General features: G+C 60.6%; 108 protein-coding genes, 1 tRNA gene and 1 pseudogene. 46 read left to right on the forward strand and 64 right to left on the reverse strand.

The annotated features are described in order from the left end of the window. Nucleotides 1–15: 15 nt before the first annotated feature. Nucleotides 16–91, reverse strand: a tRNA-Glu gene (locus tag BMX59_RS15480). Nucleotides 92–451: 360 nt separating this feature from the next. On the opposite strand from BMX59_RS15480, the gene BMX59_RS15485 reads away from it, so the two are divergent. Beyond that, nucleotides 452–1,222, forward strand: coding sequence for a hypothetical protein (locus BMX59_RS15485; protein WP_092247910.1), 771 nt, complete (start codon nt 452–454; stop codon nt 1,220–1,222). A gap of 183 nt (nt 1,223–1,405) precedes the next feature. After that, entirely contained in the window at nt 1,406–2,218 is an 813-nt protein-coding gene (locus BMX59_RS15490; RefSeq protein ID WP_093123095.1) for an alpha/beta fold hydrolase, read from the forward strand. A 36-nt stretch (nt 2,219–2,254) separates the two neighbouring features. Here the strand turns inward: BMX59_RS15490 and BMX59_RS31140 are convergent, their stop codons facing one another. From BMX59_RS31140 to BMX59_RS15505, 4 genes and pseudogenes are all read right to left on the reverse strand, one after another. Further along, nucleotides 2,255–3,136: a methyl-accepting chemotaxis protein gene (locus BMX59_RS31140; RefSeq protein ID WP_371914378.1), complete on the reverse strand. Its 882-nt coding sequence runs from the start codon at nt 3,134–3,136 to the stop codon at nt 2,255–2,257. Continuing rightward, nucleotides 3,116–4,222, reverse strand: a pseudogene (locus BMX59_RS31145) (HAMP domain-containing protein); the annotation flags it as partial. The gene BMX59_RS31140 and the pseudogene BMX59_RS31145, both read right to left, overlap by 21 nt. Before the next feature lie 114 nt (nt 4,223–4,336). After that, on the reverse strand, nt 4,337–5,749 hold the full coding sequence (locus BMX59_RS15500; RefSeq protein WP_092247901.1) for an aminotransferase-like domain-containing protein: 1,413 nt from the start codon (nt 5,747–5,749) through the stop codon (nt 4,337–4,339). 203 nt (nt 5,750–5,952) lie between these two features. Continuing rightward, nucleotides 5,953–6,714 (reverse strand): SDR family oxidoreductase, encoded by a 762-nt coding sequence (locus tag BMX59_RS15505; protein ID WP_092247898.1) that lies wholly within the window; start codon nt 6,712–6,714, stop codon nt 5,953–5,955. A gap of 226 nt (nt 6,715–6,940) precedes the next feature. Between BMX59_RS15505 and BMX59_RS15510 the strand changes: the two genes are divergently transcribed. Continuing rightward, complete coding sequence (locus tag BMX59_RS15510) at nt 6,941–7,948, forward strand: NADP-dependent oxidoreductase (RefSeq protein ID WP_093123102.1); 1,008 nt, start codon at nt 6,941–6,943, stop codon at nt 7,946–7,948. Between the two features lie 68 nt (nt 7,949–8,016). Here BMX59_RS15510 and pyrF read toward each other — a convergent pair whose 3' ends face one another. Further along, nucleotides 8,017–8,715, reverse strand: coding sequence for an orotidine-5'-phosphate decarboxylase (gene pyrF, locus BMX59_RS15515; RefSeq protein ID WP_010211681.1), 699 nt, complete (start codon nt 8,713–8,715; stop codon nt 8,017–8,019). 259 nt (nt 8,716–8,974) lie between these two features. Here pyrF and BMX59_RS15520 point away from each other — a divergent pair, with 259 nt between their 5' ends. Both BMX59_RS15520 and BMX59_RS15525 read left to right on the forward strand, forming a co-directional pair. Beyond that, nucleotides 8,975–9,739, forward strand: a complete 765-nt coding sequence (locus BMX59_RS15520) for a response regulator (RefSeq protein ID WP_058427191.1) — start codon at nt 8,975–8,977, stop codon at nt 9,737–9,739. Next, nucleotides 9,739–10,773: a sensor histidine kinase gene (locus BMX59_RS15525; protein WP_093123105.1), complete on the forward strand. Its 1,035-nt coding sequence runs from the start codon at nt 9,739–9,741 to the stop codon at nt 10,771–10,773. The genes BMX59_RS15520 and BMX59_RS15525 overlap by 1 nt, the downstream gene beginning before the upstream one ends. Here the strand turns inward: BMX59_RS15525 and BMX59_RS15530 are convergent. The 9 genes from BMX59_RS15530 to BMX59_RS15570 all read right to left on the reverse strand — a co-directional run bounded on the left by BMX59_RS15530 (nt 10,770) and on the right by BMX59_RS15570 (nt 18,615). After that, nucleotides 10,770–11,831 (reverse strand): AI-2E family transporter, encoded by a 1,062-nt coding sequence (locus tag BMX59_RS15530; RefSeq protein WP_071489561.1) that lies wholly within the window; start codon nt 11,829–11,831, stop codon nt 10,770–10,772. The two genes, BMX59_RS15525 and BMX59_RS15530, sit on opposite strands and share 4 nt — an antisense overlap. 72 nt (nt 11,832–11,903) lie before the next feature. Then, nucleotides 11,904–12,722 (reverse strand): DUF4892 domain-containing protein, encoded by an 819-nt coding sequence (locus tag BMX59_RS15535; RefSeq protein WP_092247888.1) that lies wholly within the window; start codon nt 12,720–12,722, stop codon nt 11,904–11,906. A gap of 102 nt (nt 12,723–12,824) precedes the next feature. Beyond that, on the reverse strand, nt 12,825–13,679 hold the full coding sequence (locus tag BMX59_RS15540) for an alpha/beta hydrolase (RefSeq protein WP_092247885.1): 855 nt from the start codon (nt 13,677–13,679) through the stop codon (nt 12,825–12,827). Further along, the gene (locus BMX59_RS15545) at nt 13,676–14,479 is read right to left on the reverse strand and encodes an alpha/beta fold hydrolase (RefSeq protein ID WP_071489564.1); all 804 of its coding nucleotides are present in this window, start codon (nt 14,477–14,479) and stop codon (nt 13,676–13,678) included. Before BMX59_RS15545 ends, BMX59_RS15540 begins: the two co-directional genes overlap by 4 nt. Nucleotides 14,480–14,576: 97 nt before the next feature. After that, the gene (locus tag BMX59_RS15550; protein WP_092247882.1) at nt 14,577–15,020 is read right to left on the reverse strand and encodes a hotdog fold thioesterase; all 444 of its coding nucleotides are present in this window, start codon (nt 15,018–15,020) and stop codon (nt 14,577–14,579) included. 30 nt (nt 15,021–15,050) lie between these two features. Further along, a complete protein-coding gene (locus tag BMX59_RS15555; protein WP_092247879.1) occupies nt 15,051–16,700 on the reverse strand; it encodes an AMP-binding protein in 1,650 nt (549 codons plus the stop codon). 85 nt (nt 16,701–16,785) lie between these two features. Beyond that, a complete protein-coding gene (sixA, locus tag BMX59_RS15560) occupies nt 16,786–17,235 on the reverse strand; it encodes a phosphohistidine phosphatase SixA (RefSeq protein ID WP_093123115.1) in 450 nt (149 codons plus the stop codon). Beyond that, the gene (locus BMX59_RS15565) at nt 17,232–17,579 is read right to left on the reverse strand and encodes a DUF4389 domain-containing protein (RefSeq protein WP_071489568.1); all 348 of its coding nucleotides are present in this window, start codon (nt 17,577–17,579) and stop codon (nt 17,232–17,234) included. Before BMX59_RS15565 ends, sixA begins: the two co-directional genes overlap by 4 nt. Before the next feature lie 10 nt (nt 17,580–17,589). Beyond that, on the reverse strand, nt 17,590–18,615 hold the full coding sequence (locus tag BMX59_RS15570) for an NAD(P)H-dependent glycerol-3-phosphate dehydrogenase (RefSeq protein WP_093123120.1): 1,026 nt from the start codon (nt 18,613–18,615) through the stop codon (nt 17,590–17,592). A gap of 195 nt (nt 18,616–18,810) precedes the next feature. Here BMX59_RS15570 and BMX59_RS15575 point away from each other — a divergent pair, with 195 nt between their 5' ends. The 5 genes from BMX59_RS15575 to fabB all read left to right on the forward strand — a co-directional run bounded on the left by BMX59_RS15575 (nt 18,811) and on the right by fabB (nt 25,757). Further along, the gene (locus BMX59_RS15575) at nt 18,811–20,931 is read left to right on the forward strand and encodes a TonB-dependent receptor plug domain-containing protein (protein ID WP_331459194.1); all 2,121 of its coding nucleotides are present in this window, start codon (nt 18,811–18,813) and stop codon (nt 20,929–20,931) included. A 1-nt stretch (nt 20,932) separates the two neighbouring features. After that, complete coding sequence (locus tag BMX59_RS15580) at nt 20,933–21,862, forward strand: ABC transporter substrate-binding protein (RefSeq protein WP_092247867.1); 930 nt, start codon at nt 20,933–20,935, stop codon at nt 21,860–21,862. After that, nucleotides 21,859–23,760 carry an ATP-binding protein gene (locus tag BMX59_RS15585; protein WP_093123126.1) on the forward strand — a complete coding sequence of 634 codons (1,902 nt, stop codon included), beginning with the start codon at nt 21,859–21,861 and terminating at the stop codon, nt 23,758–23,760. The genes BMX59_RS15580 and BMX59_RS15585 overlap by 4 nt, the downstream gene beginning before the upstream one ends. A gap of 249 nt (nt 23,761–24,009) precedes the next feature. Further along, complete coding sequence (fabA, locus tag BMX59_RS15590) at nt 24,010–24,525, forward strand: 3-hydroxyacyl-[acyl-carrier-protein] dehydratase FabA (protein WP_071489573.1); 516 nt, start codon at nt 24,010–24,012, stop codon at nt 24,523–24,525. An 11-nt stretch (nt 24,526–24,536) separates the two neighbouring features. Next, nucleotides 24,537–25,757: a beta-ketoacyl-ACP synthase I gene (gene fabB / locus BMX59_RS15595; RefSeq protein ID WP_016974674.1), complete on the forward strand. Its 1,221-nt coding sequence runs from the start codon at nt 24,537–24,539 to the stop codon at nt 25,755–25,757. Between the two features lie 173 nt (nt 25,758–25,930). Here fabB and BMX59_RS15600 read toward each other — a convergent pair whose 3' ends face one another. Beyond that, a complete protein-coding gene (locus tag BMX59_RS15600; protein WP_071489574.1) occupies nt 25,931–26,953 on the reverse strand; it encodes an amidohydrolase family protein in 1,023 nt (340 codons plus the stop codon). A 139-nt stretch (nt 26,954–27,092) separates the two neighbouring features. Here BMX59_RS15600 and BMX59_RS15605 point away from each other — a divergent pair, with 139 nt between their 5' ends. Both BMX59_RS15605 and BMX59_RS15610 read left to right on the forward strand, forming a co-directional pair. Beyond that, nucleotides 27,093–27,509 (forward strand): OsmC family protein, encoded by a 417-nt coding sequence (locus BMX59_RS15605; RefSeq protein ID WP_092247858.1) that lies wholly within the window; start codon nt 27,093–27,095, stop codon nt 27,507–27,509. Between the two features lie 64 nt (nt 27,510–27,573). Beyond that, nucleotides 27,574–28,440 carry a pirin family protein gene (locus BMX59_RS15610; RefSeq protein WP_093123133.1) on the forward strand — a complete coding sequence of 289 codons (867 nt, stop codon included), beginning with the start codon at nt 27,574–27,576 and terminating at the stop codon, nt 28,438–28,440. 97 nt (nt 28,441–28,537) lie between these two features. Here BMX59_RS15610 and BMX59_RS15615 read toward each other — a convergent pair whose 3' ends face one another. From BMX59_RS15615 to BMX59_RS15630, 4 genes are all read right to left on the reverse strand, one after another. After that, entirely contained in the window at nt 28,538–29,266 is a 729-nt protein-coding gene (locus BMX59_RS15615) for a dienelactone hydrolase family protein (RefSeq protein ID WP_092247853.1), read from the reverse strand. Between the two features lie 66 nt (nt 29,267–29,332). Beyond that, the gene (gene htpG / locus BMX59_RS15620; protein ID WP_093123377.1) at nt 29,333–31,237 is read right to left on the reverse strand and encodes a molecular chaperone HtpG; all 1,905 of its coding nucleotides are present in this window, start codon (nt 31,235–31,237) and stop codon (nt 29,333–29,335) included. Nucleotides 31,238–31,326: 89 nt separating this feature from the next. Continuing rightward, nucleotides 31,327–31,779: a PaaI family thioesterase gene (locus BMX59_RS15625; protein WP_092247850.1), complete on the reverse strand. Its 453-nt coding sequence runs from the start codon at nt 31,777–31,779 to the stop codon at nt 31,327–31,329. Continuing rightward, entirely contained in the window at nt 31,776–32,252 is a 477-nt protein-coding gene (locus tag BMX59_RS15630) for a PaaI family thioesterase (protein WP_093123140.1), read from the reverse strand. Before BMX59_RS15630 ends, BMX59_RS15625 begins: the two co-directional genes overlap by 4 nt. 156 nt (nt 32,253–32,408) lie before the next feature. On the opposite strand from BMX59_RS15630, the gene BMX59_RS15635 reads away from it, so the two are divergent. After that, entirely contained in the window at nt 32,409–32,651 is a 243-nt protein-coding gene (locus BMX59_RS15635; protein WP_058427885.1) for a hypothetical protein, read from the forward strand. Between the two features lie 90 nt (nt 32,652–32,741). Here BMX59_RS15635 and BMX59_RS15640 read toward each other — a convergent pair whose 3' ends face one another. From BMX59_RS15640 to sdhC, 11 genes are all read right to left on the reverse strand, one after another. Continuing rightward, nucleotides 32,742–33,479: a DUF599 domain-containing protein gene (locus tag BMX59_RS15640; protein WP_093123145.1), complete on the reverse strand. Its 738-nt coding sequence runs from the start codon at nt 33,477–33,479 to the stop codon at nt 32,742–32,744. Nucleotides 33,480–33,620: 141 nt separating this feature from the next. Then, entirely contained in the window at nt 33,621–34,934 is a 1,314-nt protein-coding gene (brnQ, locus tag BMX59_RS15645) for a branched-chain amino acid transport system II carrier protein (protein ID WP_071489581.1), read from the reverse strand. A gap of 355 nt (nt 34,935–35,289) precedes the next feature. Continuing rightward, entirely contained in the window at nt 35,290–36,171 is an 882-nt protein-coding gene (sucD, locus tag BMX59_RS15650; RefSeq protein ID WP_003172813.1) for a succinate--CoA ligase subunit alpha, read from the reverse strand. After that, nucleotides 36,171–37,337, reverse strand: coding sequence for an ADP-forming succinate--CoA ligase subunit beta (gene sucC, locus BMX59_RS15655; RefSeq protein ID WP_003190011.1), 1,167 nt, complete (start codon nt 37,335–37,337; stop codon nt 36,171–36,173). The genes sucD and sucC overlap by 1 nt, the downstream gene beginning before the upstream one ends. A 204-nt stretch (nt 37,338–37,541) precedes the next feature. Then, a complete protein-coding gene (gene lpdA / locus BMX59_RS15660) occupies nt 37,542–38,978 on the reverse strand; it encodes a dihydrolipoyl dehydrogenase (RefSeq protein ID WP_092247838.1) in 1,437 nt (478 codons plus the stop codon). Nucleotides 38,979–39,077: 99 nt separating this feature from the next. Next, a complete protein-coding gene (odhB, locus tag BMX59_RS15665) occupies nt 39,078–40,301 on the reverse strand; it encodes a 2-oxoglutarate dehydrogenase complex dihydrolipoyllysine-residue succinyltransferase (protein WP_093123151.1) in 1,224 nt (407 codons plus the stop codon). 44 nt (nt 40,302–40,345) lie between these two features. Then, on the reverse strand, nt 40,346–43,177 hold the full coding sequence (locus BMX59_RS15670) for a 2-oxoglutarate dehydrogenase E1 component (protein ID WP_092247832.1): 2,832 nt from the start codon (nt 43,175–43,177) through the stop codon (nt 40,346–40,348). 262 nt (nt 43,178–43,439) lie between these two features. Next, nucleotides 43,440–44,144: a succinate dehydrogenase iron-sulfur subunit gene (locus tag BMX59_RS15675; protein WP_003172807.1), complete on the reverse strand. Its 705-nt coding sequence runs from the start codon at nt 44,142–44,144 to the stop codon at nt 43,440–43,442. Between the two features lie 11 nt (nt 44,145–44,155). Continuing rightward, complete coding sequence (gene sdhA, locus BMX59_RS15680; RefSeq protein WP_010211741.1) at nt 44,156–45,928, reverse strand: succinate dehydrogenase flavoprotein subunit; 1,773 nt, start codon at nt 45,926–45,928, stop codon at nt 44,156–44,158. A 3-nt stretch (nt 45,929–45,931) separates the two neighbouring features. Continuing rightward, the gene (gene sdhD, locus BMX59_RS15685) at nt 45,932–46,300 is read right to left on the reverse strand and encodes a succinate dehydrogenase, hydrophobic membrane anchor protein (protein WP_003172805.1); all 369 of its coding nucleotides are present in this window, start codon (nt 46,298–46,300) and stop codon (nt 45,932–45,934) included. Further along, nucleotides 46,294–46,668: a succinate dehydrogenase, cytochrome b556 subunit gene (gene sdhC, locus BMX59_RS15690; RefSeq protein ID WP_003172804.1), complete on the reverse strand. Its 375-nt coding sequence runs from the start codon at nt 46,666–46,668 to the stop codon at nt 46,294–46,296. The genes sdhD and sdhC overlap by 7 nt, the downstream gene beginning before the upstream one ends. A 365-nt stretch (nt 46,669–47,033) precedes the next feature. Here sdhC and gltA point away from each other — a divergent pair, with 365 nt between their 5' ends. Further along, nucleotides 47,034–48,323, forward strand: coding sequence for a citrate synthase (gene gltA / locus BMX59_RS15695; protein ID WP_092247829.1), 1,290 nt, complete (start codon nt 47,034–47,036; stop codon nt 48,321–48,323). A 249-nt stretch (nt 48,324–48,572) separates the two neighbouring features. On the opposite strand, the gene BMX59_RS15700 is transcribed toward gltA, so the two are convergent. From BMX59_RS15700 to BMX59_RS15710, 3 genes are all read right to left on the reverse strand, one after another. Continuing rightward, the gene (locus BMX59_RS15700) at nt 48,573–50,231 is read right to left on the reverse strand and encodes a cation acetate symporter (protein ID WP_071489586.1); all 1,659 of its coding nucleotides are present in this window, start codon (nt 50,229–50,231) and stop codon (nt 48,573–48,575) included. Further along, nucleotides 50,228–50,539 carry a DUF485 domain-containing protein gene (locus BMX59_RS15705; protein WP_016972153.1) on the reverse strand — a complete coding sequence of 104 codons (312 nt, stop codon included), beginning with the start codon at nt 50,537–50,539 and terminating at the stop codon, nt 50,228–50,230. Before BMX59_RS15705 ends, BMX59_RS15700 begins: the two co-directional genes overlap by 4 nt. Before the next feature lie 255 nt (nt 50,540–50,794). After that, entirely contained in the window at nt 50,795–51,646 is an 852-nt protein-coding gene (locus BMX59_RS15710) for a glycine betaine ABC transporter substrate-binding protein (protein WP_025857941.1), read from the reverse strand. Between the two features lie 331 nt (nt 51,647–51,977). Here BMX59_RS15710 and BMX59_RS15715 point away from each other — a divergent pair, with 331 nt between their 5' ends. Continuing rightward, nucleotides 51,978–53,531, forward strand: a complete 1,554-nt coding sequence (locus BMX59_RS15715) for a glycoside hydrolase family 17 protein (protein ID WP_093123158.1) — start codon at nt 51,978–51,980, stop codon at nt 53,529–53,531. An 81-nt stretch (nt 53,532–53,612) separates the two neighbouring features. Here the strand turns inward: BMX59_RS15715 and BMX59_RS15720 are convergent, their stop codons facing one another. After that, on the reverse strand, nt 53,613–53,981 hold the full coding sequence (locus BMX59_RS15720) for a hypothetical protein (protein WP_093123166.1): 369 nt from the start codon (nt 53,979–53,981) through the stop codon (nt 53,613–53,615). A gap of 236 nt (nt 53,982–54,217) precedes the next feature. Between BMX59_RS15720 and BMX59_RS15725 the strand changes: the two genes are divergently transcribed. The 4 genes from BMX59_RS15725 to BMX59_RS15735 all read left to right on the forward strand — a co-directional run bounded on the left by BMX59_RS15725 (nt 54,218) and on the right by BMX59_RS15735 (nt 58,204). Continuing rightward, on the forward strand, nt 54,218–55,516 hold the full coding sequence (locus tag BMX59_RS15725) for a serine/threonine protein kinase (protein ID WP_071488466.1): 1,299 nt from the start codon (nt 54,218–54,220) through the stop codon (nt 55,514–55,516). Next, the gene (locus BMX59_RS15730; protein WP_092247818.1) at nt 55,509–56,297 is read left to right on the forward strand and encodes an MlaA family lipoprotein; all 789 of its coding nucleotides are present in this window, start codon (nt 55,509–55,511) and stop codon (nt 56,295–56,297) included. The genes BMX59_RS15725 and BMX59_RS15730 overlap by 8 nt, the downstream gene beginning before the upstream one ends. Nucleotides 56,298–56,422: 125 nt before the next feature. Then, complete coding sequence (locus BMX59_RS30180) at nt 56,423–57,016, forward strand: hypothetical protein (protein WP_139212891.1); 594 nt, start codon at nt 56,423–56,425, stop codon at nt 57,014–57,016. A 309-nt stretch (nt 57,017–57,325) separates the two neighbouring features. After that, nucleotides 57,326–58,204 carry a hypothetical protein gene (locus BMX59_RS15735; RefSeq protein ID WP_092247816.1) on the forward strand — a complete coding sequence of 293 codons (879 nt, stop codon included), beginning with the start codon at nt 57,326–57,328 and terminating at the stop codon, nt 58,202–58,204. Nucleotides 58,205–58,428: 224 nt separating this feature from the next. On the opposite strand, the gene BMX59_RS15740 is transcribed toward BMX59_RS15735, so the two are convergent. Beyond that, complete coding sequence (locus BMX59_RS15740; protein WP_093123172.1) at nt 58,429–59,343, reverse strand: DUF808 domain-containing protein; 915 nt, start codon at nt 59,341–59,343, stop codon at nt 58,429–58,431. A gap of 134 nt (nt 59,344–59,477) precedes the next feature. On the opposite strand from BMX59_RS15740, the gene BMX59_RS15745 reads away from it, so the two are divergent. Then, on the forward strand, nt 59,478–60,083 hold the full coding sequence (locus BMX59_RS15745; RefSeq protein WP_092247810.1) for a TetR/AcrR family transcriptional regulator: 606 nt from the start codon (nt 59,478–59,480) through the stop codon (nt 60,081–60,083). Nucleotides 60,084–60,124: 41 nt separating this feature from the next. Here BMX59_RS15745 and BMX59_RS15750 read toward each other — a convergent pair whose 3' ends face one another. After that, on the reverse strand, nt 60,125–60,565 hold the full coding sequence (locus tag BMX59_RS15750) for a GlcG/HbpS family heme-binding protein (protein WP_093123179.1): 441 nt from the start codon (nt 60,563–60,565) through the stop codon (nt 60,125–60,127). Between the two features lie 256 nt (nt 60,566–60,821). Here BMX59_RS15750 and gcl point away from each other — a divergent pair, with 256 nt between their 5' ends. From gcl to BMX59_RS15790, 8 genes are all read left to right on the forward strand, one after another. Next, the gene (gene gcl / locus BMX59_RS15755) at nt 60,822–62,597 is read left to right on the forward strand and encodes a glyoxylate carboligase (RefSeq protein ID WP_093123183.1); all 1,776 of its coding nucleotides are present in this window, start codon (nt 60,822–60,824) and stop codon (nt 62,595–62,597) included. 10 nt (nt 62,598–62,607) lie between these two features. Beyond that, the gene (gene hyi / locus BMX59_RS15760) at nt 62,608–63,390 is read left to right on the forward strand and encodes a hydroxypyruvate isomerase (RefSeq protein ID WP_071488471.1); all 783 of its coding nucleotides are present in this window, start codon (nt 62,608–62,610) and stop codon (nt 63,388–63,390) included. An 18-nt stretch (nt 63,391–63,408) separates the two neighbouring features. Further along, nucleotides 63,409–64,299 carry a 2-hydroxy-3-oxopropionate reductase gene (locus BMX59_RS15765; protein WP_093123187.1) on the forward strand — a complete coding sequence of 297 codons (891 nt, stop codon included), beginning with the start codon at nt 63,409–63,411 and terminating at the stop codon, nt 64,297–64,299. Nucleotides 64,300–64,477: 178 nt separating this feature from the next. Then, entirely contained in the window at nt 64,478–65,758 is a 1,281-nt protein-coding gene (locus tag BMX59_RS15770; RefSeq protein ID WP_093123190.1) for a glycerate kinase type-2 family protein, read from the forward strand. Beyond that, on the forward strand, nt 65,748–67,163 hold the full coding sequence (pyk, locus tag BMX59_RS15775) for a pyruvate kinase (protein ID WP_093123193.1): 1,416 nt from the start codon (nt 65,748–65,750) through the stop codon (nt 67,161–67,163). The genes BMX59_RS15770 and pyk overlap by 11 nt, the downstream gene beginning before the upstream one ends. Nucleotides 67,164–67,281: 118 nt before the next feature. Beyond that, entirely contained in the window at nt 67,282–68,157 is an 876-nt protein-coding gene (locus tag BMX59_RS15780; protein WP_092247794.1) for an urea transporter, read from the forward strand. A gap of 31 nt (nt 68,158–68,188) precedes the next feature. Next, nucleotides 68,189–69,013: an ion transporter gene (locus tag BMX59_RS15785; RefSeq protein ID WP_092247791.1), complete on the forward strand. Its 825-nt coding sequence runs from the start codon at nt 68,189–68,191 to the stop codon at nt 69,011–69,013. A gap of 105 nt (nt 69,014–69,118) precedes the next feature. Continuing rightward, a complete protein-coding gene (locus tag BMX59_RS15790) occupies nt 69,119–70,123 on the forward strand; it encodes a sulfate ABC transporter substrate-binding protein (RefSeq protein WP_093123200.1) in 1,005 nt (334 codons plus the stop codon). Nucleotides 70,124–70,176: 53 nt separating this feature from the next. On the opposite strand, the gene BMX59_RS15795 is transcribed toward BMX59_RS15790, so the two are convergent. After that, a complete protein-coding gene (locus BMX59_RS15795; RefSeq protein ID WP_093123204.1) occupies nt 70,177–70,791 on the reverse strand; it encodes a DUF5666 domain-containing protein in 615 nt (204 codons plus the stop codon). Nucleotides 70,792–70,966: 175 nt separating this feature from the next. Here BMX59_RS15795 and BMX59_RS15800 point away from each other — a divergent pair, with 175 nt between their 5' ends. After that, nucleotides 70,967–72,163 (forward strand): MFS transporter, encoded by a 1,197-nt coding sequence (locus BMX59_RS15800; protein WP_093123209.1) that lies wholly within the window; start codon nt 70,967–70,969, stop codon nt 72,161–72,163. Nucleotides 72,164–72,259: 96 nt separating this feature from the next. On the opposite strand, the gene BMX59_RS15805 is transcribed toward BMX59_RS15800, so the two are convergent. The 4 genes from BMX59_RS15805 to BMX59_RS15820 form a co-directional block, all read right to left on the reverse strand. Beyond that, a complete protein-coding gene (locus BMX59_RS15805) occupies nt 72,260–73,969 on the reverse strand; it encodes a M10 family metallopeptidase C-terminal domain-containing protein (RefSeq protein WP_139212892.1) in 1,710 nt (569 codons plus the stop codon). 217 nt (nt 73,970–74,186) lie between these two features. Next, nucleotides 74,187–75,716: a M10 family metallopeptidase C-terminal domain-containing protein gene (locus BMX59_RS15810; protein WP_256572968.1), complete on the reverse strand. Its 1,530-nt coding sequence runs from the start codon at nt 75,714–75,716 to the stop codon at nt 74,187–74,189. Nucleotides 75,717–76,089: 373 nt separating this feature from the next. Beyond that, nucleotides 76,090–76,494 carry a type II toxin-antitoxin system HicB family antitoxin gene (locus tag BMX59_RS15815; RefSeq protein ID WP_092247779.1) on the reverse strand — a complete coding sequence of 135 codons (405 nt, stop codon included), beginning with the start codon at nt 76,492–76,494 and terminating at the stop codon, nt 76,090–76,092. Nucleotides 76,495–76,505: 11 nt separating this feature from the next. After that, nucleotides 76,506–76,694 (reverse strand): type II toxin-antitoxin system HicA family toxin, encoded by a 189-nt coding sequence (locus tag BMX59_RS15820; protein WP_093123217.1) that lies wholly within the window; start codon nt 76,692–76,694, stop codon nt 76,506–76,508. A gap of 190 nt (nt 76,695–76,884) precedes the next feature. Here BMX59_RS15820 and BMX59_RS15825 point away from each other — a divergent pair, with 190 nt between their 5' ends. Then, on the forward strand, nt 76,885–77,763 hold the full coding sequence (locus BMX59_RS15825; RefSeq protein WP_092247774.1) for a LysR family transcriptional regulator: 879 nt from the start codon (nt 76,885–76,887) through the stop codon (nt 77,761–77,763). 29 nt (nt 77,764–77,792) lie between these two features. Here BMX59_RS15825 and phnN read toward each other — a convergent pair whose 3' ends face one another. The 11 genes from phnN to ccmA form a co-directional block, all read right to left on the reverse strand. Next, complete coding sequence (phnN, locus tag BMX59_RS15830; protein ID WP_092247771.1) at nt 77,793–78,365, reverse strand: phosphonate metabolism protein/1,5-bisphosphokinase (PRPP-forming) PhnN; 573 nt, start codon at nt 78,363–78,365, stop codon at nt 77,793–77,795. A 389-nt stretch (nt 78,366–78,754) separates the two neighbouring features. Further along, the gene (locus tag BMX59_RS15835; RefSeq protein WP_071488485.1) at nt 78,755–79,147 is read right to left on the reverse strand and encodes a hypothetical protein; all 393 of its coding nucleotides are present in this window, start codon (nt 79,145–79,147) and stop codon (nt 78,755–78,757) included. 15 nt (nt 79,148–79,162) lie between these two features. Continuing rightward, the gene (gene ccmI, locus BMX59_RS15840) at nt 79,163–80,347 is read right to left on the reverse strand and encodes a c-type cytochrome biogenesis protein CcmI (protein ID WP_093123224.1); all 1,185 of its coding nucleotides are present in this window, start codon (nt 80,345–80,347) and stop codon (nt 79,163–79,165) included. Next, nucleotides 80,340–80,813, reverse strand: a complete 474-nt coding sequence (locus tag BMX59_RS15845; RefSeq protein WP_071488487.1) for a cytochrome c-type biogenesis protein — start codon at nt 80,811–80,813, stop codon at nt 80,340–80,342. The genes ccmI and BMX59_RS15845 overlap by 8 nt, the downstream gene beginning before the upstream one ends. Continuing rightward, nucleotides 80,810–81,346 carry a DsbE family thiol:disulfide interchange protein gene (locus tag BMX59_RS15850; protein WP_071488488.1) on the reverse strand — a complete coding sequence of 179 codons (537 nt, stop codon included), beginning with the start codon at nt 81,344–81,346 and terminating at the stop codon, nt 80,810–80,812. The genes BMX59_RS15845 and BMX59_RS15850 overlap by 4 nt, the downstream gene beginning before the upstream one ends. Then, nucleotides 81,343–83,331 (reverse strand): heme lyase CcmF/NrfE family subunit, encoded by a 1,989-nt coding sequence (locus BMX59_RS15855; RefSeq protein WP_093123229.1) that lies wholly within the window; start codon nt 83,329–83,331, stop codon nt 81,343–81,345. Before BMX59_RS15855 ends, BMX59_RS15850 begins: the two co-directional genes overlap by 4 nt. Nucleotides 83,332–83,334: 3 nt before the next feature. Beyond that, the gene (ccmE, locus tag BMX59_RS15860) at nt 83,335–83,790 is read right to left on the reverse strand and encodes a cytochrome c maturation protein CcmE (protein WP_092247762.1); all 456 of its coding nucleotides are present in this window, start codon (nt 83,788–83,790) and stop codon (nt 83,335–83,337) included. Further along, nucleotides 83,787–83,963: a heme exporter protein CcmD gene (gene ccmD / locus BMX59_RS15865; RefSeq protein ID WP_061435869.1), complete on the reverse strand. Its 177-nt coding sequence runs from the start codon at nt 83,961–83,963 to the stop codon at nt 83,787–83,789. Before ccmD ends, ccmE begins: the two co-directional genes overlap by 4 nt. Further along, the gene (locus BMX59_RS15870; protein ID WP_071488491.1) at nt 83,960–84,715 is read right to left on the reverse strand and encodes a heme ABC transporter permease; all 756 of its coding nucleotides are present in this window, start codon (nt 84,713–84,715) and stop codon (nt 83,960–83,962) included. Before BMX59_RS15870 ends, ccmD begins: the two co-directional genes overlap by 4 nt. An 83-nt stretch (nt 84,716–84,798) precedes the next feature. Beyond that, nucleotides 84,799–85,467, reverse strand: a complete 669-nt coding sequence (gene ccmB / locus BMX59_RS15875) for a heme exporter protein CcmB (RefSeq protein ID WP_092247759.1) — start codon at nt 85,465–85,467, stop codon at nt 84,799–84,801. Then, nucleotides 85,464–86,099 carry a cytochrome c biogenesis heme-transporting ATPase CcmA gene (ccmA, locus tag BMX59_RS15880; protein ID WP_093123241.1) on the reverse strand — a complete coding sequence of 212 codons (636 nt, stop codon included), beginning with the start codon at nt 86,097–86,099 and terminating at the stop codon, nt 85,464–85,466. The genes ccmB and ccmA overlap by 4 nt, the downstream gene beginning before the upstream one ends. A 200-nt stretch (nt 86,100–86,299) precedes the next feature. Between ccmA and BMX59_RS15885 the strand changes: the two genes are divergently transcribed. Together BMX59_RS15885 and BMX59_RS15890 are read left to right on the forward strand one after the other, a co-directional pair. Next, nucleotides 86,300–87,877 carry a flagellar hook-length control protein FliK gene (locus BMX59_RS15885; protein WP_093123245.1) on the forward strand — a complete coding sequence of 526 codons (1,578 nt, stop codon included), beginning with the start codon at nt 86,300–86,302 and terminating at the stop codon, nt 87,875–87,877. Beyond that, on the forward strand, nt 87,874–88,203 hold the full coding sequence (locus BMX59_RS15890; protein ID WP_092247750.1) for an EscU/YscU/HrcU family type III secretion system export apparatus switch protein: 330 nt from the start codon (nt 87,874–87,876) through the stop codon (nt 88,201–88,203). Before BMX59_RS15885 ends, BMX59_RS15890 begins: the two co-directional genes overlap by 4 nt. 58 nt (nt 88,204–88,261) lie before the next feature. Here BMX59_RS15890 and glp read toward each other — a convergent pair whose 3' ends face one another. Next, a complete protein-coding gene (gene glp, locus BMX59_RS15895; RefSeq protein WP_093123251.1) occupies nt 88,262–89,488 on the reverse strand; it encodes a molybdopterin molybdotransferase MoeA in 1,227 nt (408 codons plus the stop codon). Next, complete coding sequence (gene moaB, locus BMX59_RS15900; RefSeq protein WP_056857153.1) at nt 89,472–90,011, reverse strand: molybdenum cofactor biosynthesis protein B; 540 nt, start codon at nt 90,009–90,011, stop codon at nt 89,472–89,474. The genes glp and moaB overlap by 17 nt, the downstream gene beginning before the upstream one ends. Nucleotides 90,012–90,087: 76 nt before the next feature. Between moaB and mobA the strand changes: the two genes are divergently transcribed. Continuing rightward, the gene (mobA, locus tag BMX59_RS15905) at nt 90,088–90,690 is read left to right on the forward strand and encodes a molybdenum cofactor guanylyltransferase MobA (RefSeq protein ID WP_093123255.1); all 603 of its coding nucleotides are present in this window, start codon (nt 90,088–90,090) and stop codon (nt 90,688–90,690) included. 79 nt (nt 90,691–90,769) lie between these two features. Then, entirely contained in the window at nt 90,770–90,991 is a 222-nt protein-coding gene (locus BMX59_RS15910; protein ID WP_010211805.1) for a YgdI/YgdR family lipoprotein, read from the forward strand. 55 nt (nt 90,992–91,046) lie between these two features. On the opposite strand, the gene BMX59_RS15915 is transcribed toward BMX59_RS15910, so the two are convergent. The 3 genes from BMX59_RS15915 to BMX59_RS15925 all read right to left on the reverse strand — a co-directional run bounded on the left by BMX59_RS15915 (nt 91,047) and on the right by BMX59_RS15925 (nt 92,654). After that, nucleotides 91,047–91,937, reverse strand: coding sequence for a pseudouridine synthase (locus tag BMX59_RS15915; protein WP_093123258.1), 891 nt, complete (start codon nt 91,935–91,937; stop codon nt 91,047–91,049). Between the two features lie 71 nt (nt 91,938–92,008). Further along, nucleotides 92,009–92,344 carry a hypothetical protein gene (locus BMX59_RS15920; protein ID WP_010565034.1) on the reverse strand — a complete coding sequence of 112 codons (336 nt, stop codon included), beginning with the start codon at nt 92,342–92,344 and terminating at the stop codon, nt 92,009–92,011. Between the two features lie 73 nt (nt 92,345–92,417). Further along, on the reverse strand, nt 92,418–92,654 hold the full coding sequence (locus BMX59_RS15925; RefSeq protein WP_058427940.1) for a glutaredoxin family protein: 237 nt from the start codon (nt 92,652–92,654) through the stop codon (nt 92,418–92,420). Between the two features lie 155 nt (nt 92,655–92,809). On the opposite strand from BMX59_RS15925, the gene BMX59_RS15930 reads away from it, so the two are divergent. Further along, nucleotides 92,810–94,534, forward strand: coding sequence for a cation:proton antiporter (locus tag BMX59_RS15930; protein WP_083351560.1), 1,725 nt, complete (start codon nt 92,810–92,812; stop codon nt 94,532–94,534). On the opposite strand, the gene BMX59_RS15935 is transcribed toward BMX59_RS15930, so the two are convergent. Next, nucleotides 94,521–95,729 carry an ammonium transporter gene (locus BMX59_RS15935; RefSeq protein WP_071488501.1) on the reverse strand — a complete coding sequence of 403 codons (1,209 nt, stop codon included), beginning with the start codon at nt 95,727–95,729 and terminating at the stop codon, nt 94,521–94,523. The two genes, BMX59_RS15930 and BMX59_RS15935, sit on opposite strands and share 14 nt — an antisense overlap. A gap of 346 nt (nt 95,730–96,075) precedes the next feature. On the opposite strand from BMX59_RS15935, the gene BMX59_RS15945 reads away from it, so the two are divergent. From BMX59_RS15945 to BMX59_RS15980, 8 genes are all read left to right on the forward strand, one after another. Beyond that, a complete protein-coding gene (locus BMX59_RS15945; protein WP_012723021.1) occupies nt 96,076–96,390 on the forward strand; it encodes an ElaB/YgaM/YqjD family protein in 315 nt (104 codons plus the stop codon). 2 nt (nt 96,391–96,392) lie between these two features. After that, entirely contained in the window at nt 96,393–96,776 is a 384-nt protein-coding gene (locus tag BMX59_RS15950; protein WP_012723020.1) for a phage holin family protein, read from the forward strand. After that, nucleotides 96,773–97,114 carry a hypothetical protein gene (locus BMX59_RS15955; protein ID WP_092247738.1) on the forward strand — a complete coding sequence of 114 codons (342 nt, stop codon included), beginning with the start codon at nt 96,773–96,775 and terminating at the stop codon, nt 97,112–97,114. The genes BMX59_RS15950 and BMX59_RS15955 overlap by 4 nt, the downstream gene beginning before the upstream one ends. A gap of 93 nt (nt 97,115–97,207) precedes the next feature. After that, nucleotides 97,208–98,371: an EAL domain-containing protein gene (locus BMX59_RS15960; RefSeq protein WP_071488502.1), complete on the forward strand. Its 1,164-nt coding sequence runs from the start codon at nt 97,208–97,210 to the stop codon at nt 98,369–98,371. Between the two features lie 71 nt (nt 98,372–98,442). Next, complete coding sequence (locus BMX59_RS15965) at nt 98,443–99,774, forward strand: deoxyguanosinetriphosphate triphosphohydrolase (RefSeq protein ID WP_058427944.1); 1,332 nt, start codon at nt 98,443–98,445, stop codon at nt 99,772–99,774. A gap of 171 nt (nt 99,775–99,945) precedes the next feature. Then, complete coding sequence (locus BMX59_RS15970; protein WP_093123269.1) at nt 99,946–100,347, forward strand: response regulator; 402 nt, start codon at nt 99,946–99,948, stop codon at nt 100,345–100,347. A 250-nt stretch (nt 100,348–100,597) separates the two neighbouring features. Then, the gene (locus BMX59_RS15975; protein WP_092247732.1) at nt 100,598–101,224 is read left to right on the forward strand and encodes a response regulator transcription factor; all 627 of its coding nucleotides are present in this window, start codon (nt 100,598–100,600) and stop codon (nt 101,222–101,224) included. Nucleotides 101,225–101,232: 8 nt separating this feature from the next. After that, nucleotides 101,233–104,868: a transporter substrate-binding domain-containing protein gene (locus tag BMX59_RS15980; RefSeq protein WP_093123274.1), complete on the forward strand. Its 3,636-nt coding sequence runs from the start codon at nt 101,233–101,235 to the stop codon at nt 104,866–104,868. A 24-nt stretch (nt 104,869–104,892) separates the two neighbouring features. Here BMX59_RS15980 and BMX59_RS15985 read toward each other — a convergent pair whose 3' ends face one another. Beyond that, complete coding sequence (locus tag BMX59_RS15985; protein ID WP_093123279.1) at nt 104,893–105,375, reverse strand: GAF domain-containing protein; 483 nt, start codon at nt 105,373–105,375, stop codon at nt 104,893–104,895. Beyond that, nucleotides 105,372–106,262, reverse strand: a complete 891-nt coding sequence (locus BMX59_RS15990; protein ID WP_071488507.1) for an ATP-binding protein — start codon at nt 106,260–106,262, stop codon at nt 105,372–105,374. Before BMX59_RS15990 ends, BMX59_RS15985 begins: the two co-directional genes overlap by 4 nt. A 163-nt stretch (nt 106,263–106,425) precedes the next feature. On the opposite strand from BMX59_RS15990, the gene BMX59_RS15995 reads away from it, so the two are divergent. Next, a complete protein-coding gene (locus tag BMX59_RS15995; protein WP_071488508.1) occupies nt 106,426–108,735 on the forward strand; it encodes a hybrid sensor histidine kinase/response regulator in 2,310 nt (769 codons plus the stop codon). Here BMX59_RS15995 and BMX59_RS16000 read toward each other — a convergent pair. The 3 genes from BMX59_RS16000 to msrB all read right to left on the reverse strand — a co-directional run bounded on the left by BMX59_RS16000 (nt 108,689) and on the right by msrB (nt 110,194). Beyond that, complete coding sequence (locus BMX59_RS16000; RefSeq protein WP_093123282.1) at nt 108,689–109,168, reverse strand: MarR family winged helix-turn-helix transcriptional regulator; 480 nt, start codon at nt 109,166–109,168, stop codon at nt 108,689–108,691. The genes BMX59_RS15995 and BMX59_RS16000 overlap by 47 nt on opposite strands. Then, nucleotides 109,165–109,650: a glutathione peroxidase gene (locus BMX59_RS16005; protein WP_058427952.1), complete on the reverse strand. Its 486-nt coding sequence runs from the start codon at nt 109,648–109,650 to the stop codon at nt 109,165–109,167. The genes BMX59_RS16000 and BMX59_RS16005 overlap by 4 nt, the downstream gene beginning before the upstream one ends. 151 nt (nt 109,651–109,801) lie before the next feature. Then, nucleotides 109,802–110,194: a peptide-methionine (R)-S-oxide reductase MsrB gene (msrB, locus tag BMX59_RS16010; RefSeq protein WP_071488511.1), complete on the reverse strand. Its 393-nt coding sequence runs from the start codon at nt 110,192–110,194 to the stop codon at nt 109,802–109,804. Between the two features lie 202 nt (nt 110,195–110,396). Here msrB and BMX59_RS16015 point away from each other — a divergent pair, with 202 nt between their 5' ends. Both BMX59_RS16015 and htpX read left to right on the forward strand, forming a co-directional pair. Then, nucleotides 110,397–111,608, forward strand: a complete 1,212-nt coding sequence (locus BMX59_RS16015; protein WP_093123285.1) for a pyridoxal phosphate-dependent aminotransferase — start codon at nt 110,397–110,399, stop codon at nt 111,606–111,608. Nucleotides 111,609–111,911: 303 nt separating this feature from the next. Continuing rightward, nucleotides 111,912–112,799 carry a protease HtpX gene (gene htpX, locus BMX59_RS16020; RefSeq protein ID WP_058427954.1) on the forward strand — a complete coding sequence of 296 codons (888 nt, stop codon included), beginning with the start codon at nt 111,912–111,914 and terminating at the stop codon, nt 112,797–112,799. The last annotated feature ends 57 nt before the right edge of the window (nt 112,800–112,856 follow it).

Below are 112,856 nucleotides of genomic sequence, written 5' to 3' on the forward strand. Positions count from 1 at the left end.
AGCTATTCCCGCAAATGGCGTCCCCTAGGGGACTCGAACCCCTGTTACCGCCGTGAAAGGGCGGTGTCCTAGGCCACTAGACGAAGGGGACACACGTACAACATTCACTGCTTAACCGCGTTTTGCTGTGTGCTTTACGCGTTAAGTGGCGCGCATTCTATGGACGGATTGAAAGATCGTCAACCCCCAAGGATAAATTTATTAAAATCAATGACTTCCCCCAGCTTTTCGGGCTCATGGGGGGATTGTGCGCGTCCGGGCTTTGACGCCTATATTCTGGCGCCCGACAAGACGCTATAGTTCGCTCCAGCAAATGATGGCAATGTGCATCCATGCAGGGAGCGCCTATGCCTATAGAAGCAAACTACCCGGGCAACTGGTCGATCAGTCCTATCCGCCGGATGGCCCAGTCACTACACTCCACTGTAAACCCTATAAAGAGGTCACACCGGTGACACCACTCATGATCACCCTGCTGGTAATAGCCGGGATCGCAATACTGATCGCCATTGGCTACATGAACCACGTGGTGGAAAACAACAAGCTGGAAAAGAAGCGCACCGAGATCGAGCTTAACGATCGCCTGCGCCGTTGCGGTGAAATCACCGAGACCTTCCCTGGCCAGTTGATGACCCCGGCGCTCAAGCTGTTGCTGACCCGCCTGGAACTCAACGTCAACCAGCGCCTGCTGAACCTGAATAAAGGCAGCATGGCGCTCAAGGCCCGCATCGCCGAGCTGAATACGCTGGTCGCCCAGGGCGAATCGATCCCGGTAAACAACCCGCCCGCGCCAATCCAGACCGAAGCCAAGGCCAAGGATGTGCGTTTCCTGCTCGAAGCCCTGCACGGCCAGGTCACCCGTGCGGCCCAGGATGGTTTCCTGCCGGCCAACGAGGCCAAGCACTGGATCCGCGAGATCCGCCATATCCTGGTGTTGCTGCATATCGAGTTCTTCAACAACCTCGGCCAGCACGCCCTGCAACAAGGCCAGCCGGGCCAGGCGCGGCTGGCATTCGAGCGTGGCGTGCAGTACCTGCGCAAACAGCCGGAGCCGGTGATCTACAGCGCACAGCTGCAACACCTGGAGGCCCAACTGGGACGCGCCAACTCCACGGTGCTGACCAACAGTAAGCCGGCCGAAGACGAAGTCAACGAACTGACCGAAGGCCTCAAAGTGGTCGACGCCGACGCCGAGTGGAAGAAGAAAGTCATCTACGACTGATTCGCCGGCTGGAAGACTGGCCTGGCTTTTATTGCTGTGGTGAGCACGCTCACCACAGCAATAAAAGCCAGGCCAGTACAAACCACCTCGCTGCTTCACGAGATGCCATCACTTTGCATCTATCCCCCCGCCCCCGACTAGCGTAAAAAAGTGCCCCTCACTCCATGAAGTCAGAGGCCCGCTATGCCTGTCGCCGTCATTGATGGACAACCGCTGCACTACGTCGACCAGGGTTCCGGCCCCGTCGTCCTGCTGGGCTCAAGCTACCTGTGGGACCGCGACATGTGGGCGCCGCAGATCGAAGCCCTGTCGCAACAGTACCGGGTGATCGTGCCCGAGCTGTGGGGCCATGGCGAATCCGGCCCGCTGCCCGCACCAACCCGCTCCCTCGACGACCTCGCGCGCCAGGCCCTGGCCCTGCTGGACCAGTTGGATATTCCACAGATCAACCTGGTCGGCCTCTCGGTCGGCGGCATGTGGGGGGCACGCCTGGCGCTGCTGGCTCCCGAGCGCATCAACAGCCTGGTGCTGATGGACACCTACCTGGGTGCCGAGCCCGAAGCCACGCGCCAGTATTACTTCTCGCTGTTCAAGATGATCGAAGACGCCGGCGCTATCCCCGGGCCGTTGCTGGACGTGGTCGCGCCGATCTTCTTCCGCCCGGGTATCGACCGCGAATCCGCGCTGTATCAGGATTTCCGCAAGCAATTGCAGGGCTACTCCAAGGAGCGCCTGCTGCAGAGCATCGTGCCCCTGGGTCGCTTGATCTTCAGTCGCGAAGATGTGCTGGGACAGTTGCCCAAGCTGGACGCCGACACCACCCTGGTGATGTGCGGCGAACAGGACAAACCGCGCCCACCTGCCGAATCCGAGGAAATGGCCGGCCTGATCGGCTGCAGCCTGATCCTGATCCCGCAAGCCGGGCATATCAGCGCCAGGGAAAACCCGGACTTCGTCAACGAAGCCCTGCTGACCTTCCTCGCCAACAACGCCTGACCGCCCTCCCCTGTGATCGCCGCATGAACGCTGCGATCACAGGCGGAAGTGCCCGACCATCCCCTTGAGTTCCGCGCCCAGCTGCGCCAGCTGAATGCTCGATGCGGCGTTGCCCTGCATGCTCAGCGCCGACTGGTCGGCACTGGCACGGATACTGGTGACACTGCGGTTGATCTCCTCGGCCACCGAGCTTTGCTCCTCGGCCGCCGCGGCAATCTGCTGGTTCATCTGCTGGATCAGCGACACCGCCACCGCGATGCTGCCCAGGGCGCTCTCGGTTTCCAGGGCATCGCTCACCGCCAGCTTCACCAGTTCGCCGCTTTGCTGGATCTGCTGCACCGAGGACTGGGCCGCGTTGCGCAAGGTACTGACCAGCCGCTCGATTTCTTCGGTCGATTGCTGGGTACGCTTGGCCAACGCCCGCACTTCATCCGCCACCACCGCGAAACCACGGCCCTGCTCGCCGGCACGGGCGGCCTCGATAGCCGCGTTGAGGGCCAGCAGGTTGGTCTGTTCGGCCACGCTTTTGATCACGCTCAACACAGTGCCGATGTTCTGGATCTCGGCGCTCAGGCTCTCGATGCTGGCGCTGGCACTGGTGCTGGAGGTGGCCAGCAATTCAATACGCTGCAAACTCTGGCGCACCACCCGCTGGCCGCTGTCGACTTTGTCGTCCGCTGTCTGTGCGGCTTGCGCGGCTTCTTCGGCGTTGCGCGCCACGTCATGCACGGTAGCGGTCATCTGGTTCATCGCCGTGGCGACCTGCTCGGTTTCTTCTTTCTGGCTACTGACTTCGACATTGGTTTGTTCGGTAACACTGGACAATGAGTGAGCCGAGCTGGCCAGTTGCTCGATACCGGCCTGCAGGCCGCTGACCATATGGCTCAGGCCATTGCCCATCTGCTGCATCGCCTGCATCAGTTGGCCGATCTCATCGCGGCGACTGACCTCCATGCGCCCGCTCAAATCGCCGGCCGCAATCTGCTGGGCAACCGCAATCACACTGCGCAGCGGCGCGACGATCAAGCGGGTGATCACCCAGGCCGCGATCAACCCCACCAACAGCGCCAGGGCCGAAGAGCCGATGATCAGCATCGCGCTTTTCTTCAACTGTGCCTGCATCGACAGGTCTTCAGTGTCGTACGCCTGGTTGACCCGGCCGACCACTTGTTCGGCCCGATCATGCAACTGCTTGTAGACCACCTTCTCCTGGGCCAGCAGGCCGGTGTACTCGCCGAGTTTTTCACTGAACGAAGCAATATGCCCGGAGACCTCATTCAACACCGTCTGGTAACCGGGATCCTTGACCGCGGTTTTCAGTGTTTCAACCTGGGCCAGCGCCTGGTCGGCCTGCTCGATCTTGCCTTGCTCGGCGTCATCGGCGTCTACCTTGCGGCTCTGGTCCAGACGTACGTGGGCTTCGTTCATGGCTTGCAACATCAGCCGTGAAACCTGGCTGACCTGCCCCGCCTGCTCGATAAACTCGGCGCCCTCCTTGCCCTGGCTTTCCTTGAGGCCATAGGCACCGTCGTCAGCCAGCCCGGCCTGCAGCACATCGAGGTTATTGGCCACGCTGGACACTGACCAACTGGCCATTTCCAACGCCAGGTCCTTGGTCTGGGTCAATTCGACAAACTCATCGAACGCCTTGCGGTAGGCGGCCAGGGCCTGTTCGACATCTGTCATGACGGGCACGTTGGCCGCCGACTGGGCCTTGAGGCTCGCCGCGAGCGCGGCCAAGGCATCGACACTTTCATGCAGGGCGTCGACGGCCTTGGGGTCGGCATGCAACGCGTAGTCCTGCTCGATCAGGCGCACCTTGAGCAAGCCACTGTTGAGCGACGACATGGCCTTGAGGCCTTCGAAGCGCTGGCCAACGGATTGCAGGGACCACACGCCGATGGCCGCGACCAGGGCGGTCAACAGCAATACCAGGGTGAAGCCCAAGCCCAGTTTTTTTGCCATACCGAGGTTGGCGAAGCGTCGTTGCACGGCCGAAATCATTGCACTTGCATCCTCTTGCAATGGCAGATGCCATCAAGCCCGGTTTACACAGGCGAGATTGGCAACCACAAGGCACCGAACACAAGTCATTGGCGCCACAATAATGGCAAAAAGCTACACGCTCGTCGTTTTCAGAATGGTCGAGGTCGATCTTGCAGGTCCCATGGCGCGGAATAACGCCAGTGCCCGTTGATCATCAGCATAGGCCACATTGATTCGCAGCCACTCACTGGGCTCATCCGTTGGACTGAACAGTGCCCCCGGTGACAACAAAACCCCCAGCCGCCGGGCATACGCCTGCAACCGCGACCGATCCCCAACCCCTGGCCGCGCCCACACGAACATCCCGCCGGCAGGGTTGGCGAACACCTCCCATTCCTCATCTTCCAGCACCTGCAAGGTCGCAGCCATTTGCGCGCTCAGCCGCTTGCGCAGGCGCTGCACCCACTTGCGATAAGTGCCATTAGCCAGCAGCGTCGCCACTACGGCCTCGGCAAACCGCGAAGTGCCGAAGCCGGTCAGGGTCTTGAGGCTGGCCAATTGCTCGATGATCGCCGTGCTCGCACTGAGATAACCCACGCGCAAGGCACTGCTCAGGGTCTTGGAAAAGCTTGCGACGTAGATCACCCGGTCACCGTGGGGTAACGCCGAGAGCCGCGTGCAACTGGCGTGTTGCAGATCGCCAAACACGTCCTCTTCGATAATCAAAAAGTTCTCGCGGTGCGCCAGCTCCAACACACGCTCCGCCACGGTGCGACTCAGGCTGGAACCGGTGGGGTTGTGATACAGGCTATGGATGAACAGGCATTTGGGCCGATGACGCTGCAGCAAGGCCTCAAGCGTCGCGATGTCCGGCCCGCCACGGGTGCGTGGCACCTGCAGCAGTTGCACACCATGAAAGACCAGTTGCCGATAAAGGTTGCCGTACCCCGGCGTTTCAACCATCACGCAATCGCCGGCCTTGAGCAGGGTGCGTATCAGCAGGTCCTGTGCATGGCTGGCGCCCGCCGTGGTGAGGATGCCGTCAAGGTGGGTGGGGATGTGGACCTGTGTCAGGCGCTTGAGCAATTGCTCACGCAATGCCGGAAGCCCCAATGGGGTGCTGTAGTTGAACAGCGCAGCCGTGTCGCAGCGGGTGACTTCGCGAATCGCGTAGCTGATGTCATCGCTTTCGCGCCAGGCATCAGGCAGCCAGCCGCAGCCCAGTTTCAGCTCGCCCAACGGGTTATCGGCAAAGGCGCCCCAATCTCGCTCGGCACCTTCATACCACTGGCTTTCGTGCACCGTCGGTGGCTGGGCCACGCAGAAAACCGACCCCTGTTTCGAAACCAGCACGCCCTGGGCGACCAACCGCTCGAATGCCTCGATCACACTGGACTGGCTGAGCAGGTTATCGAGAGCCACCTGGCGAACGGAGGGCAAGCGTGTACCAGGGCTCGCCCCACTCGTGCGAATCCATTGCGCCACCGCGCTGATGATTTGCTGCACCACCGGTACAAGGGCTTGTCGATCGATCCCTAAATCCATGCGCCACTCACTTCAACTGTCTGTAATTCAACCCGGGACAGTTAAGCACAGAAGCCCATGTCGGCCGCTCGCCAACTTTTATTAAATTATTGATTTTATTGAGTTATTTACCTGCTGATACACATTCTGACAAGGCACCGTGCCAGCTATGGAAAAACCTCACACCCTCCCAGGCCTTTTCGAATGGAGGGTGACCTGAGGTCCTAGATAGCCGTCGCGCCACCGTCCACTGCCAAGGCGTGACCGGTGGTAAAGGCCGCACCGTCGCTGCACAGGTACAGCACCGCGCTGGCGATTTCCTCGACCTTGCCGATGCGCCCCACCGGGTGCATGGCAGCGGCGAATTCGGCCTTGCGCGGGTCGGCTTCATAGGCACGCCGGAACATATCGGTGTCGATCACGGCCGGGCAGACCGCATTGACGCGAATGTTCTTCTTCGCATACTCGATGGCCGCCGACTTGGTCAGGCCGATTACCGCGTGTTTGGACGCGGCATAAATGCTCATCTTCGGCGCCGCGCCCAACCCCGCGACCGACGCGGTGTTGACAATCGCCCCGCCGCCCTGGGCCAACAGCAGTGGCAATTGATGCTTCATGCACAACCACACGCCTTTGACGTTGACGCCCATGATGGCGTCAAACTCGTCCAGGGTCCCATCCGCCAGCTTGCCCTTCTCGATCTCGATCCCGGCATTATTGAAGGCGTAGTCCAGGCGGCCATAGGCGGCGAGGGTCTGGGCCATCAATTGCTGAACATCCGCCTCCAGCGTGACGTTGCAGCGCACAAACAGCGCTTCGCCGCCGGCCTGGCGGATCAGCGCGACGGTGCCTTCGCCGCCCGCAACGTCCAGGTCAGCGACCACCACCTTCAACCCTTCGGCGGCGAACGCCAGTGCGGTAGCGCGGCCGATACCGGCGGCGGCACCGGTCACCAGGGCGACCTGGCCGGAAAACGTCATGCTCATGAGGGATGTCCTGTGAGGGAAAGTCGTGGGTCGAGTCTAGCCAACGCCGCGCCAGACGCGTCAGCACTATCAAAAGGCCGGTTGAAGCTGCATGAATCGTAGTGATAACAGCCGCCGCCTGACTATCAGCAACACCTATCGACCGGCATTCGCACGCTCGGTGAACCTTGCTCCCGGCCCGTTCAAGGTCTATCACTTCAGGTTCATTTCCAGAAGAGTCACTGCCATGAGCGCCCAGACCAACCGCCAATTCCTGCTCGCCAAGCGCCCGGTCGGCGCGGCCACCCGGGACACCTTCACCTACCAGGAAGTCCCGGTGGGCACGCCCCAGAACGGCCAGGTGCTGGTGCGCAATGAATACCTGTCCCTCGACCCCGCCATGCGCGGCTGGATGAATGAAGGCAAGTCCTATATCCCGCCGGTCGGTATCGGTGAAGTAATGCGCGCCCTGGGCGTGGGCAAAGTGATTGCCTCGAACAACCCGGCATTCGCAGTCGGGGACTACGTCAACGGCGCCCTGGGCGTGCAGGATTACTTTCTGGGCGAGCCGCGGGGTTTCTACAAGGTCGATCCGAAACTGGCGCCCCTGCCCCGTTACCTGTCGGCACTCGGCATGACCGGCATGACCGCCTACTTCGCACTGCTGGACACCGGTGCGCCGAAGGCTGGCGAAACCGTGGTGATCTCCGGCGCGGCTGGTGCCGTGGGCAGCATTGCCGGGCAGATCGCCAAGCTCAAAGGCTGCCGTGTGGTGGGCATTGCCGGCGGCGCCGACAAGTGCAAGTTCCTGGTGGATGAACTGGGCTTCGATGCTGCTATCGATTACAAAAGCGAAGATGTGCCTGCCGCACTCAAGCGCGAGTGCCCCAAGGGCGTGGATGTGTATTTCGATAACGTCGGCGGCGATATCCTCGACGCCGTGCTCAGCCGCCTGGCGCTGAAGGCACGCGTAGTGATCTGCGGCGCCATCAGCCAATACAACAACAAGGAAGCCGTGAAAGGTCCGGCCAACTACTTGTCACTGCTGGTCAATCGCGCGCGCATGGAAGGGTTTGTGGTGATGGATCACGCCGCAGGCTTTGCCGCTGCCGGGCAGGAAATGGCCGGCTGGATGGCCCAGGGCAAGCTCAAGAGCAAGGAAGATATCGTGGAGGGGCTGGAGACGTTCCCGGAAACGCTGATGAAGCTGTTCAACGGTGAGAACTTCGGGAAGTTGGTGCTCAAGGTCAGCTGACCACCCATAGATCTAAATGTTGGAGATCTGAATGTGGGAGGGGGCAAGCCCGCTCCCACATTCGAAAATCAGGCGATTTCGGCGACGACTGCCGCCAATGCCTTGGCCGGATCGGCCGCCTGGCTGATCGGGCGACCGATCACCAGGTAATCGGAACCTGCATCCAACGCCTGGCGCGGGGTCAGGATACGGCGCTGGTCATCCTGGGCACTGCCCGCCGGACGAATACCCGGGGTCACCAGTTGCAGCGACGGGTGCGCGGTTTTCAGGGCCTGGGCTTCCAGCGCCGAACACACCAGGCCATCCAGGCCGGCTTTTTGCGCCAGGGCAGCCAGGCGCAGTACCTGCTCCTGGGGCTCGATATCCAGGCCGATACCGGCCAGGTCTTCACGCTCCATGCTGGTGAGCACGGTCACACCGATCAACAACGGTTTAGGCCCGCTGCGCTGTTCCAGCACCTCACGGCAGGCACTCATCATGCGCAGGCCGCCGGAGCAATGCACGTTGACCATCCACACGCCCATTTCGGCGGCGGCCTTGACCGCCATCGCGGTGGTGTTCGGAATATCGTGGAATTTCAGGTCGAGGAACACTTCGAAACCTTTGTCACGCAGCGTACCGACGATTTCCGCCGCGCAACTGGTGAACAATTCCTTGCCGACCTTGACCCGGCACAGCTTCGGGTCCAACTGGTCAGCCAGCTTCAGTGCGGCGTCACGAGTGGGGTAATCCAGGGCGACGATGATAGGAGTCTGGCAGACGGACATTGGAATGGGCTCTCAGGCAAGTCGAAATCGGCGCGGATTGTAGCGCAAGCGGCGGCGTTGCGGGATCCGATGATCGGTAAATACTGACCAAGCGCTATCGGGCGGGCATTTCAGGGAATTATTTCAAAGCCGATACATTCACGACATGCCCCCAACACGCCTCACGGCTAGCCTCGCTTGCACGACCCACCGACCAGCACTTCCAGCCATGGGGCTGGCCGCCTATGCTGAGCGCAACAACAGGGCAGATGATCGCACTATGCATACCCCTTCCGTCTCCATGAACGACGAGCAAAAAGGCGCGGTGATCGCCGACGACAAACGCTGGAACACCCGCGCGCTGATCGTTGACGACGATGTGCCGATCCGTGAACTGCTGATCGACTACCTGGCCCGCTTCGGCATTCTCGCCAGCGGCGTCACCGACGGTACGGCGATGCGCCAGGCCATGCAGGCCGAAACCTTCGACGTGGTGGTGCTCGACCTGATGCTGCCGGGCGAAGACGGCCTGTCGCTGTGCCGCTGGCTGCGCGCGGAATCGGATATCCCGATCCTGATGCTCACCGCCCGCTGCGAACCCACTGACCGCATCATCGGCCTGGAGCTGGGCGCCGACGATTACATGTCCAAGCCCTTCGAACCCCGCGAACTGGTAGCGCGCATCCAGACCATCCTGCGCCGTGTGCGTGACGACCGTACCGAACAACGCGCCAATATCCGCTTCGACAATTGGCGCCTCAACAGCGTGCTGCGCCAACTGGTCGCCGACGATGGCCTGGTGGTGCCGCTGTCCAACGCGGAATTTCGCCTGCTGTGGGTATTCATCGAACGTCCGCGCCGGGTGTTGAGCCGCGAACAACTGTTGGATGCCGCCCGTGGCCGCTCCATCGAAGCCTTTGATCGCAGCATCGATTTGCTGGTGTCGCGCCTGCGGCAAAAACTCGGAGATGATCCCAAGGCGCCCCAATTGATCAAGACCGTGCGGGGTGAAGGCTACCTGTTCGACGCCCGGGATATCGGTTGATGCGCAACGCCTTCAACACGCTGTTCGGTCGACTGTTTGGCGTGTTGCTGGTGGCGATTGTGCTGGCTCATGTGCTGGCCATTTCCTGGTTTCGCTATTACGGCCCGCCTCCGCCGCCGCCTCAGGAGACCTTTGTCGAGCAGCCGGACGGCACGATGAAACACCTGGCCAGGCACAAGCGACCATGGTTTGGTGGCCCGGTGGTGCCACTGACGTTCCAGTTCATCTCGTTGATTATCGCCGCCTGGTACGGTGCCAAGCTGCTGAGCCGGCCGATCCAGCGCCTGAGCGAAGCTGCCGAGCGCCTGAGCCTGGACCTCGGCAGCCCGCCCCTCGACGAATCTGGCCCGCGTGAGGCACAGCAAGCGGCGTCGACTTTCAACCTGATGCAGCGACGCATCCGCGAGCAAGTCAGCCAACGCGCCCGTATGCTCGGCGCTGTCTCCCATGACCTGCGCACCCCGTTGTCACGCCTGAAGCTGCGCCTGGAACAGATCGAAGACACCCGGCTGCAAGGCCAGATGCGCCAGGACCTGGACGACATGATCGGCATGCTCGACGCGACCCTGAGCTACCTGCACGAACAACGCACCAGCGAAACCCGGCATTGGCTGGACGTGCAGGCGCTGGTCGAGTCGATGAGCGAAAACGCCCAGGACCAGGGTTCCGATGTGCAGTTCGGCGGGACCTGCGCACCGCTGCAAGTGCAGCCGATGGCCTTGCGATCGTGCCTCAACAACCTGATCGACAACGCCCTGCGGTACGCCGGTTCGGCGCGCATCGAGCTGACAGACAGCCGCGAGGCGCTGGTCATCCGTGTCATCGACCATGGCCCCGGGATTGCCGCCGACCAGCGTGAGGCGGTGTTCGAACCGTTCTATCGGCTGGAAGGCTCACGCAACCGCAACTCTGGCGGGGTCGGCCTGGGCATGACGATTTCCAGGGAAGCGGCGGAACGCCTCGGCGGTCGGCTGCACCTGGAAGAAACCCCCGGCGGTGGTTTGACCGCCGTGATGTGGTTACCACGCGTCTAGAGCGGCTTGTCTTCCCGCCGCCCCTGGGCCTGGGTTGCACTCCAGTCCATCAACAGGCTGTAGGCCACCGCCAGTAGGGTCGGGCCGATAAACAGGCCGATGAAACCAAAGGCAATCAAGCCGCCGAACACCCCGAGCAGCACGATGACCAACGGCAGGTTGCCGCCGCGGCTGATCAGGTAAGGCTTGAGCACGTTGTCCACGCCACTGATGATGAACGTGCCCCACACGCCGAGGAACACCGCGTAGGTGTAATCGCCCTTCCAGGCCAGCCACGCCGTGGCCGGGATCCACACCAGTGGCGGGCCCATGGGAATCAGGCTGAGCAGGAAGGTGACGATGCCCAGCACCAGCGCACCCGGCACCCCGGCGATCAGGAAACCGATCAGCGCCAACAGGGCCTGGGCGGCGGCCGTGCCGATCACGCCGTTGACCACGCGCTGCACGGTGCCGGCCACCAGTTCGATGTAATAGCCGGCACGCTCGCCGATCAAGCGCTCCAGCAGGCGGTGAACAAACATCGCCAGGCGCGGCCCGTCCCGGTAGAAAAAGAACACGAAGACCAGGCTCAGGGTCAGTTCTAGAATCCCACCACCGATTTGCGCACTGCGCGCCAACAACCAATTGCCGACCTGCCCCAGGTAGGGCTTGATGCTGACCATCAAGGCCGCGCCCTGTTGGTCAATGCTGTCCCACATGGCCACCAGCCGCTCACCGACTAAGGGGATCGAGCCGAGCCAGGCAGGTGCCTCCGGCAGGCCGTCAACCTGGATATCCTTGATCAACGCCGTCGCATCGCGCACGTGATCCGCGAGGTTGAAGCCCAGCCACACCAGCGGCAGCGCCACCAGCAGCATCCAACCCAACGTCAGGATGCCGGCGGCCAGGGATTCGCGCCCCCCCAGCCAGCGGGTGAGCAGGACCATCAACGGCCAACTGGCAAATGCCAGTACCGCGCCCCAGAACAGCGCCGACCAGAACGGCGCCATCACCCAGAAGCTGGCACCGAACAGCACCAGCAGCAGGATTTGCACCAGTAGGCGATCGTTATTGAGCATGGAGTATCTCTAGAAGAAGGCTATAGGAAGAGAGCTTAGGCGAACGGCGCGGGTCCGTTCGCCTTGTAACGGTCAGCGTATCAGATGCAGGTGCAGGCCTTTGGTTTCAGCGGAGCCGGTTTCCATGCGCGCGGCGCGCACACCTTTGTCGACCAGGGCCTGGCGCCAGGCTTCGGCGTTCGGGCCGGTAAGGCTGACGCGCAAGGTGGTATCAAGGTTCAACCCACGGGAAATCAGGGTCAGCCAGGTGTCGTCAGGGTCGCCGCCCAGCGCGGGGAAATCCAGCTCGCCGGTGCTTTTCAGCTCTCGCAGCAGCGTTGCGGAGGTCGGCAGAAGGTCGGCCAGCGGCGCGTTGGCGTCCAGTTGCTCCACGTGCAGATAGGCGCGACGGTTGCCACGGGTGATGCCATACAGCGCCACCAGGGAGTTTTCCTGGGGGGCTGCCAGGCGCAGCAGCAGGTATTCCTGCTGGCCGTCGGCGCCGACCAACTTGGCGTTGCCGAACACTTCATTGGCCCACAGGCTGCTTTCGCCGCAATCCCGGGCCTGGCACCAGAACAGCAACTGCGCGCCCTTCGCCTGCAATGCTTCGCGCGTCGCAGTAAATGCGGCACTGGAGCTGTGTTCGGCAGGTAATTCATAGGTGATGGCGGTGGCTTGGCCCCGTGCGGTGGCCTGGCCTTCATAACGCAGCTGGCCGCTGATCTTGCGGATGGCACCCATGGGGTAGATGCGTTCTTTTTCTTCGGTGGGACGGTAGTCGACGATTTGCGCGTCGACCTGGCGGGCCACGGTGGGCAGGTCCTGGCTACCCGGTATGTCGGCGGCAAATACCAGTGGGCTCAGCAGGCCCAAGCCCAGGATACGGATACATCCGTTACGCACGCTCATAGGATCAACGAGCCCTGGCCATCGGCGGTCACAGCGGTGTTGAAGTAGTTCATGGTTGACTCCCTTTCAATCCGCCCAGCCTCGGCAGTTGACCGCCCCAAGTCAAGGCGCGCAGAAGAACCGATTGAAACAGTCTGCAACAAGGACCGCGCCGGGCTCGTCATTCAGGTGTAAATGATGGCCGCCTGGCAGCGTGGTCACGGTAAAGGGTAGCTGGGAAAGCAATTCGGAATGTTTCGCCAGCATGCCATCAGCCGCGACCACCAACTGTGTAGGGCAACCCACACGTCGCACGAAAGCCATTGCCTGCTCATCGGTCAGACGCATCGGCGAAGCCAGGGTCAGGCGGCTGTCGGTGCGCCAGGTGTAACCGCCCGGCACTGGCATCAGACCGCGTTGGGCCAGCAGTTCCGCGGCTTCGCGACTGACCGCCACCACGCCTTTCATGCGCGCCTCGACCGCTCGATCCAGGGTGCTATAGACCGGCTTGCGTTTGTCCTGCAGGTTCAATTGCGCCTGCAACGCCATGCCCAAGCGTTCGGCGGCGTTGTCACCGCTGGCAGTGGGCGGGATCACCCCGTCGATCAATCCCAGGTGCGTCACCCGTTCCGGCAGCGCACCGGCCAGCACCAGGGAAACGATGGCGCCGAGGGAGTGGCCAAGTAATGCAAAACGTTTCCAACCCAGTTGCTCGGCGACGTGCAGCACGTCGTACGCGTAATCCCACAAGGCGTAACCGGCGCCGATAGGACGATGCGCCGAATGCCCATGCCCGGCCATATCCAGTGCAACGATGCGCAAGCCCTGAAGTTTCGGCGCCAGTCGCGCAAAGCTGTTGGCGTTGTCCAGCCAGCCATGCAGCGCGATCACCGGCAAACCGTCCTCGGGCCCGAACAGATGGGCCGCCAACTCGATATGCGGCAGGCTCAGGCGCACTTCTTCGACCGGTGTGCTCATGCGCAACTGCGCTCGCGGGCTTCCCAGCGGGAGAACAGGTTCTTGATCAAGGTCGCGGTGTCCTGGGGGCGTTCAAGGGGGAACATATGGCCGCCGGGCATGGTGAGCATTTCGCCCATGGGCAGGCGACCGACGCCGCTGGCGTGGTGACGCATCACCACCCGGCTCTGCCGGCCGCGCACCACCGCCAGCGGCACCTTCATCTGGCGCACCTGACCGGGGCTGGTGTGGGGCACGCCCCGGTAGATGCTGATCTCGGTAGCGGGGTCGAAGCGCAGGCGCAGGCGGTCACCGACCTGGTGCAGGCCGTGTTGCAGGTAAGCGTCGAAGCATTCCGGGTCAAAGCCACGGAACAAGGTCTTGCCGGCGAAATAGCTGCGCGCGGCGTCCAGGTCGCTGAACTCTTCGCGGCGTCCCAGGGTGCGCCCGGCCGGGGTCAGGCGGTCAATAAAACCAAAGCGCTTGGCCGCGCGGATCACCCAGCGGTCGGCGCGGGTCAACACCGGCGAATCGAGCATGACCACTCCGCGATATAACTGAGGGCAACGCATGGCTGCATGCAGATGCAAAACGCCACCGAGGGAATGCCCCACACCCCACACCGGTTCCGGCTGCCGCTCCAGGTGGTGGATCAGCTCATCCACCAGGTTCTGCCAGTTATCGTCCACCGGAAACCTGGGGTCGTGACCGTGCTGCGGCAGGTGCGCCACTGCATATTCCGGGGCCAGGGCGGCAAACAGCTTGCCGTAGGTGGCCGAGGGGAAACCATTGGCGTGGGCGAAAAACACATGCTGCGACATACCGGATCCATCGACAAAAACAGAGATTGATTGTCACCAGCCCCGACCGCCACAGCAATGACTGTAACTGCCAGGAATGATGACACTCACGCCACGCCTATCGCGCCGGCGGGTTCTCGCCCAGCGGCACCACCGCCATGGTCAGGCGCGACACGCAATTGGCCTTGCCATCGTCGCTGGTCAGGCGAATGTCCCACACCTGGGTGGTGCGGCCGATATGGATCGCCTTGGCCACCGCCGTCACCCGCCCACTGCGCACACCGCGCAGGTGGTTGGCGTTGATCTCCAGGCCCACGCAGTAGAACTTGCTCGCGTCGATGCAAAGATAGGCGGCCATGGAGCCGACGCTTTCGGCCAGGACCACCGATGCGCCGCCGTGCAACAAGCCGTAAGGCTGATGGGTGCGATGGTCGACCACCATGCTGGCGGTCAGCGATTCGTCATCGAAGCGTTCAAAACGGATATCCAGCAATTCACCGATGGTGTTCTTCTGGATCGCATTGAGTTGGTCAATATTCGGTTGAGTGCGCCACAGGCTCATACGGTTGTCCTTGTTGGTTTTATGATGGCCCTAATCCTGCCACAGAACGGTTTCGGAACGCTCGCTCCACGTCTGGAAATGTTCACCGTAGGTCGATTCGATCACATTGCGTTTGATCTTGAGCGTCGGGGTCAGAAAGCCGTTTTCCACCGCCCAGTTGTCTTTCACCACCACCAACTGTCGCAGGCGTTCATGTTTATCCAATGCTTGATTGACCTGCTCCAGCCAGCGTTCAAGGCTGCTGCGCAGCACATGCGGTTCTTCGCTCATTGCCGACAACACGCAAAGCCCCATCGGCGCGGTCAGGCCATCGCCCACCACGCACACCTGTTCGATGCGCGCATGTTCGGCCAGGCGGTTCTCAATCGGTGCCGGGGCCACGTACTTGCCTTTGCTGGTCTTGAAGATCTCCTTGAGGCGCCCGGTCAAGCGCAGCCGACCGTCGGCAGCCTGCTCGCCCTTGTCGCCGGTGCGCAGGAAGCCGTCGGCGGTGATGGTCTCAGCGGTTTTGTGCGGGTCCTTGTAGTAGCCGAGCATGGTCGCACCGCTGCGCACTTGCACTTCGCCCGCAGGATCGATGCGCACCTCGACACCAGGGCACGGCAGGCCGATCCAGCCGATGGACTGTTGCCCGGGGCGACACACATGGGAGTAGCCGCAGCTCTCGGTCATGCCGTACACCTCCAGTACGTCCAGGCCCAGGCGCTGATACCAGCGCAGCAGCGCCTCGGGCACCGGCGCCGCCCCGGACAGTGCGATGCGCAACGCATCCAGGCCCAGCCCGGCGAGCACCTTGTGGCCCACGCGCTTGCCGATGAAGGGTAGACGCAGCAGGGTGTCCAGGCGTTTTTCCGGGATTTTGGCGTAGACGCCCATCTGGAATTTGGTCCAGATACGCGGTACGCCAAACAGGGCGGTCGGACGTGCCCTGCGCAGGTCGGTCAGAAACGTCTCCAGGCTTTCGGCAAAAAACACTGTCTGCCCGGTGTAGATCGCCGCCATTTCCACAAACATGCGCTCGGCCACATGGCACAGCGGCAGGTAGGACAGCAGGCGGTCGCCCTCCCCCAACCCGAATAATTCGGTGCCACGGGTGGCGGCAAACCCCAGCGCGCCGAAGCTATGCATCACGCCTTTGGGTAGGCCGGTGGTGCCAGAGGTGTAGATGATGGTGGCCAAGTCCCAGTCCGCAGGCGCCGGGTCATCCTGGATCGGCGAACAGGCTTGCAGGTCGGCCCAGCTGAAATCGAACGCGCCGGCTGGGCACAGCGGCAAGCTGATGGTCGGGACATTGGACGGCACGCCGGGCGCCATAGCGGGCCAGTCGTCGAGCTTGCCGATGAACGCCAGCGCCGCCTCGGAATGGGCGAGCACATGGGCCACGGAGTCGGCAGTGAGGTTGGGGTACAGCGGCACCGAGACATGCCCGGCCATCCAGATCGCCAGGTCGGCAATGATCCAGTGCGCACAGTTTTTCGAAATCAGGGCAATGTGCGAGCCTGGGGGCAGCTCGCGGGCGCGCAGCCAGTGCGCGGCACACCGGGCCTGTTGGCCGACATCGCCCCAGGTGAGGCGCTGCACCTCACCGCCGCCCACGGGCTGCACCAGAAAGGTCTGGCGCGGGTGCCGCGCTTCACGTTCGAAGAACACCTGCAACGGCAATCGAAATGCGACGGGCATGGGACGCGCTCCTTTGTGGTCCGACGACAGCCAACCAAGCACTTGCTTGGTTGACTATATAGCACACACAAAGCCGCGATAACGCCTACGGATTCTTCACGCTGACCAGGCTCATCGGCCCCGCCAGCGGGAAATCCCCTTCCAGTTCCGCCAGGCTGGCGGTGTGCATCGGCTGAGGCTGGCGCTGATGACCATGCTGCAGAAAGCTGATCAGGCTGCCCACCAGGGGCTGATGGCTGACCAGCAGCACATTGTCGTCGGTGTCGAGCTTTTCCAGCACCTGCAACGGGCTGCCATCGGGGGTCAGCCACGGCACCGTGCGAATCTGCGCCTCGAAGCCCAACGCATCACGCACCAGATGCGCGGTCTGCTGCGCCCGCACATAGGGGCTGGCGATGATCGCACTGAGGGGCTGGCCGATCAGGTGCGCGGCACTGCGCAACACTTCGCCACGGCCATGCTCGGTGAGGTTGCGTTCGGCATCGGTGCGCGCATGCCCTTCGGCCTCGCCGTGGCGCAGTATCCACAACTTCATAGTTTCGGCTCTTCATCACGCACCGGGTGCGGCGCCGGCGGCACGCTGTGGGCAGCTTCGCCCTCGGGTGCGCGCGGGGTCGGCCAGTCGGCGAACGGCCACGGTTTTTGCTCGGTATGGAAGCTGCCGAAACGACCGATCTGCGCCAGGAACTGGCTGAGGCTGTCGCCGAAGTTCATCAGGCCCAGGTTCGGGGCGCCGTAGACCAGGCGGTAGATCAGTTGCACCACCACCAGCGCGCCGAGCAGGAACTGCGCCACTTGCCAAACCAGGGCAAACACCAGCATCCACAGGATGCGCAGGGCAATGGATTCGTACTTGGGGGCTGCTTGCGGATCGTTCATGACGCGTTCCTCAGTTGAAACCACTGGTGGAAATAAAGTCGACATCGGTCTTGGGCTCGGCGCGCATCAGCAACTCGATGACCTGGTTCAAGGTGCGCCCTTCAAACAGGATCGCGTGCAGCCCGGCGACCAACGGCATATACACGCCGACTTCCTGGGCCTTGGCCTTGAGCACCTTGAGGGTATTGACGCCCTCGGCCACTTCGCCCAGGCGCGTGACCGCGTCTTCCAGGCTCAGGCCCTGGCCGAGGGCGAACCCGACCTGATAGTTGCGGCTTTTCGGCGAGGAGCAAGTGACGATCAGGTCGCCCACGCCCGCCAGGCCGAGGAAGGTCATCGGGTTGGCCCCCTGGTTGACCGCAAAGCGGGTCATCTCGGCCAGGGCGCGGGTAATCAACATGCTTTTGGTGTTCTCGCCCATGCCCAGCGCCACGGCCATGCCGGCGATGATCGCGTAGACGTTTTTCAGCGCACCGCCCAGCTCGACGCCAAAGCGGTCGCTGCTGGCGTAGACCCGGAAGGTACGGCCGTGCAATACAGCCTGGACCCGTTCGCACAGCTCTTCGTCTTCACTGGCGACTACGGTGGCGGTCAGCGCGTGCTCGGCGACCTCCCGCGCCAGGTTCGGCCCGGATAACACGCCAATGCGCGCCTGGGGCGCGATCTCTTCGAGAATTTCGCTCATCAGCTTGAAGGTCTGCGCCTCGATGCCCTTGGTCAGGCTGACCAGCAGCTTGCCCACCAGGCGTTCGGCGTGGGGTGCCAGCACCGAGCGCAAGGCGCTGGACGGCAGCGCGACGAAGCACAGGTCGCAGGCCGTGAGGGTGTCCAGCAGGTCGGTAACCGGCTCGACCGCCGGATGAATCTTGATGCCTTTGAGGTAACGCGGATTTTCCCGGTGCACCCGAATGGCCTCGGCCTGTTCGGGATCGCGCATCCACTGGCGCACAGCGTGACCGTTCTCGGCCAGCAGGTTAGCCACGGCGGTACCAAAACTTCCGCCTCCCAGGACCGCGATAGGGCGCTGTTCAGTCATATGCAATCCGTTAATCCATACCAGTGGCGATGGCGGCATTATACGGGCCGACCCGTCGGCGGCCAGCCCCCGTATCAATTCGTGCGCTTGTCGGAAAATGCCACACTTACATGAAGTAATTGCAAGTCCGGCGACTGGCAAATGGCCCCACCTCAGTTAACATGGGCGGCTATCCGTAATTATCAAGGCCGTGCCGTGTATTTGGGCCCTCCTCCCCGTTCATCTCTGTGGTTGATGCTGCTGTGCAGTGCGCCTGTCATGGCCGACGACCTGTTCCTCGACAGCCAGCCGCTGCCCCAGGTATTGACCGCCACGCGTCTCAAGCAATCGGCCGCCGCCGTGCCCGGCAGCATGACCGTGATCGACAGCGAGTTGATCAAGGCCAGCGGCGCGCGGGATATCAGCGAGTTGCTGCGCCTGGTGCCGGGGATGATGGTCGGCTACACCTCCGGCAACCAGGCGGCGGTGAACTACCACGGCACCAGCGCCAGCGATGCGCGGCGCATGCAGGTGCTGATCGACGGCCGCTCGGTGTACCGCGCCGGCCTGGCCACCGTGGACTGGAGCGACATTCCAGTAGCGATGGAAGATATCGAGCGCATCGAAGTCTTCCGCGGCCCCAACACCGTCAGCTACGGCGCCAATGCCTTGATGGCGGTGGTCAACATTCTCACGCGCTCGCCGGCTAACAGCCACGGCACCCGGGTCAAAGTGGTGCGTGGCGAGCGTGGCATCAATGACTTCTATGCCAGCCAGGGCATCGGCTGGGAAACCGGCGATTTGCGCCTGTCGCTGTCCGGCCAGCAGGACGATGGGTTCGACAGCGACGCCGCTGGCGCCGACCGCCGCGACGGGCGTCGTCTCAATCGCTTCAGCCTGGCGGTGAGCCAGACGTTGAACGCGCAGCAGAGCATCGACTGGCAACTGGATGCGAAGGAAGGCACCAACCAACGTCCGTATACCTACAGCCCGGTATTCGCCGGGATTACCGAAGGTGGCAACAACTCCGACGTCACGGCCAAGGACTACGCCGGCTCGCTGCGCTGGAATTTCGATTTCAACCCTGAACACAGCCTCTATATCCAGGGCTCGGCCCAGCAGTGGGACCGCCGGCAAATCTGGAAGGCCTGCGACGCCAAGGTGTCGTTCAGCCCGGAATTGACCCAGCTGTGGCAGATGAACCCCAACTACGCCGAGCTGCTGGCCCGCCACATGGACACCTACAGCCAGGGCAGCGCACCGCCGGGTAGCGCTGCCGAGCAAGCGCTGGCCAACCAGGTGTTGCAGCAGTGGCGCGACGGTGCCAGTCAAAGCGTGTGCGGCGACATCGACCAGAGCACCCGCGAAAGTCGCTATGACTTGGAAATCCAGGACACCCTCAGCCTGTCCGACAGCCTGCGCCTGGTCAGCGGCATGAACTACCGCTACGACCGCGCCGACTCCGATACCTACTTCAATGGCACCCTGGACGACACCACCTGGCGCCTGTTCGGCCAGTTGGAATGGCGCGCCAGCGAACATTGGCTGCTGCAAGGCGGCGCCATGTATGAAGACACGCACCTGAGCGGCAATTCGCTGACGCCACGGGTGGCGGTCAACTACCTGATCAACCCGCGCCATGGCTTGCGCGCGGTGTACTCCGAAGCCATCCGCTCCCCGGACATGTTCGAGAACAACGTCAACTGGAGTTATCGCGTCACCAACCTCAGCTCCCCGGCCTACGGTCAGACCACCGGGCAATACTTCGTAAAGACGCGGGGGCCGGGCAACCTCGATAAAGAGATGATGAAGTCGCGGGAACTGGGGTACAACGGCTTCTTTGCCGACATCGGGCTGAACATGGACGTGAAACTGTTCTACGACGAAATTACCGACATGATCAGTTCGCCGCTGCGCAATAACCAGTACATTGCCAGCAACGCCAACAGCGCACGCTTCACCGGTGCCGAAACCCAGTTCGACTGGCGCGTGAGCAACGCCGACCGCTTGCGGCTGACCTATGCTTATGTCGATGCCAGCGCCAGCAACCCGCTGGACAAGGCACAGACCGCACGCAACAGTGGCTCTGCCGGTTGGTTGCGTGAATGGGGCCAAGGCTGGTCCAGCGCGCTGTTCTACTACGGCGATGACGCACTCAACCAATATCGCTTCGAACGGGTCGACCTGCGGGTGGCCAAGCGCATTGCCCTGGGCAAAGCCAACGTGGAGCTGGCCGGCATGCTGCAAGAACGCCTGGATCACCAGCCCACCACCTGGGCCGATAACAATTATGACCATCGCCACGTGCTCTACTTCAGCGCAGAGTTAGAGTTCTGACATGGGCGACTCGTCACGGATGACCTGCTTTTTTATCCACACGCTCTGGCGACGCATTGTGCTGTTCGCTTGCCTGCTGTCTGCCGCGCCGGCCTGGAGTGCCGAGATCCTGCTGACCGCTGCCGAAGACAGCGCCGGCGTCCAGGCCTTCGCCCAGGCCCTGGCCCAGCAACGCCCCGAAGACCACATCACCTTCACCCCGCTCAAAAACCTGCCAGCCCCTGGTCGACTGCCGGCCAACACACGTCTGATCCTGCTCGACCTGCCCAGCCTCGACTGGCGCCTGCAGGAGACCCAAGGCCCGCCGACCCTGGTGCTGCGTATCAGTCGGTTGCAGGCCCATCAACGCCTGGGCACCACACCTCACCCGCACATCAGCCTGCTGTGGAGCGACCCACCGCTGGAACGCCAACTGCGCCTGATCGCCGCCATCCTGCCCCAGGCGCGGCGCATCGGCGTGCTCTACGGCGCCGACAGTGAGTTCCTGCTGCCCGAACTGCGCCAGCACGCCACACCCCTCGGCCTGGAAATCGTGCCACAGCTCTGGGACAACATTAATGACAGCCGCCCCCTGCAAAACCTGTTCAGGAACAGTGACGTGCTGCTCGGCCTGGATGACCCGCAGTTGTACAACTCGAAAACCGCGAAGAACCTGTTGCTGAGCAGCTATGCCCAGCAATTGCCGCTGGTGGGCCCGAATGCAGGCTTTGTGCGGGCCGGCAGCCTGGCCAGCACCTACAGCGACCAGACCGACTGGCTGGCCGTGCTTGACCGTTTGCTCGACCACCCGCCGGCCAACTGGCCGCGCTCGCTGTACCCGGAACACTTCAAAGTCGTGGGCAACCCGCAAGTCGCGCGCTCACTGGGGATCGAACAGGTGGACGAAGCCGGCGTCGCGATCCGCCTGGCCGAAGGAGAAAAACGCCCATGACCTTGCGCCGTCGTTGGGACATCAACACCCGCACCCAGCTCATCACCCTGGGCCCGGCGCTGTTGCTGACGTTGCTGCTGATCAGCTTTTTCACCTTCGTGCGGATCCAGGACTTGCGCCAGGAACTGGACCACACCGGCCAGTTGATCGCCAACCAACTGGCGCCCGCCACCGAGTACGGGGTGATCTCCGGCAACAACGAAGTGCTCGACAGCCTGCTGCGCGCCACGCTCGCTACGCCCCATGTGCGGTTCCTGGAGATCCAGGACAGCAGCGAGAACATCCTGGTGTATGTCGAGCAGCCGTCGGAAAAACACGACCGCTCGTTGTCCGTCAAAGTGTTCCAGGCACCGATTCGCCTGCAACACATCCAGTTGGGCAATGATTTTTTCCAGGACAACCTCAACGAACCCAAGGCACCGCGGGCCGACTACCTGGGCCGGGTGATCGTCGGCATGTCCAACGACGCATTCAGCCAGCGCCAGCAGGAAATCCTGTTCAAGGCCGGCATCCTGGCGCTGTTCGCCCTGCTGTTTACCTTCCTGCTCGCGCGGCGCCTGGCCGCCAGCCTGTCTCAGCCGATCAGCGCCATGGGCCACGCGGTAAAAGCCATCCAGCAAGGTGACTACAAGACGCCGCTGCCGATCGTGGACGACTCGGAACTGGGCGACCTGTCGCGACACATCAATAACCTGGCCGAAGGCCTCAACCAGGCCAGCCGCGAACAGCAGCAGGCCATGGCCCAGTTGATCCAGACCCGCGAAGAGGCCGAGCGCGCCAACAACGCCAAGTCGGATTTCCTGGCGATGATGAGCCATGAGCTGCGCACGCCCATGAACGGCGTGCTGGGCATGTTGCAGTTGCTGGAAACCACCGAGATGACCGAGGAGCAGGCCGAGTACGCGGCGCTGGCCTCCGAGTCCACCGAGCATTTGCTCAAGGTCATCAACGACATCCTCGACTTCTCGCGCATCGAACGCGCTGCCCTGGAACTGGAGCATATTCCGTTCAACCTGGCGGACCTGATCAACAGCTGCGCCCAGGCGTTCCAGCACAGCGCCCAGCAGCGCGGGCTGGCGTTGAAACTGTCGATACCACCGGGGTTGGACGCCTTGCGCGTGCAGGGCGACCCGACGCGAATCCGCCAGATCCTGGTGAACCTGATCGGCAACGCGCTGAAGTTCACCGAGCAGGGCAGCGTCAGCGTCGAACCCCATTGGCAGACCCTTGACCATGAACTGGTGTGGTTCACCTGCACCGTGCGCGACAGTGGCATCGGGATTTGCGCCGAACGCCTGGAGTTGATGTTCGACGCGTTCCAGCAGGCCGACAGTTCCATTTCAAGACGTTACGGCGGCACCGGCCTCGGCCTGCCCATCGCCCGTACCCTGGCCGAACGCATGGGCGGCACCCTGCGCGCGCAAAGTGAAGAAGGCCGCGGCTCGGTATTTACCCTGGAAATTCCCCTGGCCATCGACCAGCAGAGCGTGCCGGCCATCGCGCAAGGCGCCGACGGCAAAGCCAACGCCGGCGCTGGCCGCCATGTATTGCTGGTGGAGGACAACCCGGTCAACCGCACCGTGGTCGAAGCCATGTTGCGCAGCCTGGGCTTTGAAGTGAGCCTGGCCACCGACGGTGCCGAGGCGATCCGCAGTGCCGAGAGCCTGATTTTCACCGCGATCCTGATGGATTGCCGGCTGCCGTTGATCGACGGCTACGAGGCCACCCGCAAGATCCGTCAACTGCCGGGCTGCGCCGACCTGCCGATCATCGCCCTGACTGCCAACGCGTTGCAGGGCGACCGTGAAGCCTGCCTGGCAGCCGGAATGAACGATTACCTGGCCAAGCCGTTCAAACGTACGGATTTGCAGCAAATCCTGCAGCGCTGGGTGCAATAGCGTCGCGCCATCAGCCAACTCCGACTGGCGTGAAAGACGAAAGTGCGGCAGTCTTAGGCACCCGAACGGGCCCATAAACGGGCCCGGTTTAAAATTTCAGTGAACAAGTGTACATTCAGTACCTTGCCGCTGTGACTTTCACTACAACGCAATAGTCTACGTGTAGGCTGCCGACATGAGGCATGAACGCTTCATTCGGTTCGGGAAGATTTGCCCTACCCTGCCGCATGGGATTATTGAGGAGCTCGCATGACCAAACAAAACGCCTTTACTCGGGAAGATCTGCTGCGCTGCAGTCGCGGTGAGCTGTTCGGCCCAGGTAACGCGCAACTGCCCGCCCCGAACATGCTGATGGTGGATCGCATCACCCATATCAGCGAAGAGGGTGGCAAGTACGGCAAAGGTGAATTGGTCGCCGAGCTGGATATCACCCCGGACCTGTGGTTCTTCGCCTGCCATTTCGAAGGCGACCCTGTGATGCCGGGCTGCCTGGGCCTTGACGCCATGTGGCAGCTGGTCGGTTTCTTCCTGGGCTGGCAAGGCCTGCCGGGCCGCGGTCGCGCCCTGGGTTCGGGCGAAGTGAAGTTCTTTGGCCAGGTCCTGCCGACCGCCAGGAAAGTCACCTACAACATTCAGATCAAGCGCGTCCTCAAGGGCAAGCTGAACCTGGCCATCGCCGATGGTTCGGTGAGCGTCGACGGTCGCGAGATCTATACTGCCGAAGGCCTTCGGGTCGGCGTATTCACTTCCACTGACAACTTTTAAGGGTTATCCGCATGCGCCGCGTCGTTATCACTGGTCTGGGCATTGTTTCTTGCCTGGGCAATGACAAAGAGACCGTCACCGCTAACCTGCGTGCAAGTCGCCCTGGCATCCGCTTCAACCCGGAATATGCCGAAATGGGTCTGCGTAGCCAGGTTTCCGGCTCCATCGACCTGCCCCTCGAAGAACTGATCGATCGCAAGATCTATCGCTTCGTCGGCCACGCTGCCGCCTACGCCTACCTGGCGATGAAAGACGCGATCGCCGACTCCGGCCTGAGCGACGACCAGGTATCGAACGTACGCACCGGCCTGATCGCCGGCTCCGGCGGCGCATCGACCCTCAACCAGATGGAAGCGCTGGACATCCTGCGCGAAAAAGGCGTCAAGCGCGTTGGCCCGTACCGTGTCACACGGACCATGGGCAGCACCGTTTCGGCCTGTCTGGCCACGCCGTTCCAGATCAAGGGCGTGAACTACTCGATCTCCTCCGCGTGCGCCACCAGCGCTCACTGCATCGGGACTGCCGTTGAGCAGATCCAGCTGGGCAAGCAGGACATCGTGTTCGCCGGCGGCGGTGAAGAAGAACATTGGAGCCAGTCGTTCCTGTTCGACGCCATGGGTGCACTGTCCACCCAGTACAACGAAACCCCGGAAAAGGCCTCCCGCGCCTACGACGCCAAGCGTGACGGTTTCGTCATTGCCGGCGGTGGCGGCATGGTGGTGGTCGAGGAGCTGGAACACGCCCTGGCCCGTGGCGCCAAGATCTACGCGGAAATCGTCGGCTACGGCGCGACCTCCGACGGTTACGACATGGTTGCCCCAAGCGGTGAAGGCGCCATCCGTTGCATGCAGATGGCCATGTCCACCGTGGACACCCCAATCGACTACCTGAACACCCACGGCACCTCGACTCCGGTCGGCGATGCCAAGGAAATGGAAGGCGTGCGTGCGGTATTCGGCGACAAGGCCCCGGCCATCAGCTCTACCAAGAGCCTGTCCGGTCACTCCCTGGGCGCCGCCGGCGTTCACGAAGCGATCTACTGCCTGCTGATGATGGAAGGCAACTTCATGGCCGGCTCAGCCAACATCGACGAGATTGATCCGGTCGTGGCGGATATGCCAATCCTGACCAAGACTGTCGAGAATGCAAAAATCGACACCGTGATGAGCAACAGCTTCGGCTTCGGTGGCACCAACGCCACCCTGGTGCTGAAACGCTGGCAGGGTCAGTAAGACCTGTAGCTTGACCGCATGAAAAAGCCCCGACTGGTTCGGGGCTTTTTGCTTTCAGAGCCATAGGTTTCAAGCTATAGCCGCAAGAGAAGAGCACTCGAACCACTTGCAGCTCGTCGCTCAAGGCTTGCAACTGCCTGTGCCCTATACCGAAGCAAGAGCAAAACGCGATATCAATCAGCGGCACCATCGCGAGTCGACTCAGGCAGGATCGCCAGGAAGTTATCGCGGGCCACTTTGCGGGCGACCCCTTCGGAGAGTGCATCGAGGAACGGGTCGAAGCTGCGCATTTGCTTACCCAACTTGTTGAAGCGCCCTACGACGTCCGAGCCGAGCATAAAGCGCTCGGGAAAGCGCTCCACCAGTTTTACCCACTCGGGGCGAGGCTGGCCTGCATCATCCAGCAAGTAGGGCGTGAGCACGCTCCAGGACAGATCGATGTAAAGGTTGGGGTACGCCTCCAGCATGCGGCTCAAGGTGGGCAGCAAAAAGTCCATCTGTACCTGATGACGATGGATCTCCTTGCTGGTGCCAGCATGGGCCCAGATAAAACGGGTGTGCGGGTGGTTGCGCAGGGGTTCTTCGACCTCAGCCAGGTACAGCGGGTTGCGCTCGCGCTTGGAGGTGATGTTGGAGTGCAGCATCACCGGCAAGTCATTTTCCGCCGCCAGGTGATAGATGCGGGTCATGGCTTCGTTATTGGCCCGTGGTGTGTCACCAGCAGTGATGGCCGTGAGGTCGTCATGTCGGGTAAAAACCTCGCCGATGCCCTGCCACAGTCCTGGATTGAGATCGAGCATACGTTGGATATGGGCGGCCGAGTTCTTGTCGTTGGGGTTGAAGCCGGACAGGAACGGATGAAAGTGCTGGCGCTGCCCAGGGGTCAGCTTGTTGACCGCTGCGGCCACGATCACATCGGTGGCGCTGTACCAATAGGCATCCGCGTCGTCGCCGGCGTAGTAGCGCGGTCGCTTGGGTTCGTCCTCGTGCCATTTTTTCGCAACGGGAATACCAGAAATCATCACGTGATCGATGCGATTGTCGGCCATCGCCTTGAGCAGCTTGTCCATGCCCGCCGTTTCCTGGAAGAAGTCCACGTAATGCAGGTGCGCATCGCTGTAGGCATAGTCGCGGGCCTGCGCGGCCAGGCTGCCGGCGGCGAACAACAGGGCAAGGGTCAGGCGAGTCCAGGGCACGGTAACACCTCGATAGGGGCTGATACGGGTAGACCTTGAACGCCTTGCCGGGGTTCATCCGGCAAAAACAAGGAACACCGAAGTGCCAGCATGCTCTATAACTGCATGACCTTCATCCTGCCACCCTGTGAGGTTTGCCATGCCTGTTACCGTAAACACCCTGAACCAGGACAACTTTCGCCATAGCCTCAATATCGACAACCACGAGTTGTTCACCGACCTGCCCAAAAGCCTGGGCGGTGACGATTCGGCGCCCTCCCCCCATGACTACTTCGACGCCGCCCTCGCCTCGTGCAAAGCCCTGACGGTGAAGCTCTACGCCCAGAAAAAAGACATCCCGCTCACCGGCGTGACTGTGGAAGTCAGCCACGACGCCACCGAAGAACAAAAGGGCAAATACAGACTCAACGTCAAACTCACGCTCAAGGGCGTACTCACTGACGAACAACGCGATGAGCTGCATCGCGTAGCGGATCGCTGCCCGGTGCACAAGCTGATGACTACCGCCGAGATCAGCATCGACACCAAGCTGTCGGAAGGCGCCTTCAGCCAATAGCGGCAACCTCCCGTCGAGCGGGTTATGCTCAGCAGCATCCAACCCGCTCAGACTGGGACGCACCATGACCACCCTCACCGTGATCCGCCCTCGCCCCGAAGATGTCGAAGGGCAACCTATCCTGCGCCCGCTGCCGTCGCGCGAATGCCGCAGCGTCGGGCCTTTTGTGTTTTTCGACCACATGCTGCTGACCCGCTATGCACCGGGCGATGGCATGAATATCCGCCAACACCCGCATATCGGGCTGTCCACCCTCACCTATCTGTTCGAAGGCGCGTTGCAGCACAAGGACAGCCTGGGCTCGGACCAGGTGGTGCAGGCCGGCGACGTCAGCTGGATGACCGCCGGCAGTGCCATCGCTCATGTCGAACGCACACCCGAAGCCCTCAGGGCCGAGGGTTTCAGCCTGCACGGGCTGCAAGTGTGGCTGGCCTCGCCCAAAGACCACGAGACCGGGCCGGGACATTACAGCCATCACCCGGCGGCGAGTCTGCCGGTGAGTGAGAACCTGGGCGTGCAGATACGCCTGATCGCAGGGGATGGGTTCTGTCTCAAGTCACCGGTGCCGGTGCTGTCGCCCACCCTGTATGCCGAGGTGCGGATGCAGACGGCTACGACCCTGCTGGTGCCTGAAGAGCATGAAGAACGTGCGGTGTATGTATTGGAGGGTGAAGCTCAGTTGGACAGCGTGGCGCTGGAAGTGCACAGCCTGGTGGTATTGCCGACCGGGCAGGAGATGACGTTGTTTGCGGACAGTGATTGCCACTTGGTGGTGTTTGGTGGCGCGCCGCTGGATGGGCCACGGCGGATCAATTGGAATTTTGTCGCGAGTGATCCGGCGGTGATTGAACAGGCCAGGCAGCGCTGGGCAGCCGGGGATTGGCCGACGGTGCCGGGTGAGTCTGAAAGAATTGAGTTGCCATTGAGATAGCCATCGGGGGCAAGCCCCCTCCCACATTTGATCAGTGATTGCATCCAAGTATGGGAGGGGGCTTGCCCCCGATTAGGCCCGGACAGGCGCTGAAAAATCAGCCCTTGAACACTTCATCCAGCAAGTTATGCATCGACTGGAACGCCCGCTTGGCGGTCTTGGCGTCGTACATCATCTTGCCCGGCACATTGGCATGGGGGTCGGTGAAGGAATGCACCGCGCCGCCATAGCTCAGCAGTTGCCAATCCACGCCGGCTGCGTTCATTTCATCTTCGAACGCCGGCAGTTGTTCCTTCGGCACCAGCGGGTCGCAAGCGCCGTGCAGCACCAGCACTGAGCCCTTGATGTTCTTTGCGTCCGCCGGGTTTGGCGTGTCGAGGGTGCCGTGGAACGAGATGGCCGCCTTGACCGGCGCACCGGTACGCGCCAGCTCCAGGGAGCAGCAACCACCGAAGCAGAAACCAAAGGTCGCCAGTTTCGACGTATCGACAACGGCCTCGGTCTGTCCCTGCAACTGCTCGAAGGCCGCCTGCATACGCTTGTTCAACAACGCACGGTCGTTCTTCAGCGGCATCATCGCTGCGCCGGCTTCATCGCCATTCGACGGGCGTACGGTCTGCCCGTACAGGTCGGCAATCAGCACCACGTAGCCCTTGCCGGCCACGCTTTTGGCGATCTCTTCGGCACCCGCACTCACCCCCATCCAATTCGGAGCCATCAACAGCCCCGGCAGCGGGCCTTTATGATTGGCGTCGAACGCAAGGCGGCTTTCGTAGGACTGGCCATCAATCTGATAGACCACGGAACGTACAGTGACTTGGCTCATCATTTACTCCAGTTGAGGTGCGTTAGAACGAAAAAACCCGCCGAAGCGGGTTTTTCTACATCAGGATCAAACCGACAGTTCAACCAACAGCTTGTTCAGGCGGCGCACATAGGCAGCCGGGTCTTTCAAGCTGTCGCCAGCGGCCAGGGCCGCCTGGTCGAACAGGATGTGCGACAGGTCGCCAAAACGCTCTTCGCTCTGCTCGCCATCGAGTTTCTCGATCAGCGGATGAGCCGGGTTGAATTCGAAGATCGGCTTGGAATCCGGAACCTTCTGCCCGCTGGCTTCGAGGATCTGGCGCATCTGCATGCCCAGGTCCTGCTCGCCGATGGCCAGGATCGCCGGGGAATCGGTCAGGCGGTGCGAGACACGCACTTCGCTGACGGCATCGCCCAAGGATGCCTTGATGCGCTCGACCAGGCCCTCTTTGGACTTGGCGACTTCTTCGGCTTCTTTCTTCTCTTCCTCGGAGTCCAGGCTACCCAGGTCCAGGTTACCACGGGCCACGTCGACAAAGGCCTTGCCGTCGAACTCGTTGAGGTAGCTCATCAGCCACTCATCGATACGGTCGGTCAGCAGCAGCACTTCGATGCCTTTCTTGCGGAAGACTTCCAGGTGCGGGCTGTTCTTGACCTGGGCGTAGGTTTCGCCAGTGAGGTAGTAGATCTTGTCCTGACCTTCCTTGGCGCGCGCCAGGTACTCGGCCAGGGACACAACCTGCTCGCCGTCGTCGCCCTGGGTGGAAGCAAAACGCAGCAGGCCGGCGATTTTTTCCTTGTTGGCAAAGTCTTCCGCCGGGCCTTCTTTCATGACCTGGCCGAAGTTTTTCCAGAAGCCCTTGTATTGCTCAGGCTCGTTCTTCGCCAGTTTTTCCAGCATGTCGAGCACGCGCTTGGTCAGCGCCGACTTCATCGAGTCGATGATCGGGTCTTTCTGCAGGATTTCCCGCGACACGTTCAGCGACAGGTCGTTGGAATCGACCACACCCTTGATGAAGCGCAGGTACAGCGGCAGGAACGATTCCGCCTGGTCCATCACGAACACACGCTGCACGTAGAGTTTCAGGCCTCTTGGCGCTTCACGCTGGTACAGGTCGAACGGAGCACGGGCCGGCACGTACAGCAGCGAGCTGTATTCCAGATTGCCTTCGACCTTGTTGTGGCTCCAGCTCAGCGGGTTTTCGTAGTCGTGACCGATGTGCTTGTAGAACTCCTGGTATTCCTCGTCCTTGATCTCGGTACGCGGACGGGTCCACAGCGCGCTGGCACGGTTGACCACTTCCCATTCCTGGGCAGGGACCTCTTCGCCTTCAGCAGCCGCTTGTTCTTTCGGCAATTCGATCGGCAGGGCGATATGGTCGGAGTACTTCTTGACGATATTGCGCAGTCGCCAGCCATCGGCGAATTCGTCTTCACCGGATTTCAGGTGCAACACGATACGGGTGCCACGGTCAGCCTTGTCGACGGTAGCGATTTCAAATTCGCCCTCGCCTTTGGAGGACCAGTGCACACCTTCGCTGGCGTCGAGGCCGGCACGGCGGCTGAATACTTCAACCTTGTCGGCAACGATGAAGGCCGAGTAGAAGCCCACGCCGAATTGGCCGATCAGGTGCGAATCTTTCTTCTGGTCGCCCGAGAGGTTCTTCATGAAATCGGCGGTGCCAGACTTGGCGATGGTGCCCAGGTGGACGACCGCATCGTCACGGCTCATGCCGATACCGTTGTCTTCGATCGTGACGGTCTTGGCGTCCTTGTCGAAGCTCACACGGATCTTCAGTTCGGCGCCACCTTCCAGCAACTCAGGCTTGGACAGGGCTTCGAAACGTAATTTGTCGACAGCGTCAGAGGCGTTCGAGATCAATTCGCGAAGGAAGATTTCCTTGTTGGAATACAGCGAATGGATCATGAGGTGCAGCAGTTGCTTCACCTCGGTCTGGAAGCCCAGGGTTTCCTTTTGAGTTTCCACACTCATGGTCATCAAACTCCAATTGGATGGCAATGGCCGCGCCCTAGAGGGTTGGCGGCGGGTTGTCATCAAAGTTGGGGGCTAAGAGCAGGATTTCAAGGGTGGCCTGGTTCCTCGATCTTGAAATGCGCGCGAGCCGTGGCAATGGGCTCGGCCGCGGTGCTCTGCCAGGCGGTGATCGCCACGTTCGCCACCCGTCGGCCCTGGCGCCATACCTGGCATTTGGCGTAGGTGTCGCGAAATTGCCCGGCGCGCAGGTAGTCCAGAGAAAAATCGATGATTTTCGGAATGCCCGGCGCGCCCGTGAACACCAGCAGGTGCAGCGCCGCCGACAGTTCCATGAAACCCGCGATCACCCCGCCGTGCAGCGCCGGCAATATGGGGTTACCAATATTGTCCTTGTTGGCCGGCAGGCGAAACAGCAGCTCATCCCCCAGCCGGGTGCATTCGATGCCGATCAGCCTGGCGTAGGGGATCAGGTTGAGCAGCGCGGCGTAATCGCCGCGCCCGTGGGCCTGCTCCAGGCGGGTCTTGAATCGGTGCGTCATGCCTGCTCTCCCTTGATCGTGCTGCCCAGTCCTTGCGTGCCCTTGAGACGCTTGCCCATGCGCATGAATGTACCGACGACATGGGCAACGGGTTGCTGGGGATCATCCTGGTAGGCGAAGCCACGGGTGAAGATCACGTCGGTGGTCACCCTGTAGCATTGGGCGAAGCCGTACACCGGTTTGTGTGGGGTAGCGGGATGCATGTAGTCGACGCGCAGGTCGAGGGTCGGACAAACCTCGAATTCCGGCAATACGCACAGGGTGGCCATGCCACAGGCGGTGTCCATCAGGGAAGTGAGCGCACCGCCGTGGATCACCCCCGATTGGGGATCACCGACCAGATGGGGCGCATAAGGCATGATCAGCGTGATGCCCTCCTCGCTGGCCTGATGAGCGGTAATGCCCAGCACCTGACAGTGGCGCAAGGCCGATACAAAGCGCTTCGCACGCTCTAACAGGGGATTTTCGGTCATTCGTTCCAGACTCTTATTAGTGTTGATCCGCAGAATGGGCGGCAGGGTAAAAGTTCCGGTTAGTCTGCGATTTATATATCTACCAAATAAAAGGAACTAATGCCGAAGCGCCATGCTCGAAAGGCCAGTAGATATCTTCAATAAGGAGAAACACCCATGCGCAAGACTTTAGCTATTTCCATGATGCTGGCCGCTGCCCTCGGTCTGGCTGCCTGCGACAAGAAATCCGAAGACAAAGCCCAAGACGCTGCAGCCCATTCTGAGCAAGCTCAGAAAGATATGGCCAAGGCTCAGGATAAAGTGAACGACGCTGCGAAAGAAAACGCCGAAGCTGCCAAAGCTCAGGCTGAATCGAACCAGGCCGCCGCAAAAGAAGCAGCACCTGCTACCGGTTCTTGAGACCGCGGCTTGTAACAGCTTCGCTGCAAAAAGAAAGCCCGCTTAGATAGCGGGCTTTACTTTGCCTGGTGTTTTTACTTGAAGGGTTGATCAAACTGCTTCTTTAACCGGTTCCGACGGCGGTGTATCCGTCTGGGTAAACACCATCACTTGCAGCACGTCGGAATGAAACTCCCGCCGATACAGCACCAACACCACCCCGGCGCTCATCAACATGAATAGCCAGGGGCTGACAAACCACGCCAGCATGGTCATGCCGAAGTAATAAGAGCGCAGGCCAAAGTTGAACTGGTTGGCCGCCATGGAGATGACTCGCGCCGCACGCAGAGCAAATGCCTTGCGCTCCTGCTCCGACACATCCCGCTCGCCGATCATCGGCGCCGAGCCGACCAGCACCGCCGCGAAGTTGTACTGACGCATGCACCAACTGAACGTAAAGAACGCATAGACGAACACCAGCGCCAGGCACAGCAGCTTGATCTGCGACATGCCTTGGGACGCTTGTTGCACCATCGGTATGTCCGCCAGCAACGACACCGCCCGCTCTGAAGCACCCAACACCGTGAGAATGCCGGCGAGGATGATCAACGTGCTGGAGGCGAAGAACGAAGCATTGCGCTCCAGGTTGCCGATCACACTGGCGTCGGCGATGCGGTTGTCGCGCAGCAGCATGCGGCGCATCCAGTCTTCGCGGTACAGGTGCAGCACGCTGGCGAGGCAGGCCGTGTCGCGGGCCTTCCAAATGGCGTATCGGGTATAGCCACCCCAACAAAGGGCGAACCATAGGGCGGCAAGCAGGTGGATCTGATTGGTTTCGATGAACGACATGCGGGTCCTTTGCAGAATGAGGGCTGAAAAGTATTTGCGTCAGTTCGACGTTAGCGCACATAAAAAGACACTGCCGTTCACCCATAAAAAATGCCCCGTATCGATTGATACGGGGCATTTCAGTACAGCGAGAAACGTGGGTTATGCGATAGCTTCGCTGCGCTTGCCGAGCATGCGATCGACCGCGAACGCCACGACCAGTGTCATCACTGACGGCACCAGCCACGCCAGGCCCTGCTCGCTCAATGGCAGGTTGGCCAATTGCGAAGGCATCCAGCCCGCCAGGCCAGCGCCCTTGAGCGCATCGATGCAGCCAAAGATGAACGACACCAGCATTACCGGGCCAACGATACGGCCCTGCTCCTGCCAGAAATCTTTGCAGAAACTCAGCGCCACCAGCACGATGCACGGCGGATAGATCGCGGTCAGCACCGGGATCGAGAAGGCAATCAGCTTGGTCAGGCCCAGGTTCGAGACGAACAACGAGAACAGCGCCAGGATCACCACCAGGGTCTTGTAGGACAGCGGCAGGATCTTGCTGAAGTACTCGGCGCAGGCACAGGTCAGGCCTACCGCAGTCACCAGGCACGCCAGGGAGATCAGCACGGCCAGGAAGCCACTGCCCAGGGAGCCGAAGGTGTGTTGCACATAGGCGTGCAGCACCGCAGCACCGTTAGTGGCACCGGCAGCCACTGCATGGCTGCCCGAACCCAGGCGGAACAGGCTGAAGTACACCAGGGCCAGGCCCACGCCGGCAATCAAGCCCGCAATGATGGCGTAACGGGTGATCAGCTTGGGCGACTCGACGCCACGGGAGCGGATGGCATTGACGATCACGATGCCAAACACCAGGGCACCCAGGGTATCCATGGTCAGGTAACCCTGGATAAAGCCTTGGGAAAACGGTGCGGCGACATATTCCGGGGTAGCGACGCCCACATCACCGGCCGGCAAGGCAAACGCGGCGATGCCGAGAATGGCCAGGGCGATGATCTTCAGCGGCGCCAGGAAACGCCCCACGGTGTCCAGCAGCCGACCGGGGTACAGGGAGACAAAGAACACCACGAGGAAGTACACCGAGCTATAGAGGAACAGCGCCAGCGGGCTTTCACCGGTCAGCGGCGCCAGGCCTACTTCGAAGGACACGGTCGCGGTACGCGGGGTGGCGAACAGCGGCCCTACCGCCAGATACGCCGCCGCCGCGAGCAGGCCACCGGCGATCTTGCCGATCGGGCTGCTCAACGCGTCCATGCCACCACCGACCTTGGCCAGGGCGATCACGGTGACCACCGGCAAGCCGACTGCGGTGATCAGGAAGCCCAGCGCTGCCATCCAGACGTGAGGCCCCGACTGCAGTCCAACGATAGGCGGGAAGATGATGTTGCCGGCGCCCACGAACAGGGCAAAGGTCATAAAGCCCAACGCCAGGATGTCCTGGCTTTTCAACACTTTCATTTCGGGAAATACCACACTACTGAATCGGAATTTAGAGAGGGATTCCCTGTGGATGAGGGAAATACTGCCGGCCCTTATGGCGGCCGACCGGTCTAGCGCGAGGCTTCCTTTTGGGAGGCGCACGCATAACGAGGCAGCCAGGGTACAGAAATTGGCTGACGAACGCACTGTTGCGGGGCGGACTGTCCGATAAGCGACATCTGCATGTCGCATTTTCATACCTAATTTGGCAATACAGGCAAATGTGGGAGGGGGCAAGCCCCCTCCCACATTTTGATCTTTATTAAACCCCGGAAAGCACAAAGGCCACCCGAAGGTGACCTTTGTGTGGTGAAGCGTCAGCTAAGCGCGAGGCTTACTTGACAGCCCAACCGGTCAGTTCGGCCAGGGCCTTGCCGATGTCTGCCAGCGAACGCACGGTTTTTACACCGGCGTCTTGCAGCGCAGCGAATTTCTCGTCTGCAGTGCCTTTGCCGCCAGAGATGATTGCGCCAGCATGGCCCATGCGCTTGCCCGCAGGGGCAGTCACACCAGCGATGTAGGAAACAACCGGCTTGGTCACGTGTGCCTTGATGTAGGCAGCCGCTTCTTCTTCAGCCGAACCGCCGATCTCACCGATCATCACGATCGCTTCGGTCTTCGGGTCTTCCTGGAACAGCTTCAGGATGTCGATGAAGTTGGAGCCCGGGATCGGGTCACCGCCGATGCCGACGCAAGTCGACTGACCGAAACCGGCGTCAGTGGTCTGCTTCACAGCTTCGTAGGTCAGGGTGCCGGAACGGGAAACGATACCGACCTTGCCTGGCAAGTGAATGTGACCTGGCATGATGCCGATCTTGCATTCGCCTGGAGTGATCACGCCTGGGCAGTTAGGGCCGATCAGGACTACGCCCAGCTCGTCGCACTTAACTTTAGCGTCCAGCATGTCCAGGGTAGGAATGCCTTCGGTGATGCAGACGATCAGCTTGATGCCGCCGAATGCCGCTTCCAGGATGGAGTCCTTGCAGAAAGGTGCTGGAACGTAGATCACGCTGGCGGTGGCGCCAGTGGCAGCTACAGCGTCTTTCACGGTGTTGAACACTGGCAGGCCCAGGTGCTCGGTGCCGCCTTTGCCCGGAGTTACGCCGCCAACCATCTTGGTGCCGTATTCGATGGCTTGCTGGGTGTGGAAACTACCTTGCGAACCGGTAATACCCTGGCAGATAACTTTGGTGTCTTTATTGATCAGGACGCTCATTATTTGCCCTCCGCAGCTTTGACAACTTGTTGAGCAGCGTCGGTCAGGCTGGTAGCCGCGATGATGTTCAAACCGCTTTCTGCCAGTACTTTAGCGCCCAGTTCAGCGTTGTTACCTTCAAGGCGAACAACAACCGGGATTTTAACGCCGACTTCTTTCACTGCACCGATGATGCCTTCGGCAATCATGTCGCAACGAACGATGCCGCCGAAGATGTTGACCAGTACTGCTGCGACGTTGGAGTCGGACAGGATGATCTTGAAGGCTTCGGTCACGCGTTCTTTGGTAGCACCACCGCCCACGTCGAGGAAGTTGGCTGGTTTGCCGCCATGCAGGTTGACGATGTCCATGGTACCCATGGCCAGGCCGGCACCGTTGACCATGCAGCCGATGTTGCCTTCCAGGGCTACGTAGTTCAGTTCAAACTTGGCAGCGTGCGCTTCGCGCGGATCGTCTTGCGACGGATCGTGGAAAGTCTTCAGCTTAGGCTGACGGTACATGGCGTTGGCGTCGATGTTGATCTTGGCGTCCAGGCAGTGCAGATCGCCGTCAGCCTTGATCACCAGCGGGTTCACTTCCAGCAGGGCCAGATCGTGATCCTGGAACAGTTTGGCCAGACCAACGAAGATCTTGGCGAACTGGGCAACTTGCTTGCCTTCCAGGCCCAGCTGGAAAGCCAGCTCGCGACCCTGGAATGGCTGAGCGCCAACCAGTGGGTCGATGGTGGCTTTCAGAATTTTTTCTGGGGTTTCGTGAGCGATCTTCTCGATGTCCACGCCACCTTCGGTGGAAGCCATGAACACGATGCGACGGCTCGAACGGTCAACGACAGCGCCCAGGTACAGCTCTTTAGCGATATCAGTGCACGATTCAACCAGGATCTTGGTGACTGGCTGGCCATTGGCATCAGTCTGGTAAGTCACCAGACGCTTGCCCAGCCACTGCTGTGCGAAGGCCTTGGCGTCTTCTTTGCTGCGAACCAGCTTAACGCCGCCCGCTTTACCGCGACCACCGGCGTGGACCTGGGCTTTGACAACCCACTCGCTGCCGCCGATTTTGTCGCAAGCTTCTGCTGCTGCTTCCGGGGTGTCTACTGCGTAGCCCTTGGAAACTGGCAGGCCGTATTCAGCGAACAGCTGCTTACCCTGATACTCGTGAAGATTCATGCTTTTTACCGTCTTCGTTAGGTACTGCGCATTCGGCGCTGCGCTCATTATGAGTGCCGCGCCACCTGTGACTGCTGCTTGCGCAACTTGCGGGGCTCAAGGCCCGTAAAGCTGCGCAAGGCTGCGTCCAGCGGATATTCCGCGGTGAGTCTTGCGCGCAAGGCTCACGACGGGCAACTCCGCCGTGGTTTCTTATTATCTCGCTTAGCGCTTCTTGCGGTTGGCGATGTGGATGGCGCCGCCATTCACTGCCAACGCTGCTTCGTGCAACGCTTCGGACAGGGTCGGATGGGAGAAGACCATCATGCCCAGGTCCTCGGCACTGGTGCCGAATTCCATACCGATCGCGCCTTGCTGAACCAGTTCTGCAGCGCTCGGGCCAATCACGTGGACGCCCAATACGCGGTCAGTCTTGGCATCAGCGATGACTTTGACAAAACCACCGGTGTCGTTGGCTGCCATGGCACGGCCAGAAGCGGCAAACGGGAAGGTGCCGACGTTAACTTCAACGCCTTCAGCTTTCAACTGCTGTTCGTTCTTGCCGACCCATGCAATTTCCGGGTGGGTGTAGATAACCGATGGGATCAGGTCGTAGTTCATCTGGGTTTTGTGACCCTTGATGCGCTCGACAACCATGATGCCTTCTTCGGAAGCCTTGTGCGCCAGCATCATGCCGCGAACCACGTCGCCGATGGCGTAGACGCCCGGCACGGTGGTCGCGCAGTGATCGTCAACATGGATGAAACCACGCTCGTCGATGTTCACGCCACTGTCGGCAGCCAGCAGGTCGGTGGTCACTGGACGGCGACCCACGGCTACGATCAGCTTGTCGAAAGTGATGGTTTTTTCGCCATCCTTGTCGGTGTAGTTGACGACAACTTCTTCGCCGTTGACTTTCGAGCCGGTGACGCGAGCGCCCAGCTTGATGTCCAGACCTTGTTTGGTCAGGGTTTTCAGCGCTTCCTTGGAAACGGCGGTGTCGGCAGCCAGCAGGAACGTGTCCAGGGCTTCCAGCACGGTCACCTCAGCACCGAGGCGGGACCACACCGAACCCAGCTCCAGGCCGATCACGCCGGCGCCGATCACGCCCAGGCGCTTAGGCACAGCCTGGAATTCCAGGGCGCCGGTCGAATCAACGATCACGTTGTTGTCGACTGGAGCAGGCGGAATGTCGATTGGACGCGAACCTGGAGCCAGGATCACGTTCTCGGCTTCGATGATTTCGGTCGAGCCGTCTGGCTTGGTGATTTCAACTTTCTTGCCAGCCAGCAGCTTGCCGTGGCCTTGCAGGGAAGTGACGCCGTTGGCCTTGAACAAGGTGGCAACGCCGGAAGTCAGGCCCTTGACGATGTTGGCTTTACGGCTGACCATCGCTGGCACGTCCATGGTCACGCCAGCATGGTTGATGCCGTGGATCGCGAAGCCATCCTGGGCTTCGTGGAATTTCCAGGAGCTGTCCAGCAGCGCCTTGGAAGGAATGCAACCGACGTTCAGGCAAGTACCGCCCAGCGCCAGCTTGCCTTCCTTGTCGGTGTATTTTTCGATGCAAGCAGTCGAGAGGCCCAGTTGTGCAGCCTTGATCGCGGCAACGTAGCCGCCAGGACCTGCACCAATCACTACGACGTCAAATTTCTGTGTCATGAAAATAGATCCTCTATTTGCGACAAGCTTTTAGCCGCAAGCTGCAAGCCAAGCTGCTTTTTCTTACAGCTTGTAGCTCGCAACTTGCAGCTGCTTCAATCAGATATCCAGCAACAGACGAGCCGGGTCTTCCAGCAGGTTCTTGATGGTCACCAGGAAAGTCACGGCTTCTTTACCGTCGATCAGGCGGTGATCGTACGACAGCGCCAGGTACATCATCGGGCGGATCACGACCTGGCCGTTGATGGCCATCGGACGCTGGATGATGTTGTGCATGCCCAGGATCGCGGCTTGCGGCGGGTTGACGATCGGGGTCGACATCATCGAACCGAAGGTACCACCGTTGGTGATGGTGAAGGTACCGCCGGTCATCTCGTCGATGGTCAGCTTGCCGTCACGGGCTTTCTTGCCGAAGGTGGCGATGCCGCCTTCGATTTCAGCCAGGCTCATCAGTTCGGCGTTACGCAGTACCGGAACCACCAGGCCACGGTCGCTGGACACGGCAACGCCGATGTCTGCATAGCCATGGTAAACGATGTCGTTGCCGTCGATGGAAGCGTTGACTGCCGGGAAGCGTTTCAGCGCTTCGGTGGCCGCTTTCACGAAGAACGACATGAAGCCCAGGCGCACGCCGTTGTGGGACTTCTCGAACAGATCCTTGTACTTCGAGCGCAGCGCCATGACTTCGGTCATGTCGACTTCGTTGAAGGTGGTCAGCATCGCCATGTTCGACTGGGCTTCAACCAGACGCTTGGCCACGGTGGCACGTACGCGGGTCATCGGTACGCGCTTCTCGGTGCGGTCGCCGGCAGCGAACACAGGCGCAGCGGCAGCCGGGGCAGCCGCCTTGGCAGGTGCGGCAGCCGGAGCGTTTTTCTTGGCTTCAACAGCCGCAACCACGTCTTCCTTGGTCACACGGCCGTCTTTGCCGGTGCCTTTGACGGAAGCCAGGTTGATGCCGTTCTCTTCAGCCAGCTGACGGGCAGCCGGTGCAGCGATCGGGTCTTCAGCGCCAGCAGCCGGAGCGGCAGCAGGAGCAGCAGCGGCGGCGGCCGGTGCAGCAGCAGGCGCAGCGGCAGCAGCACTGCCCTCTTCGATCGAGCCCAGCACCTGGTTCGACAGAACGGTAGCGCCTTCTTCGGCAACGATTGCGCCCAGCACGCCGTCAGCTTCGGCCAACACTTCCAGCACGACTTTGTCGGTCTCGATGTCGACGATCAGGTCGTCACGCTTTACAGCGTCGCCTGGTTTCTTGTGCCAGGTGGCAACGGTGCCATCGGCAACCGATTCCGGGAATGACGGGGCTTTGATTTCGATAGCCATTATCTGTGGGTCCTTAAAATTCGGTTTCAGTCAGCGCGAAGGCGTTAAACAGTGAAAGCATCTTGCAGCAGTTTTTCCTGCTGCTCGGCGTGCATCGACGCATAACCACACGCAGGTGCAGCGGAAGCATCACGGCCGGCATATTCCAGGCCCAGGGCCTTGTTGTGGTTGCCGATGCTGCGACGCAGGTGATGCTGGCTGCTGTACCACGCGCCCTGGTTCATCGGTTCTTCCTGGCACCACACTACGTTAGTGAGGTTGGTGTAAGGCGCGATGGCCTCCATCAGGTCGTCTTCCGGGAACGGGTAAAGCTGCTCGATACGCACGATGGCGATGTCTTCGCGGCCTTCGGCACGACGTTTTTCCAGCAGGTCGTAGTAGACCTTGCCGCTGCACAGGACCAGGCGAGTCACCTTGGCCGCATCCAGCGCGTCGATTTCTGGAATAACGGTCTGGAACGAACCATCCGCCAGATCTTCCAGGGTCGAGATGGCCAGTTTATGACGCAGCAGCGACTTCGGTGTCAGTACTACCAGCGGCTTGCGCAGCGGGCGGATCACCTGGCGACGCAGCAAGTGGTAGATCTGGGCCGGGGTCGTCGGCACGCACACCTGGATGTTGTGCTCGGCGCACAGCTGCAGGTAACGCTCCAGACGGGCCGAGGAATGCTCAGGACCCTGGCCTTCATAACCGTGTGGCAACAGCATGGTCAGACCGCACAGGCGACCCCACTTGTGCTCGCCGCTGGTGATGAACTGGTCGATAACCACTTGGGCACCGTTGGCGAAGTCACCGAACTGGGCTTCCCAGATCACCAGCGCGTTCGGCGTGGTGGTCGAGTAACCGTATTCGAACGCCAGCACGGCTTCTTCGGACAGGAACGAGTCGTACAGGTCGAAACGTGGCTGGCCTTCGTACAGGTGCTTCAACGGAACGTAGGTACTGGCGTCTTTCTGGTTGTGCAGGACCGCGTGACGGTGCGAGAACGTACCACGGCCGATGTCCTGGCCGGTCATGCGGATCGGGTGACCTTCGAACGCCAGGGTCGCGTACGCCATGGTTTCGGCGTAACCCCAGTTGATCGGCAGGCCGCCGGCTTGCATCTTCTGACGGTCTTCGTAGATCTTCGCAACCTGGCGCTGCACCACGAAGCCTTCCGGGATTTCCAGCAGCTTGGCGGACAGTTCCTGCAAGGTCTTCAGGTCGAACGAGGTGTCGTGACGCGCCGTCCAGGCGTGGCCCAGGTATGGACGCCAGTCAACGAACAGCTCTTTGTTCGGCTCTTTGACCAGGCTCTTCACTACATGCAGGCCGTTGTCCAGCGCGTTGCGGTATTCGTCGACTTTCGCCTGAACACGCGCATCGTCAACCACACCGGCCTTGGTCAGGCTCTCGGCGTACAGTTCACGAGTGGTGCGCTGCTTGGTGATCTGCTGGTACATCAGCGGCTGGGTGCCGCTTGGTTCGTCGGCTTCGTTGTGACCGCGACGGCGGTAGCAAACCAGGTCGATCACCACGTCACGCTTGAACTGCATGCGGTAGTCGACAGCCAGTTGGGTCACGAACAGCACGGCTTCCGGATCATCCCCATTCACATGGAGGATCGGCGCCTGGATCATCTTGGCAACGTCGGTGGCGTACTCGGTGGAGCGCGCATCCAGCGGGTTGCTGATGGTAAAGCCAACCTGGTTGTTGATGACGATGTGAACGGTACCGCCGGTCTTGAAGCCGCGGGTCTGCGACATCTGGAAGGTTTCCAGGACCACGCCTTGACCGGCGAATGCCGCGTCACCGTGGATGGAAATCGGCAGGACCTTTTCACCCGTGGTGTCGTTGCGACGATCCTGGCGGGCACGCACCGACCCCTCGACCACTGGAGAAACGATTTCCAGGTGGGATGGGTTGAAGGCCATGGCCAGGTGAACTTCACCGCCGGTGGTCATCACGTTGGACGAGAACCCTTGGTGGTATTTAACGTCACCGGAGCCCAGCTCGACCTTCTTCTTGCCTTCGAACTCGTCGAACAGCTCACGCGGGTTCTTGCCGAAGGTGTTGACCAACACGTTCAGGCGACCACGGTGGGCCATGCCGATCACGATTTCCTTGGTGCCGTAGGAACCGGAACGCTGGATCAGCTCGTCGAGCATCGGGATCAGGCTTTCGCCGCCTTCCAGGCCGAAACGCTTGGTGCCCGGGTATTTGGTACCCAGGTATTTTTCCAGGCCTTCGGCTGCGGTGACGCGCTCGAGCAGGTGGCTGCGTACATCGGCGGACAGCACCGGACGACCACGCACACCTTCCAGGCGATGCTGGAACCATTGGCGTTGCTCGGAATCGGTGATGTGCGTGAACTCAGCGCCGATGGTGCGGCAATATGTCTGCTGCAACGCTTCGTGAATTTCGCGTAGGCTCGCTTCCTCTTTGCCGATGAACAGGTCGCCGGCACGGAAGGTCGTATCAAGATCGGCATTGGTCAAGCCGTAATGATTGATCGACAGGTCTGCAGGTGCAGGACGCTGCCAGAGCCCCAGCGGGTCAAGCTGGGCCGCCTGGTGGCCGCGCATCCGGTAGGCCTGGATCAGTCGCAATACTTCAACTTGCTTCTTCTCGTGCTCACTGCTCACGCTGCCGGCGGAAACCGGTTGGGCGCGGCGCTGGTTCTTTGCCAGCAGCACAAACTGATCGCGAATTGTTGCGTGCGATACATCGGTGGCAGCGTTGCCGTCTGAAGACAACGTCTGAAATTTGGTGCGCCATTCTTCTGGCACAGCGTTAGGGTCGTGCAGGTAGAGCTCATAAAGCTCTTCCACATAGGCAGCGTTACCACCTGAAAGATAGCCGCTGTTCCACATGCGCTGCATCACGCTTTCTTGCATGCTTGGTCACCCTCGATTTGGGGACACCACCGGCGAAAACACCGAGTTTGCTTGCAAAAGGCCAAGTGCAGCGACCAAAACAAGCCACTTAGGATCACGCTGATAGTTCGGGTACCAACCCGAATGCCCCTGCTTGTCTCATTTCTTCAAAATAAGAGCCGCGGCTTTGTAAGTCGCTGCTCAAGTTAAAACTACGGCGCCGGTTGAAGCCTGCGCCGTAGCATTTACGGGCACAACGGTCCTGCTTTTACTACAACGTCAGTTACACGCCGCTCTGCAGCAGCATGTTACGGATGTGACCAATGGCCTTAGTCGGGTTCAGGCCTTTGGGACATACGTTGACGCAGTTCATGATCCCGCGGCAGCGGAATACGCTGAACGGGTCATCCAGCGAAGCCAGACGCTCGGACGTCTTGGTGTCACGGCTGTCTGCCAGGAAGCGGTACGCTTGCAGCAGGGCAGCTGGGCCCAGGAACTTGTCCGGGTTCCACCAGAAGGACGGGCACGACGTCGAGCAGCAAGCGCACAGGATGCACTCGTACAGACCGTCGAGCTTCTCGCGCTCTTCCGGGGACTGCAGACGCTCGATGGCCGGAGCCGGCGTGTCGTTCTGCAGGAACGGCTTAACTTTCTCGTATTGCTTGTAGAAGATGCTCATATCGACGACCAGGTCACGGATAACCGGCAAACCTGGCAGAGGACGAACGATCAGCTTGTTGCCTTTGACCACGGCGGACAGCGGCGTGATGCACGCCAGGCCGTTTTTGCCGTTGATGTTCATGCCGTCGGAACCGCACACACCTTCACGGCAAGAGCGACGATAGGAGAAACCTTCGTCCTGCTCTTTGATCAGTGCCAGTACATCCAGCACCATCAGGTCTTTACCACCGGTATCGACCTGGAATTCCTGCATGAACGGCGCAGCGTCCTGATCAGGGTTGTAGCGATAAACACTGACTTTCAACATGGCAGCCACCCTTAGTAAGTCCGAATCTTCGGTTCAAACGTCGGAACCGTCTTCGGCGAGAAGTTCACGGCACGCTTGGTTACGCGCTTGTCACCCGGGAAGTACAGGGTGTGGCACAACCAGTTTTCGTCGTCGCGATCTTCAAAGTCTTCACGGGCGTGGGCACCACGGGATTCCTTGCGAACCTCGGCAGCGATGGCAGTCGCTTCGGCCACTTCCAGCAGGTTCTGCAGCTCAAGGGCTTCGATACGAGCGGTGTTGAACGCCTGGCTCTTATCGTTGATCTTGACGTTGGCGATGCGCTTGCGCAGATCGGCCAGCTGGGCAATACCCTTCTGCATGTATTCGCCGGTACGGAATACACCGAAGTAGTTCTGCATGCAGCTTTGCAGCTCACGACGCAGGGTTGCCACGTCTTCGCCATCGGTACGCTCGTTCAGAGCGTTCAGGCGTGCCAGGGCAGCCTCGATGTTGGCGTCGGTCGCGTCATCGTATTCGATGCCGTCGGTCAGCGCTTTTTCCAGGTGCAGGCCGGCAGCACGGCCGAAGACCACCAGGTCGAGCAGCGAGTTGCCACCCAGGCGGTTGGCACCGTGAACCGATACGCACGCCACTTCGCCTACGGCGAACAGACCGTGGATGATCTCGTCCTCGCCTTCGGCATTCTGGGTGATCGCCTGGCCATGGATGTTGGTCGGCACGCCGCCCATCATATAGTGGCAAGTCGGGACAACCGGAACCGGAGCAACCACCGGGTCAACGTGAGCAAAGGTCTTGGACAGCTCGCAGATACCTGGCAGGCGGCTGTGCAGTACTTCTTCGCCCAGGTGATCGAGTTTCAGCAGTACGTGGTCGCCATTCGGGCCACAGCCGTTGCCGGCGATGATCTCTTTAACCATCGAACGGGCCACAACGTCACGACCAGCAAGGTCTTTCGCGTTCGGCGCATAACGCTCCATGAAACGCTCGCCGTGCTTGTTGATCAGGTAGCCACCTTCACCACGGCAACCTTCGGTCACCAGTACGCCGGCGCCGGCGATACCGGTCGGGTGGAACTGCCACATTTCGATGTCTTGTACCGGCACGCCCGCACGCAGTGCCATGCCGACGCCGTCACCGGTGTTGATCAGGGCATTGGTGGTGGACGCGTAGATACGACCTGCACCGCCGGTCGCCAGCACGGTAGCCTTGGCGCGGATGTAGGTGGTTTCACCGGTTTCGATGCAGATCGCGATCACACCGACGAACTCGCCTTGTGCGTTCTTGACCAGATCAACGGCGTAGTACTCGTTCAGGAACGTGGTACCGGCTTTCAGGTTGCCCTGGTAAAGGGTGTGCAGCAGCGCGTGACCGGTACGGTCGGACGCGGCGCAGGTACGGGCAGCCTGCCCGCCTTTGCCGTAATCCTTCGACTGGCCGCCGAAAGGACGCTGGTAGATACGGCCTTGCTCGGTACGGGAGAACGGCAGACCCATGTGGTCCAGCTCGAACACTGCAGCCGGGCCTTCCTGACACATGTATTCGATCGCGTCCTGGTCACCGATGTAGTCGGAACCCTTGACGGTATCGTACATGTGCCAGCGCCAGTCATCGTTCGGGTCGGCGGAGGCGATGGCGCAGGTGATGCCACCCTGGGCCGATACAGTGTGGGAACGGGTCGGGAACACCTTGGTGATCACGGCAGTCTTGTGACCGCCCTGGGCCAGCTGCAGCGCAGCGCGCATGCCAGCGCCGCCGCCACCAATAATGATGGCGTCGAATGAAATAGTTGGAATGTTAGCCATGAATCAGATACCCCAAAGAATCTGCACACCCCAGACGAAGTAAGCGAACATCGCGACGCCGCAGACTGCCTGGAAGAGGAAACGTACTGCAGTCGCGGACTTGCCCAGCGCCATCGGCGTCAGGTAGTCGGTCGCGATGGTCCACATGCCTACCCAGGCGTGTGCGCCCAGGGCAACAAGGGCCAGCAGACTGAAGATTCGCATCGCATTGTGGGAAAACAGGCCGTGCCATTGCTCATAGCCAATGCCCGGATTTGCGACGAGGTATCCGATCAGGAAAATGAAATAAGCCGCGAGAACGACCGCAGACACACGCTGTGCCATCCAGTCATAGAGGCCCGAACGCGACAGATTCGTAACGCTGGTTACCATATCCAAACTCCTGCCAGAACGATCAGCACCACGGAAATGGCGATGATGATTTTCGAGCCCAGGCGGCCGCCTTCCAGCGTCTCACCGATGCCCATGTCCATGATCAAGTGGCGCACACCGGCTACCAGGTGATACAGCAGAGCGGACAGGAGGCCCCATGCTACGAACTTGGCCAGCGGGCTGGTCAAGCATGCCTTCACCTCGGCGTATCCTTCCTCGGAACCCAGGGATTTGCTCAATGCATAAAGCATGATGCCCAAGCCCAGGAACAGGATGATGCCGGAAACACGGTGCAGGAACGACGTAACGCCGGTGATGGGGAGTTTGATGGTCCTTAGGTCTAGGTTTACAGGTCGTTGGCTATTCACGGCTTTTTTTCACACTGAAGAGCCCCTAACAATCAGGGCAAAGTTGTTGGGGAGTGCGACTGGTCAGGTAAGCACCACCCAGGGAGTGCGACCCCCAATGAAAGCAAGCCCAAAAGCCCTTGGCGGTCGGTGGCCGAGTATAGACAGTTAGGTTACTAATGACAACGCGCACTCCTCACCCTAATAGCGGATTGCGCTGGGGGAATAAAAGGCGTAAATGGCAGGCAATTTCGAGGAAAAAGTACGGTTAAAGCCTTCTGGTGCAAGACTTTAGGCAAATTGACATCTGGATTTATATCAATATAGTGGTGCGGGCCCTGCGTGGGGGGTCTGTCTGATGATTTGAAGCATAAATAGGAGGCCACATGGCTGACAAAAAAGCGCAGTTGATCATCGAGGGCGCAGCCCCCGTCGAGCTGCCCATTTTAACCGGCACCGTTGGTCCCGATGTTATCGACGTACGGAACCTGACGGCCACGGGCCGTTTCACATTCGACCCAGGCTTCATGTCGACCGCCTCTTGCGAGTCGAAGATCACCTATATCGATGGCGACAATGGCATTTTGCTGCACCGCGGCTATCCGATCGAGCAACTGGCCGAGAAATCGGACTACCTGGAAACCTGCTACCTGCTGCTAAATGGCGAACTGCCAACAGCCGAGCAGAAAGCCCAGTTCGTCAGCACCGTGAAGAACCACACCATGGTTCACGAGCAGTTGAAGACCTTCTTCAACGGCTTCCGTCGCGACGCCCACCCGATGGCCGTCATGTGCGGTGTGGTCGGCGCCCTGTCGGCCTTCTATCACGACTCCCTCGACATCAATAACCCGCAGCATCGCGAAATCTCCGCGATCCGCCTGGTTGCCAAGATGCCGACCCTGGCCGCCATGGTCTACAAGTACTCCATGGGCCAACCCATGATGTATCCGCGCAACGACCTGACGTACGCGGAAAACTTCCTGCACATGATGTTCAACACGCCGTGCGAGATCAAACCGATCAGCCCGACGCTGGCCAAGGCCATGGACCGGATCTTCATCCTCCACGCCGACCACGAGCAGAACGCCTCTACCTCCACCGTACGCCTGGCCGGTTCTTCGGGTGCCAACCCGTTCGCCTGTATCGCCGCCGGTATCGCCGCACTGTGGGGCCCTGCCCACGGCGGTGCGAACGAAGCGGTATTGACCATGCTCGATGAAATCGGCGATGTGTCCAACATCGACAAGTTCATCGCAAAAGCCAAGGACAAGAACGATCCGTACAAGCTGATGGGCTTCGGTCACCGGGTCTACAAGAACCGCGACCCGCGCGCCACCGTGATGAAGCAGACCTGCGACGAAGTGTTGAAGGAACTGGGCATCAAGAACGACCCGCAACTCGAACTGGCCATACGCCTGGAAGAGATCGCCCTGACCGACCCGTACTTCATCGAACGCTCGCTGTACCCGAACGTCGACTTCTACTCGGGGATCATCCTCAAGGCGATCGGCATTCCAACCAGCATGTTCACCGTGATCTTCGCCCTGGCGCGGACCGTGGGCTGGATCTCCCACTGGAAAGAAATGCTCTCCAGCCCGTACAAGATTGGCCGTCCGCGCCAGCTGTACAGGGGCTACAAGTCGCGTGACATCACCCAGTTGGAAGATCGCAAGTAAGCATCGCTGAGTTGCACCGAAGACGGCCCCCCCTAGTGGAGGCCGTTTTTGTTTGTGCCGACTGGGCGACCGCTATCGGGGGCAAGCCCCCTCCCACACTGGGCTCGGTTTACACATGTCTATTTGTGAATACAGTCAAATGTGGGAGGGGGCTCGCCCCCCGATGACGCGGGTACCCATAACGCAGAACACCAGGTAAAAAAATACCCCGGCCTTTCGACCGGGGCATTTCCTTATCGGGCTACAACCTTAGTGATTCACCGCCCCACTCGCCCCCAGGCCAGTCTGCGAACGCACAAACTGCGGGAAGTACAGCGCACGCTCTTTCTCTGCCGCCGCCGACTTGTCGGTGATGGAGAAGAACCAGATGCCGACGAACGCAATGATCATCGAGAACAGCGCCGGGTATTCGTAAGGGAAGATGGCTTTTTCGTGGTGCAGGATCGAGACCCAGATGGTCGGGCCAAGGATCATCAGACCAACCGCACTGACCAGGCCCAGCCAGCCGCCGATCATCGCGCCACGGGTGGTGAGGTTTTTCCAGTACATGGAAAGCAGCAACACCGGGAAGTTACAGCTGGCGGCAATGGAGAACGCCAGGCCGACCATGAACGCGATGTTCTGGCTTTCGAACAGGATACCCAGGCCGATCGCCAATACGCCCAACGCGATGGTGGTGATCTTCGAGACGCGAATCTCATCCTTGTCGTTGGCCTTGCCTTTCTTGATCACACTGGCGTACAGGTCATGGGACACCGCCGACGCACCGGCCAGGGTCAGGCCTGCAACCACCGCAAGGATGGTGGCAAAGGCCACGGCCGAGATGAAGCCCAGGAAGATACTGCCGCCCACCGCGTTGGCCAGGTGCACCGCCGCCATGTTGTTGCCGCCAAGCAAGGCACCAGCCGCATCCTTGAACGCCGGGTTGGTGCTCACCAGCAGGATCGCGCCGAAACCGATGATGAAGGTCAGGATGTAGAAGTAGCCGATAAAGCCAGTTGCATACAGCACGCTCTTGCGCGCTTCCTTGGCGTCGCTCACGGTGAAGAAACGCATCAGGATGTGCGGCAGGCCGGCGGTACCGAACATCAGTGCCAGGCCCAGGGAGAATGCCGAGATCGGGTCTTTTACCAGGCCGCCAGGGCTCATGATCGCTTCACCTTTAGGGTGAACCTTGATCGCCTCGGAGAACAACATATTGAAGTCGAAGTTGACGTGTTTCATCACCATCAGCGCCATGAACGAGGCACCGGACAGCAACAGCACCGCCTTGATGATCTGCACCCAGGTGGTCGCCAGCATGCCGCCGAACAGCACGTACATGCACATCAGGATCCCCACCAGGATCACCGCTACATGATAGTCCAAGCCGAACAGCAGCTGGATCAACTTGCCCGCGCCCACCATCTGCGCGATCAGGTAGAACGCCACCACCACCAGCGAGCCACAGGCCGAGAGGCTGCGGATCTGGGTCTGGCCCAGGCGATAGGACGCCACGTCGGCAAAGGTGTACTTGCCCAGGTTACGCAGGCGCTCGGCGATCAGGAACAGAATGATCGGCCAGCCCACCAGGAAGCCGATCGAGTAGATCAGACCGTCATAGCCGGAGGTGTAGACCAGTGCGGAAATCCCCAGGAAGGACGCCGCCGACATGTAGTCGCCGGCAATGGCCAGGCCGTTCTGGAAACCGGTGATCTTGCCGCCGGCCGCGTAGTAGTCGGCTGCCGATTTGTTGCGCTTGGAAGCCCAGTAGGTGATGCACAGGGTCGCACCGACAAACGCGATAAACATCACGATGGCCGATATGTTCAGGGGTTGCTTGTGCACTTCACCGGTCAATGCGTCTGCCGCCCAGACGGCCGGAGCAAAGAGCGAAGCGCCGAATATTGCCAGTAGACGACGGATCATTGCGCAGCCTCCTTGAGAATCGCATTGTTCAGGTCGTCAAACTCGCCATTGGCTCGGCGCACGTAGATGCCGGTCAGGATGAAGGCGGACACAATCAGCCCGACGCCCAGGGGAATGCCCCAGGTAATCGACGAACCAGGGCTGAGCTTGGCCCCCAGCACTTGTGGCCCGTAGGCGATCAACAGGATGAAAGCGGAGTAAAGCCCTAGCATGATCGCCGAGAGAATCCAGGCGAACCTTTCCCTTTTTCTCACCAGCTCCTTGAAACGCGGGCTGTTTTGAATCGAGAGGTAAATGCTGTCGTTCATTGTTTTTATCCTCGCAGCACAGCTTTTTTATTATTGGAACGTATCCACTGTATGCGGCTGCCGTAGAGGTTCCAGACGACCTTAGTCTTAGATCGAGTGTAGCGAGGGTTTGCGGGGGCGCAGGGAGATTTGCGGGAGGCAAAATTAATGTGGGAGGAGGCTTGCCCCCGATAGCAGTGTGTCAGCCAGTACATCGATAGCTGACAGATCGCTATCGGGGGCAAGCCCCCTCCCACAAGGGTATATCAGGGGCTGTTACTTACCGGTCCACTCGGCTACGCGCTCAGGGTGCTTGGCGACCCAATCCTTGGCCGCTGCATCAGGCTTGGCGCCTTCCTGGATAGCCAGCATGACTTCGCCGATTTCGTCCTTGGAGGCCCACTGGAATTTCTTCAGGAAGGCCGCGACTTCCGGCGCTTTCTTCTCCAGGCCCTTGCTGCCGATGCTGTTGACGGTTTCAGCAGCACCATAAATCCCTTTTGGATCGTCCAGGAAACGCAGTTTCCACTTTGCGAACATCCAGTGTGGCACCCAACCGGTGACCGCAATGGATTCCTGTTTGTCTTCGGCACGGGTCAGCTCGGCGATCATCGCCGCCCCCGAGCTGGCTTGCAGTTTGTAGTCGAGGCCGTACTGCTTGATGGCTTCGTCGGTCTTGAGCATCACGCCCGAGCCGGCGTCGATACCGACGATCTTGTTCTTGAAGGTGGTGTCGGTCTTGAGGTCTTCGATGGACTTGGCCTTGACGTACTCCGGCACGATCAGGCCGATCTTGGCATCCTTGAAGTTGGGGCCGTAGTCGACCACCTTGTCCTTGTTCTTGGCCCAATACTCACCGTGGGTCACCGGCAACCAGGCGGACAGCATGGCGTCGAGCTTGCCGGTGGCCACGCCCTGCCACATGATCCCGGTGGCTACCGCTTGCAGTTTCACGTCATAACCGAGCTTGGCCTTGATCACCTCTGCCGCCACGTGCGTGGTGGCAACGCTGTCGGACCAGCCGTCCACATAGCCGATGCTCAGGGTTTTGCTGTCGGCGCTGGCCAGTGTGGAGCTCATCGCAACTACCAGAGTGGCAGCTGCGCCCAAGAGTCGTCGCATCTTCATCGTACTTCCCCGAAAGTGCTGCGCCCGACGGATGCCGAGCGACGTCAACCTGTTGTTATGTGGTGCACCGCGCCCCCGTCACGCGCATCGATCCGGTGTCTGCGGCATCAGTGGAGTGCTGACAGTTCGATCATCAACCTGCCGCGCCCTTCGACCTGCTCTGTCAGCGACCTCATACAAGCAAGAAACGACATCACATAGCCAGCAGGGCGTTTTGTAGGACTTGACGCCAAAATCCCGCCCGAACTTTGCATGTCAAAATTATGCGGCCCCACTGGGACGGCCTAAATCCGGGTAAGATGCGCGCCTTTGCTCTCCAGATAAGCCGACCATGCCTGCGACTGCCCGCTTCCCTGCCCTGCCCTATTTCTGCGCCCTGCTCCTCGGCCTGCTGGCCCTGATCGGCTACTGGTATGGCCTCGGCCGCTCCGTAGTGCTGCCCGATGTCGCCAGCGCCACGCACAAGATGCAGTGCGCGTCCTACACGCCGTTCGATAAAGACCAATCCCCGTTTGACCAGCCCTTCACACTGCGCCCGGAACGCATGGACGCCGACCTGGCCCTGCTGGCTACCCGCTTCGAATGCATTCGCACCTACTCCATGACCGGCCTGGAAGCCTTGCCGGAGATGGCACGCAAGCATGGACTGAAGGTGATGGCCGGCGCCTGGGTCAGCAGTGACCCGGTGGCGACCGAGAAAGAAATCGAAGAGTTGATCGCCGCAGCAAACGCCAACCCTGACGTAGTGACCTCGGTGATCGTCGGCAACGAAGCGCTGCTGCGTAAAGAAGTCACCGCCAAACAGTTAGTGACGCTGATCCAGACCGTGAAAAGCCGGATCAAGCAGCCGGTGACCTATGCGGATGTGTGGGAATTCTGGCTGCAACACCCGGAAATCGCGCCGGCGGTGGACTTCCTGACGATACACCTGCTGCCCTACTGGGAAGATGACCCTTCCGGCATCGACCAGGCGCTCAAGCACGTGGGCGATGTGCGCCAGACGTTCGGCAACAAATTCGCGCCCAAGGACATCCTGATCGGTGAAACCGGCTGGCCCAGCGAAGGTCGCCAGCGCGAAACCGCCGTGCCGAGCCGGGTCAACGAAGCCAGGTTCATGCGGGGTTTCGTGGCCATGGCCGAGGCGAATGGCTGGCGCTACAACCTGATCGAGGCCTTTGACCAGCCGTGGAAGCGTGCGAGTGAAGGTGCCGTCGGTGGTTATTGGGGCCTGTTCGATGCCAATCGGCAGGACAAGGGCATCCTCGCGGGGCCCGTGACCAATGTGCCGTACTGGCCGCTGTGGCTCGGCGTGGGCGGGATCATCCTGCTGGGCACCCTGGTTCTGGGTGGCCGTGTGTGCAGCACGCGCACCGCGATCGCCCTGCCGTTGCTGGGCGCCGTGGCAGCCTGCTCCATCGGCACCTGGGCCGAACTGACCCGCGTCACCGCGCGGTTCAACGATGAATGGGTGTGGGCAGGCTTGCTGGTGGTGTTGAACCTACTGGTGCTGGCCCATGCCGCCCTGGCCTTGAGCGCACGGCAAGATTGGCGCGCACGCGCATTCAACTGGCTGGAGCAGCGCGCTGGCTGGCTGGTGGCGACTGCCGGTTTTGCGGGGGCGGTAATGATGCTGGCGCTGGTGTTTGACCCGCGCTACCGCAGCTTCCCGAGCGCCGCGCTGGTGTTGCCAGCCCTGGTGTACCTGGTGCGCCCGGTGACCGGACCGCGCCGGGAGATTGCCTTGCTGGCCTTCATCATCGGTGCGGGTATTGCGCCGCAGTTGTACCGTGAAGGGTTGTTGAACCAGCAGGCTTGGGGTTGGGCGGTAGTGAGCCTGCTCATGACGGCAGCCTTGTGGCGCTGCTTGCGAGTGCGCAAGGTCTAAAACCGCTATCGGGGGCAAGCCCCCTCCCACAGGTGAATGCATTACCAATGTGGGAGGGGGCTTGCCCCCGATGAGGCCCTATCAGGCAACGCGGGGCTTCCTGACCAACCGCAACCCCGCGATCACCACCGCAAACACCGCAAACGTGGTGTTATACAACGCCAATGCCGGCAACCCGAACGTCATCCCCAGCACCGCCAACCCCCAGCCCACGCGGCCAGGCACAAAAAACGCCAGCACCGACGTGATCAGCGCGGTCCAGCCCAGCACCTTGAAGTGGATCATCAGGCCAAGGTTCGAACGCAATTGGCATTCCCAGCGGCTGGCTTCATCCACGCAAATGCCCACCCACTGGCCGTCCTCCATAAAGCCATAGCGCGCACCGTAACTGGCAGCCAACCATAGTGGCAGGGCAATAAGCAGCAAAATCAACGGTAAACGACGGGACATGGGCCACTCCGATAGGCAAAAACGGCGCTCAGCTTAATGCTCCGACAGCCGTTAGCAAGGCGCATACACACAATTAGTATTCATCAAAGCGCGGCAAAGTGTATCTTCTCGCTACTAATACCCCGATTCCGACGTTATTTACCGACTTTTCGTGCCGAGTGCTGGCACTTCGGCGACGACGCGGTGGTCATAGCCTGCGAACTTCATTAAGCACGTTTCCTCCTAGGGATTAAGTCATGCTCCGTTCCTTGCGCTGTGCTGCCCTGCTGGGCAGCCTATTTCTGAGTGCGTCAGCACTGGCCGTCGATATTGACCAGGCCAGCTATGGCTACCCTTTGACCAACCCGTTTGAAGCGACCATCGCCACCACACCGCCCGATCTTCGGCCAAAGTTGCCGAGCGATGACGAGATCAACCAATCCGACTACACCCTGAACATGCGCCCCGAGCGCGAGTTCAGCCTGCCGGACAACTTCTGGGCGGTGAAGAAACTCACCTACCGCATCGCCAAGCAGGACCGAGCGGCGCCGCTGATCTTCCTGATCGCCGGCACCGGCGCGCGGTTTGACAGCAGCCTCAACGAATACCTGAAGAAACTGTATTACCAGGCCGGCTACCATGTGGTGCAACTGTCGTCGCCCACCAGCTTCGACTTCATCAGCGCCGCCTCGCGCTTCGCAACCCCGGGGATCACCCAGGAAGACGCGGAAGACATGTACCGCGTGATGCAAGCCGTGCGCGCGCAGAACGCCTCGTTGCCGGTCACCGACTTCTACCTCACCGGCTACAGCCTGGGCGGCCTGGATGCGGCGTTTGTGGCCAAGCTCGACGAGACCCGTCGCAGCTTCAACTTCAAGAAAGTCTTGCTGCTGAACCCGCCGGTCAACCTCTATACCTCGATCACCAACCTCGACAAGCTGGTACAGACCGAGGTCAAGGGCATCAACAACACCACCACCTTCTATGAGCTGGTGCTGAACAAGCTGACCCGTTACTTTCAGCAAAAGGGCTACATCGACCTCAACGACGCCCTGCTGTACGACTTCCAGCAGTCCAAGCAGCACTTGACCAACGAACAGATGGCCATGCTGATCGGCACCTCGTTCCGTTTTTCGGCGGCCGACATCGCCTTTACTTCGGACCTGATCAACCGCCGTGGCCTGATCATCCCGCCGAAGTACCCGATCACCGAAGGCACCAGCCTTACGCCGTTTCTCAAGCGAGCGTTGCAATGCGACTTCGATTGCTACCTCACCGAACAAGTGATCCCGATGTGGCGCGCGCGCTCCGATGGCGGCAGCCTGTTGCAACTGGTCGACCAGGTCAGCCTGTACGCCCTCAAGGACTACCTGCACAACAGCCCGAAAATCGCCGTCATGCATAACGCGGACGATGTGATCCTCGGCCCTGGCGACCTCGGTTTCCTGCGTAAAACCTTCGGCGATCGCTTGACCGTCTACCCGCTGGGCGGCCACTGCGGCAACCTCAATTACCGCGTCAACGCCGACGCCATGCTGGAGTTCTTCCGTGGCTAAATATCTTCTGCTGCTTGCCGCCTTGATGTGCGCAGGCGTGGCCAATGCCGACAACAGCAAGGCCCATGAGCCGGTCAACGTGGATGCCGACGGTTTCAAGGAACCGCTGAGCAAGCTCAAGTTCAACCCAGGCCTGGACCAGAGGGAGTTCGAGCGCTCATCGCTCACCGCACTCAACGTGTATGACCCGCTGGAGTCGTGGAACCGCCGCGTGTACCACTTCAACTACCGCTTCGACCAATGGGTGTTCCTGCCGGTGGTCAACGGCTACACCTATGTGACCCCCAGCTTCCTGCGTACCGGCGTCAGCAACTTCTTCAATAACCTGGGCGACGTGCCCAACCTGTTGAACAGCCTGCTGCAACTCAAGGGCCACCGCTCCCTGGAAACCACCGGGCGCCTGCTGGTCAACACCACCCTCGGTATTGCCGGCCTGTGGGACCCGGCCACCGCCATGGGCCTGCCGCGCCAGAGCGAAGACTTCGGCCAGACCCTGGGCTTCTACGGCGTGCCTGGCGGGGCGTATCTGGTGCTGCCGATCTTCGGTCCATCCAACCTGCGCGATACCACTGGCCTGATCGTCGACTACGGCGCGGAAACCCAGATCAACTTCCTCAACGTGTCGGAAGTCAGCTCCAACCACCCGGAAATATGGGCGTTGCGTGCGGTGGATAAACGCTATCAGACCAGCTTCCGGTACGGGCAGATGAACTCGCCGTTTGAATATGAGAAAGTGCGGTATATATATACTGAGTCTCGAAAGTTACAAATAGCCGAATAACATAAATTCAGCAAATACAGGGCTACCCGGTTATTCGGGGAGCCCTTTTTTATTGCCAAAGAATTTCAACATAACCAGTAAAAACCTCGCCTCGCGCCGTGCCGTTTTCATGGAACCGCCCAGCCATGCAACGCACTAATACTGCGCAACCGATACATTTTTCGGTCTCGCCAGAAAAACAGAAAATATACTTAATCAAATGGAGTTGTTTATTTATGACCACTATTAGAAACGACCACAGCGCTTCCAGTTTTACCCCTCCACCTCCGGCTACGATTTCAACAGCCCCAGTTCATCTCGGGCATGTGACCAGTCATGACCAAGACACATTCCATCTTCGTCTCCTTAAACAGGTCCTTGAACACCCTCTTTTTTCAACTCTAGACAAATGCGGAAAACCAGAGGGGGCTCACTTCCTGGACCTTAATAAATTTTATAAACAATTGGGTGGCAATTGGAACGACAAATCTCTAAGTCCGCTTCAGCGATTAAGCCTTGCGTTCAAGGCACTGGTTGTGCTTGAAAGTATTGACAGCATGGGCGGCGCTCACTCCAAGCAAAACGACAATAAAATCGATGGCGTCATGCGCAATCGACAGACGTTAGAGTCTCGCTATATTTCCAATACCGTACACGCAAATTCGGAATTCATGCGTTTATTGGATTATTGCGAAAGGGGAGAAGAAGCGTTGTCGGGCGATATCGTTAACCGGCGATAAGACTTCGCGAAGCATAACTTACAGACGGTAGGCAAACACTTCTTAGAAGGCCATTCGATTGAATGGCCTTTTTATTGCCAACAGAACACCCTACAACCAATACCTCTCACGCCAAATAGCTTTACATTCTTCCCACGACTGCAACGACACATTCCATACGAGGGAAAATGCCTTTCTTATAAATATTACAAACCATACACGTCAGGAACTGTCGCCGCCTCACCCACCAATCACTTTGCGAGGACAGCAAATGGACTCCAGCTTGACCTTCAATATCCGCTACATTCAAAATCACACAAGGATTATCACATGCCGTTTTCTATAGCCCCCGCCGCTCAAAAGTTTTTTTATACGGAACCCTCATTGCCTTCACAGCCTTCGAATCGTTGCGACCACGTGAAAAATGAGAAAGCAGAAAAAACCCCTTATCTTTCGTCTCTACGCCACGAACTCTCCTATCCCATCATTCACTTTGATCCGGTGACTAAAAAGTATGCGGTATCCAAACCCATCGACTTGTTAAAGAGGCAGGTAGGTGACTGGGATGATAAGAGTCGCAGCGTTGAAGAGAGGGAGACTTCCCGTCAGAAAGCCAACGAAACAATCAAACATTTTGATCAAAACGGTAATCAAAAAATCGACGGAGGTCGAACGTTTATTAACGCTGGGCCATATCACTTAGTGTCTGAATTGGCTAAACCGGGCTCTGAACTTGAAAAGTTCTATGAATACCTCACCTCCAAAGAACTACCAAAAGATCACCCACCCGCGACTGCCCCCAAAGAAAGACTCCGCAGCCCTGAACAAATAAAAAACGGGCCTTATTATTCGTCAATCAAGCACCGTATGAACGAGGAAATCGAGTACATAGATCCTCAAACAAAGAAATTAACAATAATTCGTTTAATCGACGCGATTAAGGCGCGAATAGGTGACTGGGACGCGACGGGGCTCAGCAAGAAGGCGCAGGCGAAAATATTGGACCGATTTGAAAAAGAGATTCTTATCCCAATCGATAAAAAAGGCGGAACGTCTTCTACCGCAGGTAACCAAGAAATCGACTTCCCTCCTCCGAATAGACTAATAGACAGAAAGATACGTCCCCACAGTATTGACGAACTGACCCTGCCGGGCTCAGAAGCAGATGTTCTTATGAGCTGGGCGATTTTTGGTGAACCTGTAAAATAACGACAGACGACTTCTTGACACCAGTGGAATTTCACTCTTTGTTTGGCAGGCGAGGTGCTGAAGCTGAAAAACTCCTTGAATGGCTCACCCGCCAGGATTGAGCGCGTCCCGTCTCGATGAGTAGAAGCCTGCGCCAGCAACACCTGACAGGTCCAGCACGTCACTCAGAAAATCTGTCCGCAAAAAGGCCATTCGAATGAATGGCCTTTTTTATTGCCAACGGATCAAGCCTTCGCGGCGTTCCAGAGCTTGCCCACTGCGCTGACCACCGCCAGCACCACTGCCCCCGCAACAATTCCCGCAATGCCGTTGAGCACCACCGGCACCAACCACGCCACCCCGCCCGCACCCTGGCTGACCGTTTCAATCCAGTGATGCACCACCGGCACGCCATGGGTAAGAATCCCACCGCCGACCAGGAACATCGCCGCCGTTCCGATCACCGACAGGCTCTTCATCATGTACGGTGCCGCTTGCAGGATGGCACCGCCGATACTGCGCGCCACCTGACCGGGCTTGCGGGTAAGCCACAGGCCCAGGTCATCCAGCTTGACGATACCGGCCACCAGTCCGTAGACGCCCACCGTCATGACGATGGCAATGCCGGACAGTACGATCACCTGCTGCATCAGCGGCGCATCGGCCACGGTGCCGAGGGTGATGGCGATGATTTCGGCGGAAAGGATGAAGTCGGTACGAATGGCACCCTTGATCTTGTCCTTTTCGAAGGCCACCAGGTCGGTTGCCGGATCGACCACGGCCTCGACCAACTGCGCATGTTCAGCCTGGTCCTGATCCTTGCTGTGCAGAAACTTGTGCGCGAGTTTCTCGAAACCTTCGAAACACAGGTAGGCGCCGCCGAGCATCAACAACGGCGTCACCGCCCACGGCGCGAACGCACTGATCAACAGCGCTGCGGGCACCAGGATCAACTTGTTGACGAAGGAGCCCTTGGCCACCGCCCACACCACGGGGATTTCCCGTTCGGCGCGCACGCCGGAGACCTGCTGGGCATTGAGCGCGAGGTCATCGCCCAGCACCCCGGCGGTCTTCTTCGCCGCCATCTTGGTCATCAGGGCAACGTCATCGAGTACCGCGGCGATATCGTCGATCAACACCAACAAGCTGCTTCCTGCCATGAATCGGGCTTCCGTAAGAGTGAGATGGCGCGAGCATAACGCGGCGCAAGGCCCGACGGGCAGATTGTTGAGGCGCGCGGATAGCCGGTGCTACCATGCGCAACCGCCTGTCTTGGCAAGGAAACTCCAGGTTTATGAGCACCATTCGCGAGCGCAACAAAGAAAAGATCCTGCGGGCGGCGAGCGAGGAGTTCGCCGACAAGGGCTTCGCCGCGACCAAAACCAGCGACATCGCCGCCAAGGCCGGGCTGCCCAAGCCCAACGTCTACTACTACTTCAAGTCCAAGGACAACCTCTACCGCGAGGTGCTCGAAAGCATCATCGAGCCGATCCTGGCCGCCTCCACGCCATTCAATCCGCAGGGCGACCCCAAGGAAGTCCTGAGCAACTACATCCGCTCGAAAATACGCATTTCCCGCGACCTGCCGTTTGCCTCCAAGGTGTTCGCCAGCGAAATCATGCACGGCGCGCCGCACCTGAGCGCTGATCAGGTCGAGCAACTGAATGCCCAGGCCAAACACAACATCGCGTGCATCCAGGATTGGGTGGATCGTGGCCTGATCGCGGCGATTGACCCCAATCACTTGATGTTCAGCATCTGGGCGGCCACACAGACCTACGCGGATTTCGACTGGCAGATCTCGGCAGTGACCGGCAAGGCCAAGTTGGATGAAGCGGATTACGAGGCGGCGGCGCAGACCATTATCCGGTTGGTGCTCAAGGGCTGTGAGCCGGACTGACACACCGTGTGTGTGCCAATCGGGGGCAAGTCAACACAAAATCAAGCTGACACCCCGGCATCCGCCATCAACCCCACCCCCTCGATCGCCGTGATCGCACACTGCTCATCAATATCCGACGTATCCCCGCTGATCCCGATCGCGCCCAGCACCACACCTTCCTGACTTCGAATCAACACCCCACCCGGCGCTGGCACCACACTGCCCTGCCCCAGGCTGTTCAATGCGGCGATAAAGGCCGGGCGTTGCTGCGCGTCCAGCGCCAGCAGGCGTGACCCCTTGCCCAGGGCAATCGCCCCCCAGGCCTTGCCAATGGCGATCTGCGGGCGCAGCAAGCTCGCGCCGTCCTCCCGTTGCAGGGCGATCAAGTGACCGCCGCTGTCGAGTACCGCGATGGTCAGCGGCTCCGCCGCAACACTGCGCCCTGCAGCAAGGGCCTGACTGGCCAGTTGGGTGGCAATTTTCAAGGTTAAAGCGCTCATGGTGCCGTCCTTCTTTTGTTATTGGGAACGCGGTTCAGGTCTGAATGATCAGATGCGCCACCCGGCAAATAGAACACAATGACATTTATTTTTGTATACAATACTTTCGCACAAAAGCTCCATACGTCGAAAAAAGCCGTTCCGACGAACGCAAAGGCCAGTTTATAAAATGCATTGACCTGCGCAGCCCGCCGTGAATACACTTTAGACAGACACCACTTGTATACAATTACAAAACGCAAGAGGCACCAAAATAATGAGCAAAATGAGAGCAATCGAAGCCGCCGTCCTTGTCATGCGCCGTGAAGGCGTAGACACCGCCTTCGGTATCCCAGGCGCCGCGATCAACCCGCTGTATTCGGCCTTGCAGAAGGTGGGTGGCATCGATCACGTCCTTGCTCGCCACGTTGAAGGCGCCTCCCACATGGCCGAGGGCTACACCCGCACCAAGGCCGGCAACATCGGCGTGTGCATCGGCACGTCGGGCCCGGCGGGCACCGACATGGTCACGGGTCTTTACAGCGCCTCGGCCGATTCCATCCCGATCCTGTGCATCACCGGGCAAGCGCCCCGCGCCCGCATGCATAAGGAAGATTTCCAGGCCGTGGACATCACCAGCATCGTCAAGCCGGTGACCAAGTGGGCAACCACTGTCCTGGAGCCCGGCCAAGTGCCGTATGCCTTCCAGAAAGCCTTCTATGAAATGCGCTCCGGCCGCCCCGGCCCGGTGCTGATCGACCTGCCCTTCGACGTGCAGATGGCCGAGATCGAATTCGACATCTACGCCTACCAGCCGCTGCCCCTGGCCAAGCCTTTGGCCACCCGCGTGCAGGTGGAAAAAGCCCTGGCCCTGCTGGACCAGGCCGAGCGCCCGCTGCTGGTGAGTGGCGGTGGCGTGATCAACGCCGACGCCAGCGAGCTGCTGGTGGAATTCGCTGAGTTGACCGGCATCCCAGTGATCCCGACCCTGATGGGCTGGGGCACCATCCCTGACGATCATCCGCAGATGGTCGGCATGGTCGGCCTGCAAACCTCCCACCGGTATGGCAACGCGACGCTGCTCAAGTCGGACGTGGTGCTGGGCATCGGTAACCGCTGGGCCAACCGTCACACCGGTTCGGTGGAGGTGTACACCGAGGGCCGCACGTTCATTCACGTCGACATCGAGCCCACGCAGATTGGCCGCGTCTTCACCCCGGACCTGGGCATCGTCTCCGACGCCGGCTCCGCCCTGACAATGTTCATTGAAGTGGCCCGCGAGTGGAAAGCTGCCGGCAAACTCAAGGATCGCAGTGCCTGGCTGCACGACTGCCAGCAGCGCAAGGCCACCCTGCACCGCAAGACGCACTTCGACAACGTACCGGTCAAGCCACAACGTGTGTATGAAGAAATGAACCAGGTGTTCGGCAAAGACACCTGCTACGTCAGCACCATCGGCCTGTCGCAGATTGCCGGCGCGCAGTTCCTGCACGTGTACAAGCCACGCCACTGGATCAACTGCGGCCAGGCCGGCCCATTGGGCTGGACCATCCCCGCCGCCCTCGGCGTGGTCAAGGCCGACCCGAGCCGCAAGGTGGTGGCGCTGTCCGGCGACTACGACTTCCAGTTCATGATCGAAGAACTGGCCGTGGGCGCGCAGTTCAAGCTGCCGTATATCCACGTGGTGGTGAACAACTCCTACCTGGGCTTGATCCGCCAGGCCCAGCGTGGGTTTGAAATGGACTACTGCGTGCAGCTGTCCTTCGACAACCTCAACGCCCCGGAGCTCAACGGTTATGGCGTAGACCACGTGGCCGTCGCCGAAGGCCTGGGTTGCAAGGCCCTGCGCGTGTTCGAGCCAGGCCAGATCGCGCCGGCACTGCGCCGCGCCGAGGCAATGATCGAAGAATTCAAGGTGCCGGTGATCGTTGAGATTATTCTGGAGCGCGTGACCAATATTTCCATGGGCACCGAGATCAACGCCGTCAATGAATTCGAAGATCTGGCGCTGGTCGGCAATGATGCGCCGACTGCCATTTCCCTGCTCGATTAAGGAGAACCCTATGCCGCGTTTCGCCGCCAACCTGTCCATGCTGTTTACCGAACAGGACTTCCTTGCCCGCTTCAAAGCGGCTGCCGATGCCGGTTTCCAAGGGGTCGAATACCTGTTCCCGTATGAATTCAGTTCCGCTGAAATCAAGGCGCAGCTCGACGCCAACGGCCTGACCCAGGTGCTGTTCAACCTGCCGGCCGGTGACTGGGCCAAGGGTGAACGCGGCCTGGCGTGTCACCCGGACCGCGTCGAAGAGTTTCGCGCCGGGGTCAAGCTGGCCATCGCCTACGCCCAGGTGCTGGGCAACACCCAGATCAACTGCCTGGCAGGCATCCGCCCACACGGCGTTGATGACGAAACCCTGGAAAAAACCTTCGTCGCCAACCTCAAGTACGCCGCTGAAAAACTGCAAGCGGTGGGCATCAAGCTGGTGATGGAAGCGATCAATACCCGCGACATCCCTGGCTTCTACCTGAACAACACGGCGCAGGCCCTGTCGATTCGCGAACAGGTCGGCAGCGACAACCTGTTCCTGCAGTACGACATCTACCACATGCAAATCATGGAAGGCGACCTGGCCCGCACCATGGCCGCGCACCTGGGCGAGATCAACCATATCCAGTTGGCGGACAACCCGGGGCGTAACGAGCCGGGCACCGGTGAGATCAACTACCGCTTCCTGTTCGAGCATCTGGACCGCATCGGCTACACGGGTTGGGTCGGCTGTGAATACAAGCCGTTGACCACCACCGAAGCGGGTTTGGGTTGGTTGAAAACCCATAACGCCATCTAATAAAAAGAGGATTCTTTCATGGCTAAAATCGGATTCATCGGCACCGGCATCATGGGCCAACCCATGGCCGCGAACCTGCAGAAAGCAGGCCACCAACTGTTCCTCTCCGAGCACCACGGCAAGGCCCCGCAAGCGCTGATCGACGCTGGCGCCGTGGCCCTGGCCAACCCGCAGCAGGTGGCGCAGGAAGCCGAGTTCATCATCGTGATGGTGCCGGATACACCTCAGGTGGATGACGTGCTGTTCCGCAAGGACGGCGTCGCCGCAGGCCTGTCGCGGAACAAGGTGGTGATCGACATGAGTTCGATCTCCCCCACTGCCACCAAGGCATTCGCCGCGAAGATCAACGAGACCGGCGCGCAGTACCTGGACGCGCCCGTGTCCGGTGGCGAAGTCGGCGCCAAGGCCGGCACCCTGAGCATCATGATCGGTGGCGAGCCGCAGACCTTCGAACGCGCCTTGCCGCTGTTCCAGGCCATGGGCAAGAACATCACGTTGGTGGGCGGCAATGGCGATGGCCAGACCGCCAAGGTCGCCAACCAGATCATCGTGGCGCTGAATATCCAGGCGGTGGCCGAAGCATTGTTATTCGCGTCCAGGAACGGTGCCGACCCGGCCAAGGTGCGTGAAGCCCTGATGGGCGGCTTTGCCTCGTCGAAAATCCTCGAAGTGCATGGCGAACGCATGATCAAGGGCACCTTTGATCCGGGCTTCCGTATCAACCTGCACCAGAAAGACCTCAACCTGGCACTGGCCGGGGCCAAGGAGCTGGGCATCAACCTGCCGAACACCGCCGGTACGCAACAGGTGTTCAGCACTTGCGCCGCGATTGGCGGCGGCAACTGGGACCATTCGGCGCTGATCAAGGGCCTGGAGCATATGGCGAACTTCTCGATTCGCGATAAATAACCCCTGATGAGCTGCAGTCAAATGTGGGAGGGGGCTTGCCCCCGATAGCGGTGTATCAACCGACAAAAATGTTGAATGAAAGAATGCCATCGGGGGCAAGCCCCCTCCCACCATTTGACCCCATTCCAAGCCTGAAATTGACGCACCTCTAATAACAAAAATCCCCGGGAGCCCGCTTATGTCGGTCGATCCGCAACACCTGCTTCGCGCGCTGTTTGCCACAGCCATCGACGCCGCCCACCCCCGGCAAGTCCTCGAACCCTACCTGCCCGCCGACCGCAGCGGCCGTGTGATCGTGATCGGCGCCGGCAAGGCGGCCGCCGCCATGGCGCTGGTCGTGGAGAACTGCTGGCAGGGCGACGTCAGCGGCCTGGTGGTCACCCGTTACGGCCACGGCGCACCCTGCAAAAAAATCGAAGTGGTCGAAGCCGCGCACCCGGTGCCCGATGCGGCGGGCCTCGCGGTGGCCAAGCGCGTTCTGGCATTGATCGGTAACCTCGGTGAAGACGACCGCGTGATCTTCCTGCTGTCCGGTGGCGGTTCCGCCTTGCTGGCACTGCCCGCCGAAGGCATCACCCTGACCGACAAACAGGCCATCAACAAAGCCCTGCTCAAATCCGGCGCGACCATCGGCGAGATGAATTGCGTGCGCAAGCACCTCTCCGCAATCAAGGGCGGCCGCCTGGCGAAAGCCGCATGGCCGGCGACGGTCTACACCTATGCGATTTCCGACGTACCCGGCGATCAGGCCACGGTGATTGCCTCCGGGCCCACGGTGGGCGACCCGAGCACCTCGCAACAGGCCCTGGCGATCCTCAAGCGCTACCACATCGACGTTCCCGCCTCGGTGCGCAATTGGTTGCAAGACCCGGCCTCGGAAACCGTCAAGCCCGGCGACCCGGTGCTCTCGCGCAGCCACTTCCAATTGGTCGCCCGCCCGCAGCAATCTCTCGAAGCCGTGGCGGTGAAAGTGCGCCAGGCCGGGTTCAGCCCATTGATCCTCGGCGACCTGGAAGGCGAAGCGCGGGACGTGGCCAAGGTACACGCCGGCATTGCCCGGCAAATCGTGCAACACGGCCAGCCGCTGGCGGCGCCATGCGTGATTCTCTCCGGTGGCGAAACCACCGTCACCGTGCGCGGCACTGGCCGTGGCGGGCGCAACGCGGAGTTCCTGCTGAGCCTCACCGATAGCCTCAAGGGCCTGCCCGGCGTATACGCCCTGGCCGGTGATACCGACGGTATCGACGGCTCGGAAGACAACGCCGGCGCCATCATGACCCCCTGCAGTTACCGCCGCGCCGAAGCCCTCGGCCTGTCGGCCAGCGACGAATTGGACAACAACAACGGCTACGGCTATTTCGCCGCCCTCGACGGGTTGATCGTCACCGAGCCGACGCGCACCAACGTCAACGACTTCCGCGCCATCCTGATCCTTGAGACTGCCCAACATGACGCCTGACAAGAAGGTCAAAATCCTCGCCACCCTGGGCCCGGCCACCGACGGTATCGATGACATCCGCGAACTGGTGGAAGCCGGGGTGAATATCTTCCGGCTCAATTTCAGCCACGGCGATCATGCCGACCACGCCCAGCGCTACCAATGGATCCGCCAGGTCGAGCGCCAGCTGAATTACCCGTTGGGCATCCTCATGGATTTACAGGGGCCGAAGCTGCGGGTCGGGCGTTTTGCCGAGGGCAAGGTGCAACTGGTGCGCGGCCAGGCCCTGCGCCTTGACCTGGATCCGACGCCGGGCGACCAGCGCCGGGTCAACCTGCCCCACCCGGAAATCATCGCGGCGCTGGAGCCGGGCATGGACCTGCTGCTGGATGACGGCAAGCTGCGTCTGCGGGTCATCACCAAACATACTGACGCCATCGACACCACCGTGCTCAATGGTGGCGAACTGTCGGACCGCAAAGGCGTGAACGTCCCACAAGCCCTGTTGGAACTCAGCCCACTGACCGCCAAGGATCGGCGCGACCTGAGCTTCGGCCTGGAACTGGGCGTGGACTGGGTGGCGCTGTCGTTTGTGCAGCGCCCGGAGGATATCCGCGAAGCCCGCGAGCTGATCGGCGACAAGGCCTTCCTGATGGCCAAGATCGAAAAGCCCTCGGCTGTGCAGCACCTGCGAGAAATCGCCGAACTGAGCGACGCCATCATGGTGGCCCGGGGCGACCTGGGCGTGGAAGTGCCAGCCGAGAGCGTGCCGCAGATCCAGAAAGACATCATCCGTACCTGCCGCCAACTGGGCAAACCGGTGGTGGTGGCCACACAGATGCTGGAGTCGATGCGCTTCTCGCCGGCGCCGACCCGTGCCGAAGTCACCGATGTCGCCAACGCCGTGGCCGAAGGCGCGGACGCGGTGATGCTGTCGGCGGAAACGGCGTCCGGCGAGTACCCGCTGGAAGCCGTGCAGATGATGAGCAAGATCATCCGTCAGGTGGAAAACGGCCCGGACTACCAGACCCAGCTCGACGTCAACCGGCCCAAGGCGGATGCCACGGTGTCGGACGCACTCAGCTGTGCGATCCGCCGCATCAGCAGCATCCTGCCGGTGGCGGTGCTGGTGAACTACAGCGAGTCGGGCAGTTCCAGCCTGCGCGCGGCCAGGGAGCGGCCAGTGGCGCCGATCCTCAACCTTACGCCGAACCTGTCCACGGCGCGGCGCTTGAGCGTGGCGTGGGGCGTGCACTCGGTGGTCAATGACCGCCTGCGCCAAGTGGATGAGGTGTGCTCCACGGCACTGGAGATAGCCCAGGCACAGGGCATGGCGGAGCGTGGGGATACGTTGGTGATTACGGCGGGGGTGCCGTTCGGGCGGCCGGGGTCGACCAACTCGCTGCGTATCGAGACGCTGATTTAGCGTCTGTAAGGCCCTCATCGGGGGCAAGCCCCCTCCCACATTTGAATCTGTGAACCCAATCAAGTGTGGGAGGGGCTTGCCCCCGATGGGAACAACTCGGTCCCACTGATTAATCACCATGCACAACCCATCCTGCCCTGACTGGGCCGAAGCCCTGCTCAACGGCTTCAGCCAGATCTTCCTGCAGCGCCAGCCGCTGTGCGGCCTGCTGTGCCTGCTGGCGATCCTGATCGGCGCCCCGGCCTTGTTCGGCGGGGCGCTGCTGGGTGGCGTGGCGGGGTTGCTCACGGCCCAGCGTCGCGGTTATCCCAAGGCCGAACGCCAGGCCGGCCTTTACAGCTACAACGGCGTTCTGCTGGGCTTATTGATCAGCCAGCACTTTGCCTGGTCGGCGTTGTTGCCGCCGCTGATCCTGGCGTGCGGCGGACTGGCGGCGATGTTGACACGGCAATGGTTGAAACACGCCGACCAGCCCAATGACTTGCCCGCTTACACGGTGCCTTTTGTCGGCCTGGGCTGGTTGTTGCTGGGCACGGTGCCGCAGAACACGTTTGCCCTGGGCGAACCCGACACCTTGGCTATCCTCACGGCGCCTTTTACCGGGCTTGCGCAGATCATGCTGCTGGACCAACCAGTGGCGGGCGCGCTGATTGCACTGGGTCTGTGGCTGGCCAACCGCCGCGCCGCTGTATGGGCGCTGATCGGTGCCAGCGTCGGTGTGCTGCTTGCGCTGTGGCTGGACGAACCTGCGGGCGCCCTCCTCGGCCTGCACAGCTACAACCCGGCATTGGCGGCCATGGCATTGAGCCAGATGCGTCGCCAACCCTGGTTGCCGCTGCTCGGTATCCTGCTGGCGATCCTCCTCACACCGGGCTTTGCGGCCCTGCACCTGCCCGCGTTGACCGCGCCATTCATACTCGCCTGCTGGCTGATACGCGCAGGTGTTCGAGTGCTTCAGAAACCCCGCATGGACAGCCCCTTCGAATCCCCCTAGGCTTGCTCGATATTCGATTCAGGCGGGCTTTATGGACAGCAACAACGACTGGCGCCAACGGCTCTACGTCATGGTTTTTCAAAGTGACACAGTCGCCGGGCGGCGCTTCGATGGCATCCTGCTGCTGATCATCCTCGCCAGCCTGGTGATCGTGATGCTCGACAGCATTGACCAGATTCACCAGAACTACGCCGACGTGCTGGCGTACATCGAGTGGGGGTTCACCCTCATCTTCCTGATCGAGTACGGGCTGCGGCTGTACTGTTCGCCCAAACCCTTGCGCTACGCCTTCAGCTTTTATGGGTTGGTGGATTTGCTGGCCATCGTGCCCGGTATCCTTGCGCTGTATTACAGCGACGCGCAGTACCTGCTGATCGTCCGCATCATCAGGATGTTGCGGATCTTCCGCGTGCTCAAGCTCAGCCCCTACCTCAAGCAGGCCAACTACCTGATGGCGGCGCTGCGCGGCAGCAAGCAGAAGATCGTGGTGTTCCTGGTCAGCGTGTGCACCCTGGTGACGGTGTTCGGCACCCTGATGTACGTGATCGAAGGCCCGGAGCACGGCTTTACCAGTATTCCCAAGGGCATCTACTGGGCCATCGTGACCCTGACCACGGTGGGCTTTGGCGACATCGTGCCCAAGACCCCGCTGGGCCAGGTGATTTCGTCCCTGGTGATGATCACCGGTTACTCGATCATCGCCGTGCCCACCGGGATTTTCACCGCCGAACTGGCCAGTGCCATGCGCGGTGAACAATTGCAGCATGACTGCCCGGTGTGCAAGAAAGACAGCCATGAGCCAAACGCAGCGTTCTGCTCACGCTGTGGCAGTCATCTTTTCAAGAAAGTGGAATAAGCAAAGTTCGTTTTAATCTTTAAACGTCTATGCGACGCCAGCTATAGTCGCTGGCAAATTGCCCCTACTCAATCAGCAACCTTCTCGAACAACAAGGAATGAGCAGTGAAAAAACTCCTTAGCGCCTCCCTTCTGGCCGCCGGCCTTGCCCTGGTGGGCGCCGTCCAGGCTGCCCCCGTCACACTGCTCAACGTCTCCTACGACGTGATGCGCGACTTCTACAAGGACTACAACGCTGCCTTCCAGAAACACTGGGAAGCCGAGCACCCGAACGACAAGCTGACGCTGCAGATGTCCTTCGGTGGCTCCAGCAAGCAAGCACGCTCGGTCATCGACGGCCTGCCGGCCGATGTGATCACCATGAACATGGCCACCGACATCAACGCCCTGGTGGACAACGGCAAACTGGTGCCGGACAACTGGGTCACCCGCCTGCCGAACAACAGCGCGCCGTTCACCTCAGCCACCGTTTTCATCGTGCGCAAAGGCAACCCCAAAGCCCTGAAAGACTGGCCGGACCTGTTGAAGGATGGCGTTCAAGTGATCGTGCCCAACCCGAAAACCTCGGGTAACGGCCGCTACACCTACCTGTCGGCCTGGGGTTATGTGCTGAAGAACGGCGGTGACGAAAACAAGGCCAAGGCCTTTGTTGGCAAGCTGTTCAAGCAAGCGCCGGTACTGGACACCGGTGGCCGTGCCGCCACCACCACCTTCATGACCAACCAGATCGGCGACGTGCTGGTGACCTTCGAGAACGAAGCGGAAATGATCGCCCGCGAATTCGGCCGTGATCAGTTCGAAGTGATCTACCCGAGCGTTTCCGCCGAAGCCGAGCCGCCGGTGTCGGTGGTCGACAAAGTGGTCGAGAAGAAAGGCACGCGCGTGGCGGCCGAAGACTACCTGAAGTACCTGTGGTCGCCGGAAGGCCAGGAAATCGCGGCCAACAACTACCTGCGCCCGCGTGATCCGAAGGTGCTGGCCAAGTACACCGACCGGTTCCCGAAAGTCGACTTCCTGTCGGTAGAGAAGACCTTTGGAGACTGGCGTACCGTGCAGAAGACCCACTTCAATGATGGTGGGGTGTTCGACCAGATCTACAGCGGCCAGTAATTGATATGTGGGAGGGGCAAGCCCCCTCCCACATTTGGCTCTGTGTCTGGCCGTTACATCGGTGGTGTCACGCCATCCTTACCGGCGGAGATCGCCTGGGCCGTGATCGTCCCATCCGCGCCCTGCGCGGCAAACAGCACCACCTTCACCCCCGGCTTGAGCAGGCTGCGGTCACCCGGCTCCAGGTTGACGATCGGCACATCTTCCGGCACCACGATCTTCTGCTCGCCGCCTTTGTATTTCACCGTCAGCGTGCGCCCGTTGCTCACTACCAGGTCGCCGACGGTGCCGTTGGTCATGCTGCTGCCTTCTTTCAAATCAAACGCGCGGTGCCCGTCGCCGGTGCCGGCCATGGCTGGCGGGAACACGTGCACTTCCAGCGCGGTAAGGCTGCCATCGTCGTTGGGCATCGCGGCCGAGCCGATGTAGCTGCCCGGCTTGATCTCATCGATTTTGGCCAGGGTGACCGCGCGCACCTGGGTGTCTTTGGTCAAGTGCACGACCACCTCTTCGCCGCTGTTGACCTTGACGTGCATCGCATCGCCGTCCATCGCCGTGATGGCGCCGCGTACGCCCACGCGAGGCGTCTCGGCAGCCTGGGCCAGGCCCACGGCCATGGCGGCGGCCAGCGTGGAAGCCAGGAGCATCTTGTTCAACGTGATCTTCATTGCAATGGATTTCCTGTTTCAGCAGTGGTGCCTGAATGTATCATCAGCCTTCGCGCAGAAAGTTAACGATTCACTCATCATTACCGGGCATGAGTGTTATCACTGCCAGCGGCCTACCCGGGCTACGGTGTTGTCTTTAGGCTCGCCCCACTTCCTTCGCTTTTATGAGAACACCATGAACGCTACTTCCCACGCTACAAGCACCATGACCCGGAGCATGGTGATGCTGTTTGCGTTTTGCTGCGGCGCCATCGTTGCCAACATCTACTACGCGCAACCCATCATCGAGCTGATCGCGCCGGACATCGGCCTTACGCCGGCCATGGCCAGCCTGATCGTTTCACTGACGCAAATCGGCTACGCCCTGGGGCTGTTTTTCCTGGTACCCCTGGGCGACCTGTTGGAAAACCGCAAGCTGATGATCGCCACTACCGTGATCGCTATCGCCAGCCTGCTGGGCGCAGCGGTCACCGAGCAGCCGAACCTGTTCCTGCTGGTGTCGCTGCTGATCGGCTTCAGTTCGGTGTCGGTGCAGATCCTGATTCCGCTGGCCGCGCACCTGGCGCCCGCCGAATCCCGGGGCCGTGTGGTCGGCAGCATCATGGGTGGCCTGTTGCTGGGCATCCTGCTGGCGCGGCCGGTGTCCAGCGTGGTCGCGGACCACTTCGGCTGGCGGGCGATGTTCATGGCGGCGGCGGCGCTGATGGCGTTTATCAGTGTGGTGTTGATGCTGACCATTCCCAAGCGTCAGCCGGATCACTCTGCCAGCTATGGTCAACTGCTGCGCTCCCTCGGCACCTTGCTGCGTGAGCAACCGGTGCTGCGTCAACGGGCGTTCTACCAGGGCTGCATGTTTGCCACCTTCAGCCTGTTCTGGACCGCCGCCCCACTGGAACTGGCGCGTAACCATGGCCTGAGCCAAAGCGAGATCGCCCTGTTCGCCCTGGTCGGCGCACTGGGCGCCATAGCCGCACCCATCGCCGGTCGCCTGGCCGATGCCGGTCACACCCATCGCGCTTCGCTGCTGGCCATGTTGTTCGCCGCGTTGAGCTTCCTGCCGGCCTTCGTGCACCCGCTGTACAGCGTGATTGGCCTGGCCGTGACTGGCGTGGTCCTGGACTTCTGCGTGCAGATGAACATGGTGCTCGGCCAGCGCGCCATCTACGCCCTCGACGCCAACAGCCGCAGCCGCCTGAACGCGCTGTACATGACCAGCATCTTCATCGGCGGTGCCTTCGGCTCGGCGATTGCCAGCAGCGTGTATGAACACGGCGGCTGGATGGGTGTAATGCTGGTGGGCAGTGCGTTCCCCTTGATCGCGCTATTACGGTTCCTGAGCGCTTCACGCGAAGCCTCGGTGGCCACTGCCTGAGGCGCTTGTTTCGCTATGCCAAAGCCGTCCGCCAGCAATGACGGACGGCTTTGACTGGATGCCGTTTCAAACGGCGACGCGACTTTTGCAAGACCATCAGTTACGTCGGGATAACTGCTGATCGTAGGCCTGGTTCACCTTCATACCCACCACGTCTGCGGCGCTTATCACGTTAGGGCTATTGACGACAAAATCACTGCATTTGTCCCCGTCCAGGTCAACGGCTACCCAGTACAGGCCATCACAGTCTGATTTCATGATGAATGCCTCACCGGCCTTTCCCGTGAACCTGTCTACCTGTGTCAGCGAAACACCCGACTTTTCAAGCATCCTGGATAAATCGATTTTATCCTTGCCACTGGTGAAATCCTCCAAGGTGTCGACCTTTTGGCAGTTCGATTCAGAAGCCGAACTGTAAGAGTGCGTTTTGCCGCCCCCCTGCTCTTTTGCTGCGTTCTCTCTTTTAGTCCTCGGCGGGCTGGGCTCTGGTTCCGGAGCTGTCGTCAAATCGGGCTCTGGTTCAATTGAGGTGGGAGGTTCAGGGTTGACCATCAAATCCTTGTAGTGGATTTTCCCGTTACAGCTCACCAGAAAATCAGGCTTCCCATTACCTGTCAGGTCAAGCGCCAGGCGTCCCTGCCCGTTGCTCGCGTCGTGGCTCAATACCGCCTCGCCCGCACGCCCGCTGAATCGGTCAACAATGTAGAGGACCTTTACAGCAGCGCGCTTCAATAGCGTGGAGATGTCGACTCTGTCAGTACCGCTGGCAAAATCCATGATCAAATCAGGGGACTCAGGCGTGGAGTCTGCGATGCTGTCATAGACAAACGTATCCGCACCGCCGCCGCCCTCGAGCTTGTCCGCCCCGCCACCGCCCTTGAGGCGGTTGCCGATAGGGTTACCGATCAGGCTGTCATCACTGGAACCACCCACCGCATTTTCCAACGTGACGCCCTTGGCGATGGAGACGTTGTTTTTCAGGCCGCCAACATCCGAAAAGGACTCAGCATTCAGATTGATTTTCTGTTTCTGGCGGAAACCGGAAAAGTCCAGGGTATCGGTTCCACCTGCATCCCAGACGCAAAAAACAGGTTTGTCCTTGGCGCTCTTCAGGCTGTAGAAATCTCGACCGGTGTTGGAGTTGAAGCCGTAGACCGTGTTGGTTTTTCGGGTGTGGGTGTTCGCCCCGTACAACCTCTGCGCAGCGGCGATATCGTGCATCATGGGGGCCGCGATTTTTTTGCCGCCGTAAGGATAATCGCCAAAGGATGAATCGTGGTAGCTCATGGCGGTGTAGGTGGTTGAGTCCTCTCGGTAAGGCGGACCGTCGTCGTGGGGATGCTCAAGACCGATGGAATGGCCAATTTCATGGACTGTTACCTTATCAAACAAAGTCCCGTGTTCCAGCTTTCCATCAGCCCCCTGAGTGCCGATGTCGACCGTACCGATCGAAAAGCTATTGGGCAGACTCGCTACTCCCCCTCTATCTCCCGCTAAGGGTGAGATACGGAGGGAGGCATCGGCCCCCTTGGCATTTTCCTTGAACGACAGATTGGTCACCTCCGCCCAGGACCGAAGCCCCTCCTTGATCCGCGATTTCTGGTGAGGGGTGAATCTGGAATCCAAGGTATACGAAAGATCTATTTTTCCGTCGTTATTCCGATCTCGCCATTTGTAACCGCCTCGCGTGAGATGTTTCGCCGCTTGATCCGTCGTGTATGAAGTGGGATGGCCATCTGTTTTTAAATTGTCAGAACCCATAATCCTGCTACTGCTCGCAACAGGGGAAACATTTGATATCTTCATGAGCAACTCGCTAGACTTTTAAAAAAGGAAACAACAACTAATACTCACACCAGTTACTTGCAAACAAACAAACCATGAACACACAAGCAAAATCGCACAGAGAAGTACGCCAAGCAAGTACGTGAGTCATACCAACTGAAACGCCGTGCATGCGCCATAAACAAACCTATAAAAACTCACACTCCAATACTTGCAATTGACAACAGTTTCCAAGCGTTCACCGGAACCAGCTGAATATCCAGTTCGCGAAGCGCGAGACCCCTGAAACGATCTGTTTGCCCACCCGCGATCCAAACCAGGGTGTGGGCCCGGGCGTTGAAAGCGGATCCGGCTCTGAAGTCGAGTCAAGCGCAGGATCCTGTTCAGGCTCCGGCGCGGGGTCAGTGGCTGGAGTGGACGTCACCGCCACGACCTCTCTCTCACCGCTCCAGATCACATCTTCCTGTTTGATTTGGCCTTGGCTGCTGATCAACAGATTTGCCGTGCCATCTCCCGTGGTATCCACCGCCAGTGTGGAGCGCCCGGTTGCCGTGTCATGCCTGAGCACCGCGTCGCCGGCACGACCACTGAAGCTATCCGTGAAGTTCAGCGACGTGAGCCCCGCCTCGCGCAGTACGCCGGCCACGTCGATTTTGTCGCTACCGCTGGTGAAGTCCTGAATAAAGTCGGGAGCCTGGGGCGTTGAGTCGCTGACGCGGTCGTATACAAAGGTGTCGGCGCCGGCACCGCCGTGCAGCGTGTCGCTGCCGCCAGCCCCTTTCAAGCGGTTATTGGCGCTGTTACCCGTCAACACATCGCTGTTGGAGCCCCCAATAGCGTTCTCAACGATCACGCCCTTGGCGATCGACACATTACCCCGCAGCCCCCCCACATCGGAAAACGCCTCGGCATTGAGGTTGATGTTTTGTTTATTGCCAAAGCCGGAAAAATCCAGGGTGTCCTCGCCTCCACCATCCCAGACGCAGAAGACGGGCTTGTCGCGGGCGCTCTTGAGGCTGTAGTGCGCACGATCGGTGTTGGAGTTGAACCCATACACGGTATCGGTGGCACGGGTGCGCGTATTCGCCCCGTATGAGCGCTGGAGCGCCGCGATATCGTCCATCATGGGCGCTGCGGGTTGTTGTTCGTTGAAGTCATGACCCGGTTGCTTGCGCTCCGACCAATAGCTCATGACACTGCGGGCCTTGGTGTCCTGCGTATAATCGGCATTGGCCTCGTAAGTGCCACCGCCGTCGTAACCGCCCGGATGTTGCAGGCCCAGGGTGTGCCCCAACTCATGGGCCAACAGGAACATGAAATGACTGCCCACTCCAGGATTGGCGCCCGCGCCTGCCGTCCCAACTTTCGCCGTTACGTTCGATTGGTATCGGTTGGGAAATTCTCCGTGGCCCGACCAGGAGCCTGGCATGCCTCTGATGACGATAGAGCCATCGACCTGGGCACCGTTTTCAACAAAGGAAATGTTGGCGACATCGGCATAAGCCTTCAATGCCTGCCTGGCGCGCTCTTTCTGGGCCGCAGTAAAGACGCCGGAAAAACTAAAGCCCACCACGACTTTATTGTCTCGATCTCGATCATGAAACTTGAAGTTACCTCGAGTGATATGTTTCGCTGCCTGCGCGGTGCTGAGCGACCTCTTTTTGCTGGTCCAGTACGAGGCGCCGTTATCGAACGCAGACAAAAGGGAATGCGACGAGTGAACAGGGGGTTGCTGTGAAGTTTGTCGGACAGGAAAGTGCATGATCATGAATACTCTGAACAGTGAACAGCCATTCGTCCATGTATGAGAAATATCAACGCTGACCAGTCCATTGGCAGCCCATTAAATTCTCAAATTAACGACTTCTTCACCAGCGCGAGTTCTTTTCAACAATACTTAATGAACACACCTGTAAAGTAAACACACAAAATCAGTTAACAGCCGACTATTCCCGACATACCAACAACACTATGAAGTTGATTTTTCTAGGCAAAAATCTTGTAAAACACCCCTTTAACTTAATCAAAATCTTAATTTAAAACATGAGGAAACTCACTCAAACATGCCTGAAAAAAGGCGGGCAAAAAAAACGTGCTCATCCGACAACGCACGCTTCCAACCCTGACACCGCCTGATAGCCCTAGGATCGCACCAGTTTTTCCAACGCCGCGTCCGCCAGGAATGACGAGCGGCTTTTGACCTTGTGCTCCCGCACATAGCGGTCGATGCGCTGGATGACATAACCGGGCAGGGTCACATTGACCTTCTCGGTCTTACCCAGGTAGGGCGTGACGTCCAACTCCAACATGCCCCAGCCCATCCCGGCGTAGTCCTCATGGGCATGATAACGGGCGACCGACGTTGGCATCGGAATCGTCCCACCTTCTGCGGCGATCTCTTGCAGCATGATGTGCGCAACTTCCACGGCGGCTTTGTAGGCCTCTTCAAAACTGTCCCCGGCGGTGACTGCACCGGGGATATCGGGGATCTGGATACCGGTGGCGGTGAAGTCATCGCCCCATTCGATACAGATTGGGTATTGCATGAATGCTCTCCTTAAAAATCAAACAGCCCGGCGCGTTTCCTGATGCTTCTGAGGGTGCCCAGTGGCAGGTCCTTCTTGGGGTGGGGTACCGGGATTGTGTACGGGCTATAACGATGGATAAAAATGTGATGACTGCCCGTTACCCGATCCAAAACCCAACCCGCGTCTTGCAGTTCCTTGATCAATAGCCTGCTTTGCACCCCAGCCTCCTTGGCTTGGCCCGAATAAAAGTAACTCTAGAGTTATCTTTACTCAAGCACAAAATGCGCATGTCTGACTAACGGCTGTTTTACCGAATATTGAAAACTCAACGGCTCACCACGGGAAACGCATGACACCGCTAGCCCAGCGCCTTAGGCTTGAGCGCCGCCCAGTCAACAGGAACATCCGATGGACCGTCTCACTGCCATGGAAACCTTCGTTCACGTCGTCGAGACCGGCTCCTTCTCGGCCGCCGCCAAACGACTGGGCGTAGGCCAGCCCGCCGTTTCCAAAAGCATCGCGCAGTTGGAAGCCCGCCTGGCCGTGCGGTTGTTACTGCGCTCGACCAGGGGCCTGACCCCTACCGAGGCAGGCCTGGCATTTTTCGAGAAAGCCAAGAGCGCCATTTTCGAAGCCGACGAAGCTGACGAGGCCGCCCGTGGCGCAGGCGCTGGCTTGACGGGCAACCTGCGGGTCAGCGCCGGCGTGACGTTCTCCCGCATGCGGATCATTCCCAACCTGGGACCGTTCCTGGACCAACACCCCGGCCTGAACATCGACGTGTTGCTTGACGACCGCCTCCTCAACCTGGTTGAAGACGGCATCGACGTTGCTCTGCGTATCGGCAACCTGAGCGATTCCGGCCTCACTGCTCGCCGGCTTGGCCAAAGCCCGAGCCGGGTGTTCGGTACACCGGCCTACTTCGAACGTTTCGGCGAGCCACAAAGCCCGGCGGATATCCTCAACCACCAGGCCGTGATCTACAGCCTCGGGGAAAGCCCGCTCTGGTCGTTCAAACAAGGCCCCCACGAACACACCATTGCCGCTCGCGGGCGCTTGCGTGTCACCTCTTCCGAAGGCTTGCGCGCAGGCGTACTCGCCCACCATGGCCTGGCGATGACGTCCGAATGGATGTTCTCGCCGGAATTGGCCAGGGGGGAGGTGAAAGCTGTGTTGACCGATTGGGAACTGCCTCCCAAGGATCTCTGGGCGGTATTGCCGACGGGTCGGATGCCGAGTGCCAAGGCCAAGGCGTTTATCAGCTATGTTGAAGGGTTAATGACCTAGCGCCATCCGTAGGCCGGTGCAGCGCGAGGTCAAGCGCATGCCGAATGCCCGTGGTCGAGGCAGCACAGCAGGCGCTCGACCGTGTGGTCCAGCGGCCCGGAGTTATCCAGCACGAACAACCCCGCGCCATTACCGGCGATCAGCTCGGCGGTGAACCGCGCATTGCGTGCCAGGCGCGCTTCGATATCCGCCAACGCCTCACGGCCCCGTGCGATCAAGCGTTGGCGCAACACGGCCTGGTCCACCGTCAACAGCAACACCAGCGACGTCGGATAGCGCTCGCGGGTCTGCGCCAGGTGTGCACGGGAGCCGTTGACCAGTACGTCGTCCCCCGCTGCCAGCCAGTCGTCAATCACCCTGGGAATGCCGTAGGACAAGCCATTCGCCTGCCAACTGAGGGCAAACGCACCCTCGGCCTGCATCTGCGCAAACCGCTCCGGGCTCACCCCTTGCGCCGCTTCGCCCACCGACTCCGGCGAGCGAGTGATCACGCGGCGTACAATGCGGCAGCCGCGCTCGGCCAAACGTGGGCGTGCGGCATCCAGCAGGCTGTCCTTGCCCGAGCCCGAAGGCCCGATGAGATAGATCAACCTGCCTGGCATCAGAACACCCTCTTCGCTTGTCGTCATACGTATTGCGCTACAGGCGACCCTTCGCGGCTGCGGGCCTGGACCCGGTCTTCGCGCGGGCCGAGGGCAGTCTCGCCAAGGTCCTTCAGCCCTGCCGCTAAGTATATCCAGCAAGCCCCCGGCCGCCAGGCCGGAGGCGGTCACATTACCGGAGAGCGACGCGTCGCGCACCACGTTCGGCGCCCCCCCTCGACACTTTCATGTTCAGCGTCTGGCAGCCCTTCGCCGCCTCAGGCGTAGTGGGGTGCCGCATTCTTTCCATCGGGGGCAAGCCCCCTCCCATCTTTCTTTGATCTCCAGTGTTTGAAAGAGCGGATTTCAAAGCGCAAAAAAAGGCGACCTGTGTAATAGGTCGCCTTTTGTCATTGCGCGTACTGCTTGCTCAACCCCGGCGGCACACCCTGCACATCGGTGTCTTCCCACGGCCCGTTCGGGCTGATCGAGCGGCTCCAGCCGTTGCTCCAGCGGTAATACGTGCGCTGGCGATAGAAGGTGTCGGGCTGGTCGTCCAGTACATACACCTGCATCTTGCCGTCCCAGTGGCTGGCAGCGCCTGGAGGTGGCGCAAACGTCGGCGACTTGGTCGGCACGGGCTTCGGCGGCGGGGTCACCGGGCCGGACGGTTTGGTGCTCGGTTGGGTCGACGGGGACGGTGGAATGGTCGGGCCGGTAGGTGCCGGAGGTGGGCGATGGACCGCACAAGCGCTCAGGCCCAATACCAGGCTGAGCAGGGTGATGCGTGCAAATGCGGTCATGGGCGTTTCCTCGATTTACTGGTCCGGACTGTCGATGGTCAGCTGCTGCAAGGCAGTGGTACTGCTGGCCAGGGGTTGGCTGCGGCCGATCCACTCGCCAGTGGTCGGCTGACCGGCCCGGGATATGCGCGCAACCAGTTGGACTTCGGGGAAGTTGGACAGTTTCAATTGCGGCATCATCGCGTCGGCATCGCCCAGTTCGACGGTGATCGGCAGTTCGGCGACAGTGACGCGCTTGGCCGCCAAGGGGGCCGGCGGGCCACTGACGGCGCGAGCGAAGATGAACACACTGTCGGTGGGCAGGGCTTTGGCCTTCGCCTCGGCGGACAGGCCCACGCGGACTTTCATCACGGTCTTTTGCGCAACCGTGCCGCCGCTTTCCTTGAGCTTCTCGGCCGCGCGGTCGATACCGCCTTGCAGGGCGGCGCGGGAGTTGTCTTGCGGTGGCAGTTGGGCCAGCAATCGATTCCAGTAGTCGATCGCCTCTTGATAACGCTGACCTTCAAAGGCGGCGATACCCAGCAGGCCGAGGCTGGTGACTTCCTTCGGATCGAGCTTCAAGGCTTCGTCGGTCAGGGCCTGGACCTTGGGCGACCACTGTTTGTTGTCGGCAAAGTACTGCGCCTGGGCCCACTGGCCGAGCAACTCCGGTTGACGCCCGGCCAGGGCCACGGTGCGCTCGAAGACTTTAGCGGCATCGGCGGAGCGGTCCTGGGCCATGTAGGCGCGACCGAGGAAGTACAGGCCTTCCGCCGAATCAGGCTGGGCAGCGGCGGCCCGTTCCAGGCGCTGGGTCATGTCTTCCATGGACACCGGCGGCTGGGAGAATTCGCGGGTCAGTTCGACCTTGTCGCTGGCCCCATAGTGCAAGTACAGGGCAACGCCAAGGACCGGCACCAGAAACGCCGCCAACAAGGGCAGCGGCTTGCCCAGGCGCGACTCACGGGGCTTTTCCACGCCTTCGGTATCGGCCAGCAATTCGCGGGCAGCTTCGGCGCGGCCGGTGTCGAGTTGCGCAGGATTCAATACGCCTTCGTCCTGCTGCACTTGCAGCTCGGCGACGCGTTCCTGGTACAGCGCCACGTTCAGCGCGGTGCGGTCCTCTTCACGTTGGGCACGGCGGCCGCGCAGGACAGGGATCAACAGGAAACTCAGGGCAATCAGAAGCAGCAGGCCGGCTGCGAGCCAGAAATCAATCATCAGTCTTGGTGTCCAGCAATTGGTCGAGGCGTTTACGCTCATCCAGGGACAGCGCGTCGGAACCATCGGTTGGCGCGGCGCGGCGGCGGCGCACGATCACGGCCATTACGACAACGCCGGCCAGCAACAGCCCGGCAGGGCCGAACCAGAGCAGCGCGGTCTTGCCGGTGAGGGCCGGTTTGTAGCGCACGAAATCACCGTAGCGGTCGACCATGAAATCGATGATCTGCTGGTTGTCCTTGCCCTCCCCCAGCATGCGGAAAATCTCTTTGCGCAGGTCGGCGGCAATCGGCGCGTTTGAGTCGGCGATGTCCTGGTTCTGGCACTTGGGGCAGCGCAGTTCCTTCGTCAGGTCGCGAAAACGCTCGCGCTCGGCGTCGTTGGCGAATTCGTAGGTGTCGATGGCGGCGTGGGCCACACCGGCCAATCCGAGCGCCAGGACCGCAGCAGCTAACAGACGCTTCATGGCTTGGCCTCATCGACCAGGGCCTGGTACTTGGCGGCCAGTTGCTCGCGCCAGACCACCTCGTCGATCACGCCGACGTACTTGTCGCGGATCACGCCCTTGGCATCGATAAAGAAGGTTTCCGGAGCGCCGTAAACACCGAGGTTCAGACCGAGGTTGCCGTCTTCATCGCGGATATCCAACTGGTACGGGTTATGGAACTCCGCCAGCCATTTCAAGGCGGCGGCATTGTCGTCCTTGTAGTTGATGCCGTAGATCACCACGCCCTTCTCGGCCAGCTTGTTCAGCACCGGGTGTTCGACGCGGCAGGAGATGCACCAGGTGCCCCACACGTTGACCAGCGCCGGTTTGCCCAGCAGGTCGGCCTGGGTCAGGGTCTTGTCGCCCTGCACGGTCGGCAGGCTGAACGCCGGGAACTGTTTGCCGATCATCGCCGAAGGCAGCTCGGCCGGGTCCAGGTACAGCCCGCGATACAGGAATACCGCCACCACCAGAAACATCGCCAGCGGTACCACCATCAACCAACGCTTCATGCCGCCGCTCCTTGCAGGCCGAGAGCTTCACGCACCCGGCTTTTCACTTTGACCCGATAACGCCGGTCCAGCGCGGCGAGCAAACCACCAAAGCCCGTGAGCAAACCGCCGAACCAGATCCAGCGCACAAACGGCTTCACATGCACCCGCACGGCCCAGGCGCCGTCGCCCAGCGGTTCACCCAATGCGACGTAGAGGTCACGGGTGAAACCTGCGTCAATCCCGGCTTCGGTCATCATCGAGCTCTGCACGGTGTACAGGCGTTTTTCCGGGTGCAGCACCGCCACCTCCTTGCCGTTGCGCACGACGCGCACGGTGCCTTTGTCGGAGGTGAAGTTCGGCCCTTCGAAGTGCCTGGCGCCTTCGAAGATGAAGTGGTAACCGGCCAGGTCCATGGACTCGCCCGGCGCCAGGCGCAGGTCGCGTTCAGCGCTGTTCTGGCTGGACAGCACCACACCGAGGGCGCACACGGCGATGCCGATGTGGGCGACCTGCATGCCCCAATAGCTGCGGGTCAGGGTTGGCAGGCCCTTGATCAGGCCTTTGTGGCGGGTTTTGTCGAAGATATCGCGCACGCCGGCCAGCAACACCCAGGCGGCGAGCAGGAAGGTGGCGAGCACCGCCCAGTTGAAGTCGCCGTAGGCAACCCCTGCGATCACCGCCAGGGCCACACTGCCCAGCAGAACCGGCATCAGCATGCCGGCCAGCCATTTGACCGGGGTGTCTTTCCAGCGCACCAGCACGCCGACCGCCATTACCACCATCAGCAGGCCCATCAGTGGGATGAACAATGCGTTGAAGTACGGCGGGCCGACCGACAATTTGGCGCCACTCAGGGCATCCAGCACCAGCGGATACAAGGTGCCGAGCAGGATCATCGACGCGGCTACCACCAGCACCAGGTTATTGCCCAGCAGCAGGGTTTCCCGCGACCATAGGTTGAAGCCGACCTGGCTCTTGACCACCGGGGCGCGCAGGGCGAACAGGGTCAGGGAGCCGCCGACCACAAACAGCAGGAAGATCAGGATGAACACGCCGCGCTCCGGGTCGGACGCAAACGCATGCACCGACGTCAGCACCCCCGAACGCACGAGGAAGGTGCCGAGCAGGCTGAGGGAAAACGCGGCGATGGCCAACAACACGGTCCAGCTCTTGAACACGCCACGCTTCTCGGTGACGGCCAGCGAGTGAATCAGCGCCGTACCCACCAGCCAGGGCATGAAGGAGGCGTTTTCCACCGGGTCCCAGAACCACCAACCGCCCCAGCCGAGTTCGTAGTAAGCCCACCACGAACCCAGGGTGATGCCGATCCCGAGGAACGCCCAGGCGACGATGGTCCAGGGCCGCGACCAGCGCGCCCAGGCCGCATCGAGGCGCCCACCCAGCAAGGCGGCAATGGCGAAGGCAAAAGCCACGGAGAAACCCACGTAGCCCATGTAGAGCATCGGCGGGTGCACGATCAGGCCGATGTCTTGCAGCAAAGGGTTGAGGTCATGCCCGTCCGCCGGGATCTGCGGCAGGATGCGGCTGAACGGGTTGGAGGTCATGATCAGGAACAACAGAAAGCCGATGCTGATCATGCCCATCACCGCCAGCACCCGGGCCAGCATCACTTGCGGCAGTTGGCGCGAGAACACCGACACGGCAAAGGTCCAGCCGCCGAGGATCAGCGCCCACAGCAGCAGCGAGCCTTCGTGGGCGCCCCACACGGCGCTGAACTTGAAGTACCAGGGCAACGCGCTGTTGGAGTTGTTGGCCACATAGGCGACGGAAAAGTCGTCGGTCATGAAGGCATAGGTCAGGCAGCCAAACGCGAACAGCAGGAAAGCAAACTGGCCCCAGGCCGCCGGCTGCGCCAGGCTCATCCACAAACGGTCGCCACGCCAGGCACCGAGCAACGGCACCACGGCCTGGACGATGGCAAAGCACAGGGCGAGGATCATCGCCAACTGGCCCAACTCCGGAATAAACAGTGCGGACGTCATGGCTTAGCCCTCCTTGGCAGGTGTTGGAGCCGACTGGCCGCTGTCTTTCAACGCCTTGGTGACTTCCGGCGGCATGTATTTCTCATCGTGCTTGGCCAGCACTTCATCAGCCACCACTACACCATCCGCGTTGAGCTTGCCCAGGGCGACGATGCCCTGGCCTTCGCGGAACAGGTCCGGGAGGATGCCGCGGTAGGTGATGGTCACGGCTTTATTGAAGTCGGTGACCACGAAGGTGACGTCGAGGGAGTCGGCAGAGCGTTTCAGCGAGCCCTTCTCCACCATGCCGCCGGCGCGAATCCGCGTGTCCACCGGCGCTTCGCCGTTGGCGATCTGAGTCGGGGTGTAGAACAGGTTGATGTTCTGTTGCAAGGCGCTCAAGGCAAGGCCCACGGCAATGCCGACGCCCACCAGGATGGCAAGGATGATCAACAGACGCTTTCTACGCAGCGGATTCACTTTTCGGTCTCCCGGCGCAGACGACGCGCCTCTTGTTGCAGGTAACGCTTGCGGGCCAGGATCGGCGCGGCGACGTTGAGGGCCAGCACCGCCAGGCAGATGCCATAGGCGGTCCAGACGTACAGGCCGTGATGGCCCATGGCGAGAAACTCGCTGAAAGAAGCAAAACTCATCCACGCGCTCCCAGGCTGCTTTGCACTTCGGCCTTGACCCAACTGGTACGGGCTTCACGCTTGAGCACTTCGAGGCGCATGCGCAGCAGCAGCACGGCGCCGAAGAAGCAGTAGAACCCCAGCACCATCAATAGCAGCGGCGCCCACATCTCTACCGGCATCGCCGGTTTTTCGGTGAGGGTGAAGGTGGCGCCCTGGTGCAGGGTGTTCCACCACTCCACCGAGTATTTGATGATCGGGATGTTGATCACGCCGACAATCGCCAGCACCGCGCAAGCCTTGGCGGCGCTGTCACGATTGCTGATCGCGTTGCCCAGGGCAATCAGACCGAAGTACAGGAACAGCAGGATCAACATGGACGTTAGTCGCGCATCCCACACCCACCACGAGCCCCAGGTGGGTTTGCCCCAGATCGCGCCGGTGACCAGCGCCACGGCGGTCATCCAGGCGCCGATGGGCGCGGCGCATTGCAGGGCCACATCCGCGAGCTTCATCTTCCACACCAGGCCGACGATGCCGCACACCGCCAGCATCACGTAGCAGGACTGGGCCAGCATCGCGGCAGGTACGTGGATATAAATGATGCGAAAGCTGTTGCCTTGCTGGTAATCCGGCGGCGCGAAGGCCAGGCCCCAGACCAGGCCGATGCCGATCAGCAACACGGCGGCTACGCTCAACCACGGCAACAGCTTGCCGCTGATGCCATAGAACCATTTGGGCGAGCCGAGCTTGTGAAACCAGGTCCAGTTCATTGCTGTTTCCATCACGGTTGCTTTTCGTCGTTGCGAAAAGCTTAGGGTCTTTACTGGTTAAGACAACGCTTAACCAGACCTCATTATTCGCCGACGCTGATCTTCAGGCCGGCCGCTATAGCAAAGGGTGTCAGGGTGACCGCCAGGGCGGTCAGGCTACCCAGCCACAACAGGTAACCGGTCGCCGGCATGCCCATGAGCGCGGCTTGCAAGGCACCGCTGCCCAGGATCAATACCGGGATGTACAAAGGCAGAATCAACAGGGCCAGCAGCAGGCCGCCCCGCTTCAAACCCACGGTCAATGCCGCGCCTACCGCGCCCAACAGGCTGAGCACCGGCGTACCGAGCAACAGGCTCAGCAGCAGGATCGGCAGGCATTCGGTGGGCAACCCGAGCATCATCGCCAGCAGCGGCGAGAGCAAGACTAGCGCGAGGCCGGAAAAAGCCCAGTGTGCCAGTACCTTGGCCAGAACCAGAAGTGGCAGGGGGTGCGACGAAAGGACCCACTGTTCCAGGGAACCGTCTTCGAAATCACTGCGAAACAGCCCGTCCAGCGAGAGCAGGACCGATAAAAGCGCGGCCACCCACACCAGTCCTGGGGACAAGGTTTGCAACAGTTTAGTCTCGGGGCCAACCGCCAGCGGGAACAGCGCGATGACAATCGCGAAGAACACCAGCGGATTGGCCAGTTCGGCCGGTCGACGGCAGAGCAAGCGTGCTTCGCGGGCAACCAACAGGCCGAATACGCTCATAGCGACCACCGCCCCAGGTCCAAGTCACGATAACCGGCGGGCACGCGATTGAGGGTGTGATGAGTGGTGAGAACGACCAGACCGCCCTGCTCGCAATGCCGGGCCAGGTGCTCTTCCAACTGGGCGACGCCCTGTTTATCAAGGGCGGTGAAGGGTTCGTCGAGAATCCACAGCGGCGGGCCGGGCAGATACAAACGCGCCAGGGCCACGCGGCGCTGCTGGCCGGCGGACAAGGTGTGACAGGGAACGTCCTCAAACCCCTTGAGGCCGACAACGGCCAGGGCCTGCCAGATGGCATCGCGGGAAGCGGGATGATGCAGGGCGCTGAGCCAACTGAGGTTTTCCTCGGCGGTCAGTACATCCTTGATGCCGGCGGCGTGGCCGATCCACACCAGGTTGCGGGCAAGTTCGCTGCGTTGTTCGTTGAGGGGCTTGCCGTTGAGTCGAACCTCACCGGCGGTCGGCTGCATCAGCCCGGCCAGCAGGCGCAGCAAACTGGTCTTGCCGCTGCCGTTGGGGCCGCTGATCTGCACCATGTCGCCGCCCTTGAGCCGCAGTTCGAGGTGCTCGAACAGCAGGCGCAGGTCGCGTTCACAGGCAAGCGCTACGGCTTCAAGAAGAGGGCTGGTCAAAAGATCGCGGGCCTTTACGGTTCAAGTCGGCGGTGCAGCGGCCGTTAAAGAGAAATGCACAATAACGGCTTTGGCGACCGATTTTAGAGAGCTGGATCAAATAGTTGTGAGGTTTTTACCGCTCTCGTTGCAGACGGGCGGCATTATACATGTGATGCCCTACTCTAAAGAGGGCAATTTCCCCAGAGACGACGCGCGCGATGACCGGTGAGATCAACCTTCCTACGCTTGCACCCGCCCCGACAGCCGGGCCTGGCCCCGCACCCGCGGCCGGCGAGTTGCTGAAACTGCTGGAGCCGCAGATCGGCCTGATCGACCCTGGCAAAACCGCGAACGCTGAAGTCATCGCCCTGAAACAAGGCGGGGAAGCCTTCCAGTTGCTGCTCAAATTGACCCTGGAAGGCGGCCGCCAGACCCTGGTACAGGCCAGCAGCCCCCAACCACTGCCGCTGGGCAGCAATGTGGCAGTGAGCCAGACGACTGCGGGCAACCTGACCCTCAGCCTGCAGCAGGCCTTGAGCGCCAATGTCGCCGCCCTCACCCGCATTGACACAAACCAGATGCCGGTAGGCACGCTGTTGCAGGCCAAGGTGCTGACCACCCAGATGCTGCCCCAGGGCACGGCGCAGCCGGCGATCTACCGCTCGCTGGTCACTGTGCTCAACAACGCCCTGGCGGGCGCGACCCTGACCGTGGAAAGCCCTCAGCCCCTGCGCGTCGGCAGCCTGCTCAGCGCCGTGGTGCAGAACGCGCAGACCCTGAGCTTTGTGCCGCTGAGCGGGCTCAAGGATCAACTGGCCGTCAGCCAGCAACTGTCGACCCAACAGAGTCGCCAGGGCTCGCTGGATGCAGTCGTCACCGCCCTGCAAAACCTGCCACGCGGCGACAGTACTTCCGCCGACCTGCGCGCCGCCGCCGACCGCCTGCTGGCCGCCCTGCCGGACCTGGCGCAGGTCAGCAACCCCAAGGTACTGGCGCAAGTCATCCAGAACAGCGGCGCCTTCCTTGAAGCCAAGCTGCTCGCCGGGCAGAGCCCGCAAATTCCGCCGTTGGACATGAAGGGTGCGTTGCTGCGCCTGGTCGCGGACCTGTTGCCCGCCCTGCCCGCCAGCACCAACATGACAGCGATCCTCGCCGCCAACACCCTGGCCCAGGCGCTGCCCAACTTCGTGCGCAGCCCTTTGAATACCCTCGGCCAAGTCAGCGCCCGCCAGATACCTGCCAGCTTCCCGCTGCCCGAACGGCTGATGGCGAAACTGGAAGGCGAAGGCGACCTGGAAAACCTGCTGCGCCTGGCCGCCGGAGCCATCTCACGCCTGCAAAGCCATCAGCTGTCGAGCCTGGAACAGACCGGCACGACTGCCGACGGCCGCTTGCAAACCACCTGGCAACTGGAAATCCCCATGCGCACGTTGCAGGACATCGTGCCGTTGCAGGTCAAGTTCCAGCGCGAAGAACCGGCACCGGACAAGGACCAGCCCGAACGCAAGGAGAAAAAGGACGCCAAGCAGATGCTCTGGCGCGTCGAACTGGCTTTCGACATGGAGCCGCTCGGGCCATTGCAGGTCCAGGCACAATTGAGCCAGGGCAAACTCTCCAGCCAGCTGTGGGCCTCCCGCCCCTTCACCGCCAGCCTGATCGAAAGCCACCTGGGCACCCTGCGCGAACGCCTGGTGACCTCGGGCATCAACGTCGGCGACCTCGACTGCCACCTCGGCACCCCACCGCGCGGGCCGAAAACCGGACTGGAACAACGCTGGGTGGATGAAACCGCATGAAGAACCCGACACCGCCGCGCCAGGCGATTGCCCTCAAGTACGACGGCCAGCAGGCACCCACGCTGACGGCCAAGGGCGATGACGCCCTGGCCGAAGCAATCCTGAAGCTGGCGCGGGAAAATGAAGTACCGATCTACGAAAACGCCGAACTGGTCAAGCTGCTGGCACGGATGGAGCTGGGCGACAGTATTCCCGAGGAGCTGTACCGCACGATTGCCGAGATCATTGCGTTTGCCTGGACGTTGAAGGGCAAGTTCCCGGTGGGGTATGACCCGGATGCGGGGCCGGTGGAGCGCGACATCACCGAACGCGGCGACGATTACTGAGGCATATGAAGATCCAAATGTGGGAGGGGGCTTGCCCCCCTCCCACATTTGGAATGGGTCAGTTCAGGACTTCACTGAGCGGGATGAAGTTGACCCGGTCGCCGATCGCCAGCGTCGTGCCTTCCAACACCTCGACAAACCCCTCCGCCCACGCCGCGCTGCGCAGCACACCAGAGCTCTGGTTGCGGTAGATGATCGCCTTGCCCTGTTCGATGCGACCACGCAGGTACTCGCGACGGTTGCCAGGTTTAGGCCAGGTGAAGCCCACCGGCACTTCGAAACGCAACGGCTCGACATCCTGCACACCCTGGCGGCGCAGCAGATAAGGCCGGGCCAACAGCGCAAAGGTCACCAGCGTCGACGCCGGATTGCCTGGCAGGCCGATCACCGGCACGCCACGAAAATGCCCGAACGTCAGCGGCTTGCCCGGTTTGATCGCCAGTTTCCACAGGGTCAGTTCGCCCTCTTCGCGCAGGGCAATGCCGAGGAAATCCGCCTCGCCCACCGACACGCCGCCGGTTGACAGGATCAGGTCGACACTGCCCAGGTCGCCCAGGCGCGTACGGGTTTGCTCAAGGTCGTCGGGCAGGATGCCGGCGTCGATCACTTCACAGCCAATACGGGTCAACCACGAGCACAGCACCCGCCGATTGCTGTTGTAGATCTGTCCCGGCCCCAGTGGCAGGCCCGGCTCGATCAATTCGTCACCGGTGGACAGCACCGCCACACGCGGGCGGCGCACCACGTCCAGGCGGTCACGACCCAGGGAGGCGGCAAGTCCGAGTTCAATCGGACCCAGGCGCGTACCTGCCGACAAAACCAGCTCGCCTGCAGTGGTTTCCTGGCCTTGTGGACGGATGTTCTGGTCGAGGTGCAGGGGTTCGGTGAAGCTCACGCGCTCGTCGGCATGGACCACGGCGTTTTCCTGCATCTCCACGCAGTCGGCGCCTTCGGGTACCGGGGCGCCGGTAAAGATGCGCGCGCAGGTGCCCGCAGCCAAGGGTTGCGGCGCCTGGCCTGCGAAGATGCGCTGACTGACCACCAGGGGCTCGCCGGTCCAGTCCGACAGACGCACGGCATAGCCGTCCATGGCGCTGTTCGGCCAGGGTGGCAGGTCGAGGGTGGAGACCAGGTCCAAGGCCAATACACGCCCGTCGCAGTGCGCAAGGGGCAAGGTTTCCTGCTCGCGGATCGGTGCGGCTTCAGCCATGGCCAGCAGTTGCGCCAACGCGTCTTCCACCGGCATCAGGGCGCCGGTCTTGCCCGGCTTACCCACGGGATTCACAGGGCTCGGCCTGTTTCAGGTGCGGGACGAAGTTGCATGGGCGGTGACGGTTGTCCAATTGCTCGGCGAGGATACCGTCCCAACCGGTGCGCACGGCATTGGTGGAACCTGGCAGGCAGCACACCAGGGTGCCATTGGCCAGGCCGGCCAGGGCGCGGGACTGCACCGTAGAGGTGCCGATGTCCGCCACGGAGATCTGGCGGAACAGTTCGCCAAAACCATCGACCTGCTTGTCCAGCAGGCAGCTCACGGCTTCGGGGGTGCTGTCACGGCCGGTAAAGCCGGTGCCGCCGGTGATCAGCACGACTTGCACCACGTCTTCGGCGATCCAGTGGGCGACCTGGGCGCGGATCTTGTAGAGGTCGTCCTTGAGCAGCACGCGTTCGGCCAGGTTATGGCCGGCAGCGGTGAGGCGGTCGACAAAGACCTGGCCGGAGGTATCGGTGTCGAGGGTGCGGGTGTCGCTGACGGTCAATACAGCGATATTCAGGGGTACGAAGGGCGCATCTGCCTTGGCTTTCATGGCACGGTCCGGTTGTCGAAGGAACAGCCCGATGTTATATCACAGCCCCCCCTTTTACTGCCGCTGCGGAACCGCCATGCCTATCGATTCATCATCACTGCCCTGTTCGGTCTTGCTGCTGTCCGGTGGGCGTGGCCAGCGCATGGGCGGCCAGGACAAAGGCCTGCTGGAATGGCATGGCCATCCCTTGATCGCCCATCTGCAGCGCCTGGTGCGGCCGCTGACGGATGACCTGATCATCTCGTGCAACCGCAACCTGGAGCACTACGCCGCGTACGCCGACCAACTGGTGAACGACGACAGCCCGGACTTTCCCGGCCCGCTTGCCGGTATCCGCGCAGGACTCGCCGCCGCGCGCCACACACACCTGTTGATACTGCCGTGCGATGTGCCGCATATCGACGCAGGGTTGCTCGCCGGCCTGTGTGACACTGCACGGCGCAACCCTCGGCTGCCGGTGATGGTACGCCATGGTGAGTTCTGGGAGCCGCTGATCTGCATCCTCCCCACCGCCCTGCGGAACGCGGTGGAGAGCGCCTGGCAAGCCGGTGAGCGCAGCCCGCGCAAGCTCTTCCTGCAACTGGGCGGCGTGGGCCTGGAGTGCCCGGCGGATGACCCGCGCCTGGCCAACCTTAATACGCCGGAGCTGTTACAGACGCGCCCGGGCGTGTCAGAATGAACCTCGCACCCGGAACTTTGTCGACGCCGTGAGCGTCACAAGGTCAGCTATTCAAAAGAATTATCTCGGAGACAAACTCATGACTCAACGGACCATCGCCGCTCTCATGCTTGCACTGGGCCTCGCCACCCTCGCCGGTTGTGCCTCGCCGACAGTGATCACCCTGAATGACGGTCGCGAAATCCAGGCCGTCGACACCCCTAAATACAACGAAGATTCGGGGTTCTACGAATTCGAACAGCTTGACGGCAAGCGCACCCGCATCAACAAAGATCAGGTTCGCACCGTCAAAGACTTGTAAGTCTTAGCGTTTGCCATCAAGGCCCGCCTCGCGCGGGCCTTGTCGTTTCTGGCAGTTACCAGTCGAGGGTGATCTGGCTGCGCAAGTTGCGCTCGACACCTGTGACCGGGTCGATAAACCGTACGCCCTGGGCCAACAGTTTGAGGGGGTTGGCGTAATCGTCCACGGCGTCCTTGATCACGTCCGGGTAGAACGGGTCGTTGCAGATACTCGCACCGAGTGCGGTCATGTGCACACGCAACTGGTGTTTCTTGCCGGTTACGGGAAACAGGCCATAGCGCCATAGATCACCGTTTTTTTCCCGCACTTCCACCGCCGTTTCGGTGTTACTCGCGCCAGGCCCTTCCTGCATGCGAAAGAACGGCTCGCCATCGACCAGGCGGCTTTTATGCACCAGCGGGAACGTCAGGTTCGGCAGGGCCGGAGCGATGGCTTCGTAGAACTTGTCGATCTGGCGTGTGGGAAACAGTTGCTGATACGCCGAGCGGCTGGCCGGGTTGGCTGAGAACAGCACCAGCCCCGCCGTATGCCGGTCGATGCGGTGCAGGGGCACCAGCGATGGGTTATCCAACTGGCGAATCAAGCGCCGCAGCAGCGTTTGCTCGACGTATTCACCGGCGGGGGTCACGGGCAGGAAGTGCGGTTTGTCAGCGACCACCAAGTGCTCGTCGGCGTACAGGATGGTTTCCTGCACCGGGATGACTTTCTCGTTGGGCACTTCGCGGAAGTAATAGATGCACAGGCCTTCCTTGTAGACCAAGTCCAGCCTGATGGGGCTGCCGTTGATGTCCAGCACCCTGCCACGGGCGATGCGGTCAAGCCACTGTCCACGGCCGATCGCCGGGAAGTGCTCGCAGAGGCAATCGAGCACCGTCGCCCAAGGACCGGGCGGCAAATACAGGGTGCTGGCTTGGTGCTCGGAGGCGATAAAAACGGAAGTGGACATGAAATGCTCGAAGCCTGGGAAAACCGGCGGGCATTATCCCGCATCGGGCGGGCTTGAGCCTAGGGCGGATCTCAAGCCTTGGCCAGCTCCGCCCGCAGAATCGGCGAGGCACTGGCGGCCTCGGTGAATTCCTTGAGCCAGCGCAGCACGTCCACCGCTTCCCAGCGGCCTGGATCGTACAACGCGTACAACAAGCCCTGGTAACCCACCACATCCAATTGCTTGTGGTAACCGGCACGCTGGAACAGCGCCTCGATCTCGGCAAAGCAGGTATTGAAATGCACCTTGTTAAAAGGCGTCTTGCCTTCTGTGACCAGGCCATCGAGGCGCAGCTCGTTCACCGCGTCGCGCACGACATCGGCGGACATGCGATTGACGCTGCTTTTCAGTTGTTCAACATTCACCACGGGCGTTCCCTCTACTCAATCGCTGTACAAACATACAGTAACTTAATATTTGGAAACCTGCCATCGCATAAACTCAACGAAGGAAGGCCACGACCTGTTGTGAGTCAAATGGCCAATCCAGTTCCGCCCCGGTGTCCACTCTGCGAAGTACCGGAATCCGCAGGCCGTAGGCTTCGGTCAGGTCGTCGGGGTCGGCGATATCCACCAGTTCCACCAGCAACCCGTGTTCGACGAGCGGCATGATTTCGGCTTCGGCGATTTCACACAGATGGCAACCCAGGGTGCCGAATAGCTGGCATTCAGGAAGCATGACGAATGGACCTGATCAGAAAGTAGGCCAACATTCTAAGCCTGACGAAAATCTGTGGCGAGAAACCAGCCCCCAAAAACCCTGACCCAGGTCACCATGGCCTATAACTGTTTCAGCGATTCTCGCGGCTTTTTGCCTGCCCCCTTGCAACGGAGATGCGTGTGTTTGCCAACCTGCTGATCATTCTGGCCTCATCCCTGGTGGTGATTGCGCTGTTTCGCCGGCTGCAACTGCCGCCGGTGCTGGGCTACTTGTGCGTCGGCCTGGCCGTAGGACCCACCGCACTGGACTGGGTGAATGACAGCGAAGAGCTGCCCGACCTCGCCGAACTGGGCGTGGTGTTCCTGCTGTTCTCCCTGGGCCTGGAGTTCTCCCTGACCAAGATGCTCGCCCTGCGCCGCGTGGTGTTTGGCCTGGGCAGTTTGCAGGTATTGGGCTGCGGGGCGCTGCTGGGCATCTTGTTGATGATCCTGGGTGTGGCGCCAGGCGTCGCGTTGTTACTGGGCGCAGGGCTGGCGCTGTCATCCACGGCCATCGTCAGCAAGGAGTTGACCAGCCTCGGTGAAATCTTCAGCAGCCATGGCCAGAACGCGATTGGCGTGTTGCTGTTCCAGGATGTGGTAGCGGTGCTGTTGCTGACCCTGGTGCCGGTGTTTGCCGGCACCGGTGAACAAGCCTGGTACTGGGCGCTGCCACTGACCCTGGGCAAGACCGTGGTGTTGTTTGTCGGCTTGCTGCTCGCCAGTCGCTGGTTGTTGCCGCGCTTGTTTCATGAAGTCGCCGCCTCCCATTCGGCCGAGTTGTTTGTACTGCTGGCGCTGGTGATTGTGTTGCTGACCGCCTGGCTCACCCACCTGCTGGGGCTCTCCCCTGCCCTCGGCGCGTTCCTGGCCGGCATGCTGCTGGGAGAAAGCCACTACCGCCATCAGATCGAGGCAGATATCCGTCCGTTTCGCGACATCCTGCTGGGGCTGTTTTTCGTCAGCATCGGTATGCTGATCGACCTGCAACTGTTCGTCAGCCACAGCCTGTTGATCCTCGCCCTGACCCTCACCCTGATGCTGGTCAAGGGCTGTGTGGTCGCCGCGCTGGTCAAGCTGCGCGGCAGCGACAGCGAAACCGCCTGGCGCAGCGGCCTGGCGCTGGCCCAGGGCGGCGAGTTCTGCTTTGCATTGATGGCACAGATGCAACAGAGCCGGTTGATCCCGGATGAATTCAACGGCTTGCTGCTCGCCGCCACCTTCTGCTCGATGCTACTGACGCCGCTGCTGCTGCGTGCCGCGCCGGGCATTGCCCTGCGCCTGCACCGCAAGCCCAACCAGCAAGTACAACTGGAAGCCATCACCGCGCTCAACGCCGAGCTGCACGGTCACGCGGTGATCTGCGGCTATGGTCGCGTCGGCCAATCCATCGGGCGCTTTCTGCGCCAGGAACAACAGGCATTCATCGCTCTGGATGACGACCCGGAACGGGTACAGGAAGCCGCCACCGAAGACAGCAGCGTGCACTACGGTGATTGCCGGCGTGGCGCCTTGCTCAGTGCGGTCGGCCTGGAACGCGCGCGGTTGGTGGTGATTGCGGTGGACAACACCGATGTCGCGCTGGTGGTGTTGAAGGAAGCACGCCGGATCAACACCGAAGTGCCGATCCTGGTGCGCACCCGCGATGACAGCCAACTGGCTGAACTGAAGGCCGCAGGCGCCAGCGAAGTGGTGCCCGAACTGTTGGAGTCAAGCCTGATGCTCGCCTCCCACGCCCTGATCCTGCTGGGCCTGCCGGACCAACAGGTGCAGGCGCGGGTTGACGATGTGCGACACAACCGCTACCGCCTGCTGCACGGTTTTTATCGCCAGGCAGACGAGCCGATCAATCCTGACTGACCGCGCCGATCTTGTGGATCGACAGGTCCGCGCCGTAATACTCCTCTTCCTGGCTCAGGCGCAGCCCGTGCACGCGCTTGATCACGCCGTACACCAGCAGGCCACCGACCAGCGCGACCAGCACACCAAGGGCAGTGCCGATCAGCTGGCTGACCAGGCTAACACCGCCCAGGCCCCCCAATGCCGTCTGGCCGAAGATGCCGCAGGCAATGCCACCCCACACGCCGCACAGGCCGTGCAGCGGCCACACGCCCAGCACGTCGTCGATCTTCCAGCGATCCTGGGCGGCGATAAAGAACCACACGAACAAACCACCGGCGACTGCGCCAGTGACCAGTGCGCCCACCGGGTGCATCAGGTCGGAACCCGCACAGATGGCCACCAGCCCGGCCAGCGGGCCGTTATGCAGGAAACCCGGATCGTTGCGGCCGATGATCAAAGCCGCGACGGTGCCGCCAACCATGGCCATCAGCGAGTTGACCGCCACCAGGCCACTGACGCCATTCAACGTTTGCGCACTCATCACGTTGAAACCAAACCAGCCGACAATCAGGATCCACGACCCCAATGCCAGGAACGGAATGCTCGACGGCGCGAACGCCACCAGGCGCCCTTCGCGGTAGCGCCCGTTGCGCGGGCCAAGCAGCAACACCGCCGCCAGCGCCAGCCAGCCGCCCATGGCGTGGACCACCACCGAGCCGGCGAAATCATGGAAGCTGGCGCCGAAGGTCGCGAGCAACCAGGCCTGCAGACCGAAATTGCCGTTCCACACCACGCCTTCGAAAAACGGGTAGATAAACGCCACGATCAACGCGGTTGCGCAGAGTTGCGGCGCAAACCGTGCACGCTCGGCAATCCCCCCGGAAATGATCGCCGGGATCGCTGCCGCGAAAGTCAGCAAGAAGAAGAACTTCACCAGGCCGTAGCCATGGTCGGCGCTGATCACTGCCGCCGGTTGCATGAAGCTCACCCCGTAGGAGATCCAATAGCCTATAAAGAAATAGGCCAGGGTGGAGATGGCGAAGTCGCTGAGGATCTTCGACAGGGCGTTGACCTGGTTCTTCTGGCGCACCGTGCCGACTTCGAGGAAGGCGAAGCCAGCGTGCATGGCCAGGACCATGACCGCACCGATCAGGATAAACAGGGTGTTGGAGCTGTGGACAAGCGTGTCCACTGCACTTTGCACATTTTCCATGGAAGTTGGCAGGCCTGCAGTAGGGCAAAAAGCACCAAAGCGGTTCAAGCCCGGGTTGCGCGCACTAAATTGGCACCGCCGGTCCCGCCCCTCTGCAGAGGGCATGAACCGATTTAGCGCAGCGATCAACACAACAGGCCGTTGCCGACAGGGTTTTTCCGCGAGTTTCAGTTATTTAGGGTAAGGTTTTTCAAGGCTTCCTGCCCGACCGCCCGGATTCGGCGCAGGCCCCGGGGCCTGCGCACCAAGGCAAAGCAAAAGCTGTACCACACAATTGCACTGAACCTTCACCGACGCCGGTGACTCGAAACCACTAAGTACAAAACAGCCCATCACGGAGATAACCATGGCCAGAAGAACTGCAAAGACTGCTCAAGAAATATTGATGGCGGATTTTCAAACCCTGGTGACTGATACCGAAAGGTTGCTGGACGACACCAAAGTGCTCGCCGGTGACCAGGCTGATGAGCTACGGGCCAAGATCCACGATACCCTGCTCCAGGCCCGCGAAACCCTCAAGCAGACTGAAGACTCGCTGCGTGAACGCGGCCAGGCGGCGGTCACTGCGACTGAAGATTACGTGCAAGCCAACCCTTGGCAGTCGGTGGGCATTGCCGCCGGCGTGGGCTTTCTGATCGGCCTGCTGGCCACAAGGCGCTAATCATGTCTATCGGCGAAACCGGCTCGTCCACGGGGACGACTTCAAGGCGCCTGGGCGCAGCCGTGCTGGGCTTGCTGCACAGCCACGTCGAGTTGTTCGGCATCGAATTGCAGGAACAGAAGGCTCGCACCGTCAGCCTGCTGCTGTTTGCCGGCCTGGCGCTGGTGTTTGCACTGCTGTTGCTGGTGGGGTTGTCGACACTGGTGATGATCCTGGTCTGGGACACCGGCTACCGCCTGACCGGAATCATCTGCCTCTGCGTGTTCTACAGCCTGGCCGCAGCCTTTTGCGGGGTACGCTTGAAAGCGGCGGTGTTCGATGAATCCACGCCATTCCACGCCACCCTCGAAGAGCTGGCCAATGACCGGGAGCGTCTGCTGCCATGAGCCTGACTGAAATGCCAAAAAACACGTCACGGCGGGAAATGCGCAAAGCGTTGATCAGGCTGCGCATGGAAATGCACCGTCAGGAAATCCGCCACGAGTCCCAGCAACTGATGCTGCCGTTGAACAAGGTGCGCAACCTGGGCAGTAACTGGCAGGACAGCCTTGGCATCAAGCACGCGCCGCTGTGGGGCGTGGCTGCGGTGACGCTGATGGGCTTTTTCACCGGCAAAGGCGCCAAGGGCGGCGGTATCAGCAGCCTGACACGCCTGGTGCGTCTCGGTGCCGGGTTGATCCCGCTGATCAAATTGGCCATGCAGGGCACTTCGCGCAAAAGTTGAGCCTGGCTGGCTGCATTCTTGCTAACAGAATCGGCCCGGCCCTCGTTTTCGAGGGCCGGGCCTTTTTTCAGCCACCTCGCTTAAGGAGGCCCCGTGATCGACGGGCAACCGCTCGCCTGCTTCCAGCCGTTTATCGATACCGCCACTGGCCGCATCGCCGGTGTCGAGGCCCTCGGCCGCCTGCGCCAGGCCGACGGGCGCCTGCAATCGGTGGGGCCGCTGTTCGCCGACCCGCGCACCCCAGGCGTGACCTTGCGCCGTCTCGACCGGCAGATTCGCGACAATGCCCTGAGCCGCTTGCATGAAGCACCCGCCGACTGGTTCCTGAGCCTGAACATCTCGCCGCGCTGGATCAACCGCCTGCGTCCGGGCCAAGCCCTGCCGAGCCTGAAACAGATTCACAGCCATGGTGTCGACCCGCGACGGATCGTGTTCGAGATCACCGAACTGGGTGGCGACATCCAGCGCCTGGCTGACGTGGTCGCGCGTTACCGCGAGGCCGGTGCGCGTATCGCCATCGATGACTTCGGCGCCGGCTATTCTCAGCTCGACCGGGTGCTGGCATTGCAACCAGACATTCTCAAGCTGGACATGCGCCTGTTCCAGGAAGCCGCCCGCGGCGGGCCGAGCAGCGAAGTGGTGCGGGCGCTGGCGCAGATGGCCGAGAAAACCGGCTGCTGGATCATTGCCGAAGGCGTGGAAACCGAAGCACAGTTGAGCTTCGCCCTGGAGTGCGGCTCGCGTTATGTGCAGGGCTATCTGTTTGCCCAGGCACAGTTGGACTGGTTTGCCGCCGACGCCTTCGTGCCGCGTTTTGCAGAGTTGCGCACCGCCTACGTTCAGCAAAAACTGGCGGAACGCGGGCGCATCATGCAATTGCGCCAGCAATTGGCCGAGCTGATGAAAATCCTGCAAACCTGGGCCCAGGCACAGGCGCCGCTGAGCCAATTACCCCAACTGCCGGCGTTCCCCTGGCTGCTGCGCTTCTACCAATGCGACCGACACGGCACTCAGCTGACGCCCAATTTCGAATGGCGCCAGGACGCCTGGCAGGCCGACAGCCTTTATCTGGGCCATAACTGGTCGTGGCGCCCGTATTTCTATCACCTGTTGGCCGAAGGGTGGGACGAGCGTCGTCTGACCCTCTCCTCGACCTACCGCGACGCGACCACCAACCAGTATTGCCTCACCGCCGGACAGTTCTTTGATAACGGTCAGCGTTTGCTGTTAATCGATATCGACGCGGCCGGGCTGTAGATTTTCGCTTGCCCAGCCCGCGCTGAACCGGGAAGCTGGGAGGGTCATTCACCGCACGGAGAGTACCCGCCTTGGATTGGCCCACCCTGCTGACTCGCGAACGTCTAGGCAAACCGCTGCACAGCCCGGAAGAACTGGGCCGTAGCCCGTTCCACAAAGACCATGACCGTATTATCTTCTCTGGCGCATTTCGCCGCCTGGGCCGCAAGACCCAAGTGCACCCGGTCTCCAGCAACGACCACATTCACACCCGCCTGACCCATTCCCTGGAGGTGAGCTGCGTAGGCCGCTCCCTCGGCATGCGCGTCGGCGAAACGTTGCGCAGCGCCCTGCCCGACTGGTGCGACCCGAGCGACCTGGGCATGGTGGTGCAATCGGCCTGCCTGGCCCATGACATCGGCAACCCCCCGTTCGGGCACTCCGGCGAAGACGCCATCCGCCATTGGTTCCAGCAGGCCGCAGGCCGCGGTTGGCTGGATGACATGAGCAGCGCCGAGCGTAATGACTTCCTCAATTTCGAAGGCAACGCCCAAGGCTTCCGCGTGCTCACCCAGCTTGAATATCACCAGTTCGACGGTGGCACGCGGTTGACCTACGCCACCCTGGGCACTTACCTGAAATACCCTTGGACCGCCCGCCACGCCGACTCCCTGGGCTACAAGAAACACAAGTTCGGCTGTTACCAGAGCGAACTGCCGATCCTCGAGCAGATCGCCCACAAGCTCGGCCTGCCGCAACTCGAAGAACAGCGCTGGGCCCGGCATCCGCTGGTGTATCTGATGGAGGCAGCAGATGACATCTGCTACGCCCTGATCGACCTGGAAGACGGCCTGGAAATGGAGTTGCTGGAGTACACCGAGGTCGAGTCGCTGCTGCTGGACCTGGTAGGCGATGACCTGCCGCAGACCTATCGCCAACTCGGCGCGCAGGACTCCCGGCGGCGCAAGCTGGCGATCCTGCGGGGCAAGGCTATCGAACACCTGACCAACGCGGCCGCGCGGGCCTTTGTCGAACAACAGGATGCCTTGCTCGCCGGTACCCTGCCCGGCGACCTGGTGGAGCACATGCACGGCCCGGCCAAGCGTTGCGTGCTGGACGCCAAGGACATGGCGCGCAAGAAGATCTTCCAGGACAAGCGCAAGACATTGCATGAAATCGGCGCCTACACCACCTTGGAAATTCTGCTGAACGCCTTTTGCGGCGCAGCCCTGGAGCAGCATGGCGGGCGTACGCCGTCGTTCAAGAATCGGCGCATTCTCGACCTGCTGGGTAACAACGCGCCAAATCCCCAATGGCCTTTGCACGCCTCGTTCCTGCGCATGATCGACTTCATCGCCGGCATGACCGACAGCTATGCCACCGAAATGGCCCGGGAAATGACCGGGCGCTCCAGTCCCCAATGACGAGTACGATCAAGCCGCCTGTTATCCGAGAGGAATCGACCTACGAAGGGAACAGAGCGGCCTGATCGAATTCGCACAGGCACCTGCTGAATAATCACGCACGCTCCGGGCGACCCAGGCGAACAGTTCCTACGCGCCCTCCATCGACGCTTGACTCACCGTGTGCCCCCAATGCCCAGTTATCCGCTTCGTATCCTGCTGGTGGAGGATCATCCCTTTCAACTCCTCGCCACCCAGTGCCTGCTCAGAAGCTTCGGCTTTGCACGGGTAACCCCGGCCGAGAACGCCGAACAGGCTATCTGTTTGATGTCGCGGGCCGAGATACCCTTCGACATCATCCTGTGCGATCAATGCCTGCCCGACCTGCCGGGACTCGAGCTGATTGAAATCGCCAGTCGCCGACGCTTTACCACAACTGCCATCCTCCTGAGCGGACTGCCCGCGACAGAACTCGCGGCCCTGATCGCCCAAGCGGTGGACCGTGGCCTGCCATTGCTCGGCTATTTGTCAAAGCCGCTGAACAAAGATGAGCTGGCACGTTTGATCTGCCCATTACTCAGATCGCACATGTAGGATTTTAAACGTCAGGGCCCGAAGAAAAAGCTCTGTGCCGAGCCAGCTAATTCTATAGCGGCACCATTTAATTCATTCACCTCACAAGCGCAGGCATATCACTTCGCACAGCCTGAGCAACGTGTAGGTATTTACCTTTTTTAATGTAGGAACTTTCCTGTTTTATATCTACTCCCCCCTGAGCTCATGCTCCTGCCTCCCCTTCTGAGCTAATGTGCCCGCTTTATTTGCACTTGCACGGAATGTGATCATGAACTCAGTTTTTATTATCGATGACCACCCGGTTATACGGCTTGCCATCCGAATGTTGTTGGAACACGAAGGTTACAAAGTGGTGGGAGAAACAGACAACGGATGCGATGCCATACAAATGGTCCGCGAATGCTTGCCTGACCTCATCATCCTCGATATCAGCATCCCCAAGCTCGACGGGCTCGAGGTGCTCTGCCGGTTCAATGCCATGAACACGCAGATGAAAACCCTGATCCTGACGGCCCAATCCCCCACCTTGTTCGCCACACGCTGCATGCGCTCGGGCGCCGACGGCTACGTGTGCAAGGAAGGCGACCTGAGCGAATTGCTGAGTGCCATCCGCGCGGTGTTGTCCGGCTACAACTACTTCCCCAGCCAGGCGCTGAACAGCAGCGGTGCAGACGGCGTCGAGTCCCAGGAACTTGAACTGTTCAAGAACGTCAACGACCGCGAACTTATGGTTTTGCAACTTTTTGCACAAGGCCGCACCAACAAGGAAATTGCAAAAGGTATGTTTCTGAGCAACAAAACAGTAAGCACTTACAAAAAGAGGCTGATGCAAAAACTTCAAGCCAAATCCTTGGTAGAACTTATCGAGATGGCAAAACGAAACGCGCTAGTGTGAGAAAGCGGATGCCCAGGCGTATAAAGGACTATCTGATTATATTGAGTGCCGGTTTGTGCTTCAGCACCGCCGTGCTCGCGAACCATCAAACGGGCCCGGAACATTTCACCTTGTTGAGCCGTGCAGGCTCCGTTCAACTGGAAACAAACCTTAACAAGACCCAGCGCCAATGGCTGCAAAACAAGCGCGAACTGGTGTTGGGCACTGCGGCCCCTGACTATCCTCCATTCGACCTCACGTCCAGCGGTCGCGACTACGAAGGACTTACCGCTGATTACGCCGGCCTGTTGGCCAAGGCGCTGGCCTTGCCAGTGAAGGTACTGCGCTACCCTTCCCGTGAAGCGGCCATCCGTGCGCTCGAAATCGGGGATATCGATTTACTGGGCTCCTCCAACGGCTTCGAGGCGGCGAACCCGAATCTCACGCTGTCCGAACCCTATGCCGTCGACCAACCGGTGCTGGTCACCCGCGAAGGTGAAACCCGCAGCCTGAACGATGGCCTGGCCGGCATGCGCCTGGCCCTGGTCTACCACTACCTGCCCTTGGCGGAAGTGGAAAAGCTGTACCCCAAGGCAATCATCCGTGCCTACCCCTCTTATCAAAATGCCCTGAATGCGGTGGCGTTCGACCAGGCAGACGTCTTCCTTGGCGATACCATTTCCACCCATTACATGATCAACAAGGGTTACCTGAAGAACATCCGCATGGCCAACTTCGGTAAACACGAAGCCTACGGGTTCAGCTTCGCCATGTCCCAACATCAACGCACCCTCTTGAGTATTGTCGACGCGGTTCTGACCACCGTGCCCATGAACGAACGGGAAATGATCGCCAAGCGCTGGAGTGCCGGCAGCGACATCTTGCTGTCCGACCAGAAGCTGCAACTGACCCAACGTGAAGAGCGCTGGTTGAAAGACCATCCGGTAGTCAAGGTGGTCGTGAATGAAACCTTCGCACCACTGACCTTTTTCGATGCCGATGGCAACTTCCGCGGCATCACCGCCGACCTGCTGGAATTGGTCCGCCTGCGCACCGGGCTGCGCTTCGAGATCCAGCGCGAACGCGACGTCAACGCAATGATCGAGCAGGTGGACACCGGCAAGGCCGACATCATCGGTGCCATCGTGCCCAGCGCCGAGCGGGAGGCGCAACTGAACTTCAGCCGCCCCTACCTGGAAAACTCCTATGTCCTGCTGACACGCAAAGAACCCAATGCACCCTCGAACCTGGAGCAGATGGCCGGCAAACGCCTGGCAATCACGCCAGGCAATCCTCTGGAGGCTATTCTTCGTCGCGATTTTCCCCAGGTCCAACTGGTCAAAGCCAGCGACACCTTCAAGGCTTCGGAACTGTTGGCCCAGGGACACGTGGAAGGCGCGGTGAACTCCCTGGTAGTCGCCAACTACTTCCTGTCGTCCCAGGTGTTCCAGGACAAGCTGCAGATGAGCACGAGCATCGGCACCTTCCCGGCCACGTTTGCCCTGGCCACATCCCGTAGCGCCACCGAACTCAGCTCGATTCTCGACAAGGCCTTGTTGAGCATCGCTCCGGATGAACTGGGGGTGATCAACAGCCGCTGGCGGGGCTACACCGCCGCCTCCGACAGTTATTGGCGCAACTACCACCAACTGATAGCCCGTATCATCATCGGCACCGGGCTGCTACTGCTGATCTCCCTGGCCTGGAACGCCTACATGCGCCGTCAGATCAAGCACCGCAAGATGGCCGAGCGTGCCCTCAACGATCAGTTCGAATTCATGCGCGCGCTGGTCAATGAAACCCCGCACCCCATCTATGTGCGCGATCGTAAAGGCCTGCTGCAGACATGCAATGACAGCTACCTGCAAGTGTTCGAAGTCAAACGGGAGGACGTGATCGGCAAAAGTGCCCTGCAGATGAGCGAAGCCCTCGAGACGGACGCGGAGCAGTACCATGCCGACTACCAGCGGGTAATGGCCGAAGGTAACCCGCTGATCCTGGACCGCACCCTGCATATTCGCGGGAAGAAACTGACGATCTATCATTGGATTCTGCCCTACCGCGACTCTACCGGGGAGGTGCAGGGAATCATCGGTGGCTGGATTGACATCAGCGAGCGCCGCCAATTGTTCGATGAGATCCGCGCGGCCAAAGAGCGCGCCGACGAAGCCAATCGGGCCAAGAGCACGTTCCTCGCTACCATGAGCCATGAAATACGCACGCCGATGAACGCAGTGATCGGCATGCTGGAGCTGACCCTCAAACGCGCCGACCATGGCCACCTGGATCGCCCGGCCATCGAAGTTGCCTACAACTCGGCCAAGGATCTGCTGGAGCTGATCGGCGATATCCTGGACATCGCACGTATCGAATCCGGCCGCCTGAGCCTGGCGCCGGAACGGGTCAACCTGCGCGAGGTGATCGAGTCGGTGGTGCGTGTCTTCGACGGCCTGGCGCGCCAGAAAACCCTCAGCCTGTCCCTAGAGTTCAAGCCCGACCAGGACGACACCGAAGTCCTGATCGACCCGCTGCGCTTCAAGCAGGTGCTGTCGAACCTGATCAGCAATGCCATCAAGTTCACCGAACGTGGCCAGGTAAAAATCCGCGTCGAAGTATTGCGCACCGAACTGGCGCAACAGGTCGAGATGAAGCTGGTGGTGGAGGATACCGGGATAGGTATCAGCCGCGACGATCAGAAACGCCTGTTCGAACCCTTTGCCCAGGCCGACAATTCCGGGCAGCTCGCCAGGAGCGGCGCGGGCCTGGGGCTAGTGATCTGCCGCAGCCTGTGCGCAATGATGGGCGGAGAACTGAGCCTGAGCAGCGTGCCCATGGTGGGCACCCAGGTGCATGTCAACCTGCGAATGCCGCGACTGCTGCCGGAACAGGCAGCCGATGAACAGAAACCCGAGAAGCCCGCAACCACGCCGGTACTCAATGTGCTGGTGGTGGACGACCATCCCGCCAACCGCTTGCTGATGTGCCAGCAACTGGGCTACCTGGGCCACCAGTTCACGGCAGCCCAGAATGGCGCAGCCGGTTTCCAGGCCTGGCGCCAGGAACGCTTCGACCTGGTCATCGCCGACTGCAACATGCCTATCATGAATGGCTACGAGTTGAGTCGTTCGATCCGCGAATACGAACAGCGCGAGCAACTGCCACCGTGCGTGGTGCTTGGGTTTACCGCCAATGCACAGCCTGAAGAGAAACAACGCTGTGCTCAGGCCGGTATGAACGATTGCCTGTTCAAACCCATCAGCCTCACGACTCTGGAGCGACAACTGGCGCAGATCGCCCCTCAAACAGTGGAGTTGCACCTGGACCTTGGCAACTTCGAGGCCTTGACCGGCGGCGACCCACAGCTGAATAGGCGACTGCTGGAGGAGCTGTTGAGCAGCAGCCGGAACGATCGCCAGGCACTGACCGCACTGATAACCGCACACGCCCCGCTTCAGGAGATCATTGAGCAGGCCCACAAGATCAAGGGTGCCGCCCGTATTGTTCAGGCGGCCTCATTGGCCGGGCAGTGTGAAGCCCTCGAACAGGCGTGTGCCCGTGGCGATGACTGGACGTTAATCGAGGCGGGTGCGAAAACCCTGGAAAAGTTCATGTTGGAACTGGAAAGGTTGCTGCAAGTGCAGCTCCACAGCCTAGAGGGTCAGTAAGGGGCATTGCTGCCCCTTGCGTGATCAGCAGTCGGTCAGACGCAGGAAAATCGCTGCCAGCTGTTCAATGCCCGCCTGGTCCTGGAGCGTAAAGCGTGCAAGCGACGGGCTGTCGAGGTCAAGAACGCCAACCAGCTTGCCGTCCTTGACCAAAGGCACCACCAGCTCACTGTTCGATGCGCTGTCGCAGGCAATGTGCCCGGGAAACGCATGCACATCCTCCACCCGCTGGGTTTGCCGCGTTACGGCCGCCGCCCCGCAGACCCCGCGACCGAAGGGAATGCGCACACAGGCGATCTGGCCCTGGAACGGTCCGAGCACCAGTTCTTCATTGCGGTTGAGATAGAAGCCGGCCCAGTTCAAGTCGTCCAGCTGATTGAACAGAAACGCAGAAAACTGCGCACTGTTGGCGATGAAGTCGCGCTCATCGGCCAGCAGCGACTCCAGTTGCGCGCAGAGCATCGGATAGCCATCCAGGCCGGTGCCAGCGCTGTGTAGATTGATCATGGTTGAAGCTCCAACAATTTAAGGCCTACCCAGTAACGGGCAAATTGGTACGCGCAACGGCCGTTGCGGTTACCGCGTCCGGTCGCCCAGCGCACGGCGAGTATGTCGAGGGCTTCATCGCGCTGCCATTGCAAACCGGCCTTGCTCGCCAGCTCGCCGATCCAGTGCTCCACCACATCCAGGAAATGCTCCTGGGTAAACGGATAGAACGACAGCCACAGGCCAAAACGGTCGGACAAGGCAATTTTGTCTTCCACCGCTTCGCTGGGGTGCAACTCGCCATCCACGCGTTTCCAGTTGTCATTGTCGCTTTGGTTCTCCGGGACCAGGTGACGGCGGTTGGAAGTCGCGTACAGCAGTACGTTTTCCGGAGCCTGTTCGAGGGAGCCGTCCAGCACGCTTTTCAGCACGCGGTAATCGCCTTCGCCGGCCTCGAACGACAGGTCATCACAGAACAGGATAAAGCGCTGCGGCAACTTGATCAGTTGCTCGACCACACGCGGCAGATCAGCGAGATGATCACGCTCGATTTCGATCAGGCGCAGGCCCGCCTTGGCGTGCTGGGCCAGCAACGCGCGCACCATGGACGATTTACCCGTGCCGCGCGAACCCCACAGCAGTGCATGGTTGGCGGGCAGGCCATCGATAAATTGCTGGGTATTGCGCGCCAGTGTTTCACGTTGCTTGTCCACGCCAATCAGGTCGGACAGGCGCATGTCCAGGCTCACGTCCAGCGGCAACAGGAAACCACTGCGGCCTTCGCGCTGCCAGCGCGCCGCCAGGCACTGGTTCCAATCGATGGCCTGGCGCGGCGCGGGCAACAATGGCTCCAGGCGGGCGAGCACGGTTTCAGCCCGTTCAAGAAAGGCATTCAATCGAGAGTCCACGATTATTCCTCTGGCACGTTCTTGCAAAAGATGGCGTATTGGCAACCCTGCGGCAGACCGCACGAGGCTGCGTAAAAAACGATTCATGCCGGGTAAGCCAGAGCTTGTGGATGTTCAGCTATGCTTGCCGGGCGAAGGGAAACGTGAAGTGGTTCAACACTCGATGGATATCAAGTTCGCCCACCGCTTGTCTTATAAACAAGCCAGATTGACTGTGCTGGTCGGTTTCGTCTTGGGAACCTTGCTCAGCCTGATCCAGATCGGTATTGATTATGCCAGCGAAGACGCATCCATCAACCGTGAAATTCGCTCGCTGATCGAAATCAGCCACAACCCCGCGTCACGCATCGCCTACAACATCGACGCCGAACTGGCCCAGGAACTGACCCTGGGCCTTTTGCACTCCCCCGCCATCGTTCACGCCCAGTTGATCGACAACAACGGCGTGGTGCTGGCCGATGTCGACCGACCGCGCAAAGAAAGCACCTACCGCCCTATCAGCGACTTCCTGTTCGGTGCCAACCGTCAGTTTGAGGATCGGCTGTTCCTCAGCCACATGCCCAACGAATCCCTTGGCGTGCTGCGCCTGGATGTGGATACCTACGCCTTTGGCAGCCGCTTTCTGCGCCGTGCCGAGATCACGCTACTCAACGGCTTCGCCCGCAGCCTGTTGCTGACCGGCATCCTGCTGGGCTTGTTCTACGTGATGTTGACCCAGCCTCTGGTGCGCATTATCCGCGAGCTGAGCAATCGCCGGCAGGCCCGCCTGGACTGCCCACCGGGCCACGAGCACGACGAAATCGGCGTGCTCGTGAACGTCGCCAACCAGCAGTTCGAAAACATGGAGACAGAGATCCAGCAACGCCGTCACGCTGAAGATCGGCTGACCGAATACCTGGGGCAACTGGAAGATATCGTCTCTGCCCGCACCCTGGAGCTCAAGGCCAGCAACCAGCGACTGAGCCAGTCCAACGACGAACTGGAAGCCGCAAAGATGCATGCACTGGGCATGGCCCAGGCGCGGGCGGCCTTCCTGGCCAACATGAGCCATGAGATTCGCACCCCGCTCAATGGCCTGCTGGGGATGATCGCGCTGTCGCTGGACAGCCCACTCAACGCCGAGCAACGCCAGCAACTGTCCATTGCCCATGACTCTGGCAAAGTGCTGGTGGAGCTGCTCAACGATATCCTCGACCTCTCCAAGTTCGACGCCGGCCAGTTGGAGCTGGAGCGCATCCCGTTCGATTTGGGCTCACTGGTGGAAGACACCGCCAACCTGTTGTCGCAGAACGCGGCGCCGAGCGTCGAACTGACCTGCCTGATCGACCCGCAGTTTCCCGCCCAGGTCTTGGGCGACCCGACCCGCGTGCGGCAAATCGTCAGTAACCTGCTGTCCAACGCCTTGAAATTCACCCGCTTCGGCCGTGTGGATGTTCGCCTCAGCGCGCAGGAGGGCCGGGTACGCATCGAGGTGTGTGATACCGGCATCGGCATTGCGCAGGAAGCTCAGGTGAAGATCTTCCAACCCTTCACCCAGGCCGGCGCCGGCATCACCCGCCAGTTTGGCGGCACGGGCCTGGGCCTGGCGTTGACGCACAACCTGTGTGAAGCGATGCAGGGCCGCTTGAGCATCAGCTCGGAGGTGGGCTTCGGCAGCCAGTTCTGCGCCGACCTGCCATTGCCGACCCATTTGCCTGCGGTGCAACCGACACCGCTCAAGGGGGAAGTCATCGCCATTACCAGTGCCGGCAGTGGCCTCACAGAGCTGCTCACCACCCTGCTGCCCCACTGGGGGCTGACACCGCACTGCTACACGCAAGACGATGACTTGAGCGGACAAGCCCCGGACCTGCTGATCACCGACTGCCCCGAATGCCTGTTCCGCCTGCGCCCCGCCATTAGCGCGCCGATCCTGCTGGTGACCGCCTATGGCAATTTCATGCCCAGCGAAGAAGTCGCGGCACTGGCGCCGTTGCAGCAACAGGCGCGCCCATTGAGCCGCAACGCGCTGTATCAGATCCTGCAACGCAACCTGCGCAGCGAAGCGCAACTGATCCTCGACCCGATCCAGATGGACGCCGCGCCCCTGATGCACCGGGCGCGCATCCTGCTGGTGGAGGACAACCCGGTCAACCAACTGGTGGCCAAGGGCATGCTCAGCAAACTGGGGTGTGAGGTGATCGTGGCCGCCCACGGTGGCGAAGCACTCAGGTTTCTTGAGGAACAACCCTTCGACATGGTGCTGATGGACTGCAATATGCCAGTGATGGATGGTTACGAGGCCAGCCGACAGATCCGTCGCAGCGGGCGCTGGCCGGACCTGCCGATTGTCGCACTGACCGCCAACGCCCTGTCGGAAGAACGCGAGCGTTGCCGGGCTGCAGGCATGAATGACTACCTGGCCAAGCCATTTCGCCGCGAGGAGCTCAGCGGCTTGCTGGATCTATGGGTGCCGAAGGCGACAAGTCTTTGATCTGCCGGAGCAACTGGTCCAGGCCATCGCGCAACATGTCGGCCTGGTTCAGGTCGATGCCGCTGTCGCACAGCAGCCGGGTTTTCAGGCCATGGGCCTGGTCGCGCAATTGCACACCGCTTTCGCTCAGGCTCAGGTGCACTTCGCGCTCATCCCTGGCGCTGCGTTGACGCCTGACCCAGCCGAGCTGCTCGAGGCGCTTGAGCAGCGGCGTGAGCGTGCCAGAGTCGAGCATCAGGCGCTCCCCCAAGGCCTTGACCGTGGGTAGCGCCGGCGTCGTGGCATGCCACTCCCATAGCACCAGCATCACCAGGTACTGCGGGTAGGTCAGGCCCAGTTGATCGAGCATCGGCTTGTAGGCTCGGGTCACCGCCCGGGAAGCTGCGTAGAGCTTGAAACACAGTTGATGGTCGAGCGCCAGGGAGACAGTCATTTGAGCAGGGCTTCGATCTCTTGGGTGAGGTCCTGGGGCTTGGTGGTCGGGGCAAAACGCTTCACCACCTGGCCGTCACGACCGATCAGGAACTTGGTGAAGTTCCACTTGATCCCCTTGGAACCCAGCAGACCCGGTGCCTGCTTTTTCAGCTGTACGAACAAAGGGTGGGCGTCGCTGCCATTCACGTCGATCTTTTTGAACAGCGGGAAGCTGACACCAAAATTCAGCTCGCAGAATTCGGAAATCGCGCCTTCGTTACCGGGCTCTTGCTTGCCGAACTGGTTGCAAGGAAAACCCAATACCACCAAACCCTGGTCCTTGTACTGCTGCCAGAGTTGCTCCAGGCCTTTGTACTGCGGGGTGAAGCCGCACTTGCTGGCGGTGTTGACCACGAGGATGGCCTTGCCGGCGAAATCGGCCAAGGTCTTTTGCTCACCCTTGATGGTGGTGCAAGGAATACTCAGCAGGTTATTGCTCATGGCAGTGCCTCGGATAGCGGGGAAAGAAGGAAAAAGATAGTCGCCAATTAAATTGCGTGCAATTTAATTGGCGAAATTGATACCTCGCTATTACCCCTCCCTTGCAGGAGCCCGTCTTGCCGGGCTCCTGCAGGGTGCAGCGCGGTTCAATTCAACGCGGAACGAGGTCCAGGCACACCGAGTTGATGCAGTAACGCAAGCCGGTCGGCGGCGGGCCGTCCGGGAACACATGCCCCAGGTGCGCATCGCATTTGGCGCAGGTGACTTCGGTGCGGATCATGCCGTGGCTGACGTCGCGGATCTCGATCATCGCGCTCTCGGCAATCGGCTCGTAGAAGCTAGGCCAGCCACAGCCCGCATCGAACTTGGTGCTGGAATCGAACAGCGGTTCGTTGCAGCAAATGCAGTGGTACACGCCATCCGTGGTGGTGGCGTTGTACTTGCCGGAGAACGGGCGCTCAGTGCCCTTCAGTCGACAGACCTGATATTGCGCGGGGTCGAGCATCTCCCGCCATTCCTCCAGCGTTTTATCCAACTTTTCCATCGGTACACCTCGGCAACTGAAAAAGCCTGATCTGTGTCTTTTCCATGGATCAGGCGGCACGTATGATTGCGCCTCTTCAAAACGCCAGTCTGGCACCCGCGCTACCGGCATTCAAACGTATTTATGGGTGCGGCCTTCGCAGGATTCACAGTACGGTAGTGCCCACACCGTCTGGATCGTTCATTTTCAGGATCACATCGCCATGCAGGTCAGCAAATCGAACAAGCTCGCCAACGTCTGCTACGACATTCGCGGCCCAGTGCTCAAGCACGCCAAACGCCTGGAAGAGGAAGGCCATCGCATCCTCAAGCTGAACATTGGCAACCCGGCGCCCTTTGGTTTCGAAGCGCCGGAGGAAATCCTCCAGGACGTGATCCGCAACCTGCCCACTGCCCAGGGCTACAGCGACTCCAAAGGCCTGTTCAGTGCGCGCAAGGCCGTGATGCAGTACTACCAGCAGAAGCAGGTCGAAGGTGTCGGCATCGAAGACATCTACCTGGGCAATGGCGTGTCCGAGCTGATCGTGATGTCCATGCAGGCCCTGCTCAACAATGGCGACGAAGTACTGGTACCGGCGCCGGACTACCCATTGTGGACCGCCGCCGTGACCCTGGCCGGTGGCCACCCGGTGCACTACCTGTGTGACGAAGGCGCCGACTGGTTCCCGGACCTGGCCGACATCAAGGCCAAGATCACCCCGAACACCAAGGCCCTGGTGATCATCAACCCGAACAACCCGACCGGCGCCGTGTATTCCAAGGAAGTGCTGCTGGGCATGCTCGAACTGGCACGCCAGCACAACCTGGTGGTGTTCTCCGACGAGATCTACGACAAGATCCTCTACGATGACGCCGTGCACGTGTGCACCGCCTCGCTGGCGCCAGACCTGCTGTGCCTGACCTTCAACGGCCTGTCCAAGTCTTACCGCGTGGCGGGTTTCCGTTCCGGCTGGATCGCCATCTCCGGTCCCAAGCACAACGCCCAGAGTTATATCGAAGGCATCGACATGCTGGCCAACATGCGCCTGTGTGCCAACGTGCCGAGCCAGCACGCCATCCAGACCGCCCTGGGCGGCTACCAGAGCATCAATGATCTGGTATTGCCCCAAGGCCGCCTGCTGGAGCAGCGCAACCGTACCTGGGAGCTGCTCAATGCAATCCCGGGCGTCAGCTGCGTGAAACCCATGGGGGCGTTGTACGCATTCCCGCGGATCGACCCAAAGGTATGCCCGATCCTCAACGACGAAAAGTTCGTGCTCGACCTGTTGCTGTCGGAAAAACTGCTGGTGGTGCAAGGCACCGCGTTCAACTGGCCGTGGCCGGATCACTTCCGTGTGGTGACGTTGCCGCGCGTGGATGACCTGGACATGGCCATCGGTCGTATCGGCAACTTCCTCAAGTCCTATCGCCAGTAAGGGAAACGGCGCCGTACGACCGACAATCGGTCGTACGGCGAGTATCTGGCAACACTTCTCTTCCTCTCCCCTGCCCTGCCACTTCACCGACGTCGCAAAAACCACTCGCCCCCTAAATCAAAGGGCTTCAAGGCAACGATGAACCGATCAAACGACCTTTTCCGCATCGGAAATTCCCTTCAAACCTCTACATTCCTGCTGTAGGACACAGTTTGAAATAGTCGCTCGGTTGAATCACCCTATGCGGCACCTTATATACCCCGCAGTACGCGACATATTAAGCATGAGGAGAACTCTACAACCATGATGCGCATCCTGCTGTTCTTGGCCACTAACCTTGCGGTCGTGCTGATTGCCAGCATCACCTTGAGCCTTTTCGGCTTCAACGGGTTCATGGCGGCCAACGGGGTTGACCTGAACCTCAATCAGCTGCTGGTTTTCTGTGCGGTCTTTGGTTTCGCCGGCTCGCTGTTCTCGCTGTTCATCTCCAAGTGGATGGCGAAGATGAGCACCAGCACCCAGGTCATCACCCAGCCACGTACCCGGCATGAGCAATGGTTGCTGCAGACCGTCGAGGAGTTGTCCCGCGAGGCCGGCATCAAGATGCCTGAAGTCGGGATCTTCCCGGCCTATGAAGCCAACGCCTTTGCCACCGGCTGGAACAAGAACGACGCACTCGTTGCAGTCAGCCAGGGCATGCTGGAACGCTTCTCCTACGACGAAGTGAAAGCCGTGCTGGCCCACGAAATCGGCCACGTAGCCAATGGCGACATGGTCACCCTGGCGCTGGTCCAGGGTGTGGTGAACACCTTCGTGATGTTCTTCGCGCGGATCATCGGCAACTTTGTCGACAAGGTGATCTTCAAGAACGAAGGCGGCCGCGGCATTGCCTACTTCGTGGCGACCATCTTTGCCGAGCTGGTGCTGGGTTTCCTGGCCAGCGCAATCACCATGTGGTTTTCGCGCAAACGGGAGTTCCGTGCAGACGAAGCCGGTGCACGCCTGGCCGGCACAGGGGCAATGATCGCAGCGCTGCAACACCTGCGTTCCGAACAAGGCCTGCCGGTGCATATGCCGGACAGCCTGACCGCCTTCGGCATCAACGGCGGTATCAAGCAAGGCATGGCTCGCCTGTTCATGAGCCACCCGCCGCTGGAAGAGCGGATCGACGCGTTGCGTCGTCGGGGCTGACAGGCAACACAAAAAAGGGCGATCTGATCGCCCTTTTTTGCAGGTCTGAAGGCCTCA

It is taken from the genome of Pseudomonas sp. NFR09 (assembly GCF_900111535.1).
GTDB lineage: Bacteria > Pseudomonadota > Gammaproteobacteria > Pseudomonadales > Pseudomonadaceae > Aquipseudomonas > Aquipseudomonas extremorientalis.

What these genes read in the sequence shown, in the direction of transcription:
- BMX59_RS15490 (WP_093123095.1), top strand. Translation starts at nt 1,406, where the DNA reads ATGCCTGTCGCCGTCATTGATGGACAACCGCTGCACTACGTCGACCAG.
- BMX59_RS15540 (WP_092247885.1), bottom strand. Translation starts at nt 13,679, where the DNA reads ATGAGCACACCGGTCGAAGAAGTGCGCCTGAGCCTGCCGCATATCGAG.
- BMX59_RS15505 (WP_092247898.1), bottom strand. Translation starts at nt 6,714, where the DNA reads ATGAGCATGACGTTTTCCGGCCAGGTCGCCCTGGTGACCGGTGCCGCC.
- BMX59_RS15735 (WP_092247816.1), top strand. Translation starts at nt 57,326, where the DNA reads ATGCCGTTTTCTATAGCCCCCGCCGCTCAAAAGTTTTTTTATACGGAA.
- BMX59_RS15705 (WP_016972153.1), bottom strand. Translation starts at nt 50,539, where the DNA reads ATGAACGACAGCATTTACCTCTCGATTCAAAACAGCCCGCGTTTCAAG.
- BMX59_RS15955 (WP_092247738.1), top strand. Translation starts at nt 96,773, where the DNA reads ATGAGCCTGACTGAAATGCCAAAAAACACGTCACGGCGGGAAATGCGC.
- sdhA (WP_010211741.1), bottom strand. Translation starts at nt 45,928, where the DNA reads ATGGCTAACATTCCAACTATTTCATTCGACGCCATCATTATTGGTGGC.
- BMX59_RS15530 (WP_071489561.1), bottom strand. Translation starts at nt 11,831, where the DNA reads ATGCTCAATAACGATCGCCTACTGGTGCAAATCCTGCTGCTGGTGCTG.
- BMX59_RS15785 (WP_092247791.1), top strand. Translation starts at nt 68,189, where the DNA reads ATGGACAGCAACAACGACTGGCGCCAACGGCTCTACGTCATGGTTTTT.
- BMX59_RS15975 (WP_092247732.1), top strand. Translation starts at nt 100,598, where the DNA reads ATGAACTCAGTTTTTATTATCGATGACCACCCGGTTATACGGCTTGCC.
- fabA (WP_071489573.1), top strand. Translation starts at nt 24,010, where the DNA reads ATGACCAAACAAAACGCCTTTACTCGGGAAGATCTGCTGCGCTGCAGT.
- BMX59_RS16015 (WP_093123285.1), top strand. Translation starts at nt 110,397, where the DNA reads ATGCAGGTCAGCAAATCGAACAAGCTCGCCAACGTCTGCTACGACATT.
- BMX59_RS15520 (WP_058427191.1), top strand. Translation starts at nt 8,975, where the DNA reads ATGCATACCCCTTCCGTCTCCATGAACGACGAGCAAAAAGGCGCGGTG.
- hyi (WP_071488471.1), top strand. Translation starts at nt 62,608, where the DNA reads ATGCCGCGTTTCGCCGCCAACCTGTCCATGCTGTTTACCGAACAGGAC.
- mobA (WP_093123255.1), top strand. Translation starts at nt 90,088, where the DNA reads ATGCCTATCGATTCATCATCACTGCCCTGTTCGGTCTTGCTGCTGTCC.
- brnQ (WP_071489581.1), bottom strand. Translation starts at nt 34,934, where the DNA reads ATGAAAGTGTTGAAAAGCCAGGACATCCTGGCGTTGGGCTTTATGACC.
- BMX59_RS15615 (WP_092247853.1), bottom strand. Translation starts at nt 29,266, where the DNA reads ATGAGCCAAGTCACTGTACGTTCCGTGGTCTATCAGATTGATGGCCAG.
- BMX59_RS15795 (WP_093123204.1), bottom strand. Translation starts at nt 70,791, where the DNA reads ATGAAGATCACGTTGAACAAGATGCTCCTGGCTTCCACGCTGGCCGCC.
- BMX59_RS15850 (WP_071488488.1), bottom strand. Translation starts at nt 81,346, where the DNA reads ATGAAGCGTTGGTTGATGGTGGTACCGCTGGCGATGTTTCTGGTGGTG.
- BMX59_RS16005 (WP_058427952.1), bottom strand. Translation starts at nt 109,650, where the DNA reads ATGAGCAATAACCTGCTGAGTATTCCTTGCACCACCATCAAGGGTGAG.
- BMX59_RS15545 (WP_071489564.1), bottom strand. Translation starts at nt 14,479, where the DNA reads ATGTCGCAGCATGTGTTTTTCGCCCACGCCAATGGTTTCCCCTCGGCC.
- BMX59_RS15740 (WP_093123172.1), bottom strand. Translation starts at nt 59,343, where the DNA reads ATGGCAGGAAGCAGCTTGTTGGTGTTGATCGACGATATCGCCGCGGTA.
- sdhD (WP_003172805.1), bottom strand. Translation starts at nt 46,300, where the DNA reads ATGGTAACCAGCGTTACGAATCTGTCGCGTTCGGGCCTCTATGACTGG.
- htpG (WP_093123377.1), bottom strand. Translation starts at nt 31,237, where the DNA reads ATGAGTGTGGAAACTCAAAAGGAAACCCTGGGCTTCCAGACCGAGGTG.
- BMX59_RS15670 (WP_092247832.1), bottom strand. Translation starts at nt 43,177, where the DNA reads ATGCAAGAAAGCGTGATGCAGCGCATGTGGAACAGCGGCTATCTTTCA.
- ccmD (WP_061435869.1), bottom strand. Translation starts at nt 83,963, where the DNA reads ATGAGTTTTGCTTCTTTCAGCGAGTTTCTCGCCATGGGCCATCACGGC.
- BMX59_RS15535 (WP_092247888.1), bottom strand. Translation starts at nt 12,722, where the DNA reads ATGAGCGTGCGTAACGGATGTATCCGTATCCTGGGCTTGGGCCTGCTG.
- BMX59_RS15715 (WP_093123158.1), top strand. Translation starts at nt 51,978, where the DNA reads ATGCCTGCGACTGCCCGCTTCCCTGCCCTGCCCTATTTCTGCGCCCTG.
- BMX59_RS15910 (WP_010211805.1), top strand. Translation starts at nt 90,770, where the DNA reads ATGACTCAACGGACCATCGCCGCTCTCATGCTTGCACTGGGCCTCGCC.
- ccmI (WP_093123224.1), bottom strand. Translation starts at nt 80,347, where the DNA reads ATGATTGATTTCTGGCTCGCAGCCGGCCTGCTGCTTCTGATTGCCCTG.
- BMX59_RS15970 (WP_093123269.1), top strand. Translation starts at nt 99,946, where the DNA reads ATGCCCAGTTATCCGCTTCGTATCCTGCTGGTGGAGGATCATCCCTTT.
- gcl (WP_093123183.1), top strand. Translation starts at nt 60,822, where the DNA reads ATGAGCAAAATGAGAGCAATCGAAGCCGCCGTCCTTGTCATGCGCCGT.
- moaB (WP_056857153.1), bottom strand. Translation starts at nt 90,011, where the DNA reads ATGAAAGCCAAGGCAGATGCGCCCTTCGTACCCCTGAATATCGCTGTA.
- BMX59_RS15855 (WP_093123229.1), bottom strand. Translation starts at nt 83,331, where the DNA reads ATGACGTCCGCACTGTTTATTCCGGAGTTGGGCCAGTTGGCGATGATC.
- BMX59_RS15815 (WP_092247779.1), bottom strand. Translation starts at nt 76,494, where the DNA reads ATGCAATACCCAATCTGTATCGAATGGGGCGATGACTTCACCGCCACC.
- BMX59_RS15635 (WP_058427885.1), top strand. Translation starts at nt 32,409, where the DNA reads ATGCGCAAGACTTTAGCTATTTCCATGATGCTGGCCGCTGCCCTCGGT.
- BMX59_RS15555 (WP_092247879.1), bottom strand. Translation starts at nt 16,700, where the DNA reads ATGCCCGTCGCATTTCGATTGCCGTTGCAGGTGTTCTTCGAACGTGAA.
- BMX59_RS15550 (WP_092247882.1), bottom strand. Translation starts at nt 15,020, where the DNA reads ATGAGCCTGTGGCGCACTCAACCGAATATTGACCAACTCAATGCGATC.
- BMX59_RS15510 (WP_093123102.1), top strand. Translation starts at nt 6,941, where the DNA reads ATGAGCGCCCAGACCAACCGCCAATTCCTGCTCGCCAAGCGCCCGGTC.
- sixA (WP_093123115.1), bottom strand. Translation starts at nt 17,235, where the DNA reads ATGAAGTTGTGGATACTGCGCCACGGCGAGGCCGAAGGGCATGCGCGC.
- BMX59_RS15710 (WP_025857941.1), bottom strand. Translation starts at nt 51,646, where the DNA reads ATGAAGATGCGACGACTCTTGGGCGCAGCTGCCACTCTGGTAGTTGCG.
- BMX59_RS15805 (WP_139212892.1), bottom strand. Translation starts at nt 73,969, where the DNA reads ATGAAGATATCAAATGTTTCCCCTGTTGCGAGCAGTAGCAGGATTATG.
- BMX59_RS15945 (WP_012723021.1), top strand. Translation starts at nt 96,076, where the DNA reads ATGGCCAGAAGAACTGCAAAGACTGCTCAAGAAATATTGATGGCGGAT.
- BMX59_RS30180 (WP_139212891.1), top strand. Translation starts at nt 56,423, where the DNA reads ATGCAACGCACTAATACTGCGCAACCGATACATTTTTCGGTCTCGCCA.
- BMX59_RS15585 (WP_093123126.1), top strand. Translation starts at nt 21,859, where the DNA reads ATGACCTTGCGCCGTCGTTGGGACATCAACACCCGCACCCAGCTCATC.
- BMX59_RS15765 (WP_093123187.1), top strand. Translation starts at nt 63,409, where the DNA reads ATGGCTAAAATCGGATTCATCGGCACCGGCATCATGGGCCAACCCATG.
- BMX59_RS15720 (WP_093123166.1), bottom strand. Translation starts at nt 53,981, where the DNA reads ATGTCCCGTCGTTTACCGTTGATTTTGCTGCTTATTGCCCTGCCACTA.
- BMX59_RS15750 (WP_093123179.1), bottom strand. Translation starts at nt 60,565, where the DNA reads ATGAGCGCTTTAACCTTGAAAATTGCCACCCAACTGGCCAGTCAGGCC.
- BMX59_RS15995 (WP_071488508.1), top strand. Translation starts at nt 106,426, where the DNA reads ATGGATATCAAGTTCGCCCACCGCTTGTCTTATAAACAAGCCAGATTG.
- BMX59_RS15725 (WP_071488466.1), top strand. Translation starts at nt 54,218, where the DNA reads ATGCTCCGTTCCTTGCGCTGTGCTGCCCTGCTGGGCAGCCTATTTCTG.
- BMX59_RS15500 (WP_092247901.1), bottom strand. Translation starts at nt 5,749, where the DNA reads ATGGATTTAGGGATCGATCGACAAGCCCTTGTACCGGTGGTGCAGCAA.
- BMX59_RS15675 (WP_003172807.1), bottom strand. Translation starts at nt 44,144, where the DNA reads ATGTTGAAAGTCAGTGTTTATCGCTACAACCCTGATCAGGACGCTGCG.
- BMX59_RS31140 (WP_371914378.1), bottom strand. Translation starts at nt 3,136, where the DNA reads ATGCAGGCGATGCAGCAGATGGGCAATGGCCTGAGCCATATGGTCAGC.
- gltA (WP_092247829.1), top strand. Translation starts at nt 47,034, where the DNA reads ATGGCTGACAAAAAAGCGCAGTTGATCATCGAGGGCGCAGCCCCCGTC.
- BMX59_RS15605 (WP_092247858.1), top strand. Translation starts at nt 27,093, where the DNA reads ATGCCTGTTACCGTAAACACCCTGAACCAGGACAACTTTCGCCATAGC.
- BMX59_RS16000 (WP_093123282.1), bottom strand. Translation starts at nt 109,168, where the DNA reads ATGACTGTCTCCCTGGCGCTCGACCATCAACTGTGTTTCAAGCTCTAC.
- BMX59_RS15745 (WP_092247810.1), top strand. Translation starts at nt 59,478, where the DNA reads ATGAGCACCATTCGCGAGCGCAACAAAGAAAAGATCCTGCGGGCGGCG.
- BMX59_RS15630 (WP_093123140.1), bottom strand. Translation starts at nt 32,252, where the DNA reads ATGACCGAAAATCCCCTGTTAGAGCGTGCGAAGCGCTTTGTATCGGCC.
- BMX59_RS15985 (WP_093123279.1), bottom strand. Translation starts at nt 105,375, where the DNA reads ATGATCAATCTACACAGCGCTGGCACCGGCCTGGATGGCTATCCGATG.
- BMX59_RS15810 (WP_256572968.1), bottom strand. Translation starts at nt 75,716, where the DNA reads ATGATCATGCACTTTCCTGTCCGACAAACTTCACAGCAACCCCCTGTT.
- BMX59_RS15525 (WP_093123105.1), top strand. Translation starts at nt 9,739, where the DNA reads ATGCGCAACGCCTTCAACACGCTGTTCGGTCGACTGTTTGGCGTGTTG.
- BMX59_RS15700 (WP_071489586.1), bottom strand. Translation starts at nt 50,231, where the DNA reads ATGATCCGTCGTCTACTGGCAATATTCGGCGCTTCGCTCTTTGCTCCG.
- BMX59_RS15885 (WP_093123245.1), top strand. Translation starts at nt 86,300, where the DNA reads ATGACCGGTGAGATCAACCTTCCTACGCTTGCACCCGCCCCGACAGCC.
- BMX59_RS15950 (WP_012723020.1), top strand. Translation starts at nt 96,393, where the DNA reads ATGTCTATCGGCGAAACCGGCTCGTCCACGGGGACGACTTCAAGGCGC.
- pyrF (WP_010211681.1), bottom strand. Translation starts at nt 8,715, where the DNA reads ATGTCCGTCTGCCAGACTCCTATCATCGTCGCCCTGGATTACCCCACT.
- BMX59_RS15835 (WP_071488485.1), bottom strand. Translation starts at nt 79,147, where the DNA reads ATGACCGCATTTGCACGCATCACCCTGCTCAGCCTGGTATTGGGCCTG.
- BMX59_RS15870 (WP_071488491.1), bottom strand. Translation starts at nt 84,715, where the DNA reads ATGAACTGGACCTGGTTTCACAAGCTCGGCTCGCCCAAATGGTTCTAT.
- msrB (WP_071488511.1), bottom strand. Translation starts at nt 110,194, where the DNA reads ATGGAAAAGTTGGATAAAACGCTGGAGGAATGGCGGGAGATGCTCGAC.
- BMX59_RS15610 (WP_093123133.1), top strand. Translation starts at nt 27,574, where the DNA reads ATGACCACCCTCACCGTGATCCGCCCTCGCCCCGAAGATGTCGAAGGG.
- BMX59_RS15565 (WP_071489568.1), bottom strand. Translation starts at nt 17,579, where the DNA reads ATGAACGATCCGCAAGCAGCCCCCAAGTACGAATCCATTGCCCTGCGC.
- BMX59_RS15890 (WP_092247750.1), top strand. Translation starts at nt 87,874, where the DNA reads ATGAAGAACCCGACACCGCCGCGCCAGGCGATTGCCCTCAAGTACGAC.
- BMX59_RS15625 (WP_092247850.1), bottom strand. Translation starts at nt 31,779, where the DNA reads ATGACGCACCGATTCAAGACCCGCCTGGAGCAGGCCCACGGGCGCGGC.
- lpdA (WP_092247838.1), bottom strand. Translation starts at nt 38,978, where the DNA reads ATGACACAGAAATTTGACGTCGTAGTGATTGGTGCAGGTCCTGGCGGC.
- BMX59_RS15800 (WP_093123209.1), top strand. Translation starts at nt 70,967, where the DNA reads ATGAACGCTACTTCCCACGCTACAAGCACCATGACCCGGAGCATGGTG.
- BMX59_RS15640 (WP_093123145.1), bottom strand. Translation starts at nt 33,479, where the DNA reads ATGTCGTTCATCGAAACCAATCAGATCCACCTGCTTGCCGCCCTATGG.
- BMX59_RS15580 (WP_092247867.1), top strand. Translation starts at nt 20,933, where the DNA reads ATGGGCGACTCGTCACGGATGACCTGCTTTTTTATCCACACGCTCTGG.
- BMX59_RS15780 (WP_092247794.1), top strand. Translation starts at nt 67,282, where the DNA reads ATGCACAACCCATCCTGCCCTGACTGGGCCGAAGCCCTGCTCAACGGC.
- BMX59_RS15825 (WP_092247774.1), top strand. Translation starts at nt 76,885, where the DNA reads ATGGACCGTCTCACTGCCATGGAAACCTTCGTTCACGTCGTCGAGACC.
- pyk (WP_093123193.1), top strand. Translation starts at nt 65,748, where the DNA reads ATGACGCCTGACAAGAAGGTCAAAATCCTCGCCACCCTGGGCCCGGCC.
- htpX (WP_058427954.1), top strand. Translation starts at nt 111,912, where the DNA reads ATGATGCGCATCCTGCTGTTCTTGGCCACTAACCTTGCGGTCGTGCTG.
- BMX59_RS15935 (WP_071488501.1), bottom strand. Translation starts at nt 95,729, where the DNA reads ATGGAAAATGTGCAAAGTGCAGTGGACACGCTTGTCCACAGCTCCAAC.
- BMX59_RS15980 (WP_093123274.1), top strand. Translation starts at nt 101,233, where the DNA reads ATGCCCAGGCGTATAAAGGACTATCTGATTATATTGAGTGCCGGTTTG.
- BMX59_RS15570 (WP_093123120.1), bottom strand. Translation starts at nt 18,615, where the DNA reads ATGACTGAACAGCGCCCTATCGCGGTCCTGGGAGGCGGAAGTTTTGGT.
- BMX59_RS15925 (WP_058427940.1), bottom strand. Translation starts at nt 92,654, where the DNA reads ATGCTTCCTGAATGCCAGCTATTCGGCACCCTGGGTTGCCATCTGTGT.
- BMX59_RS15770 (WP_093123190.1), top strand. Translation starts at nt 64,478, where the DNA reads ATGTCGGTCGATCCGCAACACCTGCTTCGCGCGCTGTTTGCCACAGCC.
- ccmB (WP_092247759.1), bottom strand. Translation starts at nt 85,467, where the DNA reads ATGAGCGTATTCGGCCTGTTGGTTGCCCGCGAAGCACGCTTGCTCTGC.
- sucC (WP_003190011.1), bottom strand. Translation starts at nt 37,337, where the DNA reads ATGAATCTTCACGAGTATCAGGGTAAGCAGCTGTTCGCTGAATACGGC.
- sucD (WP_003172813.1), bottom strand. Translation starts at nt 36,171, where the DNA reads ATGAGCGTCCTGATCAATAAAGACACCAAAGTTATCTGCCAGGGTATT.
- BMX59_RS15930 (WP_083351560.1), top strand. Translation starts at nt 92,810, where the DNA reads ATGCGTGTGTTTGCCAACCTGCTGATCATTCTGGCCTCATCCCTGGTG.
- phnN (WP_092247771.1), bottom strand. Translation starts at nt 78,365, where the DNA reads ATGCCAGGCAGGTTGATCTATCTCATCGGGCCTTCGGGCTCGGGCAAG.
- BMX59_RS15845 (WP_071488487.1), bottom strand. Translation starts at nt 80,813, where the DNA reads ATGAAGCGTCTGTTAGCTGCTGCGGTCCTGGCGCTCGGATTGGCCGGT.
- fabB (WP_016974674.1), top strand. Translation starts at nt 24,537, where the DNA reads ATGCGCCGCGTCGTTATCACTGGTCTGGGCATTGTTTCTTGCCTGGGC.
- BMX59_RS15915 (WP_093123258.1), bottom strand. Translation starts at nt 91,937, where the DNA reads ATGTCCACTTCCGTTTTTATCGCCTCCGAGCACCAAGCCAGCACCCTG.
- odhB (WP_093123151.1), bottom strand. Translation starts at nt 40,301, where the DNA reads ATGGCTATCGAAATCAAAGCCCCGTCATTCCCGGAATCGGTTGCCGAT.